Below are 84863 nucleotides of genomic sequence, written 5' to 3'. Positions count from 1 at the left end.
GAGTGCCCAGTGGGTGCAACCAAATATGGAGCTGTGGTGAAGTTGGAGTTCACGCCGGTCTGTCACACCGGAGGTCGCGGGTTCGAGTCCCGTCAGCTCCGCCATTTCTATTCAAATGAAATTGGCGCGTAAAGCATAGATATAAGGCTCGGTAGCTCAGTCGGTAGAGCAGAGGACTGAAAATCCTCGTGTCGGCGGTTCGATTCCGTCCCGAGCCACCTTTATAGGGGCATAGTTTAACGGTAGAACGAAGGTCTCCAAAACCTTTGGTGTGGGTTCGATTCCTACTGCCCCTGCCATTTTTTAAAACATTAGTAGTAATCATGGCGGTCGTGGCGAAGGGGTTAACGCACCGGATTGTGGCTCCGGCACTCGTGGGTTCAAGTCCCATCGATCGCCCCATAAATACATAGTTGGGGATTACTTATTGGGGTATAGCCAAGCGGTAAGGCAACGGACTTTGACTCCGTCATTCCTAGGTTCAAATCCTAGTACCCCAGCCATTAAAATGCGGACGTAGCTCAATTGGTAGAGCGTCGCCTTGCCAAGGCGAAGGTCGAGGGTTCGAGACCCTTCGTCCGCTCCATTTCTCAAATTGTTTCACCTTATATCATGGAGGCATAGCCAAGTGGTAAGGCACGGGTCTGCAAAACCCTCACCCCCGGTTCAAATCCGGGTGCCTCCTCCAAAGTATTTGCCGGTGTGGCGGAATGGCAGACGCGCGCGACTCAAAATCGTGAGGGAAACCGTGGGGGTTCAAGTCCCTTCACCGGCACCATACATTTACAAGCTAACCCTGAATGTCAAGATATCTTGATGATTGGGGTTTTTTTCTGCATTGATATGCGCATAGTGTAGACAGGGGAAATAGACAACTTGTGTAAGTAACAGGACGAGGTGGTTGAGGTGTTTTACAAACTGCAAGACAAACCGCCAATGGGGGTCACGACGCTGTCCGTATTGCAATGGATGATCGTAACTGTTTCCAGCAGTGTGGCGGTACCACTAATGATTGGAGATATGTACGGCTTGCAGGCTGATGAAATTGGAAAGCTGATGCAGCAGACCATGTTTTACATTGGGCTCGCGTCGTTACTGCAAGTGTGGATTGGACACCGCTATCCGATGATAGAAGGACCGGCTGGATTATGGTGGGGGATCTTTATCATTTTGGCTCAACTCGGAACGAGCATGGGTCTTCATCCACAAGAAATTGGTCAATCCTTTCAAGTGGGGATGATATTAGCAGGTCTACTCTTTTTCATTTTTGGCTTATTAGGCTGGATTGGAAAATTACAGAAGTGGTTTACACCACTGGTATCAGGTACGTATATGATTTTGCTTGCTGTTTCTTTGTGTAGCAACATTCTCACGGGCATGCTCGGTATTGGTTTTCAGCATTCAAAAGAGGTACAACCGGGTGTAGCAATCGTGTCCATAGGGATCGTAGCCCTTGTTGTGTTCATTATGCGAACGAAACGATTCTCCAGTTTTGCGGTTTTGTTTGGCATGGTTGGGGGCTGGATCGTGTACGCGCTTCTTGGATGGACAGAACCTGTCCGATCTACTGAGCAATTATTTTCATGGCCTTCCATTTTCTTTTGGGGACCCCCACGTTGGGATTGGGGCGTTGTATTAACAAGTATGCTGACAGGATTCGTTCTGTTGACAAACCTCATGACGAGTTTGTCAGTCATGGGAAAAGCGACAGACACTGTGCCTACTGAAAAGCAGTACAATCGCGGTGGTATTTTTACAGGGGTATCCCATTTCCTGTCAGGCTTGAGCGGTGTGGTTGGTATGATTCCACTTTCCTTGGCAGCAGCGGTTATTCAAACGACGAAAATGGCTTCGCGCTTGCCATTTATAATAGCGATGCTGGGGATGATGCTGATTGGGCTGATTCCCACTGTTGCCCATTTTTTGGCGGCTTTGCCTACTCCAGTGGCATATGCGGCGATGTTCATTTCCTATACGCAACTGCTTGGCTTCGGGTTGAAGGATTATGTGAATCTGAAGATGGACGAACGTACGATTATTGTTGGGGGAAGCTCACTTCTGGTCGGGATCGGAGTCATGTTCGTACCTGCTGTAGCTTGGAAGCAACTTCCTGCACTAGTCAGCTTTTTGTTTGGCAATGGCCTATTGCTCGGAGTTATTGTGTGCCTGGTCCTAGAACATATTGTTTTTAGAAAAAAGGAAGATAGCGTAGAAAAAGACGGCCAGGCTGCATGACGGGCCGTCTTTTTCTTAGGCGGTAACAATAGAGGAGTGAGTCAGCTCGCCACCGTTGATTTCCGTAAACATGCGGCCAACTGAACCTACGATTTCTTCTTTTTTAGATTGTTCCATTTTTTCATGGAAAAAGATGACTTGGAGTAGTGTGCGGCTTTGTTCCGTTACGCATGAGCGCTTGGAATCGACGATGGGACTCCCAAATGCGCCGTTACCATCAGCGAGAAGCAGTTTCCCTTCCATGTTGACTTCGCGTCCGTTTAATCCTTCATAGACATCATCGGCGTGGCCAAGACGACAAGTGATATCACCCGCTAAGTGATTGACGTCATAAATCCCAAAAGGAAGCGCGTGCAAAACTGAGAATAAATTATTAACATCAACAGCGCTGTTAATCCAGAAAAAATGATTTCCCTGCAGCAGTCGGCGCAGTAATGCTTCGGAGGAAGGGCGGTATCTGGACGGATCAATGCCAACTTGCTTAAAGCAGGCCCTCCACTCGCGGACGCCTTCGATTTCTGTTAGGTTTGCAGTGTCGTGCGCAAGCCGCAAGCTCTCCACATAATAATTAATGCGTCCCTGCAGCATTTTTGGGGAGTCACTGACGGAAGCATTGTTGTATTGTAATATGCCGAGAGAAAATTGCGGCAGACGCTCGGACACGGAACAATCTAGCTGAACTTTCATCTATAGACACTCCTTACTAAACCTATTTTTGGTAGTATAACAAAAAATTTTTGTGGAAGCGACTAAGCTTCGATACAATAGAAGAGAACAGAGGAGGGAACCCCTGACGATGACGATACGTGAGGTTGAAATTTATACAGACGGAGCTTGTTCCGGCAATCCAGGACCAGGTGGTTGGGGAGCTGTACTGATGTACGGCCAACACATCAAGGAAATGTCCGGAGCCGAACCGCATACAACGAATAACAGAATGGAGCTGTTGGCAGCCATCAAGGCGCTCTCTACATTGAAGGAGCCTTGTAAGGTGGCGCTATATAGCGACAGTGCATACTTGGTTAACTGCTTCAAACAAGGCTGGTATAAAGGCTGGCTGAAAAACGGCTGGAGAAACAGCAAAGGCCAGCAGGTGGAAAATCAGGACTTATGGAAAGAACTGCTGCAATTGATGGACACCCACAAGGTAGAGTACGTAAAAGTCAAAGGACACGCCGACAACAAATGGAACAACCGCTGCGACGAATTGGCGACAGGAGCGATTAAACAGCTGTGAACGACTTGCAGTACTGGGAGCAGACAAAGCAGTCCATCATTGACTATGCCAAGGAAATCGGAATCGATAAGATCGGGTTTGCCAGTGCCGATCCATTCACGACCTTAAAAGAACGGCTTCTTGTACACCGGGAAAAGGGTTATGAATCTGGATTTGAGGAGCCTGATTTAGAAAAGAGGACGAATCCGGAACTGTTGTTGGACGGGGCACGTTCGCTGATTTCTATCGCACTTGCCTATCCATCCAAGTTAAAAAATCCACCAAAATCAGAACCTGGTGCGTATCGGGGAATCTTGTGCCGTGCAGCATGGGGAACCGATTACCATCACGTTCTGCGCGACAAGCTGGACAAGCTGACTCGATTCATTATGGAGCTGGAGCCAGGAGCTCGGATCGAATCCATGGTAGACACGGGAGCATTGTCTGATCGGGCGGTTGCCGAGCGGGCTGGGATTGGGTTTGTAGGAAAAAATTGTGCCATCATAACGCCGGAGTTTGGATCATGGGTGTACTTGGGTGAGCTTGTAACGAATCTTCCGTTGCCAAGCGACCTACCGATCGAAGAAGGCTGTGGCGACTGTAATATATGTGTAGATGCTTGTCCGACCGGAGCCTTGATTCAGGGCGGACAGCTTGATGCACAGCGATGTGTTGCGTATTTGACTCAGGTAAAAGATTTTATTCCCGATGAATTCCGTGGGAAAATCGGGAATCGGCTGTATGGTTGCGACACTTGTCAGACAGTATGTCCTAAGAATCGTCGCATCGACAACGACCATCATGCTGAATTTCAGCCTGATCCGGAGATTGCCAAGCCTTTATTGATTCCGCTGCTTCAGATGAGCAATAAGGAGTTCAAGGAAAAGTTCGGCCTATCCTCTTCATCTTGGCGGGGCAAAAAGCCCATTCAGCGCAATGCCATATTAGCACTTGCACATTTCAAAGATCGGACGGCTGTTCCTCATTTGGAGCGTCTTTTGTTCGAAGACCCCCGTCCCGTCATTCGTGGAACTGCTGCATGGGCACTTGGAAAAATCGGAGGAGAGCAGGCACAAGAAGCGCTCATTTCCGCAAAAGCAAAAGAGGCGTCACCAGAAGTGGTGGAAGAGATAGAAAAAGGCATGAGCATGATTCGCGCACAGGCTTAGTTTGAACGAGAGAGGGAGGACGTAAAATGGCAAAGGAATTAGGCTATACCATGATGGATTCACCGATTGGACCATTGCTCTTGGCTTCTACAGAAGAAGGGCTGTGCTACATTCAGTTTGCCAATGAACAAGACGGATTAGCGCCTCTGGTACGCTGGTGCAAAAAAACGTTCTTAGGAATTACTCCAACGCGCAACGATACGATCAATGAGTCTGCAAAAAAACAATTAGAAGAGTATTTTGCAGGCAAGCGAAAGACGTTTGATGTTCCAACCGTATTGTACGGAACTCCCTTTCAAAAGGATGTATGGAATGAGCTATCGAACATCCCCTATGGAGAAACTCGTTCTTACAAAGATATTGCCTTGGCTATTGGAGCAGCGAAAGCTGTTCGGGCCATTGGCGGTGCGAACAATCGCAATCCGATTCCTGTCATTATACCTTGCCATCGTGTCGTTGGCTCGAATGGTGCCTTGGTCGGGTACGGCGGTGGCTTATCCATTAAAAAATATTTGCTGTCCTTAGAAGAAGGTCCACTTTTTGCTCACGCTTCTTCCAAATAAGCTGTCTGCTTGCTCGGGCAGCTTTTCTTTTTCTTCTGAATGCTCCGCGAGTGACATATTCTTCATTGAGATGAACGGTTCATGGGTCTATGTCGCAGTCTGGAGGGGGAAAGGAGGAGGGGAAAGTGGAGTGGCGTGAATTTGTTCAGCAATACTTTCAAGCAGTTCACCAGTCATCTATGGACGGAAGATATGAGCGGCTGCTGCCTTTTTATTGCACAGGAGAGTCTGGCGCACAGGAAGAATGGGATCGACTGAACCGGGAAAAGCGGAAAATCGAGGAGCGGGGAGTCAAATTGTTGGCTGTCCAGGGACAAGTAACGCCCATGTGCTGGGTAGATACCGATGCCACCATGGAAATAACGGTTCAATGGCAAGAAAATAAAACCTTGGGGATCAAGCATACCAAGTATAAAGAGGCAAACAAAAGATTGTTCCAGCTCCAGTTGCTCAAAACGAATGAAAAGTGGTCGATTATCGGGGCAAGGGAGTCGAATGGTGATCAAAAATTGGTGGTCGAGGAAGAGGAGGAGCCTGTCATCGTTGTGTCAGGCGTCGAGGATGCCATTGACCAACCTACGCTGATTGTTCATGGAGCGGGAGGATACAACGCTGCAAATGCAGTCGCGTATGCGGAACGCTACTGGAACACGACCAATCCCGTATATCCTCGTTTTCCGGATGACTGTACGAATTTTATTTCGCAATGTTTACACGCTGGTGGAATCCCTATGCTGATGTCGAAAGAGATGGGCAAGGGTTGGTGGATTCGCACGGGAAAAGGCACCTCTTGGAGCTATAGCTGGACGGTGGCGCATAGCTTGTATTTGCTTTTGAAATCGGGTGGACCACCTATGCGGGCGGTTACGAAAAGCTCTGCGGCCGAATTGGTCCCAGGTGATATCATTTGTTATGATTTTAACGGGGATGGGCGTTTTCAGCACAATACGATCGTGGTCGCAAAAGACGCGAATCAGATGCCGTTAGTGAATGCCCATACGACAGATAGCAGCATGCGTTATTGGGCATATGAGGATTCCACAGCCTATACGCCCAAAATGCGCTATGCCTTCTTTCATATAAGAGGGGTATAATTATCGCTTGCGAAAAAAAGTTCTTCGTATAAAAGAGATGCTGCGAATCATCCAAATCATTGCCGCGAAAACGAGCATGTCTGAAAAGGTATGCGGTTCTCCTTTAATGGATTGGATGTAAATCAAGCCATGGAACAAGACGATGACAAAAAGCCATGGATTGGCGAGATGAAGCCTTTTCCAACTGGAGCCACCCAGCCATTTTTCTGCCCGTGTGGAAGAAGTCAGCCACAGGGCCAGTAGCATGAAAAAAGCAAGCAGCCCAAGATAGTTCGCAGCGCCTGTGAGGGTCCAGTTGGGAGATGGCCACATGGTTGGATCCGAGGAAGCGAAAAAGAACAGACCCAGCCATCCATCGGCCTTTTCAGAACGGTTGTTATCTATGATCATCAGGCGAGGCTCACTTTCAAAAAGGACGAGCACAAGAATGACGTGCAGCAGTCCAGTTAGCCCAGCCCATATGCCGATATCTCGGCGGATGGGCAAGCTGACAGCCATCCAGCCAGCAGGGAGCCAAGACTGGAGTGGACCAATCAGTAAGGTGCAGCCAATCAAAATAAATGAGAGATAGCCGAGAATCATACTCCATGTTTCCAGGGCGGGGAACGAAGAAAAATCAGTCCACATCCAACTGGCGCCTAATAGGATCAAACTCAGGATGCTCACATGTGCGACAAGTCTTCGCCCAAATGATAGGGGTGTCCCCATCTAATCGTCACTCCTTCGATAGCGAAAAGTTTCTGATTAGATGCAGCAGGCACTCCATTTGTTACAGAAGCTGGGCACGGTGGTATAATAGGACATGTACAGGTATCAAGTTCGCAATTTACAAGGAGATTTTCAGATATGCCGTTACATATTGTTTTGCATGAGCCGCTCATTCCGGCCAATACGGGAAACATCGCCCGTTCATGTGCAGCGACAGGAGCGCATCTGCATTTGATTCATCCGCTCGGATTTTCAACGGAAGATCGTTACCTGAAGCGGGCTGGTCTCGATTATTGGCATGCAGTAAATGTTCATCATCATGAGAGCTTTGAGCACTTTGCTGCGGCACAAGGGGAAGGTGCGGGCACCTTTTACTTTGTGGAGACCTGGGGGGAAAAGTTGTATTCGGACGTTTCTTTCCGAGATGGCGACTACATTATCTTGGGCAAGGAGACGACGGGCCTGCCGGAAGAGCTGACAGAAAAATATCGGGAACAGACTATTCGTATCCCGATGAGCGGTGCGACCCGATCTGTGAACCTGTCCAATTGTGCAGCTATTGTCTTGTTTGAGGGACTTCGTCAGTTAGGTTTTCCATCGCTATCGTAAAGCATTTGGGAGGGAGAGATTCATTATGACTGTGAACACCATCCTGTTTGATTTGGACGGTACGTTATTAGAGATGCAGACAGAACCCTTTGTCAAAAGTTACTTGGTTGAAGTAGGTCGTCATGTCGGAGATAAGTATGATACCGAAAAGCTGTTGGCGCTGATTTGGGATGCGACCAAGGCAATGATCATGAACCAAGAGCCGGATAAGACGAACGAACAAGTTTTTATCGAACATTTTATGGAACACAGTGAGTGGGATCGGGAGGAAATATGGCCTCTATTCGATTCGTTTTATCGCGATGTGTTTCCGACACTTTCTCACCTGACGTATCCTTCGCCATGGGCAAAGCAGATTATTACTGCCGCCAAAGAGCAAGGATTTCGGGTTGCAGTAGCGACGAATCCTGTTTTCCCGCGTGATGCGATTCACCATCGCCTTGCTTGGATTGGGATGTCCCCGGATGAATTCGAGCTGGTCACCGTCTACGAGGAGTCGCATTTCACGAAGCCGAATCCTGGTTATTACAATGAGATTTGCCAAAAGCTCGGGGTTGAACCGACAGACTGTGTCATGGTCGGGAATCACATGCAGGAGGACATGGTCGCATCCAAGCTGGGGATGAAAACGTTCTTGGTAACCAATTGGATGGAAGACCGTGGGGAGCCTCAGTATCCGGTAGATCAGCGGGGATCATTAGAAGAGCTGTTTACGGCGATTTCTGAGAAAAGCGGTGTGTTTGCGCGTTAAGAAATGGCCATGAAAGAATAGGCGAGAAGCAGGCTGTCCGTTTGAAAAAATGGTCAAGCCTGCTTTTTCACATACTTTTCCCAAAATCATCAGGTAGGCTAGGGGTGTACGATCACGTTTTACATAATAAAGGAGGAAATCTGCATGAAAAAACTTGTTTCGTCTCTGGTGATGGCTACCTTGTTGTTTAGCGGTATCTCTGGAGTGACTGCGGCGGATACAGCAGCGGATGCTACGGTTAAGCACTCCAAAGCGGAGAAAAAGGAAGAAAACAAAGCAAAACTGAACGCGAAGGCTGCTAAGTGGGGCGTAGAAACCACGGATAAAACAAATAAGGAAGTAAAAGCAGCCATTCAAGAAGCAAAAGCAGCAAAGAAAGCAGAAAACGCTGAGAAAAAAGCGGCAAAAGAAGCGAAGAAGCAAGAACAACTCGCCAAGCTAAATGATAAAGCTGTGAAGCTGGGCGTTGATACGGCAGGTAAAACGGCGAAGGAAGTAAAAGCGGCTATTAAAGAAGCAAAAGTAGCAAAAAAAGCAGAAAACGCTGAGAAAAAGGCAGCCAAAGAAGCGAAGAAGCAAGAACAGCTCGAGAACCTGAAAGAAAAGGCGGCCAAGTGGGGCGTTGACACAGCAGGTAAGAGCACAAAAGAAATCAAGGCTGAAATCGAAGCGAAGAAAGCAGAAAAGAAAGAGAATAAGAAATAACAAGAAAACAAAAAAAGCAGGTTGCCACAGTAGGCAGCCTGCTTTTTTCTCTGGATGCTTCTTACATGTTCCAGGTTTTGTCTTCGTTGTAGCCCGCTGTCAGCATGAAAAACAGAAAAGCTCCGAGGACCAATGCTACGATAAATGTACCCACGTTTGACAGCTCCTTTCGTAAACAAACTACTCCCATTATAGCGTAGCCTGCCCACTTTGCAAACGAATTAAAGCTGTTGCGCCCTTGTGAGTGACAATTTTCGATAGTCATACACAAGCTTCAAAAAAGCACTTAGCGCAATATATACACTCAGTTTCTCACCAGTATCGAGTTCCATCCCTGTCACTGCTTGGTAAATGAATATCGCAAGAATCACCAAGCTCGCGATGCCAGTTAAATAAAGTCCTTTTTTCACTTGAATGCGTTCTGCTTGAATATCCATGATCGTTCCTCCTGTTATTTTACGCCAATCCGTCTTGGCCTCCGTGTATGTTGCTTATGATTGTATTTTACAGGGGAGATGGGCTTACAAACCATCGAATCAACTTACAGCTACGCACGGTAAACCTTACAATTCCGTAATCTTCCAAGCCGTTAAAAAGCAATGTGACGGATTTTTTATGGGAAGATTGCTGAAACTTGTGCAGATGTCTCGCATACACATATGTAAAGGCTGTAAGAGCCTGTTGGCAACCGGAGAAAACGGCTTGCACGTGAATGCGTGACCGCAGGCGGACATATACATGAGAGTACATTGTCGTTGGGAAGAGAGAGGGGCTTAAGAGGGAGGAGTGTCGAACATGGACATTTTAAAACGGATCGCTGAGCACCGGGCCCGCGAAGAAAACCTGATGTGGAGAGGAACATTCGCCGAATATTTGCAACTGGTACGTAAAAATCCGCAAATTGCCCAAACGGCGCATTCACGCGTCTACAACATGATTAAAAGTGCGGGGGTTGAAGAGAACGAGGACGGCTCACGTTCGTATCAATTTTTTAGTCGGGAAATCTTCGGACTGGATCGTTCTGTTGAGCGCCTAGTGGAGGAATATTTCCACTCGGCTGCGCGTCGTCTGGATGTCCGCAAACGCATCTTGCTCTTGATGGGGCCTGTCAGTGGCGGTAAGTCTACGCTCGTGACGATGCTCAAACGAGGACTGGAAGAGTATTCACGGACGGAAGACGGAGCGATCTATGCACTTGATGGCTGCCCCATGCACGAAGAACCACTTCATCTTATCCCGCACGAGCTGCGTCCAGAGGTGGAAGAAGAGCTGGGAATCAAGATTGAAGGAGAATTGACACCCTATAACCGGATGAGGTTGGAAACCGAATATGGAGGGTGCATCGAGGATTTCCCTGTTCACCGGATTTTGTTTTCCGAAGCCAATCGTGTCGGTATCGGTACATTTAGCCCTTCTGATCCGAAGTCTCAGGATATTGCCGATTTGACGGGGAGCATCGACTTTTCGACGATTACGAAGTACGGCTCTGAGTCCGACCCGCGTGCGTACCGTTTTGATGGGGAGCTGAACAAAGCCAATCGCGGATTGATGGAGTTTCAGGAAATGCTGAAATGCGACGAGAAATTTTTGTGGCATCTCCTGTCGCTGACACAGGAAGGAAACTTCAAGGCAGGTCGTTTTGCCCTCATTTCTGCAGATGAACTGATTGTTGCGCATACAAACGAATCGGAGTACAAGGCTTTTATTGGGAATAAGAAAAATGAGGCGCTGCAATCTCGGATTATCGTCATGCCGATGCCGTATAATCTGCGTGTCAGTGACGAAGAAAAAATATACGCGAAATTAATCAAGCAATCCGACTTGGGGCATGTGCATATTGCACCGCATGCGCTCCGGGCAGCAGCAGTCTTTTCTATTATGACCCGCCTGAAAGAATCGAAAAAACAAGGGGCCGATCTGCTGAAAAAGATGCGGCTGTATGACGGTGAATCGGTGGAAGGCTTCAAGGGAGCCGATCTGGAAGAACTGCGTAACGAGCATGCCGATGAAGGAATGTCCGGTATTGATCCGCGTTATGTCATCAACCGTATCTCCAGTGCACTGATCCGCCGCGACACTGAGTGCATCAATGCGCTTGATATTCTTCGGGCGCTTAAAGAAGGCTTTGACCAGCATCCATCTATCACCAAGGAGCAGCGGGAGAGGTATATGAACTTCATCTCTATCGCGCGCAAGGAATACGACGAGCTGGCGAAAAAAGAAGTGCAGAAGGCGTTTGTCTACAGCTACGAAGAGTCGGCAAAAACGCTCATGGATAACTATTTGGACAATGTGGAAGCTTATTGCAACATGAATAAAATCCGTGACCCCGTTACAGGTGAGGAGATGGATCCAGATGAGCGCCTGATGCGTTCCATCGAGGAGCAAATCGGCATCTCGGAAAATGCCAAGCGGGCCTTCCGCGAAGAAATTCTCATCCGTATCTCGGCCTATGCGCGTAAAGGGAAGCGTTTTGACTACAGCACGCATGATCGCCTGAGGGAAGCTATCGAGAAGAAGCTGTTTGCCGATCTAAAAGATGTCGTCAAAATTACGACCTCGAACAAAACGCCGGATGAGCATCAGCTCAAGAAGATTAATGAAGTCACCAAGCGTCTTATCGAAGAGCATCAATATTGCCCCGTTTGCGCAAATGAGCTGCTGCGCTATGTGGGTAGCCTGTTGAACAGATGACAGAACTTTGGCGACATGAGGAGCACGTCATATTCGGCGCAGATTGCGCCAGTTGCTAGGAGGAGACGGCATGAAAGATGAATCATCGTTCATTGTCTCCCGGGAAGACTGGTCGCTGCACCGCAAAGGGTACCAGGACCAAAATCGACACCAGGAAAAAGTGAAAGAAGCGATCAAAAAAAATCTGCCCGATCTCGTCAGCGAAGAAAACATCATCATGTCGAATGGTCGGGAAGTTATTAAGATCCCTATTCGCTCCCTGGATGAATACCGATTGCGTTTTAACTTCCAAAAGGGAAAACATGGCGGTCAAGGTAAAGGAAACAGTAAAGTAGGAGATGTCGTCGCCCGTGACGGCGATCCGGCGCAAGGGCCAGGAAAGGGTCAGGGAGCGGGTGATCAGCCAGGTGTAGACTACTACGAGGCTGAAATCAGCGTAGAAGAATTGCAGGAGATGCTTTTTGCCGAGCTGGAGCTGCCGAACCTTCAACAAAAAGACGAGGAACAAATCGTCGTGGAAGAGACTCGGTTCAATGATGTCCGGAAAAAAGGCTTGATGGGCAACATTGATAAAAAACGTACACTGATTGCGGCCATCCGCCGAAATGCGCTGGCAGGCTACAGTGATATGGAGCTGGGGATTACCGATGATGACCTGCGCTTCAAGACGTGGGAAGAGATAATCAAGCCTCATTCCAATGCTGTCATTATTGCGATGATGGATACCTCGGGAAGTATGGGCGTGTTTGAAAAGTATATTGCCCGCAGCTTTTTCTTCTGGATGGTACGTTTTCTGCGCACCAAGTACGAAAAAGTCGAGATCGTCTTCATTGCCCATCATACGGATGCGAAGGAAGTAACGGAGGACACCTTTTTCTCGAAAGGGGAAAGCGGGGGGACGATCTGCTCCTCTGCCTACAAAAAGGCGTTGGAGATCATCGATAGCCGCTACCCAACATCGCAGTACAACATTTACCCGTTCCATTTTTCCGATGGCGACAACCTCACGTCTGACAATGAGCGCTGCGTAAAGCTGGTGAAAGAGCTCATGGAGAGATGCAACATGTTCGGCTATGGCGAAGTGAATCAGTATAATCGTCATTCAACCCTCATGTCAGCGTATCGCCACATCAAAGAGCCGAAATTCATGCATTGTGTCATTCGGGAAAAGGGCGAGGTATACAAGGCGTTGCGTACTTTCTTTGGCAAGAAGGAAGCTGTGAAGTAATCTATAGTGGCAACCGGGCGAGAAATCGTCCGGTTGACTTATGTGAGGGGTGTTACTATGTATCCACAAAAGCATCGGATGCGCAACACGGGAGCCTTCACTTTCTTGGCATACTTTACATTGGGGGCAGGTGTACTGCTATTTTCCATCGGTTTATACAATGCAACAGGTCTTCAGCTGCACGAAAAGGGGTATTATATCGCATGTATGCTTCTGGTAGCAGTTGGATCGATTTTGACGCAAAAAGTAGTGAGAGATAATGCAGAGGATCGAACGATTATTGAGGAGCAGGAAAGAGAATTTAACTTGAAGGTATCGAAAGCGGAGAAAGAAACGCCGAAATAGCCCAGATGGTGTATGGTTTGGGCAAGGAAATGTTAAAGTTGTTCATCATCGGGTATTCGCTCCATTTTGGTGGGGAGGAAACCAATGGATCGCAAAAAAACCGCCAGGGTCATGCCCTGACGGTCTTTCGAATGAGCGCTACAAACCCCTCTGCCTTTTCAATGTGTGGAGAGTGCCCCACATTTTCCATGACTATCTCCTGATAGGAACCGCCAGCGCGCTGATATTGTTCGAGCACGTCTCGAATTTGGGAGACCATCGGCTGCGGAGGATATTCGTCTTCTCCCGGCCATCCGGGGACATAGCCAAGCTTGCCCAGTGTACCGAAATCAGCAAGCGACTGATCCGAGATAATGGCATCATCCGCACCGCGAATCCATAAAATCGGACACTTCGGCTCCATCTGGACAATACCGGACAAATTTACGTATTTGGGAGAAATCGCATTCGTAATCCCTGTCGTCCCAGGAGCAACACCGGGCCAATCGTTTACGTATTCAAAGGCACCAGGGTAAAAGCCCTCTCCCGTTCTCGTAGAGATTATCGCGCTCACATAACGATCTTCCTGCTCTGGGCCAACCTGGAACGGGGGATTGAAATAAAGCTGATTCATGACATTGCGAGGACTGGAGGGAGATTCATTACTCATATCTTTGGCTGCTATCCTTTTGACCAGCTCGGAGTTGACAGCTCCTCCACCTGAGCCTGAGAAGCTGCTGTAGCACGGGGTGCCAGCTATATCCTTGGTTCCACCAAAGCCGTAAGGAGACATGGGGGCGATTAGAATCAGGGAGCGTACTTCCTGCGGGTGATCGATGGCAAACTGCATCGCGATCCCACCGCCCAACGACCAGCCGGCAAGATGGACGGGTGTTGGCAAGTCCAATGCCCGAATAAACGAATGAAGGTCATCCGACCAGTCTCGCAAACCGAGTGTCGCATCGATGGGCAATGCTTCACTTGCTCCATAGCCACGCATATCAGGTGCGTACACACGGTACTGGTCACATAGAGCCGCAATGGTATCATCCCAGAACAAGTTGGCTGATGCATTGCCGTGAATGAGGAGGAGCGGTTCTCCTTCTAGTACGCCAGCTGTCAGATAAGAAACGAGCAGTCGATCGGTCTGAATCGTTTTTGTTTCGATTCGTGCATCCATCAATGATGTGCTCCTTTCATTGTATAAGATTATAAATATCAGAATATTTACATTATATATCTGTTCGGTTACAAAATGAGAAAAGAAAACAACCGCCCGTGAAAGGCGGTTGCAGGAAGGTTACATATGGAGACCACGCATCTGTTGTTCGATTTTCTCAAAGCCGCCAGAAACCTTAACGACTTCGTCTTTTTGTTCAGAAACGAGAACAAGCACTTCTTCCAGGCTCTCTTTGTTCTTGTCGGTAATATCTGCGTTGACTTCAACTTTTGCGCCGACTTCTTGAATCATACTGTGAACATGGATAATGAACTCTTGCAGGTTTTTCGTTTTATCCGCAAAGTTTTGCATGTAGTTGTCTACATTGGTGAACATTTCTTGTACTTCAATGATGCCCTCGCTATTTTTCTCAAAAGAAGTCTGTGACTCAGAAATCATATCTGATACGAGCTTCATTTTTTCGCGAATGGTCATGAGCAGGTTCGAGATCGACTCAGAGGATAGCTTGGAGGATTCAGCCAGCTTGCGTACTTCATCTGCTACTACAGCAAATCCTCGGCCGTGTTCGCCTGCGCGAGACGCTTCAATCGTGGCATTGAGTGCCAACAGATTGGTTTGTGCAGAAATCTCGGAAATGGTTTGAATGATTTTCCCAATCGATTCGGTTTCTTTATTGAGCTCTTGAATCAGCTGGTTTGTACCTTGGATATCCTTGATGAATCGTTCAAAGTCATTGCCGATGTTGCCGATGCGTTTGCCGCTCTCATTAGTGGCTTCTTTGGTCGATTCTACGTAATCATGCATCTCTGTAACAGAGCGGGTCATGTCCTCCACTTGCAGATTCGTCGAGCTCATTTCCCGACGCAGTTCGTCGGTATTGCTGGTCTGAACCGTAAAGGACTCCATAATGTCTTGCAGGGAAGCGACGGTTTCGACTGCGCGAATATTTACACCGTCCGTCACCTTGTTCAAATTCTCTTGATAGTCTTGCATAGAGGTGAGTGATTCATTGATCTGATCCAGAACACGTTGCAACGATTCCTTTGAGGCAATCGCTTCTTGTTTTTGTTGCTCACTTTCCTCTTGCAGCTTGTTATTGAATACAGCATGCATCATGCTCGTGACAGAGACGAAGCAGAAGGTAAGCAAGAAGTACATCAGATCAAGGTTGTTTGTCGAATGGAAAATCGTTTCTCTCTGTGTCAGGAAGTAGTAAGAGACAATACCCAATGTCGATACAATCGTCAAAATATTGATGAGTCGGTCTTGATAAATCCCCATGACTGCTACAAAGAACATAATGGTCATGATATTGATCATATGCGGGTCCAGTCCAACTACGATGAACATAAAAATTCCGATTACCGCGAAGTTGAAAAACTTCATGAAGGGCGCTGCTTTTTCACGGAACCTCGGGCGATTGGAGATGTAAGTAAAAGGTGCCAGTACGCCATACAAAATACCCAGTATCGTGAAAACGAATGTGTACGATACGCCTAGAAAAAGGTTTAAGACCTGAACTACCGTAATAATACTTGCGAATACGATTACGACCCAATTGTTTCTTCTTCTCAATAGATCAATGTTATCCATGTTATCCATGTTACCCACCTACCTCGACTTTTACTTGGTTGGATGACGACGAATTGTACCAGGAATATTTCGGATCGTGCTTATTGTCATAGACATCTTTTAGATGGAAGAGGGTCGGAATGGCATCGGCCCCTTTGTAAAAGACGATATCTTTGGTCTGAGTCGCCTTTACTTGATACTTCTTGTTAATGAACGTAAAAAAAGTCGGATCTGCTACCCCGATTGCGTGGGTATAACCGTGCTTTTCAGCGTAATCTATCATCAAGCAAATTCCTTTTTGCCCTAGTTGTCCACGGTATTTCGGCAAAACAGCGAGACTGTCTACCTCCATTACTTTCATATCTTCTGTAACAACATCCTGAAAAAGTGATTTCATATAAGCACTTGATTTGGAAAAGGGCGTCATTTCAAATGTTCCACCTGCTTCACCATCTTCGGCAAGTAAGAGGAACTGAGCCGAGCCTTCTTTCGCATGCTCCATCTCGAAGCCCATGCTTGTCCATACTGTTTCTTTGATTTCATGAAATTTTGCTAACTCTTGTACGGTTTCTACTTGTTTGTACATAACTTCTCCACTCCATCATTTTCTCTGATTGAACCATGTTGTGTATGTTTGACGTCACTAAAGTTATGTTTTTCCATCCGATACGATAATGAAAGTGCTTTCATCCTCCTTTCAAAAATGTAAACACAAAAAAAGGCCGTTCCATCGAAATGGAACAACCGAAGCTACCAACATCGAATAAATGGTCTCAAGATGATGGCAACCCGGCTATCATGGTCAAAGACTGTAGACCCGTGGTTTTGCGTCGCCACCTTTCGATGACTTTGCCTTTTGCATTTTTTAGCAGAAATTGTAAAGATGTGTCGAATTTTGCTAGACATAATCATGCAAAATATAAGCCAAAAGATATATTCTTGTCAAGTTTTGGTAGGGAAAATAAACTAATTGTTCATAAAGCATAGACGTAGAAAAAACCAGTTGTGTGATCAACTGGTTCTTCGTTATATAAGCGTTAGGTTAGGGTACGCAGAATGTCTAAAACTTCACTAGGCTCCATGCGTTTTTTGTAATCAGGATCTAAGCCTGCTGAACGGATTACGCCCTGGTTGTCGAGGATATAAGTAGCAGGTATGGGGAGTGTCCATGAATCTTCGCTATTAAAACGATGGAGATCAATATCCAATGATCGGTAGGTATCATGTAAAAAATCAGGCAGTCTGAATCTGAGTTTATATTTTTCTGCTACTTGGTTATTGGTATCGCATAACACGGGAAAGCTCAGACCGTTTTTCTCTTGCATAGTAAGAGAGTGTGCAGGAGATTGTGGACTAATGGCAAACAATTGGGCACCCAGAGAGGTTATCGTATCGATCTGTTTTTGGTATGCTTGCAGCTCCAAATTGCAGTAGGGGCACCATGATCCACGGAAAAATGTGAGGACGACGGGACCTTTTCCGATTTTTTCCGACAAGGTAATGGTCTTGCCAGTGTGATCGTTCAACGAGAAATCAGGTGCAATCGAACCAATCGGCAAGCCCTTTGCGTGTCCAGAGGTCCGCAGCTCCTCGATTGATTTTGTAAATGCATCTGTTACTTCACGAGTGAGGAGGTCTGCTATTTGAATGGTTGTAAAATCCAGCTCTTCGCGCAGGCTCTGAAAATGTGGTTTATCCATATGTCGTTCCCCTCTTTTTCGAAAGAATAGTAAAAGCCATAGCTTTACGATATCTTTCTTTTGGAGGGGAAGATGTAACCTGGATTACATTCTCTTCAAAATTTCGTCCCGATGAATGGAAATGGATTTAAAGCCTGTTTGAATTAGTTCTTCTCTTACTAAAGCACGTAATGCTACCGTCACAGCTTCCCTGGATGCCCCGACAAAATGGGCGAGTTCTTGATGGGAAAGAGGTAAGTCAATTTGTTGAAATGCCGAACTGTTAGGAGTGCCAAATTGATCGGCAAGCCTTACTAATGTGGAAATAATGCGATCTTGTAAAGGGAGAAGAGCAAGATTTTCGGCTGCCTGGCTGATCGAAACCATTCTATCGCTAATGATCTTCATGATCTTCATCATCAGTTGCGGATGTTCGATTATGTAGCTCTCAAATTTTGCTTTGCTCATTTTACAAATGAGGCAGTCTTCGATGGCTTCTATATACATCTCCCGTGTACCTAATGAGAGGAGATCCACTTCTCCAAACACATTGCCTTCCCCGAGGATATCGAATGTGAACTGCCGCCCATCCCGATTTACTTTATATAAACGTACTTTCCCCTGTTTGATGAAGTAAAAGCCCTCTGAAAAAGTTTCTGGTGTTTGAATGCACGTATTTTTGGGAAAAGGGGATAAGGAGGTTAATTGATCGATTAAGCGCAAACTTTCCTCGGATAATGAATTTAACAAATAAAATTGAGATAAATAGGTGATTTGGTTCATCATTTCTGTTCGGTTTGGGTCTTCAGAATCGTTCTTTTCGCTTTGGTGACAATTCTTTTCGTTTCCTTTGTATCAGAGATTCTTAACCAATCGTCACAAAGCTGCGCCACCCAGTCAGGTTGTGATTTACTCGCATCGTTCAACCAATTCCCAACAGAATCTTGAACATATTTGGATGGATCTGACTTCACTGGCGTAAGCAAGGGCAGACAGCGAGCAGGCTCATTTTTCAATGTGTCAATATGCTTGCACCAGACCCCTCGAGGGCGTGTAGCTTCTACCGCAAAGCGGCGAATATTTTCGTCAGTATCAAGTACCCATTCGCTCAGGAGGTGAATGGAATGGTTCAGATCATGCACGAGAGAATCTCGAATTGCCATCCATGCGATCTCTCTCACTCCAAAATGATGATCTGCCGAGAGTTTTCTTATTTGCCTTAGCTTTTCTTCGAGCGATAAGCTGTTGTCCAAACCAATGATATAGGCACTCCAGCAACGTACACTGTCTGACTTGTGGGTGGCCAACGATAGGAAAACGGGAGACGTAGCTGTGGGTTCACCCGATTTGTGTAAGATCGCAAGTAGTTCTTGGCCAATCAGACGGATAGCTTTCATTCCGCTCGTAGATCCCGTTTCTTCTAATTGATAAACAAGTTGAGAGATATGTGTGTCTAATTGAACATGAGGCAGAACGCTTTGTACCAGATGAATATGATCAACAGCCTGCCATTCAGTCAAATTGACACTTTCTAATTCTCCAGCATGAAGGAGTGCTAAAACATTGTTAGGGATGAGCGAGGCTTTACTTGCTCCTTTTCTCGTGTGTACCGAATCCGGCATTTTCAACAAACCCCTTTTCACAGAAATGGTAGACATTCAAAACGGAATAGCTGCAACAAAAGTATACCTAAAAAATCACCCATAACAAAAATTTTCCAACCATCCGATAACTAGAAGGAATAGGAGGGGATTTTATGAAGGAAGTAAAAGTGATTCAATTTTACTTTTCCGGAGGCGGTGAAACGATTAGCGTTGAAACGACGGAACCGGAAGAGATCATTCAAATGGTCGCTAATCAAGACGGTGGATGGCTACAGTACGATGATGTTGTTATCAACGTCAGAAATGTTTCGTATATCAAAGTACGCAGTCAGGCGTAAGGATAGGAAAAGCGCGTCAAGCTCTTCAGGAAAAAGCTCTCCTTTAAATGAGGAGGGTTTTTTCGTGTTGGAGGTAACGCCGCTGGTTATCCTAATTAATAGTAGATAAAGGTGGGTAACAAGATGACGCTGGAAGAAGTCATGCAGAAGCTCGAAGCGATGGGGACAGAGCAGACGAAAAAAACGTTATTGCGGCATGGAGCAAAAGAGCCTTTGTTTGGCGTGCGAGTCGGCGATATGAAAAAGCTGGTCAAGGAGGTCAAGCGTGATCAGCAGCTCGTCCAGGCGCTGTACGATACGGGAAACTACGACGCCATGTACTTGGCCGGATTGACGGTTGACCCAAAGAGCATGACAAAAGAGCGGTTACAGACTTGGGTCAAAGAAGCGTCTTGGTACGCGCCCGCCGAATATACGGTTGCGAGTGTAGCGGCTGAGAGTCATTTTGCCATGGAGTTGGCACGAGAATGGATCGAGTCAAAGGAAGAGATGGTAGCCACATGTGGGTGGAATACGTATTCGAACTACTTGTCGATTACGCCCGATGAACAGCTACATAAAGAAGAAATCAAACGGCTCCTCATGAGAGTGAAGGAGACGATTCATCAGGAACAAAATCGCGTACGGTACACCATGAATCAATTCGTTATTTCAGTAGGTGCGTATGTACCGGAACTTCATCAGGAAGCGTTGGAAGTGGCCGCAGCGATTGGCAAAGTACATGTGGACGTCGGACAGACAGCGTGCAAAGTTCCGTTGGCTACGGAGTATATCAAAAAGATAGAGGAACGAGGGAGTGTCGGAAAAAAGAAAAAGACATGCATCTGCTAGTCGGGCATTTTACTCATTCATTTGGCGTATATTTCTAAGGTGCTTTTGTTTGCTAAAGTATCGACTATTCCTTGCTAATGTGCTATCATGATACCTTGTTAACGTATTACCACTTTATCAGAGTAAAATATAGAGTAGGGAAACGAGGGGGATCATCACGATGAAGAAAATAGCATGGATGTCTTTGTTGTTGAGTGCGATGGTTTCATTGGTAGTGGGCTGTTCCAGCGCAAAAACTGGCGCTGACGCGAACAAGCTGATTATCGGAATTGATGATAAGTTTGCACCAATGGGATTCCGGGATGAAAAAAATGAGCTAGTCGGTTTTGATATTGATTATGCACGTGCAGCCGGCGAAAAAATGGGAAAACAAGTCGAGTTTCAACCAATCGATTGGAGTGCAAAAGAGTCTGAACTAAATAGCGGTCGTATCGACTTGATCTGGAATGGATATACGATTACAGATGAGAGAAAAGAGAAGGTTCTCTTTACCAAGCCTTATCTGAAAAACGCGCAAGTAGTGGTCACGATGGCAAATAGCAACTGGACCAAGCTGTCAGACTTGGCCGGTAAAGCAATTGGTTTGCAAAAGCTGTCTTCCGCAGCTGACGCTGTCAATGCAAGTGACATGAAAAATCAGGTCAAATCAATTACAGAGTATCCTGATAATGTACTGGCATTGAGCGATATGAAGATTGGCCGCGTGGAAGCAGTTGTCATCGACCAGATTGTAGCCGATTACTACATGGCAAAAGAACCTGGAACCTTTAAGCTGTTGGAAGAATCACTTGCACCTGAGGAGTATGGAGTGGGCGTCAAAAAAGGGAACGAGGCGTTATTGAACGAACTGCAAAAAGCCTTGGATACCATGAATCAGGATGGAACAGCAGCTAAAATATCAGAAAAATGGTTTGGCGAAAATCGCGTGTTGAAATAAACGGAAGATACGATGGCTTCGCCGAATGATTGGCGAAGCCACGCTTTATTATAAGGATTAGGAGCATACCAGATGAGCTTAGACTATATTATCTCTATTACCGTGCCCATGCTAGAAGGGGCGCAGATGACGGTGTTGCTGTTCTTCATCGCTATCCTGGCATCGATCCCATTGGGATTTCTCATTACCTTAATGGCGAATAGCAGCAACAGAGGTCTGTCTTGGTTCGCGCACACCTATGTGTATGTCATGCGTGGAACGCCTCTATTATTACAGCTATTGTTTTTTGTCTTTGGTCTCCCACTCTTGCCAGTGATCGGAGAATACTTGGTTATGGATCGATTCGTAGCTGCATGCCTCGGCTTTGTGCTGAACTACGCAGCGTATTTCGCGGAGATTTTCCGTGGAGGACTGTTGTCGATCGACAAAGGACAGTACGAGGCGGCGCAGGTACTCGGCTTTAGCAAATGGCAGACGACCAACAAGATTATTTTGCCGCAAATGTTTCGCGTGGCTTTGCCTGCCGTCGCAAATGAATCCATTACTCTCGTAAAGGATACAGCGCTGCTCTATGCGGTTGCCGTCCCAGAATTGCTTCACTTTGCACAAACGGCTGTGAATCGCGACTTTACCATCGTTCCGTTTTTTATTGCCGGAATCATTTATTTGTTGATGACGCTATTGTTGACGTTATTCTTTAAGTGGCTGGAAAAAAGGTTCAAATTCGAATAAAGGGCTGGCGCAATATGGATATCATTCAAGTATCGAATCTAAAGAAATCGTTTGGCAATCAGGAAGTTTTGCGAGATGTCTCGTTTTCGGTGAAAAAGAACGAAGTCGTGGCGGTCATTGGACCGTCTGGCTCCGGCAAAAGCACAATGCTACGTAGCTTGGTCAATCTGGAGCAGGTGAATGGTGGCAGCATTCGGGTGCAGGATGATTATTTGGTGAAGGACGGCGTTTACGCCAGTAACCAGGAAATCAAGCAGATCACCTCGAGAATGGGCATGGTCTTTCAGCATTTTAATCTGTTTCCTCATTTGACGGTGAAGGAGAATCTTGAGATCGCACCTAGAGTGGTCAAAGGGGAGGCGGTGGAGGACATCCAGCGCATGAGTGCAGAGCTCTTGGAAAAGGTCGGCTTGTCTGATAAGGCAGGCGCATACCCAGCAAAGCTCTCAGGCGGACAGAAGCAGCGTGTGGCGATCGCCAGAGCATTGATGATGAATCCGCAAATCTTGTTGTTTGACGAGCCTACGTCTGCGCTCGATCCAGAACTGACAGGTGAGGTCCTGCAAGTCATCAAGCAGCTTGCCCAAGAGCATATGACGATGATGGTTGTGACGCATGAGATGGGATTCGCGCGCGAGGTGGCGAACCAAATCATGTTTATGGACAACGGGGAATTCGTAGAGTCGGGGACACCTGAGCAATTGTTTACAAACGCTAAATTTGAGCGGACCAAATCATTTTTGCATCGCGCATTAAAATAGAGAAGATCAACAACAAATGCCCTCAGTGTCGAGAAGACAGACTGAGGGCATTTTGTATAGACAGGTTACATCACCTGATAGTTCAAGTACCGTTGGCTGATGAACGAATGAAAATGATCGCTGAACGAGTCAGCATTTAAAAACGCATTGTAAGCGTAAGGAGTGACCCGACAGTAAACGACCTCGCGTCCATCGTGAAAACGGATGTAGAGGTGGTTTGTAACCAGATCGTAGCGAGCAGCTTTGATCAATTTCGAATCCAGTTCCTTGTAGGTAATTTCTTGGGGTTGATTCTGACGTGGCAGAAATTGGCGGAAAAAAGATCTCAATGTACGTGCAAACTCCTTTATCTAAAAATCGGCTTATCTATTTCTACGAGTCTTCATTTTACGCAAAAATTTGGATTCGGAATACAAAAATAGCACACCAATTGCAAAATAGGCTAAGAGAACTGCGTTCAGAACGATCGATGAAAAGTCGGCAAGCATGTAAGTGCCTCCTGTTAGAGAGAATGAAGTCACGAATTGAAAGGAACCTGCTCCATAAAAGGGAAGATCTTCTTTTTGGTTCATTCTATGGGCCTATTATCTAGTTGTGTTTTGAAAAGAATGATCATCCAAAAGTACGTAGACTCATGAAAACCCTTGTCGAATATAGTCTATATTACCTATTTTATTATTGTCAATAATTACATAGAACTAAATGAATTATCCGCAAATTTCCTTGATCAACTACCTTGTATCACGAGGTATAGTGTGGTAATCTCTAGGCATGTCACAGGGAGGAGATGCTTTTGTGAACAAAGAGTTGTTGAAAGGAAGCATCGATCTATTGCTACTCTCGCTGATCGCACAGAAAGATCAGTACGGCTATGAGTTGGCCAAGAAGATTCGCGATAAAAGCGATGAGCTGTATGAAATCGGTGAAGGCACACTATATCCTGCCCTAAAGCGATTGGAGACGCAAAAGGCAGTGGAGTCTTACTGGGGGGAAGCCAATGAGGGCGGACGCCGTAAATATTATCGGATCACCAAGACAGGCCAGGGACTTCTTCAAGACAAGATGAAGGATTGGCAGAGCTTGAGCAGACTCATTACGCTCGTCAATGAGGGAAGTGAGTAAGCGAATGAAGCTGGAAGAATACGCAGAGCGGGTTGTCAATCGTTTGCCGTGTTCCAAATGGGAAAAGCAGGATGTCAAGGATGAGCTGATGGATCATTTAAGGAGCATGAAGTGTGAGCTGGTCGAAGAAGGCTACGAGGAACAGCAAGCCGTCTCTCTGACCATTCAACGATTTGGACCTACGGGGGCAATCAGCCGGGAACTGTCTGAATCGATGCCGCTCATTGATAAATACTTCCGCAAATGGTTCATGACGTTGTTTTTCTTGTATGTAGCGATCTCCAGCTATCTCTTGTTATTGTCGCCTGATCGCTTCCGGCGCAGAGCTTTTACAGTGGAATGGAAGCAGAGGATGATCGAGTACGGCGTCCCGCAATATACGCATCTTTTTCAAAATACGAAGCCATTTCAAACCTTGGTGGATTACGTCTTCCATTATGATCATTACAGCTTCGGTACGGTGATGTATAACTTGATAGGGAATATCCTTATTTTTTTGCCGCTGGGATTGTTTTTGCCGCTGTTATTCTTGTCCTTTCAAAACATGCATCGCGTGTTTTTTCTCACATTGTCTGCCAGTCTTATCATTGAAGCGTTGCAGCTTTTGCTTGCATTAGGAAGCTTTGATGTCGATGATCTACTGCTGAATGTAATCGGGGGACTGATTGGTTATGGCATGTTTCGATTAGGAGCAGCTATGATACACAGGCGAAGGAAAAGTATTCGCTTCGATGATGATTTGTCCGCTACACCCTCGTAAAAAGCAACATAAGTCGAAGAAGACTCATGGACCGAGGTCGCCGGGTTGTAAGGTGACCTTGGACAAGGTTTTCGATGACTTTTTATGCATATGTACATCGTAATACGATATACATAGTTATTCGATCTAGGAGGATTTCATGAAAAGAAAAGCGATTTTACTCATCGTGTTCGCCCTCATGCTCCAAGTAGTAATTGGTTGTGAGAGCAACCATGCTAACGGGCAAGTGCAGGCGAAGCAACACGCAGATTTTACTTTTGATGTGAAGCCGGAGACCTTCGAAGTATTTGTCGAGAAAGACGGAGTGAAGGAAAGCGCTTCTGAGCCTATGCCAGCGCGTAAGGTAGCGAATGTACAAAAAGGTGAGCAAGAGATTACCTGGAGCTACCCAGACGATAAGCTGGATGTCTCGCTTCAAAAGAAAGAAGATCATTTGCAAATCACCCTGACCTCGACAGGGACAGAGAGCTTTTCCTGGCCTACCGTGAAAGGACCTAGCTATATGCTGCCTTTGGGGGAAGGAAAGTGGATTCCTGCCGACGACAGAGAGTGGCAGTCCTTTTTCAAAGAGGAGAGTCTTACTTTCGCGGAGTCATTCTCGATGCGCTTTTTTGCTGTCAATAAGAACAAGTACGCGCTCATGTTCGTGGTGGACAACTTGTTTAACAGTACAGTCGATTTTGCAGTCGATCCGACGATTTCCTTCACGTTCTCGCATGAGTTCCCGACGATTCATTCAGACAAGACCTACGGATTCCGCTTGTATGTAACAGACAATGATCCAGTCAGCATTGCAGGCGTGTACAAGGATTATATAAAGGAAAAGGGAGAGCTGCTGACTCTTGCTGAAAAAGCGAAAGCGAACCCGGATGTGGAAAAGCTGTACGGAGCTCCTCATTTTTATTTGTGGAACAAGAGCTTCCTGACTGCTGAGGATGTAAAATGGCGTGCATTGAAAACCAAACTGGACGCGAATTTCATCGGATGGATGGAGCAGTTCTTGCAAAGCAGCGAGGATGGAAAAGAGAGCATCCAGCAATTCCGCGAGATTCAAAAACAGGATTACGTTGCGGACTACCAGAAGAGAGCGATCATCAGCGGGTTCAACTATGCATTGCGCTCGCGTGAGTTTTACAATCCGAAGCTATTTACGAACGTCGATGAGAAGACAAAAGAACTCATCGGAAAAGGGATCGACAAGCTGACGGAAGCACAGCTGTACGACTTGAACAAACAACTGCTGAAAAGTGTATTGCAGGATGCCGTTCCACCGGTAGAAAAGTGGGGCAATGCGGATTCTACTGATCTGCTCAAGGACATGAAAGCAGCCGGAATTACGAATGCATGGATCGGCTTGCCGGACTGGACAGCCGCATACATGAAGCCAGCATTCATTCAACAGGCGAATGATACAGGCTATTTGATCGCTAGCTACGACTCGTACCATTCCATTCATAAGGAAGAAAATCAGGATTGGAATACGGCCATTTTCAAGGATAAGAGCTTGTATGAGAATGCGACAATCACGAAGAAAAATGGAGAAAAGAAGGCTGGTTTTCTGCAACGTGGCAGATTGCTGAATCCAACCTTATCGCTGCCAAGTGTGAAGCAGCGCATGGATGAAATCATGAGTAACGATGTCGCTTTTAACTCGTGGTTTATTGATGTGGATGCAGCAGGAGATTTCAACGATGATTATTCACCTGAGCACGCGACGACAGAAGCACAGGATATGAAGGCGAAGCTTGCACGGATGGACTACATTCGTGATGAAAAGAAATTGGTCGTTGGCTCTGAGACGGGCAACGACTTCGCTAGCAGAAGCATTGCTTTTGCCCACGGGATTGAGACGCCTGTCATCAAATGGGCAGATCCAGATATGCGAAAAAACAAGCAAAGCCCGTATTATGTGGGAGGTTATTGGTCCCCAGCGGGTGAGATTCCAGAGCGATACAAGAAGCAGGTTCCGATCAAGGAAGAGTACCAGCATGTGTACATTGATCCAGCGTACTCCTTGCCGCTATACAAACTGGTGTACAATAACTCGGTGATCACAAGCCATCACTGGGAGTGGGGGAGCCTGAAGATCAAGGGAGAAGTCGGTACTCGTATGCTCAAAGAGCTGCTCTACAATGTTCCGCCGCTCTATCATGTGGATAGAAAGATGTGGGATGCTGAACAAGAGTTGATCATGAACTATCTGAAGGTGTGGTCTCCCTTCCATAAAAAAGCAGTGCAGCAAGAGATGACCGATTATCGCGTGTTGTCTGAAGACAGACTCGTGCAAAAGGCAGTTTATGGGGATGATTTGCAAGTGATCGCCAATTTCTCACAGAAAGATTTCACGTACGAGAATCAAGTGGTGAAGGCTAGATCGGCTCTCATCATCGATGGTAAGAATAAACAGACATTCCTTGCTCCAGCGCAGTAAGAATGAATAGAAAAAGGCTGTCCGCGAAAATAATGCCGGCAGCCTTTTTGCTTACTAAAGAAGCGGGGAGTATTTCTTGCTTTTCAAATCGTATTGGAGTCGATTGATAAAGTTCATGGAAATGCGGGAGTAATGCCGTTCCGCAGAGCGGACCCAGCCATAATAAATAGGTTGCTGATAAGGGATATCCAAATCAAGGGTTCTCGTATCGGAGTCTTGCAAATGTGGTTCATGAACAAAAGAATAATCCAGTCCGATCGTAACAGCGAGATTTTGCCGGATCGCATTGCGGAGGGCTTCTGTGTTGTTAGTCGTAAACAAAATGTCGACAGGACCATACGTAGCGGCAAAATCCTCTACGAACCATTTGACATAGTCGTCGTTGTACAGGACAAAGGATTGCTTGCGAAGCTCTTCGGGCGTAACGGAATCCTGATAGGCAAGGGGCGAGTTTTTGGGGACGCCGACGACCATTTTCCCCTCTAGCAGCTGTTCGAACACCAAGCCAAGTCCCTCGCTCTTTTTGAGCAGGTTCTCGTGGATGATGACTAGCCCGATGTCCAGCTTGTCATGAAGAATGTCCTCTAATATTTCCTGCGTGCCTTTTTCTGCAATTTCGGTACGGATGTGAGGATAATCTTTTTTAAAGCTCGCGACGGCATCGACCAGTAGATTCATGGGACCGGGAATCGTAGCGAGTCTCAACTCACCAGTCAACGTGTTCGTGTAGTTTTGTGCTTCCTCCCAAATCTCCTGGATTTTTCCCAAGGCTTCAAACGCTTTTTTGATGATGATGCGCCCCTCAGAGGTCGGTACAGCTCCAAGGCGCGAACGTGTAAACAGAGTAACGCCTAGCTCTGCTTCCAGACTGGCGAGCGACTGACTGATGGCGGAGAGTGTCACATGCTTGTTCTGAGCGGCTTTGGTCAGGGAGCCTGCCTTCGCTATTTCTACGATATATTCCAGTTGTTCCAGATGCATTTGGCAAGCTCACATCCTTTAGTTGTACTTAAGGAAGGGTAAGTATGTTTACATATTTTTAAATATAAAAGAGTCCTATAATGAAAGCAAGGCAAGAGATCAGGTACAAAAGACATAATAAATGGAGGCGTTTACAATGGCGAGACTCGAAGGGAAAGTAGCGATCATTTCCGGTGGTGGAACAGGAATCGGGAAAACAACGGCGATTCGTTTTGCCAAGGAAGGTGCGAAAGTAGTCGTTACCGATATCAATCTGGACAGTGCCTCTCAGACGGTAGCCGAAATCAAGGATGCGGGTGGAGAAGCCATCGCGATTGCGCATGATGTAAGCCGCGAAGAGCAATGGCAGCAAGTAGTAGCAACCACCGTAGAACAATACGAGAAAGTAGACATCCTGTTCAACAATGCAGGCATTTATATCATTAAACCGTTGGCGGAGATTACCGTAGAGGAATGGAATCGCCTCATGGCGATTAACGTAACGGGTGTCTTTTTGGGAATGAAGCATGTGATGCCACTCATGGCAAAACAACAAGGTGGTTCTGTCATCAATGCCTCTTCCATCGCTGGGCTTTTTGGTGCGCCGGGTCACGTCTTGTACGGAGCGAGCAAGGGAGCGGTTCGCATCATGTCCAAGGATGCAGCGATGGAGTATGCGGCACACGGTGTGCGCGTGAACTCGATTCACCCTGGCTATATCGATACAAACATGGTGTCCTATGCTTCGGAAACGACAAAGCATTCCAAATCAGAATTGGCACAAGCGACTCCAACAGGTCGACTCGGAACTGTTGAGGATGTAGCCAATATGGTGCTGTTCCTCGCTTCTGACGAGTCTTCTCATGTCACAGGGGCGGAATTCGTCATCGATGGCGGCGCAACAGCGAGATAAAACGGTATGAATACCATTTTTGAAAATAGGAGGAGTTACCCATGAGACTCGAAAATAAAGTAGCGATCGTAACAGGTGGAGCAAGCGGAATCGGAGAGACGACCGTCCGTCTCTTCGCAAAAGAAGGGGCGAAAGTAGTGATTGCTGACTTCTCCCCACGTGGTAATGAATTGGCGGAAGAGCTGAATCAAACTGGCTTCGATGCGTTGTTCGTGAAAACGGACGTAACGAAAGAAGACGAAGTGAAAAACATGGTGAACGCCACTGTAGAAAAGTTCGGAAAGGTAGACATTCTGTTTGCCAATGCGGGTATCGCGAAAGACGCACCAGGTCATCTGTTGAGCATGGATGATTGGCAAAGAACGATTGATATCAATCTAACTGGCGTGTTCTTGTGCGATAAATACGTTATCGAGCAAATGCTGGCGCAAGGGACTGGCGGCGCGATCGTCAATTGTGGCTCGATCCATAGCCATGCCGGAAAAGCTGGCGTGACCGCATACTCTTCCGCCAAAGGTGGAGTGAAGCTCCTGACCCAGACACTAGGACTTACGTATGCGAAGCAAGGGATTCGCGTAAATGCGGTTTGCCCGGGCTATATTGACACGCCGCTGATCGCTGGTCGAAATGAAGCCTTAAACGAGCACCTGATTGGATTGCATCCGATGGGGCGCTTGGGTAAACCAGAAGAAGTCGCCAAGGCTGTTCTGTTCCTTGCCAGCGATGATGCTTCCTTCGTCACAGGGACAAGCCTGCTGGTCGACGGCGGTTATACCGCTCAATAAAAAGGTCTTTCTCCTCGCGTAGTTTTGTCTACTCGGGGAGATTTTTTTTTCGCAAGATCACATCAGACAAATGCCCTCAACCATCGTCCAAGCGGGCGCAAAACCGTCCGAATATGATGGAAATAAGCCATTGCAGACGGGGAGGGAGAGGAATTGCCGACTTTTGTGGGAACTGTGACAATCAACAACAATGTCGGAAACATTAACTTTGGTGATACGGCAAATAACTCTCCTAAAAGCGTAACTAAAGCGTTTGCCGGTTCAGGTGGAAACAACAGTGGTAACGTGGTAAAGGTCATCAATGAAAATAGTCAAACCATCACATGGGTGGGTTCAATTACCCGTGGAATGAAGACGCAAAAAGCAAAGAAACAAATCCGTCGCAAAGCCCGAAAAGGTAAAAAGAAAAAGTAGCCTTGATAAAGGCATTAGCGAATGTGGACAAGCTTGTGGAATAGAAAAGAGATTAAGACTATTGCGAATTTATGTGAATTGAGATAAAAAAGATGAAAGACGATCGCAGAAAGGAAGCAAACCAGATGATGAAAACAAATGAGGAATCACTCTTATTTACCCGTGTGAACAAAGACACGCAGGCACTGCCGATTTCCATTGAGGATTGGGAGAAAAAGGCGCGAGAGGTGTTACCGGATGGGCCATTTGATTACGTTGCTGGGGGATCAGGGGCAGAGGAAACGCTGGTAGAAAACCGGACAGCTTTTTCCCGTTGGGCAATCATTCCACGGATGATGCGGGATGTGACGAATCGCACACTTGGTATCTCGCTGTATAATCAAGCGTTACGCACACCGATCTTCTTGGCTCCTGTGGGTATGCAGACGATTTCACATCCCGATGGGGAGCTGGCGTCTGCCAAGGCGGCGGCAGCAGCCGGAGTGCCGTTCGTAGCCAGTACGGTTTCCGCTCACTCGCTCGAACAGATTGCTGAAGTGATGGGCGATGCCTATCGTTGGTTCCAGCTCTATTGGTCGAATGATCGAGAGGTTTCTGCGAGCATGGTCAGACGAGCGGAAAAGTCTGGCTATTCTGCCATTGTCCTCACGGTAGATACCGTTATGCTAGGGTGGAAGCGTAGAGACTTCCGTAACGGGTATTCGCCACTGCGCGAAGGAAGAGGACTGGCGAATTACTTGACAGACCCTATTTTTTGCTCGAGACTCCCTGAGGTAACGCCGGAGAATGCAGTGGAGGAAGTGTTGAAAAACATTTATCATCCAGCGCTGAATTGGAACGATATCGCCTTTTTGCGTGAGCATACGCGTCTGCCGATTTTGGTAAAAGGCATTTTGCATCCAGATGATGCGCGGCTTGCTTTAGAGCATGGCGTAGATGGAATCATCGTTTCCAATCACGGTGGGCGGCAGATGGATGGCGCCATTTCTACACTGGATGCGTTGCCAGCGATTGCCGAGGTGGTAGCTGGCAAAATACCTGTCTTGCTCGACAGTGGCGTGCGTACAGGAGCAGATGTCATGAAAGCTATGGCTTTAGGTGCCAATGCTATCCTGATTGGTCGCCCATTCTTGTATGGACTGGCCGTTGCCGGAGAGCAAGGTGTAGCGAGTGTGTTAGATACACTCATCCATGAATTTGACGTCGCGATGGCGCTGTCTGGCAGCAATTCTGTCGCAGACCTCAATCGCAGCATTCTTGCCCGCTTGTAAGGGGGAGCAGTCTCATCATACCCATTGTTGAAAAAAGTGAGCCAGGCTACGTGTGCTGGTTCATTTTTTTCGTATGGACACATCAAGAAGTTTGTAAAAATGTTGTTTCTACCGCAGTTGTTCTCGTTGAACTTTCGGAAAAACATGGTAAAATGGAACGAACTTGTATTCAGAACGTTACGATCCTTCTGTAAGGATCATTTTTTTTGACTGTATTCGAAAGTATAAACAGGAGATTGAAATGTATAACCAAATGATATCTTCACTGACACCCCAAGATTGGGCTGGGCTACTACGCGAAAAAGATGGTGAGCTGAACATGGTTGTGAATGAGCTGGCAGATGTCAAATACGCTTTGGACCAATCCACGATCTTGGCAATTACGGACCATAAGGGGATTATTTTGCGGGCAAATGAGCAATTTTGCCGCATATCGAAATACGAACGAAGCGAATTGATTGGAAAAGACCATCGTATTCTTAATTCGGGTTACCATCCAAAAGGCTTTTTTAAAGAAATGTGGTCTTGTATTCGATCTGGCCAGGTCTGGCGGGGGGAAATTCGTAATCGCGCCAAAGATGGCAGCTATTATTGGGTCGATACAACCATCGTGCCATTTAAGAACCAAGAGGGCGAAATCTATCAATACCTTTCCATTCGCAGTGATATCACATGTCGCAAGCAAATGGAAGACGAGCTCAAGCGGAGTGAAGAAAAGTATCGCATTATCGCGGAGAACACATCGGATATCATCAGCATCATCAACTTGGATGGGGAGTTTCTCTATTTGTCTCCATCTCACAAGCGGGTATGGGAGCATACCGTTCCTGATGAGGAAATCCATAACCTGTTCGAGTGGATTGTGGAGGATGACCGAGATATTTTTGCTTATGCGATTCAGCATGCCTTCTCTACACGTAAAGAGTACATGGTAGAGTGCCGGATTAACACCCAAAGAAACGATGTTATCTGGACAGAAAGCAAAATCAATCCGATAGCGGATGAAGAAGGAAATGTGACCAAGCTGCTCCTCGTTACCCGTGACGTCACAGACCGGAAACAGTCCGAAGAGACGATTCATCACTTGGCTTACCACGATGCGTTGACAGACTTGCCGAATCGACGGATGTATGTTCAACAGCTCAGCAAGGAAATGATGCAGGCCAAGCGTTTCCAATCGAATCTGGCTGTGCTGTTTTTGGACATGGATCGCTTCAAGGATGTGAACGATTCGTTCGGTCATGATGTTGGGGATATGTTGCTGATCGAAGCATCAAAGCGTCTACAGGCATGCCTCAAGCCAGGAGATGTCGTGGCCAGGTTGGGTGGAGACGAATTTACGATTATGCAGAACCATCTGCAAGATCGAAGCGAAGCGTCTGCATTGGCAGAGCAGATCATGAATCAGTTGCAGCGGCCGTTTGAATTGGAGGGTCATGTGTTCAACGTGTCGTGCAGCATCGGCATCGCCTTGTACCCGCAAGATGGGGACAATCCCGAAGATTTGTTGAAACGGGCCGATACGGCCTTATATACAGTGAAATCGCGCGGGAAGAATGGCTATGACTTTTTCGATCCGACGATGGAAGCGAAGTCGCTGGAGCGTATCTTGATGGAAAATGAGATGCGAAAAGCCATTGAACAAGAGCAGTTCCAAATTTACTACCAGCCCAAAATCGATATTATGACAAGCGCGATGACTGGCATGGAGGCGCTCGTTAGATGGGTGCATCCAGAGCTGGGCATCATCCCGCCGAATCGTTTTATTCCTATCGCTGAGGAGACAGGGATGATTCTGGCGCTTGGGGAATGGATTTTGAAACAGGCGTGCAAACAAAATAAATTCTGGCACGATCAAGGATATACCCTGAAGGTCTCTGTGAATTTGTCTGCGAGACAGATCTATCAAAAAGATCTGGTCGAGATGATCAAGGATATTCTTCGGGAAACAAATCTGTCCCCTGATTGGCTAGAGCTCGAGATTACGGAGAGTATTTTTGTCAAAATGGAAGAGGCGACGGCAGTCCTGCAGCAGATTCGGGACATCGGCATCCAAATTTCAATTGATGATTTTGGGACAGGCTATAGCTCGTTTAGTTATATTAAGAGCTTGCCAGTCGATACAATCAAAATTGACGCCTCATTTATTCGCGACATTCATCACAACCAAGAGAGTCAAGCGATTGTAAAAGCGATTGTCACGATCGCGCAAAGTCTCAATATGAATGTCATCGCAGAGGGAATTGAGCTCCATGATCAAGTAGCGGCTTTGAAGGAAAATGGCTGCGACCATGGTCAAGGCTATCTGTTCAGCAAGCCGCTTCCGACAGATGCTTTCGACCAGTTCCTGCGCCAAGAGCTGCAATAATATGGCAGGAAGCAAAGCCGGGTGAGAACATCCGGCTTCTTCTTTTGTGTGGTACTATAAGAGGCGGACAAAAACAGAAGAGCAAGTGTGCAGCTAGAAAGGGAGGCCCCTCGTGGGAAAGTTTTCGGGTAAGACTGTTGTCGCTATTGCAAGTTTGGTATTGATGTGGGGTTTAAGCTGGTCGATCTACAAAATGTCACTCGCCTATACGCCACCAATTTTATTCGCAGGAATGCGTTCGCTGATTGGCGGACTTCTGCTCGCTTTATTCATTTTACCGAAATGGAAAAAGATCAACTGGCGTGAAAACTGGTTGCGCTATTGTATATCTGCCTTTCTGAATACCTTGTGCTTTTACGGCATTCAGACGGTTGGACTCGTATATTTGCCAGGTGGATTATTCTCTGTGTTGGTATACTTCCAGCCAATCTTGATAGGACTCTTTGCTTGGTTGTGGTTGGGTGAGAGCATGACGGTCCTCAAGGTCATTGGGCTGATCATGGGATTCCTCGGGATACTTGCGGTCAGTGCAGATGGACTGACTGGACAGGTTTCCATCGTGGGCGTCATTTTAGGTTTGTTGACGGCTCTTACGTGGGCGTTGGGCGTGATCTATGTGAAAAAAGTCAGTGCCAAGGTAGATTCGCTGTGGATGGTTGCCATGCAATGCATCATCGGTGGCGCGGCCTTAACTCTTTTGGGGACAGGCGTAGAGAGCTGGTCCGACATTGTCTGGAATGTTCCGTATCTGATCGGTCTCAGCTATGGCGCTACATTTGGGGTACCGATTGCCATTGTCATTTACTTTGGGCTCGTGAATGCAGGCGAAGCGAGCAAGGTGGCCGCCTTTACGTTTCTTGTGCCGCTCATCGCAGTCGTCACTGGTACCATTTTTATGGACGAGCCGATTACGTATTCGCTCATTGCTGGTCTGGTATTGATCGTGTGCAGTATTTACTTGGTGAACTATCAGAAAAAGATAAGACAGCCTGCAATTGCCAATACTCTCAATCGTTGATGGAGACGACAAAAACAGCCGACCCTTTTCAGGTTCGGCTGTTTTTCTTTTTGGATTTATACGTAGGGCTCTTTGTAGATTTCTTTTTCATAAATGTACTGAAGGCAAGCATCTGGCAACAGGAAGCTGGGGTCTCCGCCTTTGCGGATTTCGTCTCGGATATAGGTAGAGCTGATTCCCATGTTGATGCCCTTGCTCATAATGAGAAAATGCTCGTCGTGATTGCGCAGCAGCGCGTCCTCCGCAATCAGGTCAGCGGTCGGATAGCCTTCGCGCGACATCACGATGAAGTTGAAGCCTGCGACTAGCTTTTCAGCGTTGCCCCAGTTCGACAGCCCCTCTAACAAATCCGATCCCATAATGAAAAAGAGCTCGTCGTTCGGGTACTTCTTTTTCATGTGTATCATCGTATCATACGTATAGGTTTCACCTGGCAAGGCATCCATCTCGACTGTAGAAATTTCGAAAAGTGGTTCGCCATACTTGTTTGTTTTGTGTGTACTGCTTGCCAAAGCCAGTTTGAGCATGTGCAAGCGATGGATGTCCTCTGTCTGCAATTTTTTATCATGACGCTTTGAAGAGCATGGTACGAAAATGACTTTATCCAGTCGTCTCCGATGAGCGACGGTCGCTGCCGTGAACAAATGGCTGTACGTGATGGGATCAAAGCTGCTGCCATAAATGCCAATTCGCATGAAGATTGCCTCCTATTCGCCATGAGCCTGTTATTTTTTGCGGACAGTCATACCAAGCTGGTTCTGAAAATGACCGAGAGCCCATTTGTGACCTTCTGGAAGAAAGCTCGCTACGGCATCCTCGTGGATGACGACAGAAAATCCATTATAGAAGCCTTCAATCGCTGTATGCAATACACAAATGTCCGTGCAGACACCTACCAGATGAATCTCAGTGATACCTCTCGTGCGCAACAATAGCGCAAGGTCGGTGCCTTGAAAAGCACTGTAGCGCGTCTTATCCATCCAGTGAATCGTATCTTCGAATTCCTCGTAAATCTCCTGAATGCTGCCATATAAATTCCGGCCAGACGTACCGATAATGTTATGCGGAGGGTAGAGGCCTGTCTCAGGGTGGTACGGGTCCTGCTCGCGATGTGCGTCGACTGCCATGACGACAAAATCGCCTTCTGCGAGGAAGTCGCGGATCAATTCTCCAATGCGTCCTTCAATAGCTTGACCAGGCTCACCACAAGTCAATGCACCATCTGTCGCGACGAAATCATTCGTGTAGTCGATCACAATCAAAGCTTTCATGGCAAAAACCTCCTGAATTTGTGCGTTCAAAAAGTCAGCTGATCAGCACCGAGAAAGTGTCCTTGCTCAGTAAATCATGGCAATTGGGGTAAAGCCAGTAAAGCGATAGAGCTTGGCTGGCGAATTCGAAAACTCGGTCGAGTAGACAGGCTGTCCGTCAGCCGATAGAACTGGCTCGAGAAGTCCTTGTCGTCGGGTTGTCGCAAGCAAGCGACGCTCAAAATTACCGCGATCTTTTGCCGAAAAGGATGGAACGACAGTCTCAATCACTTGCAGCAGCTCACTCAAGGTAAACTCATCTGGCAAAAACGCTTTGGCAATAGTCGTTTGCAGCATCTGCTCACGAACTCGCTGTAAGGCGTCAGTTAAAATTTCACGATGGTCAAAAGCAAGGTTGAGCGCAAAGGCTTCCTCAATCGGAAACAGCTGCGCGTCCGATGCGTCGTCGTTTGCCTGTGCGTGCTTCAATAAATCTTCATGAACGAGGGAGACATAGGCAACACTCGGGATCCAACCACGAGGGTCTCTTCCCGGCTTGTAGTACGTCTTTAACTGCTCGATGTGTACATCGCGATCAATATTCGTCTCTTCTTTCAGCTCACGATAGGCGCATTCGTCCAGTGTCTCCGATTCATGGGAAAACCCGCCAGGCAAGGCCCATTGCTCTCCAAATATATCGCTTTTTCGCTTGATTAAAAGAACGGCCAATTGCTTGTGTGGCAGCGATTTGGTTTTCGTTTGGCGCGGGATGGAAAGGATCGTAAAGAGACAAATATCTGTTGGAAGTCCATCCGGCGAGCGGTACTTTTTGGTCCGATAGTGGATGCGTTTGGCTCGAAGGGGAGACGTACTCACAAGATCATCCTTTCCGTTTACTCGAATCTGTTATCATGCTTTTATGGTATGATATCGAATTAACAATGTCAATATCACAATGTAAAAATATGTGAAAAAAGACGTCTGTGAATGTCAGACGTCTCTCGAAGCAGTTCCTGCGAAAAGCGATTGATTAAACAGCATCCAGCGCGAGTCGTAATGTAATGTTAATGTTTTCTTCCGTTTTGGCCACGATTGTATGAGGGCTGGTCAATCCGAAGTCACCAAACGTTACGATGGACGTTCCTTCCAACTGTAGCTTGCCTTGGGAATAAATCGCGTCAGCATTAATTTTCACGTCTTTGGCAATTCCTTTTACAGTCAGGACACCATTGATGGTGAACGAAGCCTTTTGTCCTTCTGTCCATGCCGTTGGCCAGTTCTCAAAAGATTTCGCTTCAAAAGTAGCAGCTGGGTGCACGGCAGTATCAAAGTAATCAGGAGATTTAATATGGGTGTCGCGCTTTTCATTACCGGAGTTCAGCTGATTCAAGTCAGCGGAAGCTGTTGCTTTCATTTGATCTGGTGCAGAGAGGTTCACATCCCAGCTGCCGGTAATCCCGTCCATTTCAAAGTTTACCGTTTCTTTCGACGTCGTTACGGAGAAATAGACTTTGGACTGATCATTAATCGTCCATTTTTTATTCAGTTGATCTGCTGTCAGAGCTGTTGAGGATCCGGTAGATGAGGCTGTGGTTACCGCAGCTGCAGGCTGAATCTCCACATGGTTTCCCACGAAATAGTCATAGAGCATGTAGCCTCCGATACCGACCACGAGAGTGGCAACTGAAGCTGTCAGGATAACCGAATTCTTTTTCATTATTGTATAACCTCCATGTTTTTGAAGTGTTCAGACTTGAGTCGTATGTATTTGACTACGCAGGGATCATTATGAGAGAGGAAGCTGAGTGGGTCTTGAAAGCTGGCTGAAAGTTTGTTGAAAGTGCAATGGTAAGTGAAGTATCAACGTTTTTTATGTTAAATTTACATTTTTTGGTTTGTTATTCTGTAAAAAGCTTTCAGCTCGTACTCAGGGCATATTCAGCAAACATTCAGCTACTCTTGGCCTGTTCAGGTAAAATAGAGGTGAGGTGAAAAAAATGAGCCTAAACAAAGGCGTTAAAATATTGCTTGTCGATGATGAACCGACCATCCTGCAATTTTTGGAGATGGGTCTTGAAAATGAAGGCTTCCAAGTATTGACGGCACAAGATGGGATGACCGCGGTGACCATGGTGAAGGAGCATCAGCCCCATGTCGTCATTCTCGATGTGATGATGCCAGGTATGGACGGCTTCGAGGTATGCCGGATGCTGAAAAAGATACAGAATGTAGCAACGATCATGCTAACAGCCAGAGAAGACGTGGAGGATCGGGTAAAAGGTCTGACGCTGGGTGCCGACGATTATATGATCAAGCCGTTTAGCTTTGAGGAGCTGCTTGCCCGTATCCATGCTCGCATTCGCAATCATTACCCGCATCTGCTCTCCAAGGTGCATCTCGGCCCCTTCCAGATCGATGACAGACGAAAGGAGATTAGCTACGAGGACACGCTTCTGGAGCTATCGCCAACGGAATACTCTTTGCTGAAATATTTGGTGACGAATCACGGCTTGGTGTTGAGTAAACCCATGATTCTGGATAACGTGTGGGGCTATGATTTCGGTGGGGAGGAGAATATTGTCGAGGTGTATATCCGCTCCCTGCGTGACAAACTGAACGATCGTCAGCATCGGATCATTCGCACATTGCGCGGTGCGGGCTATCGGGTTGATTTTGTATGACGATGAATCGAAACAATCAATGGGCCGCCTTCCTAGAACCGAACTCTTTGCGCTACCAGCTATTGTCACGTTCGTTATTTATCTTATCCGGGTTGCTGCTTCTAATCGGCATGATTCAATACTTATTGATGGAGCAGTTCTTGTATCGCAGCAAAGCGGAAAGCCTGTTAAATCTGGCAGTTACCGTTCCTTATCAGGTCTTGGAAGACACGGAAACGCTCCCGAAAAACGATCAGTATGTCAGCGCGTTGCTTTCCTTGCGTACACCCGATATCAAGTATGCCTTTATTGACAATGACGCCAACGTGACGGAGCTGTTTGCGAATCCGACCGAAGGGTATTCCCCGCGCTTTCCTGAGAGTTTATACCGTGAGATCTTAGCTAGTGGCGTATGTAGTTTTAAATACAAAATTTTGGAAGGTAGCACTGGGAAGGATTATTTGGTCGTGCTGGCACCTATCAAATCACCTGAACAGCTGCAAGGAATCGTACAACTGAGTACACCTGTTGGCTCGATGCGGGAAGTTCTCTTTCCACAGTTGATCATTTTCTTCTCTGCATCTGCACTCGCCTTGCTCATTGGTTTGTTAACCTATGTGCCTGTGCTCCGTCGTACGCTGAATCCACTTTCGCGTATTGAGGTTACAGTTGAACGGATCAATGCGGGTAATTTGGATGAACGACTGCCGATGGATCAAGGTCAGATGGAGATTGATCAATTATCGGCGGTCTTTAATGGAATGCTGGAGCGGTTGGAAACCTCCTTTAAAATCGAGCAAGAGGCTGGAGAACGGATGCGACGCTTTGTGGCGGATGCCTCTCACGAATTGCGAACACCGCTGACATCCATCCATGGTTTTTTGGAGGTGCTGCTGCGCGGTGCGGCGGCAAATCCCGAACATTTGCAGAAAGCATTGAAAAGCATGCACGGCGAGACAGAGCGGCTGAACAAACTCGTCAACGATTTGCTGTACCTGGCTCGGATGGATCGGGAACCTGCTTTCTTTTTGCAAGAAGGGCAGTTGGACGCGGTCGTGCACAGTATGGAATCGCAGCTCATGGTTCTGGCCGGTGACCGAAACGTTCATTTCCGCGTAGAATCGAATGTTTCGGCTACTTTTGACTGTGACGGAATGAAGCAAGTCATTCTTAATCTGTTTCAAAATGCGGTGCAGCATACTGGACCTGTGAACGGTGAGATCGAGCTTACATTGAGAAAGCTTTCCAATGGGATTGAACTGATGATTAGAGATAATGGGGCCGGGATCGCACCGGAGCATGTCCCACATGTATTCGACCGTTTCTACCGGATTGAATCCTCACGCGCACGCAAAAGCGGAGGTGCTGGCTTGGGGTTGTCGATCACCCAATCCATCGTAGAAAATCATCGGGGAAAAATTGACGTACAAAGCAGCCTGGGAACAGGGACGGTGTTTCGCGTCTGGTTGCCTATTGGTTTGAAAGAGGTTCAGAAGACAGAAGTTGTTGGTTGACAATGAGAGAAAACCTCATTTATAATCTGAGACATTCAATAAAACAACCAACACAGCCGTGAAAAGGAAAGTAAAAAAGGGATTTTGACGTCCAGAGAGTTGCCTGTTAGCTGAGAGGGCAGCCGCGAACTCTTTTTGAAAGCCACCTTGGAGCTCTGCTTTTGAAAATGCCAAGTAGAAAGCAGCGGATGGCCCACGTTATGGGGCGCATGTCTTTGTAGACAGCACAAGTTTGCCTTTTGTGAGAGAGGCAAAAAAGCTGAGTGGTACCGCGATACCTTCGCCTCAGCAATCGGATTCATGTAAATCATGAGTCTGGTTGCTGAGGCTTTTTGCATGATGCCGTTGTTCAAAAAGTCGACTACTTGAACACGCACTTATGTACAAAAAATAAAGAGAAAACTGGAGTGGTGGGGCATGGATCGCTTGAAGCAAAGAGAGCTGTTGCACCTGTTGGAAGAAGACAGTCGCATGAGCGCTGAGCAAATCGGAAAAATGATCGGAGAGCCGACCGACGTCGTTGAGCAGACGATTGCAGCATTGGAAGCCGAAAAGGTCATTGTTAAATATCCAGCGCTGGTGAACTGGGAGCGTGTGGACGATCATCCGTACGTGAACGCCATGATTGACGTGAAAGTCACGCCGAAGCGCGATGTTGGTTTTGATGAAGTGGCGGAGCGAATCTGCCGTTTCCCAGAAGTGAAGGCTGTTTACTTGATGTCTGGTGCAAGCTATGACTTGTCGATTATTTTGGAAGGCAAAACGATGAAAGAGGTAGCCACTTTTGTTTCGCAAAAGCTGTCCACTCTCGATTCAGTTGTCTCAACAGCTACACACTTTATTTTGAAACGTTACAAGCACGATGGTATTGAGCTGGAAGATCGTGACGAAGATCACAGGATGGTGGTTACGCCGTGAGTACACAAGTCAAAGTCAAAAACCGTTTATCCAATACAGTTCAGTCGTTGAAGCCATCAGGCATTCGCCGCTTTTTCGATTTGGCAGCATCGATGGAGGGAGTCATTTCCTTGGGCGTAGGGGAGCCTGATTTCGTCACTCCTTGGCGCATGAGAGAAGCTTCGATTTCTTCCCTGGAGCGTGGACATACAGCTTATACATCCAATGCAGGTATGCTGCCATTGCGCGTGGAAATTCAGAAATACTTGGAAGAACGTTTCTCTGTCAGCTATCATCCAGAGACAGAAATTCTCGTGACGGTTGGTGCCAGCGAAGCGATTGATATCGCACTGCGTGCCATTCTTGATCCGGGTGATGAAGTATTGGTCGTGGAGCCTTGCTATGTCTCCTATGAACCAGTCATTCGCTTGGCTGGCGGGGTGCCGGTTTTCCTGAAAACTACGATGGAAAACGAGTTCAAGCTGACACCGCAAGAGCTGGAGACGCACATCACCGCGCGTACAAAAGCAATCATTTTCTGCTATCCAAATAACCCGACTGGGGGGACCATGACGGCTGAAGAGTGGAAAACACTTTTGCCGATCATTGAAAAGCACGACCTTATGGTGATCTCTGATGAGATTTATGCAGAGCTTACTTACGGTCGAATGCACGATAGTATCGCGGCTCTGCCAGGGATGAAAGATCGGACGATCCTGATCTCCGGTTTTTCCAAAGCGTTCGCGATGACCGGCTGGCGTCTGGGATATGTTTGCGCGTCGCCTGATTTGCTCGCAGGCATGCTGAAAATCCACCAGTACACCATGCTGTGTGCACCGACGATGGCTCAGATGGCTGCATTAGAAGCCCTGCGTCATGGACGCTCTGATATGGAACGAATGATTGAGAGCTACCGTCAGCGCCGCAATTATGTGGTAGATGGATTCCGTCAAATCGGATTGACTTGCCACGAGCCGGACGGAGCATTCTACGCATTCCCGTCTGTAGCTTCTACAGGTTTCAGTTCTTCTGAGTTTGCGGAGAAGCTGCTGATGGAGGAAAAGGTAGCTGTTGTACCTGGAGACGTGTTCGGCGAAAGCGGACAGGGGCATATCCGTTGTTCTTATGCAACATCGATGGAGCAATTGAAAAAGGCGCTGGAACGTATGGAGCGCTTGATGGGACGGCTGTCCTAAACATTTTCCGGGAAATAAAGGGGGGCGGCTTTCAAGCTGCTCCCTTTTTTATGAGTAGTTGTTGGGGGGAAGAAGCGGCTGTGGTAGGGGAACAGCTTGAAAGCTGGGGCAAGAGGATGTTTTGCTAGTAGTTCGAGGAGGGGGTTCCTAATGATTTCATTGCCAACCCAATTTACCCAAACAATTATGGGCATACATAAAGAAGAGGGACGTCTTTGGCTGGATTCCTTTCATGAGCTGATTGCCGAATGCGAAGCACGTTGGTCTTTAAAAGTGCTTGAGCCGTTTCCGCTCTCTTATAACTTTGTCGCATCTGTTGTGTTGCAGGATGGGAGAAACGCAGTGCTGAAGCTGGGCGTGCCTGGACTGGACTGGCAGAGAGAGCTGACGGCGATTCGGGCTTTTGCGGGGCGGGGGATGGTGCAGCTACTCGATGCTGACGAGGAAAAAGAGATCATGCTTTTGGAGCGCATCATGCCAGGGGAGACACTGGACAAGCTGAGCAGCGAAGAAGAACGAATTCAATGCTTGGCGGACGTGATTAAAAGGATGCATACCCCCGTTTCGAACGCTGGCAAGCTTGCGTCTACGTTTCCAACGATAGCGGACTGGGCTGTGGGACTGGAAAAGATTCGTCCACATTTCCAAGGGGGGACAGGACCGATTCCCGAGCAAATGGTGGAGCGAGCCATGCAATGGTACAAAAAGCTTCTCTCCACACAAAAAGAACAGTGCCTGCTGCATGGGGATCTGCATCATGAAAATATTTTGCGCGCAGAAAGAGAGCCGTGGTTGGCAATTGATCCAAAGGGGCTGATCGGGGAGACGGAGTATGAGGTGATTCCGTTTTTGCTGAACCATTTGCCAAAGGATGGGGTAGAAGAAGTAATGAAACAGCGGGTCGATGGACTGACGAAGGCGCTGTCTTTGCAAAAAGAGAGAGTGTTGGCGTGGGCGTATTGCCATAGTGTGCTATCGGCTTGGTGGTTTATAGAGGATTTTGGTGTAGACGGTGGTCGTCTGGTGATGCCGGGAGTTTTTGAGAGGCTAATAAATGAGTAAAGGCTTCACCCTGTGGGATGAAGCCTCCTTTATTTTAAATGAATATATGAGATCCTTCGTTATACGAAATATTAATAACCAGTCGACTGATTCAAGGTGGTAGCAGCGAGATTGTATTGATAAACCGATTCGATTGCTTTTGCTTCGGAGTCAAACAGGTGTGCTTCGTCTTCCATCAGTTCTTTCATCGATGCTTTTCCTAATCTATATTGATCGATTGTTGCCTGATAGCGCTCCAATGCGGTTTCTTTCTTTGTTGTACTTTCCTCTAATGCCTTTTTCGCTGTCAGTACCTTCGTATAGTTGTCACTTACTTCTTGACCGATTTTCTTTTGTGTTTTTTGTTTTTGCAGTTCCGCTTTTTTGTGCTCATTTTTTGCGATTGTACCTTTATGTGTGCTGAGTGCGGAATACTCTGCTGTGTAATCAATTCTTACTTGGGCAAAGTCTATTTCTGCTTGTGCTTTGATCATTTCAGGACGATTTTCATAAGCTTTTGCTTGCAATTGCTCTAAGGAAAGCAACTCGTGTTGGGTCAGATCAGTAGCGATCATTTTCCATTGTCTGTCCGCTTTTTCATTCAATAAATCGTTGAGTTTGGCCAATGCTTGCTTGTAGCTGGCTTCTAGTGCAGCAAGATTTTTGTGAGCTTCTGTTTCTTGGGAGTCCAACCAGTACTGTCTTTGCAAGCTTTTCTTCTGCGATTTGATTTTGGCGTCTAATGATTGGACTTCGAAGAATGCTTTTTGCACTTGCAATTGAATGGTGTTTTTTTGCGTATTCAGGGCGACTTCATCGACAACCACTTCTTTGACTGCTTTGGCAGCGTCTTCGAATTTCTTTTTTGCATCAGCCAGTGACATGATGTCGGCTTTTTTGATTTCTGCTTTTTCTCTCAATGTGATGGATGTTTCGTGCTTCGTAATATCTAAGTCAAGCCGAAGCACCTCCAGATCAACGCTGTTCTTTATTGCCTGTTCGACTGCGAAATCTAGCGACAAAGGGGAAACATCCGTCTGTTCAGCAGTGGCCACGAGTGGTGCGGCCAGAGCCATATGGGCGCCACCTGTGAGGAGAGAAGTGACTAATGTTGTGCTGTAAATGTGTTTGAAGAGCCTGGATTTCATGGGGCAACCTCCTGATCATATATACAAGAATCTGATAACGATTCTCATTATCAAATCCATGAAAAGTATATATTTCCAATAGAGTTTCGTCAATAAGAAAATGTTCTTTCACCATGTTCTTGATCAGAAATCCAAAAGAATCCCCTTCAGGAAACAGGCAAAGTGAGTATCTGCCTGTTTCCCCAAAGGGGATTTGTTCATCGTGACGGGAAAAGAACTATTCTTTGTCCCTGTTTTCTTTTTTTGCCGCAGCTGACTTGTCAGTTTGGTCCAATGTCCCTTCCTTTGCTGTAAGGGAATAACCATGCATATTGCTTCCGTTATAACCCATGTCCGGTTTTTCCTTTGAGCTGCGATCAGTCATTTGCTTCCCCCTTATTTTGTCCAGTGGGTGTAGAGTCTTGCTGCACATACGGATTGTCGACGTCATTTGGTTCCTTGTCTAGATTGGTACGGATTGCGATTATGAGGCTAGTAGGAGGTTGAGCGATCAGTCTGTCATCCAGTTGTTTGAAATCAGGCAGGTCGTTTTCGAGATTGTCATACATGTTCGTCCCCTCCTTTACGGGTTAGTATGTCCATCAGCTACACAAAAAAAGAGCCCCAGTCCCAGGGAAGTTCGGGAGGAGGCTGTGTCCATCATCTTTGTGTAGTTAACTTGTTTTCTTGGTCAAGATCTTCATAAAAGAGGCAAGATTCGTTTGAAGCAATGGTGTGAAGGTAGAAAAGGAAGCATTTTCAGCGAGCGTATTCATTCGACGAACAAATTCAGTGTCGTCCTTTGTATTTACATTCTCAAAGCGGTTAGTGATTTTCGTATTTTTTAAATCGGAAAGAAGCGTAGCTTGTTCGTTCCGGTATTGAGAGATCCAGTCTGGTCGATGTTGCAGCTTTTTGACGAATTGAATCAGCATGCTTACTTTCTCTGTTTGATTGGTAGCCGCATGCATTTTTTTGTAGGCTTCCGGGTCATACCGCTCCATCAGCTTGGACGGGTTAACATAGTCGCTCGGCGCCCCATGTGGTTTTTGCGGAAGCTCTACGTAGCTGACACTGCCGGTTGCAGGGTCAACCTTTCGTGTTTTGGCAACGCCAGCGAGCAAATGGAGGGTATCCAAAAATTCAGCAGCATTTTCATCAGCCATGTATTGGTCTGCCAAATATTTGCCTTGGGTTAAACCGACTTCTACCAAAGCAGCTCTTTCTTCATCGGAGTAGGTGGATGGGGAGTTGAAAAAGTTTTGCTCCAGGATGTGGTCAAAGGCTTTGCGAGCCTCGGGTGGTTTATCTGCAAAAATTTTATCCAAACGCTCATTAATCTCTGTGTTAAAGAAAAATTGGACACTGTGATGCTCGATGACATCAGCAGGGAGCTCTCGTGCCTTGTGAGAACGAAGGTCTACTGTATCGTTCTCGGGCAATGCTAGACGAGTTCCTGTCACCATTTTGGGTGCAAGTTGGTTAGTTGAAAGCTGGGGGGTTAGGTAGCGGGTATTCGATTGGATGTGCATGTTCTACTCTCCTCACATGGATTCATGTTCAGTCGTGATGGCAGGAGATCTGGTTACCTTATATCAGATGACTGGTATGAGTTGTGAGAACGGAAGGAAACGGATCTCAATGGCTTCTTGTCTATACTATCGGCAATTTTTGGGCAGTTTTTAATATGCTGGCAAACATGAAAAAGGACTTCCGTTATCTGAACGGAAGTCCGTACTTATTTCTTCGATTATTTCGTGTGCTCATCCATGCTGAAGTCTACTTGTTCAAGAGGGACGAGCTCGGTCTTTTTGGTAATTTTATAAGCGAGCCAAACGATTAAGAAGAGTGGCAGGCCAATGTAAGAGACCAGGACGCCATACCAGTCAACCGTTCCACCCATGAATGCGGAGTAGTTTTGCCCAATAATAACGATACAGCAAATGATGAAGGCAAAAATCGGTCCAAACGGGAACCACTTTGCCCGATAAGGCAATTCGCTTAAGTCACGACCCTGAGCGATAAACGCTTTACGGAAACGGTAGTGACTAATGGCAATGCCCAGCCAAGCGATGAAACCTGACATACCGGAAGCATTTAGAAGCCAGACGTACACTTCGCCTTCCCCAAACAGAGAGGACAGAAAAGCAAGGGCGCCGACGAGCGCAGTCAAGATCAAGGCATTGATCGGTACGCCGTTACTTGTTACTTTTGCGAACCATTTTGGTGCGTTTCCTTCTTTCGCCAAGTTCCACAGCATGCGTGTAGAGGCGTACATGCCAGAGTTTCCAGCAGACAATACAGACGTAAGAATAACGGCATTCATGACGGATGCTGCAAAAGCAAATCCGGCATTTTCAAAAACAATCGTAAACGGACTGATCGCAATATCCGTAAGGTCGCCACTGATCAGATTTGGATTATCGTATGGAACCAACAACCCGATGATCAAAATAGCGAGGATATAGAAGAGTAGGATGCGCCAAAAAATTTGACGGATGGCCTTCGGAATGTTGCGGGCAGGGTCTTCGCTCTCCCCAGCTGCGACACCAACGAGCTCTGTCCCTTGGAAAGAGAATCCGGCAATCATAAAGACACCGAGCAGGGCCATGAAGCCGCCATTGAATGGCGCGTCGCCTTTGGTGAAGTTTTGGAGGCCGACTGCTTGGCCGCCCATAATGCCAAAAATCATCAACACACCAACAATAATAAAGACGATTACCGTTACTACTTTAATCAAGGCGAACCAATATTCAGATTCTCCATAGGCTTTCACAGACAGGAGATTCAAGGCAAACAGCAATCCGAGGAACAAAGCGCTCCACAATATCGCTGGGGTATCCGGGAACCAATATTTCATAATGAGTGCGGAAGCTGACAGCTCGACGGCAATGGTAATGGCCCAGTTGTACCAGTAGTTCCAGCCGAGAGCAAAGCCGAGAGATGGATCGACGAACCGTGTGGCATAGGTCGAAAACGAACCAGAAACAGGCATGAAGGCCGCCATTTCCCCCAAGCTGGTCATTAAAAAGTAAACCATGATACTAATGGCGAGATAGGCAACTAAAGCTCCACCAGGTCCGGCGGAATGAATCGAGCCTCCGCTCGCGAGAAACAATCCCGTCCCAATCGAGCCGCCGATGGCGATCATCGTCAGGTGTCGGGCTTTTAAACCACGTTGCAATTGATTTTGTGACATAAGCTACTTGCACGACCTTTCTTGATTTTTGAGAAGGAAGGTCGGAAACGAAAAAACCGCCATAGCCAAAAAAATGGCATAGGGCGGTATCATCCAATCCCCACCAAGCCTTCACTGAAGATAGCTCACCACGCTTGCTTGGCATGCAAACGTGACAGTTCTGCCCCTTTCGAGTACAGCCCCAACCCAATCGCACAGAGACGCGATATGAGCTTCGGCGGATTTTCCTTACCTGGAGTCATTGATTTTCTCTGAATCTCGTACAGGATGATATAAAAGCCGCGACCTCTATCCTCACCGTGAAAGATGAGGATAACATGTATGAAATTATGTGATTTATCAACTATAAAGGATTGTTTATGATTAATCAATGTGAAATTTTGTTATTCAAATGAGCGTCTGGCAGGCCAAGAGCCTTGTAACTTGCGAATTTGGACAATTTGTCCCGTATGAAACGCATCATGCAGGACCAGACTCATCACGGTTTGGTAAATGGGCGTATAAGTAGCCGTCTGGTTTAAATCCTCATCCGTCAGCAAGGAAAGCTTTTCATGAATGTGGCGATGGACGCTTTCCATGCGCAAGAGGGTAGCTTGCCAAGCGTCTTCGTCATCCGGACCGCCGGACGGGATGAAGGTATCATCGTTCGTCTCAGCCGAGCTAGGAAATTCAGTGCCCAATAGACGATGCAACAGGCGTTCTTTGTAATAAAGAAGGTGGCTGATGTTTTCCCAGATCGTGTTGGCTGCTTCTCCCACAGGGCGCCAGCTGGCCTCGGCTGCTGATACTCTGGAAAGCGCTTCTTTTAAGGGTGGATACCAGTCTTCCTTGTCATACGTACATTCCCATCCATGCAAAAGCAAATCCTTCCGATTCATACGCTTCCTCCTCGTCTGTGAAACAGATTGATGAAACGCTATAATAGCAGTAAGAAATGAAGATGTAACCAGTTAATTTGATTACGATAGTTACAAAGAGATATTACCATATTCTGTATAGTCATACAAGAGAGAAAAATGTAGGGTTTCGTCAGGAGAGATAATGACATGGACTGGCTTTGTATCGATTTTTTAAATAGTGATTGGCGGGATTGGCGTGGTTCTGGTCGTGCGGAAAATCGTTTGGAGAACCAGGAATGGCTGTCATCCTTTTTGCAAACATACAAGCTAACCGCTCCGCTTCCGATAAATGAGGAGTGTGCCGCTTCCCTTTTGCAGCTGCGCGAACGTTTGAGACGTATGCTGGAAGCTGTTGTCCGTGGAGACCGAATCCAAGAGGACGATCTTGCGGAATTGAACAGAGCTTTGGCTCAGGCCCCTTTTCATATACAGGTGTTGTATGTAGATGAGGAGGGCGGCTACGGGCAAAAGCAATCCAGCTCAACAGAGGGCTGGCCTCTCGTCATGGCACAAATTGCGGCTTCTTTCGCGGAGCTGCTTGCCCAGCAGCATTTGGAGCGAATCAAAATATGTGACAACGAGGATTGCCGCTGGGTGTTTTATGATGAAAGCCGCAACCGGGTGCGCCGCTGGTGTGATGACAAAATGTGCGGAAACCTGATGAAGGTGCGCCGTTTTCGGGAGCGACAGAAGGAAAAAGGCTGATGGAGCCATTACTAACGACCGTCGGGATTTTGTCTCTGACGGTTTTTTTCTAGGTTTGAGACATAATATATAGAACTATACATGGGAACGGAAACGAGGTGGGTAGGATGAGTCAAGCACGCAAAAAATGGTTTCAGGCACTCGTATTGGTGACACTTGGAGCGATTTGTCTGGCGATATGGTATTTGCAACCCTATCAACCCGATCAGGCAGCATTAACGGCCATGCAAGGCGGTGAAGGGATTACGGTCATGGATACGAATGACTGGATTATTTTCCAAGGCGGGGAGTCACGCGAGCCGGGACTCATCTTATATCCAGGAGCACTGGTCAAACCGGAGAGCTATGCACCGATTGCCCGTGCTTTGGCAGGCTACGGCTACCATGTTTTTCTCGCACGAATGCCGCTGAATTTGGCTGTAAGTGATATGACGCGAGCCACACAAGTATTAAAGGCGTACCCGAATAAAACGTTTGTCATCGGAGGACATTCGCTCGGTGGTACTATGGCAGCTCAATTCGCAGCAAACCATCCGGACCGAATCAGTGGAGTATTTTTGCTGGGAGCGTATCCGAACAGTCAGGGGAACTTGAAGAAGGTGAATTTGCCTGTGCTGTCTTTACTCGGATCTCGCGACGGTGTGATCCATATAGAAAAGTTTGAGGAGAGCAAGCAATACTTGCCGGAGCGTACCGTGTACATGTCCATAGAAGGGGGGAACCACTCCCAGTTCGGAAGCTATGGATCTCAGGAAGGCGACCAGCCCGCTGCCATTACCCCGCAGGAGCAGTGGCAGCAAACGGTGGCAGCGATCAAGGATTGGCTGCTAAATGAGGTTACGATGATGAACGTGGAATAATACCGGATACAACACCTGTAATGCGAATGTTTTCCGAGGGGAGTAGCATGGGGGTGTCTTGCTCGCGTGTGGTTGTAAACAGACATTCCAATGGATTGACGTCTGCTGCGATACGCACAAGGAACTGCCCCTCCTGTCGGATCAATACAGGTCTGTCTTTTACAGGTTCCATCGAAAAGTCTGAGATCAAGAGGGCGTCTCCGGGAAAAATACCGAGACCACGAAGGCCGTCATCTCGCATGATGAGAGCAAAGCGGGCCACGTGATAGCTGGCTACCTGCAAGGAGGGTAACAGCGACAGCTCCTCGTCTTGGTCCAAGGCGAGATCAAAAAAATGAGTCGTGTATGCATCTCCGGCAATAAAGACTCGTTTCATCAGGTTTCGCCTCCTACATAATAGCGTCGTAATTTACCCATAGACGGGAAAGCCTTTGGCATACATACGGCTCAGTATGCGCTCAAAACGGGCACGAGCAAGAGTCATCGGTACCTGAAAGCGCTGAGCCAACATAGCTGGAGCGTTGTAGCGAGAACAATCAGCAAGCAAGGGGCTCATCATGTAAATGGGAAGCAGCAAATGCTCGGCAAAATGATTCGCCTGCGATTCTTGCCAGTCAATCATCCATTCGCTGCTCTGGGGCTGAATGCCTTCATGAAGGAGCAAATGGCCGAGTTCATGCGCGATTTTAACCCGTTGGGTAGCCAGATCGAGTCGCTCATCCACCGCAATGACATAACGTCCCGGCAAAAAAGGATGCGCGTGTGCACGACTCCTGCCGCAAATACGATGGATCTCGATGCCGTACGTCTCACACAGCAGATGCAGATCGATTTGTTCGGGCGAATCGATGCCGTGATGCTGAAGTAGCAAGTACACGCGACTCTCGAGCCATGTTTGCGGTTCGCAGATTTCTTTCAAAAGGGAGTGAAGCATCAAGAACCTCCTAAATGAATGGTGAGGAACGTACGTTCTACTTTTCGCTGAAAAGAAAACCCCGCACTGGGGTTATTTTTTTTTGATGTCTTCCGTGATGTCAAACAAAGACGGAAGTCTTTCTTCGCGTACTTTACTGACTTTCCACTGTTTCTTCAAGTCGTACCAGTAGCGGCGAATTTCTTTTTTCTCCTCTTCTGAAGCGTCCAGATACCCGTCTAGGAAAAAGTAGTCGTCCGGGTCATCGATCTTTTCCTGCAAGAGCTCGTCCAACGAACGTTGATTTGTCTGCTCTGTTGTTGGGAGAAGATAGGCCGTGACTTCATCTGTGCGACCCAACAACCAATCGGTCGTGACGTCCAGCACATCAGCCAATTGCCGCAGCATGTCATTCGGTGGTGTGCTGTGGTTGTTCTCGTAGTTACTGATCGTCCCCTTGGTCGTGCAGACATGCTCTGCCAACTCTTCCTGGGTCAGACCTTTTGTCTTACGAGCTGTGCGTAAGCGCTGAGATAGCATGAGCGAGCCAGTCCTTCCTGTGAGGATGTACAAATTTATTGTACTAAATGAGAGCGAAAAAGAAAAGTATGGATATTAATTTTGTTTTCAACGAATTATGTACAAGCCTTTTGTACAAAATACAGATAAGGACGATGCGGGAACACTCGTTCTGTACAGCGACAAAAGGGGAGATCAAACATGGAAGATCAAGTAACAACCGTATTACTTCAGCAAGGGCCATTTGCTGCTTTGTTTGTCTGGTTGTTGTTTTATATTATGAAAGCAAATCGCGAGCGCGAGGGGCGTTTACAAGACTTGCTGGACAAATACAGCGACAAATATGATCTGATCCTCGAGGAATTGCGCGAGATCAAGGGAAAAGTAAAGAAATAACTCTTTTACTTATGTTGCCCGATTCCTTGAAGAGCTTATTCAGCAAAGGGGACAAATCGTTGCAGCCTGTACCAGACCTTGATCGGCCTTTAGCCATTCAAGGTCCTTTTTTACTTGCTGTGTCCTTTTCCACATTCACACGTCTTTCCTAATAAATTACCAATACTTAGCAAAAAGGAGCAGCATGACTATGCATCTACCCGTCGTCTACTCAACCATCTGTGAAAAAGCATTACAAAAAGTACTTCAGGAAGCATATCCAACTGAACAAATACAATCGGTTCACTACATGCTTCGAGGCATGAACGATACGTACCTCGTGGAGACGATCGATCAAAAACGAATATTCAGGCTGTATCGCAGCGATTGGCGAACAGAGGAAGCAGCAGTCGCTTTCGAGATGGATCTATTGCTCCATTTGAACAGACAAGGAGTATCTGTTTCTGTGCCAATTGCGGTCGGCTCAGGAAATCATGTCTTGAGACTGCAAGTAGCAGAGGGCAATCGCTTTGGTGCGCTGTTCACTTATGCCTGTGGCAAGGAGCAGGAGATCGATAGCGAGGAACTGAGCGCACGGTTTGGCAGAGCCGTTGCTGAGTTGCATGTCAAAGCAGAAGGTTTTTCCACCCAACAAGCTCGCGAGGTGTGGGACGTCAAGACGTTGATTCATCGCCCGTTAGCTATCATCGAGTCACGTCTGCAGCATCGGAAGGAAGATTTTCAAATTCTCCAAAGGCTGGCGATTGAGCTGGAATCCAAGCTGAACGAGCATATCCGTGCGGGACTTGACTGGGGGATTTGCCACGGAGACCTTCAAGGGAATTTTAATACGAATTTTTGCGAGGACAACACCTATACCCACTTTGATTTCGATCTGTGCGGATATGGTTGGCGGGCGTATGATCTGGCTGCTTTCAAGCTGAGCCGAATATTGATCGAAGAAGATGACGAACTGGTGGAATTGCTATGGCGTGCTTTCCTAAAAGGATATACCGAGGTTCGTCCCCTATCTGAAAACGATCAGGCTGCGGTGTCTCTCATGACAGGTATTCGCCAATTGTGGCTAATGGGGCTTTGCATGCATGATCCTCATATCATGGGTAGCAGCGAATCAGATGATGCTTTCGTGAGTGAGAAGATACAATTTTTCAGCAAATATTTCGCGTGAACGAGAAATGTTTTTGCAAAGCGTTGTCAGAAAAACATGCGACCCGAAGTCAATGATAGGTAAGCCATACATTGACGAGAAAGAGGGAGAAACGCATGTTACCGTACATTGGAAGTGGCCACTACTGCTACGCAAATTCATCATCAATGCTTTTGGAGACAATTGGGGAGAAGGTATCGCCTGCCGTACTCGAGGTACTCTCCGGCGTAGGAGTCGGAGCCATCTGGTATGAGGAGCAGAAGGTCATTTATTTCGGACAAGTGATTCCTGACCGTGGTGTCAGTCATGCGCTAGAACTGCTTGGTTTTCGTTGGACGGAAAAGTCAGGAGATGCGGAGGGCGAGCCACCGTTGGCGGAATTACGGCGCGATTTGGAAAAGGGGCCCGTGTTGCTCGGACCGCTTGATATGGGCTACCTGACTTATAACCCAAATGCTCAGTACTTGGGTGGCGCTGATCATTTTGTTCTTGCGTACGAGATGGATGATCAATCGATCTACGTGCATGATCCCGCAGGTTTTCCTTTTGTCAGCCTGCCGTTGTCTCAGTTTGTCCTGGCGTGGAAGGCTGAGAAAATCTTTGATGGCCTCTTTTCCTACCATTATTGGACAGCGCCAAAGCGTGTAGGTAATCCGACAGAGGAGGAGCTGGTTGCAAATGCGCTTCGTTTATACAAAGGAATCTATCAGGAAAGTGCAGCGGCGGAACCAAAGCCTTCGATCCTATACGGAAAGGAAGCAATCTTGCGTGTAGTGAAGCGGATGGAAGAGGAGGGTGGCCTTTCGCCAGCGGAAATGGGCCACTTATCCTATTTTGCATTCCAGCTAGGGGCGAGGCGAGCGATGGATTTCGCTGTATTTTTCTCGAAGTATGAGCCAGAGCTGGCGGCGATCAAAGAGAAGCAAGCGAAGCAATTCGGACGTTGTCACACACTGACCGTAGAAAAGAATGAGAAAGAACTCGCGGATGCCATGCGCGTGCTGGCACATATCGAAGAAGAATTTCGCCAAGTGGTTTGCGCCAAATAATATCGTTCCCCCAAGTGAGTAAGCAACGCTCATTGGGGGTTTTTCTTTAATTTAAATATTATTACTTTTTTATGATTCATGACAATCTCATCCCGGATGTGTTACCTTGTTATTCATTAGTCCATGTAAAGGAGACACAGTCCATTCCACGTGGACGTTTTTTACCAACACGTAACGGGGGTTCAATTCATGAAACAGCTAGGTTTACTACCCAAAATCCTGATCGCCATTGTCCTTGGGATCGGGATTGGCTCCATTTCGCCAATTTGGGTTGTGAAAGGATTGGCTACATTTAGTGGCCTATTTGGAAATTTCCTCGGATTTGCGATTCCGTTGATTATCATTGGATTTATCGCGCCAGGCATCGGTGAGCTGGGCAAAGGGGCAGGGCGCTTGCTTGGGGTAACCACAGGGGTGGCTTACTTATCTACGATCCTTGCAGGAGCGCTTGCTTATTTGGTCAGTACGAGTATTTTTCCACACATTCTTGAGGTAGGTGGACTGGCGAATCAGTATGCCAACCCAGAGAAAGCACTGGTGAAGCCGTTCTTTACGGTGGACATGCCGCCGATTGTAGGTGTGATGACAGCATTACTGCTCGCCTTCACCCTTGGTCTAGGGGCGACTGTCATCAAAGGCAACGCCCTGCAAAATGTGATGGTAGACTTGAGAGATATCGTAGAGAAGCTCATTGCTTCCGTCATTATCCCGTTGCTTCCATTACATATCCTATCTGTATTTTCCAACCTGACCTATGGTGGACAAGTCACGATGATTTTGTCCGTGTTCGTTAAAGTTTTCGTTATGATTATTGCCTTGCATCTATTCTATCTGTTCGTGCAGTACTTGGTAGCGGGCCAGATGGGGCGCAAAAACCCATTCACGCTGATGAAAAATATGCTTCCCGCTTACTTCACAGCGATTGGAACACAATCCTCTGCGGCCACCATTCCTGTGACACTGAACCAGACCAAGAAAAACGGTGTGAGCGAAAAGATCGCGGATTTCGTTGTTCCACTCTGTGCGACGATCCATCTTTCTGGAAGCACGATTACGCTTGTCAGCTGTTCCATGGCAGTCATGATGCTAAACGGAATGACGACATCATTCGACGTGATGTTTCCATTCATTTTGATGCTTGGTGTAACGATGATTGCCGCACCAGGTGTGCCGGGCGGAGCAGTCATGGCGGCACTGGGATTGATGGAGTCTATGCTCGGATTTACTACCACGTTGACTTCGTTGATGATTGCTTTGTACATTGCGCAAGATAGCTTTGGTACCGCTTGTAACGTAACAGGTGATGGAGCGATTGCTATGATTACAGATCGATTGAGTGAAGAGAAAGTAGCTTGATGATGTAATAGAAAGAAGTAGGGGAAAAAGACCTGTCCATTTTTGGATAGGTCTTTTTTGGTAGGATTCTGAGTGCTTATGCTATGATTCGACAAAATTTTTGCGAGAAATTACATAAAACAACAAATAAAGGCAAAAAACATTATGTTTTGACAATTTTTGAATAAAATGGTATATTCCAATTATCCCAAAATATAGGAGGCAATCATTGTGAAAAAAATCTTACTCGCATTGACACTAGTATTTGCACTATCCTCATCCGCATTTGCTGCGAATACGGAAACAGAACCTAACGATACCTTTGAAATGGCGAATACTTTGGAGATTAACTCCTCTATCTTAGGTCAAGGGGAGAACGGTGATTGGGATACGTTTGTTTTTGTAGCAAATCAAACCGGAAAAATGAAAACGAACCTTACCAATAAGAACCAATCAGTAGTTCCATACGTTGTATTGGCTTCAGACAAAACTACCAGCCTTGCAGAGACTTCTGGTGAAGCAGAATTTGATGTAGTTGCTGGTGAAACATACTATATAAGACTCTGGTCTATTGGAAAATCCGATTACACACTCTCATTGAACAATCTGTAATTAGCCTTTAAAAAACGCAGATAGCTTTTTACGAAAGCAGATTATGGCTTTGTAAAAAAGCTATCTTTTTATTTTGTAACCTGTGGCTATGATTGGGTGCTTCAAATTCCCATTTTCAACTAGTGAGAATTATATTATCATTGGGTATAATTCCATCATTCTACTTTTTGCGAAAAGGGGAATACATAACGCAATGTTTAACGAACGGAAAGCGTTACAAATGACATTGCAGGCCATGCTAGAACAGCGTATGGCACTGCGTCGACAGTATGTCGATCAGGACAAGCAGTTGGGAGCTGACATCAAGCAGCTTTTGAGCCGCATTCGTGAGTTGGATAACGAAGCCGGGATCGGAGACGATGAAAGCTCAGAAGATACAGCTATGTCGACAGAGGAATTTTCCGATGATCTGATGAAGCGAATGAAGGTGAGAAAGGCGCACATCCGTCACGATTATTTGGAAGTTGCAAAGCACATCGAAAACCTGTTACAGGAAGCGATGTCTCCGATGTCATTGGCTGATCTCTGTTCCGTGTTGAAAGCACGGCACCAGGTAGAGTTTGCGAGTCCCTACATTGGTGTACAGAAGTCATTAAAGTATCTACCCCAAGTAAAAGTAGAAAAGGACGGGCGGAAACTGATATTTTCACTTTAGGCAACCAGGGTGGATAAGCAGTTTCACGGGAGGCAAAACCCAAAAAAGGCGATGTGTCTATGCACAATCGCCTTTTGGTGTCTATTGATTTACTTGCTTATTGCAAGAAGGACTTGAGCATCCAAATGTGTTTTTCCAGGCCACTGCGGATTCCCAGCAGCATATCGGCTGTCGCTTCATCGTCAGCTTGGTCTGCCGTTTCCATAGCCAGCTTCAGCTCGTCTACGAGAATGGAGAAGTCTCTTGCGATCGTTTCTACCATTTGCTCAGCTGTTTCGCTTCCTTCTGCTTCGGTGATGCTCGCTGTGTTCAGACATGCAGCCAAAGTCGCTACAGGTTTTCCACCGATGGAGAGGACACGTTCAGCGAGGGAATCAAGATTCGCTGCTGCTTCGTTGTACAATTCCTCAAATTTTGCGTGGAGCGTAAAGAAGTGAGGTCCTTTTACATTCCAGTGAAAATTGTGTAGTTTCGTATAGAGGACTGTCCAGTTCGCCACTTGTTTATTTAGAACGCTGTAGAGTGTGTTTTCCATCGAGAATCTCTCCTTATTTATAATTATTATTTGTTTAAACTTATTATAAACTAATAAGGATTATTGTCAACACCCAGGAGGAAATTTATGCAGCAGCTGCGTATCGGTGCGGTTATCTTAGCGGGCGGAAAAAGCAGCAGAATGGGCTCGCCCAAGCAAAAATTACCGTGGAGGGACGGAACCTTTTTAACAGAGCTGGTAAAGGAAGTACAGGCGGTTGGTTTGTCTTGTTTCATTGTAGCGAACGATTTTTCGGACACTCAAGTGACACAAAAGGAACAAATTGATGAACAGCCCGTCACAATTACACCTGATCTGGTACCATCCTGTGGCCCTGTCAGTGGACTGGTTACTGCCTTTCGCGTAAGTTCCGAGGATGCTTTGCTGGTATTGTCCTGTGACCTACCTTTTATGGATCGTGGGCAAATCGCCAAACTTATTGAATTTGCGAGGGAGAGAAACGATTGGGATGTGATTGTCGCCCAATCAGAGGAACGAATCCACCCATTATGTGCAGTGTACCATCGGAGAAGACAGACCAATTGGGAGCAGGCGCTGTTGCATGGACAGCGAAAACTGATGCGGACTTTAGATGAACTGCGCGTGGTGCCCTTGCCTGATGAATGGTTGGACCCTTGGGCTGTTTTTAATGTCAACACGCCTGAAGAGTACGAACAGGCCAAAATTGAAGAAGAACGCAGAAAGACAGGACATGCTTGAGGTATGTCCTGTTTTTTGTTTGGAAAAAAGAGGCTTTTCATAGAGGGCTATCATACAAGCGTTTCTCTGGACAAACCGTATAAATAGTAGTGATGGCTAACGAAAGGAGGGAAGCGCAATGATAAGAAAGTGCAAAAAACAAGGCAAACACCACGACCACCACTGTTGCTGCAAAAAACACGACAAGCATCACGACCACCACTGCTGCTGCAAAAAACACGATAAGCATCACGACCACCATTGCTGCTGCAAGAAACACGACAAGCATCACGACAAGCATCACGACAAGCATCACGACAAGCATCACGACCACCACTGTTGCTGCAAGAAACATGACGATTACTACGAGCTTCACTGCTACTACAAAAAACGCGATGAGCCGCATTGCTGCTGCAAAAAGCATGAACATTGCCACGATCACTGCTGTTGCTGCAAATGCCATGATTGCAAATGCTTTGAAAAACATGACCATCACTGTTGCAAGAAGTATGAAATAGATGATGAAGAAGAGGACGACGACGAAGACGAAGATGATGACGACAGCCATTCCAAGCATCACAAAAAGAAACATTGCTGCTGCAAATAATAAACTCCCACGTACAAAGAACAAAAGCCCGAGAGATAACTCGGGCTTTGAGATTACCAACAGCTTGTCCCGCTTTTGATTGAATCCTCCTTTAAGGTAGGAGGATTCTCTGGGCTTGTGTATACACGTTCATTTTGTCATTGCGGATAAATCCGACAGCGGTGAGCTTCAGCTCATCTGCCAATTGTAGGGCGAGATCAGTTGGAGCGGACTTGGATAATATGATGCCAGCACCAATCTTGGCAGCCTTGAGCAGCACCTCAGACGAGATGCGTCCACTGAAGACAAGAATTTTGTCCGTGGTCGAAATGTCATCTCGCAAGCATTTCCCATAGATTTTGTCGAGAGCATTGTGACGTCCGATGTCGGAGAACTGAAGCAAAACTTCATCCGGTGTACAGAGAGCTGCATTGTGGACGCCACCTGTTTGGCGGTGGATCTCAGACGACGCTTGCAATTCTTTCATCAGGCGCATGCACTGAGCAGGGGTGACAGTTGTTGTGCTTTCAACGGGCTTTGCTGTGCGCGCATCACTAAAAAAGTAAAAGGATTGTCTGCTTTTTCCGCAGCAGGAAGTAATTCTGCGTTTGGAGTAAAAGCTCTGTGACAAAATTGTTTCTTTATGCAAATCAACGTAAGCAAACCCTTGGGCCTCATTAATCGTAAGCTGTTTGATTTCCGAGTAGCTCTTGATAACGCCCTCGGCTGCGAGAAAACCGATGACCATTTCTTCCAGGTCGGCCGGAGTACATACGATTGTAGCGAATTCCTCATCATTGAGGAAAATGGTGAGGGGGTACTCGGTAACGATTTCGTCGTCTTCCCAGCCATGTTGGTCAGCCGAAATTTTCAACACAGGCAATCGGGTGGTGATGGTTAGTTCGGACATACGGGCCTCCTTTTTGTCGAAAATATGAAGTTTTTATGGCTATTTTGTGAGGAAAATATTGTCGAGTGAACGCTTACATGGTAGTATACTATGTGAGATGAAAAGTGTCATAAAATTTTCGTCTTTCCATGTATGCATAGCGTAAGGACAGATTGATACGGAGCAGCGACCCTGCCACCGATTATTTTGTAGCCTTGCAGCGAATTACATAGTGAACACAATGCTTGTTGATGCTGATGTAGCGTTCCTGCTGATGATTAACTGCTGTGTTTCATCGTAGCCCTCGTTTCCATTTGTGGAGACCTGGGTGAGTCGGTGAAATCAGCAGTTTTTCTTTTTTTCGAGAAGGCTGCTGATGGATCCACAGCATGCGAAAGACCATTGCGAAGGAGATGAATGATTTGGAACAAAAAGTGAAAAACCGCTGGCTCATCGCGTTGGCTGCGGTAGGCATCCACATCTCGATTGGATCGGTATACGCATGGAGTGTATTCACCAAGCCAATTACCGAGCAGTTCGGCTGGGACTTGCCAGACGTTCAATTTACGTTTAGTATTGCGATCTTGTTCTTGGGGCTGTCTGCTGCCTTTCTCGGTCATTATGTAGAAAAGCACGGCCCGCGCAAAGCTGGCATTCTCGCATCTATCTTTTTTGGAGTAGGAACTGTCGGGGCTGGCTTGGCGATTCAATTGAGCAGTTTGCCTCTGTTGTACTTATGTTATGGCGTGCTGGGTGGTATCGGACTTGGGGTAGGCTATATTACGCCAGTATCGACGTTGGTCAAATGGTTTCCGGATCGCCGTGGTTTAGCAACAGGTCTTGCGATTATGGGCTTCGGCTTTGCTTCCATGATTGCCAGTCCGATTATGAACGCTTTGATTGCAAATGTAGGTATCGCGAACACCTTTTATATTTTGGGCATTATTTATTTCGTTGTAATGTTGGCTTCGGCTCAATATTTGGCTCCACCTCCAAAAGGTTGGGTACCGGCTGGATTTTCCGCTGAGGGAAGAGCTGGCAGCAAGCAAATCAAAAAAGATTTGTGTCAATTGACTGCCAATGAAGCGATCAAGACACGCCGTTTTTACTGGCTGTGGCTGATGTTGTTCATCAATGTGACATGTGGAATCGCGGTTATTTCGGTAGCATCGCCGATGGCGCAAGAAATGGTGGGCATGTCTGTCGGAACAGCAGCTCTGATGGTAGGGCTAAACGGTTTGTTCAACGGTGGTGGACGCATCGGATGGGCGTCTCTGTCTGATTTCATTGGACGACCAAATACGTACACAGCTTTCTTTGCCATCCAAATGGTATTGTTCTTCCTATTACCGAATTTGACCAATCCAATCCTGTTCATGGTTGCGATGTTTATCATTATGACCTGTTACGGTGGTGGCTTTGCATCCATTCCGGCATACATTGGTGACTTGTTTGGAACGAAGCAATTGGGTGCGATTCACGGCTATATTCTGACGGCATGGGCTGCTGCCGGCTTGGCAGGACCGATCTTTGCAGCATGGGTTCGCAAGACGACAGAAAGCTATACAGGAACTATGAGTGTTTTCGCAGGAATGTTCGTTGTCGCTCTGGTGATCTCGCTAATAGTCCGTCTGGATATCAAAAAACTGAAGGAAGAAGCCAAACAAAGAGAAAAGTCTGTTGAATTGGCTAGTTAATCAATGGTAAAGTTTAAGTAGAGAATGATTTGAAGTAAAGGTGATTTTCCTCGATGAATAAGTTCGAAGCAGAATTCAGTAATTTGGTCAGGGCTTTCCGAAAGCGCCATATGGGAAAGGGACCTAGCAAGATCAGCACCACGTTCTGCAAGAACTGGGCGATCTGCGAGATGGAAGGCAACCTTTCTCCGGTGGAAAAGTTCATCGCCACTTCGGAAGACGGAAAGCAGACATTACGAGCTGCCCGAACCGAAATGGTCAAAGAGATCTATCGGAAACACCAGCCAGTTGACATGGAAGCGTTTCTTGGAGCAAAACTCGTTGATCTTTTCGTCGATATTGACATTGAACGGGATTTTGGAATGTCGATCTTTGTTTTTGATCAAGACATCGAAAAAAGAATGAAAAACGAACCGTAAGTCTAAACGAAGCAGCGTTCCTGTTCACCGGCTTAGACGTAACGGAATTCGCGAAAGCAAACACGAAGTTGAGACTAGGTAGCGAACCTGCCGTAGACAACCACCGTGAACACGCTCTTTTCCTATAGGACAAGGGACGGTTTCATGGTGGTTTTTTCGTTTCAATGGAGTTTATTAGAGGGGAGACAAAAGAAATGGGCAAGACCAAGCATAGGGGACCAATTAAGCTGGATACTTCGTGGAAGCCTTCCTTATGGGCTTCACTGATGCCGATGGGACTCGGAAAAATCAAGCCGCATCACATTCGCGATACGATGAAGGTGGCCTATGACAATCGCGATAATTTGGGCTATGCGTATCGTATTTTGACACAAGGGGTATGTGATGGTTGTGCTCTCGGCGTATCCGGTCTCTACGATCAGACGTTGACTGGTCCTCATTTGTGCACCACGCGACTGAATGTACTGCGTCTCAATACTATGTCTGCCATGGATGCCAAATGGTTTGAAGACGTGAATGCGCTGCGCAAGCTATCTAGCGAAGAATTGCGCAAGCTGGGAAGAATTCCGTATCCACTTTCAAGAAAGCCAGGCGAAAACAAGTTCACCCGCATTAGCTGGGATGAAGCGTTAAACCGCATCGCCACAAAAATTAAAAACATCAGCCCGAAACAGCTGGCCTTTTTCTTGACGGCTCGTGGGATTACCAACGAGGTATACTACACGGCAGCTAAAATGGCTCGTTTCCTCGGAACCAACAACATCGACAACGCATCACGTATTTGTCACTCGCCGAGTAAGACAGCACTAAAGCGTTCGGTTGGAATTGGTGCATCGAGCTGTAACTATCAGGATTGGATCGGTACGGATGTGCTCGTATTCTGGGGCTCTGTACCAGGTAACAACCAGCCTGTATCGACGAAATACATGTATGCTGCGAAAAAAGCAGGAACGAAAATCATCCTGATCAACCCGTACAGAGAGCCAGCGATGGAGAAGTACTGGATTCCATCTGTACCGGATAGTGCTTTGTTCGGAACGAAGATTGCAGACGATTTCTACCAAGTGAACATTGGCGGCGACATTGCATTCATGAACGGCGTGATGAAGATTTGGTTCGAGATGGAGGAAGCCAAACCAGGTTCTGCGATCAATCATGAATTCATCAAGGAGCACGCGAACGGAATCGAAGAGCTGCGCAAGCATGTGATGAATGAATCGTGGGACAAAATCATTGAATCCTCCGGTCTCAGCCGTGAGCGTATCAAAGAATTCGCGCAACTGCTCGCCAACTCCAAAAATGGCGTATTCGTATGGAGTATGGGACTGACCCAGCACAAATTCGGTACGGACAATATTTCTCAAGTAGCCAATCTGGCTACCCTGCGTGGATTCTTCGGTCGTAAGCACACAGGTCTCATGCCGATTCGCGGTCACTCCGGCGTACAAGGCTCCGGTGAAATGGGTGCCGATCCATTTAGCTTGCCTGGCGGAGACTTCGAAGAAAAATCGTGGGACCGCATTGAAAAGATCTGGAACTTCCCGATCCCGAAATGGCAAGGGGATATCGTGGGTATTACTTTGGAAAATGCAGTGTTGCCAGATGGACACGAGCGCAAGACCAGACTGTTCTACACAAGCGGTGGTAACTTCCTGGAGACGATGCCAGATCCGGACTTCATGGAAAAATGCTTGGAAAGCGTAGAGCTACGTGTACATCAGGACATCATTTTCAATACATCTACGTTGGTGGACGCGAAGGAAGAAGTGATCGTTCTGCCGGCAATGACTCGTTACGAGCAGCCGGGTGGCGGAACTTCGACTAGTACAGAGCGTATGGTCTACTTCAGTGCAGAAGTCGAAGGGCCACGTATTGAAGAAGCCCGTTCGGAATGGGAGATTTACGTAGACTTGGCGGCACGGGTAAATCCAGAGAAAAAGCATCTGATGCACTTCTCCAATGCGGCTGAAATTCGCGCAGAGATCGCCCTAGCGAATCCGAACTACGACGGCATCCAGCATTTGAAAAACCGTGGAGATGTCTTCCAATGGGGTGGCGCATGGTTGTGTGAAGATGGCGTATGCCCAACACCAGACGGACGTGCGAATCTGATCCCGATTGAGATTCCGGATTTGAACAAGCCAGAGGGCCACTTCTATGTAACGACTCGTCGGGGCAAGCAGTTCAACTCGATGGTCTATAGCAAGAAAGACCCGTTCAACAATGCGGATCGTTATGATATCCTGATCAATGCAGAGGATGCAAAAGAACTGCGCATTGCAGAAGGCGAAAATATCGTCGTTTACAATAAATATGGAACGTTCCAAGGACGGGCCAAATTCGAGGACACCAGACGCGGAAACATTCAAGTACACTGGCCGGAAGGGAACGTACTCATTCCGAAGGGTGTATACGAGACATACGCAGGTATTCCCGAATACAATACAGCCGTGAAGGTTGAAAAAGCGGACACTTTCCACGCCAACAAAGATTTGAAATATGTGGAGAGAGAAGTAGAAGATTTGGAAGTAAACGTCGGCTGACGAGCTGTAGCAATGGGTGGTCAAGATTAGGAGGAACAAGCCATGCGTTTTTCGCGACAAACACTCTCGGTTGAAGAAGCGATGAGCAAGCTGTTGGCAAAATTGCTGACAGGGAGAACGGAACAAGTGCAGATCGGGGAGGCATACGGGCGGATACTGGCCTCTGATCTATGTGCAACATACGATTTGCCGCACTTTGACCGATCGCCGCTGGATGGGTTTGCCGTGAGAGCTGCGGATACGGTTGGGGCCTCCGTTGACCACCCGATTACGCTAACAGTGCTAGAGACGGTTGCGGCCGGGGAAGTACCTACTAGAGAATTGAAAAAGGGCTATGCTACGCGGATCATGACAGGAGCGATGATGCCTGCGGGTGCGGATGCGGTCATCATGTTTGAGCAAACGTACAACCCAGCCGAAGAGGCGGATACTGTACGGCTCAAGCGGGAGATGAAGCCTGGGGAAAATGTATCGCGTCGCGGTGAAGAGATGGCCGCAGGAACGATCATTGCCAAGGCGGGCGAGCGGATTAACGCAGGTACTCTCGCCAGTTTGGCTACGTTTGGCTATTCGCAGGTTGAGGTGTTCTGCAAGCCGCGTGTCGGTCTGATTTCGACTGGAAGTGAGCTGCTGGAGATTGATCAGCCGCTTGCTCCGGGCAAAATTCGCAACAGTAATACGGTGATGCTGACTGCCTTGATTGCCGAGGCAGGGGGCATCCCTGTTTCGTTTTCAAGACTGCCAGATGATTTGTCGGTGGCAAAGACGAAAATCAATGAATGCTTGCAGGGCGTGGATCTGGTCATTTCAAGCGGCGGTGTGTCCGTTGGGGATTTTGATGTGATCGCGGCATTAGTGGATGAGCCTGAGGTGGAGCTTCTGTTCAACCGGATCGCGATACGTCCGGGAAGTCCGACAACAGCGATGATCATGGAAGGCAAGCCTTTTATTGCCCTATCAGGTAATCCGGGTGCCTGTTTTCTCGGATTTGAGTTATTTGCGCGAACAGCGATTCGGCGCATATCGGGAGAAGCCCATGTAATGCAGCAGGTGATTAAGGCGATACTTGGTGTCGATTATACGAAGCCTTGTCCATACCCGCGTTACCTGCGAGGGAAGCTCCTTGAAAAAGACGGGGTTTTGCACGCGATTCCTGATTTCAATGAAAAGGCAGGGAATCTGGGGACGTTGAAGGACAGCGAATGCTTTATGATCATACCAGCCGGGGGAAGCGGGCAAAAAGCAGGAGAGCTGGTTGATGTTCTCACGCATACCGCCCCAACCTGGAGAAGAGAGGGATAGCGAATGGTTAAGCCACCTTGTGTTTTGCAGATTGTTGGTTACTCGAACAGTGGCAAGACGACGCTGCTCACCAAGCTCATCCCGATCCTCGAAAAGGCAGGGATAAGAGTCGGGGTCATTAAGCATGACGGGGGACATGATTTTGAGTGGGATCAGCCAGGGAAGGACACCTGGCGTTATCGTGAAGCCGGAGCATCGCTTGTTGCTATCACTTCGAAAACGAAGACAGCCATCGTGGAGCAAAAGCCGCAGGAGTTGTCCGTCCTTATCCAGCGCTTAGCAGTCGCCGGGGCCCAGCTCGTTTTGGTAGAAGGCTTCAAGCGTGAAGGTTATCCCAAGCTCGTCCTGCTTCGCAGGCCAGAAGATGAGGAGCTTTTATCGATCGTTACTCATCTGGTAGGGATCGTAGGTTGGTCAGACAATCGTCAGCCGGGGTTGCCATTTTTCGATATTAATGACATAGACAACTTGGCCACGTTTGTAAGGGAACGGGTATCCGTTTGGTATTGTCAAAACTGATTAGAATAATTGAGATCATTCCAGCTTGGGTTGGGATGATCTTTTTTTGTAGCACTTGCTGGCAGGTTATCCATGTAATGAAAGATGTGGTAATGTAAATAAAAAATCGGCGAGAAATGATAAGGAGCAAAGAACATGAAATGCCCTCACTGTAACGAAGAATTAAATGAACTTCCTTTCTGTTATGGAATGGAAGCACCACATTATTTTTACATGGTACCAGAAGAGAAAAGAACAGAATTAATAAAAGATTTTTGTGTAATTGATGAACAGCATTTCTTTATTAGAGGACACATTGAAATACCAATATTGGATACAAATGAGAAGTTTATATGGAGTGTTTGGGTTTCTCTTAGTGAAGAAAACTTTTTGAAATCAAATGAACTGCTGCACGTAGAAGGAAGAGAAAATGAAGAGCCTTATTTTGGTTGGTTATCGACTGAACTTTCCATCTATCCCGAAACGACACTATCATTAAAGACATTGGTACATACACAAGAAGTTGGTGCGGTTCCATTAATAGAAGTAGAACAAACGAGTCATCGACTTGCAGTTGAACAAAGAGAAGGAATTACAATGGATAGAGTGAAAGAAATTGCTCATTTAATCAATCATACTAAGTAAATGGATTGCTTCAATCTGGTAGTTTTGGACGTATATATTCACTCCAATGGCTGATAAACTTGCAGCATGTTTCAAAATAATAGGAGTGATAACAATGAATGGAGTGCGTTACAAAATTAGAGAAGTATTGGATGAGAGCAAGATTGAGGCATTTTTGCAGCAAGCTAGAATCGGACATCTTGGAATGGTCGATGGTCATTTGCCGTATGTTGTTCCGCTCAATTTTGTTTGGACAAACGGGAAGCTATATTTCCATGGAGCCACCGGCGGGAGAAGAAATCAGGTTATGGATGCGAATCCAGAGGTCTGTTTTACGGTTTGTGAAGAATATGGAACGATTACTGATCCGGTGCCAGCTAAGACGGACACAGCGTATATGAGTGTAATGATTTTTGGCAAGGCACAGCCTATAGTCGATCTGGATGAAGCTACTCACATGTTGCAAGAAATGATGAATAAGTATGTACCTGGCTACTTCAATCGGCCTTTACCCAAGCAGCACGTAGACAAATACCGTTCAGCAGTATTCGGTGGTCCGGTTCAGGTGTATCGAATAGATCCAGATCATATCACAGCGAAAGAAAATCCAATGGAAGAAGAGAAAATGTTCAAACCGGGTAAAACTGTGTAAATGCTTTTGTGAAAACAGAAATGCTGCCGTTATTGATGCGGCAGCATTTTGCATGATGAACGCCGTGTAATCTCCGCAAGACGAAAAATGCCTTCTTCAATGGTTGATTCATCTACTTTAGCAAAACCCAGCACCCATCCTTTTCGATCGCTTTTCAAACAATACTTGCTAAGTGGATAAACACGGATTCCTTTTTCGAGTGCTAGGTTCGTCTCGGCTTCTTCGACAAACGATTTATCAGCTTCAAGAAGGATATGCAACCCCGTTTCTACGCCGCTTAGAGTGAAATGTTCGCCGAGACCTGTCGTGATGATGGCCTTTGTCATGGCTTCATGTCTGCGCCGATATACATTTCGAACTCGTCTCATATGGCGCATGAAATGACCATGCTCAATAAAATGAGTAAGCGTTAATTGTTCCATAATCGGAAGATGACGATAGGTTAATTCATGGACTTGGACGAGCTGACGAATGGCTTCTTTGGGACCAATGATTGCCGATATTCGAATACCAGGAGCAATCATTTTGGAAAAACTCATCATATACAGCGTGTTCTGAGGTCGCTGACTGAACAAGGTTGGAAGTGGGTCGCCGCGATAGCGAAATTCGCTGTCGTAATCATCCTCAACAATCCAAAACTGCTGCTCGGCAGCCATGTGTAACAATTGCTGCCTGCGAGGTTCCGACATAATGACTCCAACCGCACACTGGTGCGATGGCGTAACATAGACAAGCTTGGATCCCGGATGAATATGGTCTACGCATAACCCGTACTCGTCAACTGGAACGGAGACAACTTGCATACGCCGATACTTCATTGCCATCCAGGCAGCAGGGAAGCCAGGATCTTCAACAGAAACGGTATCTCCTTCTTGTAAAAGGGCTTGGGCGATCAAATCAATGCTATGTTGTGCGCCTGAGGTTAACATGATTTGATCGATAGTCACATGAACGCCCCGTTCAAGTGACAAATATCGTTGGATCTGTTCACGTAGCGGTTGGTATCCATAGGCATTGCCATAAGCCCAACTGTCCAGATTCGTTTCTGTGGAAGCTTGTAAAAACGAACGTCTCCAATTCTTTTGAAAATGTTCGTCCAAATATGGCTCATGGGGACTGAAATCGATCTCAACCTTTCGACTATCTTTATCCCCGAACCAACCGTGCAAATGACCGATTGTAGCGTTTAATAAAGGCAATTCGGGTGGGACAGGTCCTTCAGTTGCAACATCCTCTGAAGGACGCGTTGCATACGTCCATTCGCTCACTCTAGTCCCGCCGCGACGTGAGGTTACCGTGTATCCGCGGCTGAATAATTCCTCATAAACAATCTGTATGGTGGAACGGGAAACGCCAATTAAAGAAGCGAGTTCGCGGGAGGGGAGCAGCAATTCACCTGGCTGCCATTTTCCAGTGGTAATATTATGGATCGCTTGGTCCAGCAGTTGCTGCCAGATTGGACGCTCGTCATCTCGGTTTACTGTTAGCATTCATTCACCTTCAGTGTTTTTGTTGGAATGATAGATTTGGCTGATATGCTATCATGGCAATCGTTTCTTTTGCAACAAGAGAGTTGGGGGACGACTTTTTCTTATGGTCTTTTGCAGTTGTCACAAATCGTTTCTATTTCCTGTGACCAGAATCACATGTGTATTTCTGAACCTCCCGTACACTTGAAATATAGAAAGAACGAAGCACTTCAAGGAGGTTCTACGATGTTAAGCCCAAAAACCATTGAAATCATAAAATCAACCGTTCCTGTGCTAGAGGTACACGGAACTGCCATTACAAAACGCTTTTATCAAATGATGTTTGCTAAGCACCCTGAGCTTCTCAATATTTTCAACCACGCCAATCAAAAGCAGGGAAGACAGCAAACAGCTCTGGCAAATGCGGTGTATGCTGCGGCTTTGTATATTGATAAGCTGGAAACGATTTTGCCTGTAGTGAAGCAGATTGGACACAAGCACCGCAGCCTGGGAGTGAAGGCTGAACACTACCCAATCGTCGGGGAAAACCTGCTTGCTGCGATCAAAGACGTACTTGGGGAAGCCGCTACGGACGAGATTTTACAAGCATGGGCGGAAGCGTATGGCGTCATTGCAGATGCTTTTATTGGTGTAGAACACGAAATGTATGAAGAGGCGAGCGGGCAGCCTGGAGGATGGGTAGATTTCAGAGAGTTTATCGTCCAGCGCAAGGTGAAGGAAAGCGACGTGATCACTTCCTTTTATCTGGTTCCGGCGGATGGCCAATCGATTTCCAGCTATGAGCCAGGGCAGTATGTCAGCGTCAAGGTAGAATTACCGGGCGAGCAATTTACGCACATTCGCCAGTACAGTCTCTCAGATGCGCCAGGGAATGCGTACTACCGCATTTCTGTCAAACGCGAGGACGCGATGCAAGATAAGCCAGCAGGAAAAGTATCCGTTTATTTGTCCGAGGAAGTGAAGGAAGGAGATAGCCTGCAGCTGTCTGCTCCTGCTGGAGATTTTACCTTACAGCAAGAGGACAGCCGTCCGGTTGTGTTGCTCAGTGGTGGTGTAGGATTGACCCCCATGATCAGCATGCTAAACACACTGATCAAATCAGGAACAGACCGTCCGATCACCTTCATTCACGCAGTCAAAAACGGAAATGTGCATGCCATGAAGCCGGCAGTAGAGGAGCTGGCCGCAAAACATCCGCAGCTCTCTGTTCACTGGTGCTATACACAGCCGACCGAGCAAGATCGAGTGAACGGTGCATATCAAAAAGAAGGATATATCGACTTGCCGTGGCTGCAAAAGGTCATCGATACAAAAGAGGCAAGCTACTATTTCTGTGGTCCAATTCCATTCATGAAGACAATCAACGGTGCTCTGGTGGAATGGGGAGTGCCAGCTGACGATATTCATTTTGAGTTTTTTGGTCCGGCAGCGACCTTGGCATAAAGAGTCTCTCACGAAAAAAAGCGCAAGCTTACTCGCGATTCGCAGCTTGAGCGCGCAGCAGCCGATTTACCGTCTCGCGGCGAAGCCCGATGAGCTGACCGATTTCATCCTGAGTCAGCAAGTCTGAAAGCGAGGCGACAGGAATGAATGTCTGAAACCAAAGCTGGAGCTTGCGCAGCTTTTCAGCAGGAGAGACTTCGGTTAGTTGGTCGATACGCTGCTGCATCATCCGCAGCTTCCCTTGCAGCTGTAGCGCGATATCACGACACTTTTCAGGATTGTCATCCAGATGGCGATACCAATCCGGGGCAGACAATACTTCGACCTCGCAGGTCACGAGAGCGATTGCTGTCCCGTAATAGGGATTCGGGCTCATCAATGAATGATGCGGGATGATCTCATCCGGAACGATGATGTTGACCAGCGTCAATGCTCCGTCTGCATGTACCCGAACGATTTTTAACAGACCGCTCTTCAAATGATAGAGCGGTCCAGATTCTCCTTGTCGAAACAGGACTTCTCCCTTGTGCAGGATCATGGGTTTCTCCTCGATTCTCTACGTTTTTCTCTAGCAATTATAGCAAGCCCGGCAGGAGGAAGTAAGCAAGCGTAAAAAGCAGTTTGCCGCTTTTTTAGGCTTGCTACAGCAAGGATGCCTTTTGCTATAATGGGGAAATCACAGCTAGATAAAGGGAGTTGTCTGATGCTCAACTTTGTTACATGGGTAGGCTTCATAGTGGGGGGACTCCTTATCGGATTGATTGGCTATGTGGCTTACCGCTACTGGTACCATATGGGGCAGCTTCCGAAGCCGGAGTTTGGTCATCTGGATACAAAAAAGCCAATGCCTGCCGACTGGAGTCATGATGAGGTTACATTTACATGGATCGGTCACTCGACGATTCTGTTGAATATGTTTGGTACGAAAATACTGACGGATCCGGTTTTGGGCGAGAAGCTGGGGATTAAGCTTGCAGGTGTCCATTTTGGTCCCAAACGCTTCACACCTCCTGCCCTCGACTTTGCTGAAATTGGCGAGGTAGATATCATCTTGCTATCGCATGCCCATTTGGATCATGTCGATCTGCCTACCTTGCAGAAAATAGCGAATCGCTCCACACATGTCATTACGGCGCACCAGACGAGCAAGCTGTTTAAGCATATGCCGTTTGGATCGTATGAGGAAATGCAGCCGGGAGAAGCGATTACAACCAAAGAAGGAATGACGGTTACTGCGATTCCTGTTCGCCATTGGGGCAACCGCTTTCCATGGAATCATGAGTATGGCTACAACGGCTATATGATTGAGAAAAATGGCGTGCGCATCCTCTATCCAGGGGATACCGCTTATATCTCCATGGAAAATTTGCCGAAGCAATTCGGGCCGATCGATCTGGTGTTCATGCCGATTGGCGCCTACAAGCCAGACGCGTATCAAGCAGCACATTGTACGCCAGAGCAAGCATGGCAAATGTTCAAGGAGACCCAAGCCAAGTGGCTGGTGCCTATTCATTGGAACACGTTTGTGCTCTCGCGTGAGCCAGTTGATGAGCCGTTCGAGCGTCTGTTGGCAGCAGCGGGGGACGAGAGGGACAGGATCGTTGTTGAAAAACAAGGGGAGACGTTTTCGATCCCTGTTCAATCGATGTGAAAAGCTGGCGACTGCATACATGGCAGTCGCTTTTTACGTTGATATGAATAAATGGGGAAGGAATAGCTACCTTATTATAGAAATATTTTTATCGAAGGAGTTTTTGGAGGAGGAGTACATATGACAAAAGCATTTCCACAACGCTGGGATATGGATGTGATTTTTCCTGGTGGTAGTGAATCGGAGGATTTTCTGGCGTTTTTAGGGACGTTGGAAGGGGATATTGCGAACCTGAAGGCACGGTTAGAGCAATCTGGCGCAGGTTTGCATGAAACAGCGGCTTTCAAGGAAGTTATCACTCATGTCCAAAGCATTGCCGTGCGGGTGAGACAAGCAGGTGCATTCATTTCCTGCCTGACTGCTCAAAATGTAAAGGATGAGCCAGCCAAACTGCTGGGTGGGCGTGTAAAGAGCATCTCGGCTGCGTTTGGTGCAGTATTGACGCGCTGGGAAGAACAGCTGCTGGCTGTCGACGAGGCTGCATGGGAGAAGCTGTTGGCAGACGAAGAATTGCAACCGCTTGCTTTTGTGCTGAATGAGCGCCGCCGCCGTGCACAGGAAAAGCTGTCCCCTGAACAAGAAGTGCTGGCAAACGATTTAGCCGTAGACGGGTATCACGCTTGGCAAGATTTGTACAATACCGTCGTGGGACGTATGACCATTGAGGTTGAGGTCAATGGAGAGACGAAGCAGCTGTCCGTCGGGCAAGCTTCTAACCTGATGAGCAGTCCTGATCGTGCTGTTCGTGCCCATGTTTTTGAAAAGTGGAAAGAAGCTTGGGGCAAGGAAGCGGAGTTGTGCGCGCAGGCGCTGAATCACTTGGGTGGTTTCCGTCTCTCTCTGTACCGTCATCGCGGCTGGGATTCCGTCCTGCGTGAACCGCTGGATATTGGACGGATGCAGGAAAAAACACTCGACGCGATGTGGCAGGCCATCGACAATCGCAAGGATCGCCTGGTTGCCTACCTGGAGCGCAAGGCAAAGCTGCTCGGTGTAAACAAACTGAGCTGGTACGATGTAGGAGCTCCAGTCGGTAAGGTACATAAAGAAGTGTCTTACGATGAAGCAGCTGCCCTGATCGTTGAGCACTTCAACCGCTTCAATCCGAGCATGGCTGAGTTTGCGCAAAAGGCATTCGATGAGGGCTGGATCGAGGCAGAGGATCGTCCTGGCAAGCGCCCAGGCGGATTCTGCACGAGCTTCCCAGTCAGCAAGCAGTCCCGCGTGTTCATGACGTATGCGGGAAGCGCAAGCAATGTATCCACACTGGCACATGAGCTGGGGCATGCGTATCATCAGCAAGTCATGTGGGATTTGCCAGCACTTAACCAAAATTACGCGATGAACGTAGCGGAGACAGCATCGACCTTTGCAGAGATGATCCTCGCTGACGCTGCTGTGAAAAATGCAGCCAATGAAGATGAAAAACTGGTGCTCTTGGAAGATAAGCTGCAATCCATCATCGCGTTTTTCATGAACATCCACGCTCGCTTTATTTTCGAGAAAAACTTCTACGAGAAGCGCAAAGAAGGTCTCGTTAGCGCGGCTGATCTCGACCGAATCATGGAAGAGGCGCAAAAGCAAGCGTACAATGGAGCTTTGGCAGATTATGAGCCGCACTTCTGGGCATCCAAACTGCATTTCTATATCACGTCGTATCCGTTCTACAACTTCCCGTACACATTCGGGTACTTGTTCAGCATGAGTGTCTATGCGCGTGCGCTTGAAGAAGGCGAGAGCTTTGCGCCGAAATACGATGCACTGCTCCAAGATACGGGCCGCCTGATGGTAGAGGACTTGGCGAAGAAGCATCTCGGTGAGGATATGACGACAGTTGAGTTCTGGCAAAAAGCTGTTGATCTGGCTGTGGCAGACATCGACGAATTCCTGCGCCTGACAGAAGAAGCATAAATCACGAATAAATAAGCTCCAAGCAGTCTGTCGCTTTTCTGACAGGCTGCTTTTTCGTTGAGAGATTGTTAATATCGCAGACGAAATCTTCGGATAACCTTTACCTGCGGTTTATAGAATCCTCGCTATTTTTTCGTACAGTAAAAGAGAAGGGAGTACTTGCAAAGGGAGGCATCGTAATGGACACTGGCAGTCATCTTTTGTTGGGTGTCACACTGGCGGGCTTAGCTCATATCACGCCGGCAGTGGCACATGATCCGGCACTTGCTCAGGCGCTGATGGTCGCAACGGTAGTGGGCTCTCATGCCCCGGATTTCGACACTGTGGCCAGACTTCGCGGTATTTCTTTTTACATTCGTTTTCATCGGGGAATTACTCATTCGATTCCCGCCTTGTTTCTGTGGCCCCTCATCATCAGTCTTGCTCTCGCCTGGGGTTTTGGTCTCATGGGGCAGTTCGGGATTTTGTACGGTTGGACGCTGCTGGCTGTTGTGCTGCATGTTTTTCTCGATATGCTAAACGCCTATGGAGTCCAGTGTATTCGCCCTATTAACAAGCGCTGGGTGCATTTGGATGTACTCGCGATTTTTGAGCCACTGGTGTTCGCGGTTCATCTAGCAGCGGCGATATGGTGGATAGCTTTTAACGGAGATCCCAGTGTGCTATTTCCGATAGCATATGGCATGACGTTCGTGTATATTGGTGTGCGGGCTTGGCAGCATCACCGTAACGTCAGACGGGTAGAAAGGGCATTGGAAACAAGAGGCATAACCCATGTTTTCCCTAGCATACATCCTTTTCACTGGCGATTCGTCGTAGAGACGGAGGAACTGTTTTACACAGGGAGAATCGAGTATGCACGTGTGATACTGGAGGATGTGTATCCGAAGCAGCAGCGTGATGCAATCATTCAGGCTACTGTCGGTGTGGACGGAGTTCGTGCTTTTCTCGGATTTGCTCAACGAATCCACGTCACGTGGAAGGAGATTGCCGACGGTTATGAAGTCACGTGGAGTGATGTGCGTTTTTGGTACAACCGCAAGCTGCCATTTGGCGTAGATGTTGTCTTGGACCGTGATTTGAATGTTGTTGATCATCGGTTGGGCTGGCGAAAAAAAGCGTGGGACCCGCCGTTTGTATAAGGAAAGCTAGTATAGGTAAGCCCCGTCAGTTTGGTGAAGCTGGGGGCTTACTTTTTTTGCGTTGAACAAGGTGCCTCAGCGTCTGCTTCTTGCATGGTTTCAGTAAAACTTTCTGCTGCTCCCCCTTGAGGATGCCTAGCGCAAACAAAAATGAAGATCATCCATCAGTTTATGCTGATAAAAATAATCTTCTAAGGTGTAAGAGGTATCGATAAACCAACAAAGCTGGTGAGAAGAAAAAGCACAGGGCTCGTAGACCTTGACAGCGCCTCCCTAGTCGGAACTTTCAAAAGGGGACCACGCTTGTCGAACACTTCTTCCATGAGATACTTCCGCCCATAGGGTGGCTTTGGCTCGACGGGTCCCCTTTTGGAAGTGGAGACGGACAGTGAATCACCCCTGCTGGCGTGTCAGAGTCGAAGAGAACTGTGCTTTTTCTTCTCCTCCACTATGTTGACCCCATTCATAAGGACCTTTATAAGTTATTCTAACGAAATGGCGCTATGCAAAATCCTGCAAGAATGATACACTGAAAAAAACTAAACGTTCGATGGTGATAGAATGAATGGATTATATTCGATCAGAGTAGAATGGTCTCCTGCGTATGAATGTATCATTAGCCTCTACACTTACATTTACGAAAAGGAGCGCAAGCATTATTTGCTTGGTACGGCTTGGAAAGAGGAGACAAAACAAATGCTTCCGGCTTCTTTTGCAGATGAACTCGCAGATGAACGTTGGGAGGTACTCCACCGTTTGGTGCTGCTTGTAGCGCAATCGCCTCAGACCAAATCCGTCGAAGAATTTCTTGGGTGGCTAGAAAGCATCCCTCCCGGTGAAATTTATGAGCGCCTCGCGCCATGGGTGGAGACAATCCCGCTGAACCTGGGGGAAATCCGTGATCACAGCTTGTCGCTGCTTACCCGGTGGAATGAACATTATTTTTCGAAACTGGAACCACGCATTTTACAAAGTTTGCAAAGGAGTGCCGATGAGCTGACGGCCCGCGTCAAAGAAAAGCCTCCGATCGATTTGGTCGATCAAGTAACGAACGGTATCTGGATTGAGCCGATGGCAGATTTGCGAGAGGTTGTACTGATCCCGCAATATCATAGCGCCCATTCTTCTGTGCTCGACTTTTATCGAGGGCTTGCCACTTGCATGTATCCTGTCAAAGATGCGGCAATGACCAGACCACAGCCGCTCCTGGAGCTGTTACCCATCACACAGTGCCTGGCGGATGAGAAACGTCTGCAAATCTTGCGTTGTCTAGCGAAAAAGACTTGCACTCTCGGGGAATTGCAAAAGCAAGTATCACTGGCAAAAAGCACCGTCCATCATCATGTAACGGCGTTGCGCAGAGCGGGGTTGATTCGAGCTCATTATACAGGCAGTACGACGATTTCCTACTACAGTCTGCGCGAATCGTTCGTCGAGCGTCTTCCCGTCTTGCTTCGTTCCTTTTTTCATACACCAGAGTAAATTTGCTTACGGAAATGGCATGATTCTGTTGAGAGGGTAGGTTGAATCAGTATGAGCAAAATGAGGCAAGTGTGGGAGGCGTATCACCCGATTGTTCATTTATTGATGGCAGGGACGGTTTTCGTTCAGCTCACGCAATCCATGAGCATTCCGTTTTTGGCCATCTATCTCGGTGAAACGACGAAGCTCTCTCATGCCTATATTGGACTTATTATCGGTGCAGGTCCCTTGGCTGGAACAGTCGGGGGATTTGCTGGCGGGATTCTCTCGGATTTATTTGGCAGACAAAAGTTGATGTTTTTTTCCTTGCTGGCTATGGCGTGCTCGATTATCGGATTCATTACAGTAGCGTATCCGATCGGTTTGCTTTTGATCAGTATGATAATGGGATTGTCGGCCTCGATATTTGCGACGGTTTCAAAAGCATTGATGGGAGACTTGACTCCCGAGCATAAGCGTTTTCGTGTGTTCTCGAATCGTTATCTTGCGAACAATCTTGGCTTTGCGATTGGTCCTATGCTCGGTGCTTTTCTGGGGATTTCCGGCAGCAACTTGGCGTTTTTTCTGACTGCGGTATCCTTGGTGAGCTTTGCCATCATTTTAGTAGTGGCATGTCGGAAATGTGGGGTCACCGATGATGACGGGGGGAACGGAGAGGTAGAGAGAGCTAGTTTGGCTGAGATCTGGCAAGTGCTCAGAAGGGATGTCGTTCTTCTTACCTTTGTCACAGGTGGAGTCCTGTTAGTGACGGTGTACGGTCAGATGTCTGTTACGCTCTCCCAATACTTGCGGGAAAACTTTTCAGAGGGAGTCGCCTTGTTTGGAACATTGATGAGCGTTAACGGATTTACCGTCTTGCTTTTACAAATTCCAGTGACGAGGCTGGTTGAGCGTTATTCCTTGTTTGCGCGGATAGCAGGTGGCGCTGTGCTGATGGCCATAGGAGAAATCGGCTTTGCTTTTTCGCCAGACTGGGCTTGGTTTATTACGGCGATGATCATATTTACATTAGGGGAAATCCTGATTGTACCTGCGGAGTATGCGCAAATCGACGAGATCAGTCCCGCGAATATGAGAGGGACTTACTATGGGGCGCAAAGCGCAACGATGCTGGGTAGCTTCCTCGGACCATGGGCAGGAGGTATGGTGCTCACTGCATATGGTGGCCCCGTGATGTTTTTGGTCATGGCAGTATTGGCGCTGGTTAGCTTGATCTTTTATTGGTTGGGACGCAGGCTGCATGAAAAGCGGAAGCAGCCTAGAAATGCGATCGTAGAGACTGCCATGTAGCTTCTTGCCGATTGATTGCGAGTGCCGTATAATGGAAAGTATCTTTTCAAAAGGGGTCGTTTTGATGTCGGTGTGTGTTCTTAACTAAGCAATTGGATAGGGTACTCCCATTCTTTTTGGCAAAAACCTCATTTTATGTGAGCTTATTTGCTATGGAATAGAGGAGGCCTTGATTGGTTAAGAACTTACGGTCATCCATCTACCCATTTGCTCGACTACGGGAACCGTGCTCTTACGCACGGTTTTTTTGCGTGACTATCCACGCGCACGTAGCGAACGTATGCCCTCAAGGCGGAGATGAACGAATGTTCATGCTCTGCCTTTTTGCATGCATCGATGGGTCCATCCCTTTTGAAAAGAGGTTCTCTACATGAAAAATTATATCGAAGACACCTATAAACAAGTGCGTTTACAAGAAGGTCAACGAGTGATCGAACAGTTTCTGCTTGCGTGTTATTTTCATCCGGGTTTGCCTACGAAAGAGCTGGCAAGAAAGCTACTCTTGCCTGTACCTGTGGCGACTGCCATTAAAAAAGAGCTGATCAAGGCAGGTGCCATACAGCAGGGGAGCGGGGTAAGATGCACCGCAGAAGGGGAAGCGTTCATTGAGCAAAAGCTAGGGTATGGTGGGTTGGATCGAGAGTTGTACGAGAAGCTGATGAAAGACGACGAAGCTTGGAAAAACGAGCTGGTTGACTTGCAAACGGAGATGGAGACGATTTTTGCTGGGCGTCCGCAAGTCGATGTACAGATTGATCAGTCCAAATGCACAGTCGAGACGAGCTTGCGCAGGGCAATCTTATGCTTGCGGCATCAGAGCTTGGTGGGCAAAAAAATATTATGCGTAGGGGATGATGATTTAGTCAGCATCTCGCTGGGGCTTTTGCTCAAGCGTTTGTTTCCAGGGAATCAACAACGACCAGAGCAAATTGATGTAGTCGATATCGATGAACGCTTTCTCCAGTACATTACGGATGTGTCCAAGCAAAAAGCATTGACCGTAGCCTGCCATCAGGCTGATTTGCGGCAGCCGCTGCCGAAGAAGCTACAGGGTGGGTACGATTGCTTTTTTACTGATCCACCTTACACGCTGCAAGGAATGGCTTTGTTTTTATCTCGCGGAATCAGTGGGCTGCAAAAGCAAAAAGGACTGTCCATCTTCCTGTCCTTTGCGCATAAATCGCCTGATTTCACGCTGAATATGCAACGGGAGTTCGTGCTGGCAGGCTTGACCGTACGAGAGGTGCTCAGTCATTTCAATGAATACGAAGCGGCGCAAATGATTGGCAATAAGGGGCAGATGATCGTGCTCACCACTACAGAGCAGACGGCTCCGACGATCAAGCATTCGTTTCTGGAGTCGCTATACACAGGCGAAGAGACTCCTTCCAAACGTGAGTATCAATGCAAGCGTTGCAAAAGGTCGATCCAGGTAGGGGCACAGGCAAAAATAGTGACGATTGAACAATTGAAAAAACGCGGCTGCCCTCGTTGCAAGCATCAGAGCTTTGAGCTGTTGTCCCGCCGGAGAGCACAAGACTGATTGTACGCAAGTGGGCATATGGTAGTGGTGGAGGGGAGGGAGAATAAGAGAAGATGGCTTACGAAAAAGCGTTTGTTTTATTACGGATCGGGACGGGAATCTTGTTTTTCATTCATGGCATAGCCAAGCTGCAAAAAGGGATGGCTGTTGTTGTGACGACGTTTGGTGATCTCGGCTTGCCGGGGTGGCTGGCGTATCTGGTTATGATCGTAGAACTGATCGGCGGTCTCGCGCTGATCATCGGAATCGGGGCGAGATATGCTGCCTGGGGATTAGCTGCGATCATGGCAGGGGCGATTGTGACGGTGAAATGGGCGAAAGGCTTTGTGGGCGGTTATGAGCTCAACTTGATCCTGTTGCTTGTCACGATTTGTGTGGGTCTAAAAAGGTGAAAAAGAGATCCGGCTGAACCAGTAAGCGGTCAGCTGGATCTCTTTTTTAAACAAACAGCTCGTAAAGCTCAAGAGAAACGTTCTCTAAAAATGGACTTTTTTCACCCGAATAGTAAAGATGCAGCTCGTGCATGGCTCGTGTGCATGCCGTGTAAAAAAGCTTGCGTTCGCTTTCTTCGCCATAGCATGCGGCGGAAGCATCATAAAGGATGACCGCATCGAACTCGACCCCTTTTGCCAAGTAAGCGGGAATAATCAAGATTCCTTTTTCGAAGGAAAGGGTGGCGGGCTTGATCAAGCGAATCGGCAATCTTTCTTGTAAAGCGTCATGAACGCCTTGGGCTTCCTCTAGCGTTTTTGTGATAACAGCGATCGTCTGATGACCATGATCGGCGAGCTCACGTATGCGCGTTTCGATTTGATCGGTATGAGCTTCAGGTGATGTCACTTTGGTTAGAGTTGGCAAGCGACCGTCGCGCATAAAAGGCTCAATCATATCTCCGTTTCGCAAAAGTTGTCGTGTAAACAAGACGATGGGATAGGTGGAGCGGTAACTTTTGGTCAGGACAAAGGTCTCCGTCTCTTCAGGCTCAAACAGGGATGTGACAGCCTCAAAGCTATTCTGGTGATACGCATGAGCGTAAATCGCCTGATTCCAGTCTCCCAGCACGGTCATTTTGGCACGGGGAAACAAGCTCTTGATGAGAGCGAACTGAAAGGCGGAGTAGTCCTGGGCTTCATCGAGAAATACATGACGGACGAGATTGTTCGTCTGCTTGCCCTCCAATCGTTCCTGCAAATACAAATAAGGAGGGATGTCTTCACATGCCAAATACTGTTGCTCTAAACGCTCTGCTGTCTGTTCGCACACGGCGGGCCAATTGTTCAATACATCGTGGTGGAGAGTATTTGGCGCAAGCGTCCCGAGCAAGTCAGGTGACAAGAACAGCTGACGGTAAATAGCGCGCGTATCAATAAATTGAAGTTCCCGGATAAAATCGCGCAGAGGCTGAAACTGCTTTTTGACGATCCAGTTGGCTAAGAGCTCCTGCTCGCGTTCGAAGTCATCGAACGTATCCTCCCGAAACTGCTTTTTGCGGCGCAGCGATTGATAGGCAGCTACGTAAGCGTCTCGGTCAAGTAGCTCCATTTCCTCTTCGACCCATGGTTTTGATCGTTCTCGCTGTTCCAGTTTTTTCAGCTCTGTCAGCAGTGATTTCGCAACGAGTACCATCCGATTGGGGATCGGCAGACTTGTACTGAGAGAATAAAACAGCTCATGGATGTGGGCAGCACTGATTAGTGTCTGGTTTCTAAATGTAACGGGGCGAAACATGATACCAGATTCCTTCAGGTTATTCGCGTATTCGTCCATGGCTTGCAAAAACAAGGCGCTTGATTTGAAACGGATTCCTTCCAGACGCGCCTCGTATCCAGACTGATCACTTGCTGTCAGTACATACTCCATCTGTTCAAGCGGGTTTTCCAGGCGTAAGTTGTCACCGAGACGATGCTCCGCATATTCCTGAAAAGTCGTTTGCTGCATATTTTCCTCGCCGAGCTCAGGAAGAACGGTCGAGACGTAGCTATTAAACAAGGAGTTGGGCGAAAACAAAACGATTTGCTCCGCGGTCAATGTCTTGCGATAACGGTATAACAAATAAGCGATTCGTTGCAAAGCCGCAGACGTTTTTCCGCTACCGGCAGCTCCGGAGACGATGACGAGTCGGCTGCGTTCGTTGCGGATGATGCGGTTTTGATCCCGTTGGATCGTGGCCACGATGCTTTTCATCTGCGAGTCAGCCTGTTTGCCGAGTACCTCCTGAAGCAGCTCGTCGCCAATCGTCACGCCCGTATCGAACAGGTGCAACAATTTGCCGTCGCGAATGATGTATTGTCTTTTACACGCAATCTCTCCATTTACGATTCCACTTGGGGTATTGTACTCTGCTGGCCCCGGCGAATAGTCGTAATACAGACTGGAGATAGGTGCGCGCCAGTCGTAGACGAGAAACTCCTCGTCGTTTTTATCCAGCAAGGAAGCAATGCCGAGATAGATGGCTTCTGGCTTCGATTCTAGCTCTTCTTGAAAATCAATCCTGCCAAAATAGGGAGAGTGCAACAATCGCTGTAGCGTACGCAACTGATTTTGGGCATGGCGATGGATGCGTTCACGTTCGGACAGGACTTCCGCTTGCTGCTTGATACTGGCGTAAGTCTCGACAGCTTCGATGGCATCTTCGAAGTTGACTGTCACATCGTCCCAAAAATGCTTGCGAATTCCGATGATATCCTCGCTCACGACATTCACATGCTCTTTGAGGTCATCTATTCGGTTCTTTATCTCTGAGATGACTCGTTCAACACGTTGTTGTTCGTTTTGCCGATCTTGATCAGTCACGCTCATGGTACCGCTCCTTTTTCGTTCCCCATTTTTGATCTGATGGTTTGACAATCGAAAGTGAATGTGGTACTATTATATTGGAGATAAAATAGATGCATATTAACAATTGACCAACAGACCAATTCTCATTGTATCACGTGAAAATTGGCTTTTCAACATGGTGTAGGAAAAATACGAATTGAAATGACAGGGAACTCCTTTGGGGGTTCCCTTTTTTGTTGTGGCTAGACTTGTCCGTCAAGCGTTCCAGTGAGAGCTACCCATATACGGGTTGTTCCCACCAGTCTATGGAAAGGTAAAAGGCTGTCTTCTCACCAGTGTTTGGAACGCGAACGATGAGCGCCATTCCTGGTCCGAGAATCCACTGTCCGCCAGGGGTCGCCTCAACGGTGGAGGACGCCGGAATGATTCGCGTGGCGGTCTGAATGTGATCAGAAAAGGTATCCGTCATACCGGCGCCATGCAAAACTTGCCCTTGAGCGGCGGGACAAGCGGGGAGTTGAATATAACCAGAAGTCACTTGACGTGAGTGAGTTGCACCAGTGAGGGAGGAGCCTTTGCCAAACAAAAAATGTGCTTCTATCGGGTGCGGGGATGGATTGGTGACCATCCAGTGATGGACAAACAAATGAACACCGGAGCGTAAGGGATTCGACAAGGCAGCGATCCCGATAGCCCCATCGCTCACGATCATTTTTTCCGATTGCCCCATGAAGTATTTGCATTGATCCGCCATCGACATCGCATACGGAATGTGAACACTCCGACTCAGCTGTTCCGTAGCAGAAGGAGTGGGAAACGGATAATACCCCATCTGCATGTAGACATCTGGTATTCCACCATAAAAGTACGAGGGGCGGGTATAGGAGGGCTTCGTCATGATTTCCTCTCCTTGTGAGTGGGGTAACTGCTAACCCTACAGCATATGGCAATCGTCCATGGAGGGTGTCAGGAGCTGGCGTTATTGGCAGGCAAAGTTCCGCTGAAGTCATGGCGGATAGAAAAAAGGCTGGGAATGAAAATCCCAACCTTTTGCAAGATTTTTGTCTACGATACGGTTTTCCAAGCATGAATGGCAAGCAGCGCCCATCCAGCGAGGAACAAAACTCCGCCAATCGGCGTAATCGCACCGAGAACCTTAATTCCGGTCATCGCCAGCGTGTAGAGACTGCCGGAGAAGATCAACGTACCAGCTGTAAAGCACCAGCCCGCCCAAACGAGGCCAGAAGAATCCGGGTACCACTTGAGCAACAGGGCAACCAGCACCAGAGCCAGTGCATGTGTCGTCTGATAGGTCACGCCCGTATGGAAAATGCCCAGCGAATACTCGTCCAGTTTTTCCTTCAGTGCATGTGCTCCGAATGCTCCTAACGCAACCGAAAGAAATCCACTGATACTGCCAAGCATCAAAAACAGCTTCATGAGTGCGTCACTCCTTTTTTCGCATAACCTGTACACTTGTCTGTTCTCTATTTTAACTTAAAAATCCAAGTTCAAAAAGTCGACTTTTCAGCACCGAGAAAGTGGCGAGAACCTGAAGAAGAAGGAGCGGAGTGTAGGCATCCTACATGAGTACCGGACTTTGAAGGTGAACGTCACTTTCGATGTCGAATAAGCATGCAGAATTACTTCGTGATCAAAAGTTGATTTTTTGAACAACCGCTAAAGCCCAATTGTAATTTGGTGAACATGCCTTGGACTACCGTACAGACCGCTTGTCAACCTCTAACATAAAGTAAAGTATCGCAGTGGCAACGCTTACAGGCTGCTGCGACGGGAGGTGACGTAATATGAACAAATGGATTTCCAACGTAGGTGGTCTCCTCGGTGGCTACGCATTGCTGAAAGCACCGGTAGCTGGTTCCTTCCTTAATGGATTGGACCCGCTAATAGATGGAGTTGGTCTCACCGCTGTGGTCGTATTCGCAGGAGCTCTTATTTATTCTGGTGTACGCGACTGGTTCAAGGGTTAAGAAGTAAGATAGAAAACAAATCAAGGGTGTCTCCAATCGGGGATGCCTTTTTTTCTGGATGAATAACAGAGCAAATTTACAGAAATAGCCTTAGTCCGAACTACTACCGGACTAAGGCTGTTTAGATGCATCTTATTTGTGCTTTACTTGATTACTCTTTTTATTCGAGATTAAATCCATTATAACGATCAAGGCCACTATAAAAATAGACTGCAATAGAGGTTTTACATAGCTGGATTGATCGTAAATAAAGTAAGCTACTATTAAGTTGAGTATGAAAGTAATTAAGTACCCAAAAGTTTTAATTATCTCACCTCATCTCAGAACCAAGGGTCTATTATAGTAGATTCTCTTACATCTACTTCAAGATTACCACCAGTATAATTTGAATTTTTGGTAACTCTTATTTCTTTTTTGATTTCATAGTCTCCAATGAAGTTTCCGTTCATATCAAATTTACCAGCCGATAATTCTCTGTAGAAGTATTTAATAGCAAAATATAAGTTTTCTGTGTCACTACTAACGAAATAATAGACACCGAATCCACCAACAGCAGCTACACCAACTCTACGAGGATCTGGTAATCCACCAGCTTTTGCCCACTCGACCACGGCTGCTCCCAACGCTGTTTTTACTGCTGCTTTGAATTTCTTGGAAGTGTTAATGTCATGCGTTTTCATGTGTACGTAGGGAGTTGGATAAGAAGCAGCAGCTTTAAGACTGGTTTTAAACTCTGAGACAAGCAAATTATT

Annotated in this window: 88 protein-coding genes, 8 tRNA genes, 2 riboswitches and 1 other annotated feature (1 of these 99 only partly in view); of the genes, 63 read left to right on the top strand and 33 right to left on the bottom strand. The window is 47.2% G+C overall.

From position 1 onward, the window contains the following. Positions 1-27: 27 nt before the first annotated feature. The 9 genes from HPY28_RS21505 (at position 28) to HPY28_RS21465 (ending at position 2235) form a co-directional block, all read left to right on the top strand. A tRNA-Asp gene (locus HPY28_RS21505) sits at positions 28-104 on the top strand. Positions 105-145: 41 nt separating this feature from the next. Then, positions 146-218, top strand: a tRNA-Phe gene (locus HPY28_RS21500). A gap of 7 nt (positions 219-225) precedes the next feature. After that, positions 226-299: transfer RNA gene (locus tag HPY28_RS21495), tRNA-Trp, on the top strand. A gap of 27 nt (positions 300-326) precedes the next feature. Next, a tRNA-His gene (locus HPY28_RS21490) sits at positions 327-402 on the top strand. A 26-nt stretch (positions 403-428) separates the two neighbouring features. Further along, a tRNA-Gln gene (locus tag HPY28_RS21485) sits at positions 429-503 on the top strand. A 7-nt stretch (positions 504-510) separates the two neighbouring features. Further along, a tRNA-Gly gene (locus tag HPY28_RS21480) sits at positions 511-586 on the top strand. A gap of 28 nt (positions 587-614) precedes the next feature. Beyond that, positions 615-688 (top strand) — tRNA-Cys (locus tag HPY28_RS21475). A gap of 8 nt (positions 689-696) precedes the next feature. Then, a tRNA-Leu gene (locus HPY28_RS21470) sits at positions 697-778 on the top strand. A gap of 128 nt (positions 779-906) precedes the next feature. Continuing rightward, positions 907-2235 (top strand): purine/pyrimidine permease, encoded by a 1329-nt coding sequence (locus HPY28_RS21465; RefSeq protein WP_174231366.1) that lies wholly within the window; start codon positions 907-909, stop codon positions 2233-2235. Between the two features lie 15 nt (positions 2236-2250). Here the strand turns inward: HPY28_RS21465 and HPY28_RS21460 are convergent, their stop codons facing one another. Further along, on the bottom strand, positions 2251-2922 hold the full coding sequence (locus HPY28_RS21460; RefSeq protein WP_174231365.1) for a B3/B4 domain-containing protein: 672 nt from the start codon (positions 2920-2922) through the stop codon (positions 2251-2253). A 109-nt stretch (positions 2923-3031) separates the two neighbouring features. Here HPY28_RS21460 and rnhA point away from each other — a divergent pair, with 109 nt between their 5' ends. The 4 genes from rnhA (at position 3032) to HPY28_RS21440 (ending at position 6277) form a co-directional block, all read left to right on the top strand. Beyond that, positions 3032-3472 (top strand): ribonuclease HI, encoded by a 441-nt coding sequence (gene rnhA / locus HPY28_RS21455; protein ID WP_017250183.1) that lies wholly within the window; start codon positions 3032-3034, stop codon positions 3470-3472. After that, positions 3469-4620 carry a tRNA epoxyqueuosine(34) reductase QueG gene (queG, locus tag HPY28_RS21450; protein ID WP_017250184.1) on the top strand — a complete coding sequence of 384 codons (1152 nt, stop codon included), beginning with the start codon at positions 3469-3471 and terminating at the stop codon, positions 4618-4620. Before rnhA ends, queG begins: the two co-directional genes overlap by 4 nt. Positions 4621-4646: 26 nt before the next feature. Continuing rightward, positions 4647-5183 (top strand): methylated-DNA--[protein]-cysteine S-methyltransferase, encoded by a 537-nt coding sequence (locus HPY28_RS21445; RefSeq protein WP_069853095.1) that lies wholly within the window; start codon positions 4647-4649, stop codon positions 5181-5183. Between the two features lie 125 nt (positions 5184-5308). Then, positions 5309-6277 carry an amidase domain-containing protein gene (locus HPY28_RS21440; RefSeq protein WP_174231364.1) on the top strand — a complete coding sequence of 323 codons (969 nt, stop codon included), beginning with the start codon at positions 5309-5311 and terminating at the stop codon, positions 6275-6277. Here HPY28_RS21440 and HPY28_RS21435 read toward each other — a convergent pair whose 3' ends face one another. Further along, complete coding sequence (locus HPY28_RS21435; protein WP_174231362.1) at positions 6278-6985, bottom strand: ferric reductase-like transmembrane domain-containing protein; 708 nt, start codon at positions 6983-6985, stop codon at positions 6278-6280. It lies immediately after the preceding gene. 138 nt (positions 6986-7123) lie between these two features. Between HPY28_RS21435 and trmL the strand changes: the two genes are divergently transcribed. The 3 genes from trmL (at position 7124) to HPY28_RS21420 (ending at position 9050) form a co-directional block, all read left to right on the top strand. Next, entirely contained in the window at positions 7124-7594 is a 471-nt protein-coding gene (gene trmL / locus HPY28_RS21430) for a tRNA (uridine(34)/cytosine(34)/5-carboxymethylaminomethyluridine(34)-2'-O)-methyltransferase TrmL (protein ID WP_174231361.1), read from the top strand. Between the two features lie 25 nt (positions 7595-7619). Next, positions 7620-8345 (top strand): HAD family hydrolase, encoded by a 726-nt coding sequence (locus HPY28_RS21425; protein ID WP_069853086.1) that lies wholly within the window; start codon positions 7620-7622, stop codon positions 8343-8345. 144 nt (positions 8346-8489) lie between these two features. Next, complete coding sequence (locus HPY28_RS21420; protein ID WP_174231360.1) at positions 8490-9050, top strand: hypothetical protein; 561 nt, start codon at positions 8490-8492, stop codon at positions 9048-9050. A gap of 221 nt (positions 9051-9271) precedes the next feature. Here HPY28_RS21420 and HPY28_RS21415 read toward each other — a convergent pair whose 3' ends face one another. Then, entirely contained in the window at positions 9272-9487 is a 216-nt protein-coding gene (locus tag HPY28_RS21415; protein ID WP_007726812.1) for a hypothetical protein, read from the bottom strand. A gap of 358 nt (positions 9488-9845) precedes the next feature. Here HPY28_RS21415 and HPY28_RS21410 point away from each other — a divergent pair, with 358 nt between their 5' ends. The 3 genes from HPY28_RS21410 to HPY28_RS21400 all read left to right on the top strand — a co-directional run bounded on the left by HPY28_RS21410 (position 9846) and on the right by HPY28_RS21400 (position 13317). Next, the gene (locus tag HPY28_RS21410; RefSeq protein WP_174231358.1) at positions 9846-11744 is read left to right on the top strand and encodes a PrkA family serine protein kinase; all 1899 of its coding nucleotides are present in this window, start codon (positions 9846-9848) and stop codon (positions 11742-11744) included. 70 nt (positions 11745-11814) lie between these two features. Further along, on the top strand, positions 11815-12972 hold the full coding sequence (yhbH, locus tag HPY28_RS21405) for a sporulation protein YhbH (protein ID WP_017251936.1): 1158 nt from the start codon (positions 11815-11817) through the stop codon (positions 12970-12972). A 57-nt stretch (positions 12973-13029) separates the two neighbouring features. Then, positions 13030-13317: a YiaA/YiaB family inner membrane protein gene (locus tag HPY28_RS21400; protein WP_017251937.1), complete on the top strand. Its 288-nt coding sequence runs from the start codon at positions 13030-13032 to the stop codon at positions 13315-13317. Between the two features lie 109 nt (positions 13318-13426). Here HPY28_RS21400 and HPY28_RS21395 read toward each other — a convergent pair whose 3' ends face one another. From HPY28_RS21395 to HPY28_RS21370, 6 genes are all read right to left on the bottom strand, one after another. Beyond that, positions 13427-14476: an alpha/beta hydrolase gene (locus HPY28_RS21395; protein WP_174231356.1), complete on the bottom strand. Its 1050-nt coding sequence runs from the start codon at positions 14474-14476 to the stop codon at positions 13427-13429. Positions 14477-14596: 120 nt separating this feature from the next. After that, positions 14597-16087, bottom strand: a complete 1491-nt coding sequence (locus tag HPY28_RS21390) for a methyl-accepting chemotaxis protein (RefSeq protein ID WP_017251939.1) — start codon at positions 16085-16087, stop codon at positions 14597-14599. Then, entirely contained in the window at positions 16080-16634 is a 555-nt protein-coding gene (locus tag HPY28_RS21385; RefSeq protein WP_017251940.1) for a GNAT family N-acetyltransferase, read from the bottom strand. Before HPY28_RS21385 ends, HPY28_RS21390 begins: the two co-directional genes overlap by 8 nt. Before the next feature lie 194 nt (positions 16635-16828). Then, positions 16829-16912, bottom strand: a riboswitch (cyclic di-GMP riboswitch). A gap of 173 nt (positions 16913-17085) precedes the next feature. Continuing rightward, the gene (locus HPY28_RS21380; protein WP_173623240.1) at positions 17086-17748 is read right to left on the bottom strand and encodes a peroxiredoxin-like family protein; all 663 of its coding nucleotides are present in this window, start codon (positions 17746-17748) and stop codon (positions 17086-17088) included. Positions 17749-17832: 84 nt separating this feature from the next. Next, positions 17833-18510, bottom strand: coding sequence for a Crp/Fnr family transcriptional regulator (locus tag HPY28_RS21375; RefSeq protein ID WP_026043351.1), 678 nt, complete (start codon positions 18508-18510; stop codon positions 17833-17835). After that, positions 18510-19349: a DNA alkylation repair protein gene (locus HPY28_RS21370; protein ID WP_174231349.1), complete on the bottom strand. Its 840-nt coding sequence runs from the start codon at positions 19347-19349 to the stop codon at positions 18510-18512. Before HPY28_RS21370 ends, HPY28_RS21375 begins: the two co-directional genes overlap by 1 nt. Before the next feature lie 134 nt (positions 19350-19483). Between HPY28_RS21370 and HPY28_RS21365 the strand changes: the two genes are divergently transcribed. The 5 genes from HPY28_RS21365 to HPY28_RS21345 all read left to right on the top strand — a co-directional run bounded on the left by HPY28_RS21365 (position 19484) and on the right by HPY28_RS21345 (position 22930). Continuing rightward, positions 19484-19669: a hypothetical protein gene (locus tag HPY28_RS21365; RefSeq protein ID WP_017251944.1), complete on the top strand. Its 186-nt coding sequence runs from the start codon at positions 19484-19486 to the stop codon at positions 19667-19669. A gap of 123 nt (positions 19670-19792) precedes the next feature. Continuing rightward, the gene (locus HPY28_RS21360) at positions 19793-20500 is read left to right on the top strand and encodes a DNA alkylation repair protein (RefSeq protein WP_017251945.1); all 708 of its coding nucleotides are present in this window, start codon (positions 19793-19795) and stop codon (positions 20498-20500) included. Between the two features lie 160 nt (positions 20501-20660). Next, on the top strand, positions 20661-21437 hold the full coding sequence (locus HPY28_RS21355) for an amino acid ABC transporter substrate-binding protein (RefSeq protein WP_017251946.1): 777 nt from the start codon (positions 20661-20663) through the stop codon (positions 21435-21437). A gap of 72 nt (positions 21438-21509) precedes the next feature. Next, positions 21510-22169 carry an amino acid ABC transporter permease gene (locus HPY28_RS21350; RefSeq protein ID WP_017251947.1) on the top strand — a complete coding sequence of 220 codons (660 nt, stop codon included), beginning with the start codon at positions 21510-21512 and terminating at the stop codon, positions 22167-22169. Positions 22170-22183: 14 nt separating this feature from the next. Continuing rightward, positions 22184-22930: an amino acid ABC transporter ATP-binding protein gene (locus HPY28_RS21345; RefSeq protein ID WP_217444852.1), complete on the top strand. Its 747-nt coding sequence runs from the start codon at positions 22184-22186 to the stop codon at positions 22928-22930. Between the two features lie 65 nt (positions 22931-22995). Here HPY28_RS21345 and HPY28_RS21340 read toward each other — a convergent pair whose 3' ends face one another. Beyond that, positions 22996-23259, bottom strand: coding sequence for a KTSC domain-containing protein (locus tag HPY28_RS21340; protein WP_017251949.1), 264 nt, complete (start codon positions 23257-23259; stop codon positions 22996-22998). Between the two features lie 466 nt (positions 23260-23725). On the opposite strand from HPY28_RS21340, the gene HPY28_RS21335 reads away from it, so the two are divergent. From HPY28_RS21335 to HPY28_RS21325, 3 genes are all read left to right on the top strand, one after another. After that, on the top strand, positions 23726-24052 hold the full coding sequence (locus tag HPY28_RS21335) for a PadR family transcriptional regulator (RefSeq protein ID WP_173621031.1): 327 nt from the start codon (positions 23726-23728) through the stop codon (positions 24050-24052). Then, positions 24045-24812 (top strand): VanZ family protein, encoded by a 768-nt coding sequence (locus tag HPY28_RS21330; RefSeq protein WP_238144666.1) that lies wholly within the window; start codon positions 24045-24047, stop codon positions 24810-24812. The genes HPY28_RS21335 and HPY28_RS21330 overlap by 8 nt, the downstream gene beginning before the upstream one ends. A 139-nt stretch (positions 24813-24951) precedes the next feature. Beyond that, on the top strand, positions 24952-27243 hold the full coding sequence (locus HPY28_RS21325) for a glycoside hydrolase (RefSeq protein WP_174231348.1): 2292 nt from the start codon (positions 24952-24954) through the stop codon (positions 27241-27243). A gap of 54 nt (positions 27244-27297) precedes the next feature. Here the strand turns inward: HPY28_RS21325 and HPY28_RS21320 are convergent, their stop codons facing one another. After that, positions 27298-28224, bottom strand: a complete 927-nt coding sequence (locus HPY28_RS21320) for a LysR family transcriptional regulator (protein WP_017251954.1) — start codon at positions 28222-28224, stop codon at positions 27298-27300. A gap of 136 nt (positions 28225-28360) precedes the next feature. Between HPY28_RS21320 and HPY28_RS21315 the strand changes: the two genes are divergently transcribed. The 6 genes from HPY28_RS21315 to HPY28_RS21290 all read left to right on the top strand — a co-directional run bounded on the left by HPY28_RS21315 (position 28361) and on the right by HPY28_RS21290 (position 34972). Further along, positions 28361-29116, top strand: coding sequence for an SDR family NAD(P)-dependent oxidoreductase (locus tag HPY28_RS21315; protein WP_017251955.1), 756 nt, complete (start codon positions 28361-28363; stop codon positions 29114-29116). Positions 29117-29157: 41 nt separating this feature from the next. Beyond that, positions 29158-29901 (top strand): SDR family NAD(P)-dependent oxidoreductase, encoded by a 744-nt coding sequence (locus tag HPY28_RS21310; protein ID WP_017251956.1) that lies wholly within the window; start codon positions 29158-29160, stop codon positions 29899-29901. A 153-nt stretch (positions 29902-30054) separates the two neighbouring features. Beyond that, the gene (locus tag HPY28_RS21305; RefSeq protein ID WP_069853050.1) at positions 30055-30315 is read left to right on the top strand and encodes a spore germination protein; all 261 of its coding nucleotides are present in this window, start codon (positions 30055-30057) and stop codon (positions 30313-30315) included. 125 nt (positions 30316-30440) lie between these two features. Beyond that, positions 30441-31586 (top strand): alpha-hydroxy-acid oxidizing protein, encoded by a 1146-nt coding sequence (locus tag HPY28_RS21300; RefSeq protein ID WP_174231347.1) that lies wholly within the window; start codon positions 30441-30443, stop codon positions 31584-31586. A gap of 241 nt (positions 31587-31827) precedes the next feature. Beyond that, complete coding sequence (locus HPY28_RS21295; protein WP_017251959.1) at positions 31828-33954, top strand: bifunctional diguanylate cyclase/phosphodiesterase; 2127 nt, start codon at positions 31828-31830, stop codon at positions 33952-33954. 112 nt (positions 33955-34066) lie between these two features. Continuing rightward, complete coding sequence (locus tag HPY28_RS21290) at positions 34067-34972, top strand: DMT family transporter (protein ID WP_017251960.1); 906 nt, start codon at positions 34067-34069, stop codon at positions 34970-34972. Positions 34973-35028: 56 nt separating this feature from the next. On the opposite strand, the gene nadD is transcribed toward HPY28_RS21290, so the two are convergent. The 4 genes from nadD to HPY28_RS21270 all read right to left on the bottom strand — a co-directional run bounded on the left by nadD (position 35029) and on the right by HPY28_RS21270 (position 37939). Continuing rightward, positions 35029-35667, bottom strand: coding sequence for a nicotinate-nucleotide adenylyltransferase (gene nadD / locus HPY28_RS21285; protein ID WP_174231346.1), 639 nt, complete (start codon positions 35665-35667; stop codon positions 35029-35031). Between the two features lie 30 nt (positions 35668-35697). Then, complete coding sequence (locus HPY28_RS21280) at positions 35698-36243, bottom strand: cysteine hydrolase family protein (RefSeq protein ID WP_017251962.1); 546 nt, start codon at positions 36241-36243, stop codon at positions 35698-35700. Positions 36244-36309: 66 nt separating this feature from the next. Beyond that, the gene (locus HPY28_RS21275) at positions 36310-37098 is read right to left on the bottom strand and encodes an NUDIX hydrolase (RefSeq protein WP_017251963.1); all 789 of its coding nucleotides are present in this window, start codon (positions 37096-37098) and stop codon (positions 36310-36312) included. A gap of 154 nt (positions 37099-37252) precedes the next feature. Beyond that, positions 37253-37939 (bottom strand): YceI family protein, encoded by a 687-nt coding sequence (locus HPY28_RS21270; protein WP_174231345.1) that lies wholly within the window; start codon positions 37937-37939, stop codon positions 37253-37255. A 280-nt stretch (positions 37940-38219) separates the two neighbouring features. Between HPY28_RS21270 and HPY28_RS21265 the strand changes: the two genes are divergently transcribed. From HPY28_RS21265 to HPY28_RS21245, 5 genes are all read left to right on the top strand, one after another. Next, positions 38220-38903 (top strand): response regulator transcription factor, encoded by a 684-nt coding sequence (locus HPY28_RS21265; protein WP_020477559.1) that lies wholly within the window; start codon positions 38220-38222, stop codon positions 38901-38903. Beyond that, the gene (locus HPY28_RS21260) at positions 38900-40396 is read left to right on the top strand and encodes a sensor histidine kinase (protein ID WP_174225338.1); all 1497 of its coding nucleotides are present in this window, start codon (positions 38900-38902) and stop codon (positions 40394-40396) included. Before HPY28_RS21265 ends, HPY28_RS21260 begins: the two co-directional genes overlap by 4 nt. Positions 40397-40445: 49 nt before the next feature. Next, positions 40446-40687: a binding site (T-box leader), on the top strand. A gap of 126 nt (positions 40688-40813) precedes the next feature. Further along, positions 40814-41314: an Lrp/AsnC family transcriptional regulator gene (locus HPY28_RS21255; RefSeq protein WP_173623232.1), complete on the top strand. Its 501-nt coding sequence runs from the start codon at positions 40814-40816 to the stop codon at positions 41312-41314. Continuing rightward, positions 41311-42489, top strand: a complete 1179-nt coding sequence (locus tag HPY28_RS21250) for an aminotransferase (protein WP_017251967.1) — start codon at positions 41311-41313, stop codon at positions 42487-42489. Before HPY28_RS21255 ends, HPY28_RS21250 begins: the two co-directional genes overlap by 4 nt. A gap of 150 nt (positions 42490-42639) precedes the next feature. Beyond that, a complete protein-coding gene (locus HPY28_RS21245; protein ID WP_174231344.1) occupies positions 42640-43551 on the top strand; it encodes an aminoglycoside phosphotransferase family protein in 912 nt (303 codons plus the stop codon). A 71-nt stretch (positions 43552-43622) separates the two neighbouring features. Here the strand turns inward: HPY28_RS21245 and HPY28_RS21240 are convergent, their stop codons facing one another. From HPY28_RS21240 to HPY28_RS21215, 6 genes are all read right to left on the bottom strand, one after another. After that, positions 43623-44678 (bottom strand): TolC family protein, encoded by a 1056-nt coding sequence (locus HPY28_RS21240; protein WP_174231343.1) that lies wholly within the window; start codon positions 44676-44678, stop codon positions 43623-43625. A 217-nt stretch (positions 44679-44895) separates the two neighbouring features. After that, positions 44896-45042 (bottom strand): hypothetical protein, encoded by a 147-nt coding sequence (locus HPY28_RS21235; RefSeq protein WP_173623229.1) that lies wholly within the window; start codon positions 45040-45042, stop codon positions 44896-44898. Further along, entirely contained in the window at positions 45035-45226 is a 192-nt protein-coding gene (locus HPY28_RS21230) for a hypothetical protein (RefSeq protein ID WP_174231342.1), read from the bottom strand. The genes HPY28_RS21235 and HPY28_RS21230 overlap by 8 nt, the downstream gene beginning before the upstream one ends. Positions 45227-45331: 105 nt before the next feature. Then, positions 45332-46189, bottom strand: coding sequence for a hypothetical protein (locus HPY28_RS21225; RefSeq protein ID WP_173623227.1), 858 nt, complete (start codon positions 46187-46189; stop codon positions 45332-45334). A 218-nt stretch (positions 46190-46407) separates the two neighbouring features. Next, on the bottom strand, positions 46408-47856 hold the full coding sequence (locus HPY28_RS21220; RefSeq protein ID WP_173623226.1) for an amino acid permease: 1449 nt from the start codon (positions 47854-47856) through the stop codon (positions 46408-46410). Between the two features lie 113 nt (positions 47857-47969). Then, positions 47970-48155: riboswitch (Lysine riboswitch) on the bottom strand. A gap of 84 nt (positions 48156-48239) precedes the next feature. Continuing rightward, the gene (locus tag HPY28_RS21215; RefSeq protein WP_174231341.1) at positions 48240-48734 is read right to left on the bottom strand and encodes a DinB family protein; all 495 of its coding nucleotides are present in this window, start codon (positions 48732-48734) and stop codon (positions 48240-48242) included. Positions 48735-48902: 168 nt separating this feature from the next. Here HPY28_RS21215 and HPY28_RS21210 point away from each other — a divergent pair, with 168 nt between their 5' ends. Beyond that, positions 48903-49460, top strand: a complete 558-nt coding sequence (locus HPY28_RS21210) for a CGNR zinc finger domain-containing protein (protein WP_174231340.1) — start codon at positions 48903-48905, stop codon at positions 49458-49460. 107 nt (positions 49461-49567) lie between these two features. Further along, the gene (locus tag HPY28_RS21205) at positions 49568-50320 is read left to right on the top strand and encodes an alpha/beta fold hydrolase (RefSeq protein ID WP_017251976.1); all 753 of its coding nucleotides are present in this window, start codon (positions 49568-49570) and stop codon (positions 50318-50320) included. On the opposite strand, the gene HPY28_RS21200 is transcribed toward HPY28_RS21205, so the two are convergent. The 3 genes from HPY28_RS21200 to HPY28_RS21190 all read right to left on the bottom strand — a co-directional run bounded on the left by HPY28_RS21200 (position 50298) and on the right by HPY28_RS21190 (position 51773). Continuing rightward, positions 50298-50696, bottom strand: coding sequence for a hypothetical protein (locus HPY28_RS21200; protein WP_017251977.1), 399 nt, complete (start codon positions 50694-50696; stop codon positions 50298-50300). The genes HPY28_RS21205 and HPY28_RS21200 overlap by 23 nt on opposite strands. Positions 50697-50729: 33 nt before the next feature. After that, positions 50730-51254 carry an ImmA/IrrE family metallo-endopeptidase gene (locus HPY28_RS21195; protein ID WP_174231339.1) on the bottom strand — a complete coding sequence of 175 codons (525 nt, stop codon included), beginning with the start codon at positions 51252-51254 and terminating at the stop codon, positions 50730-50732. A gap of 72 nt (positions 51255-51326) precedes the next feature. Continuing rightward, positions 51327-51773, bottom strand: a complete 447-nt coding sequence (locus HPY28_RS21190; protein WP_173623224.1) for a helix-turn-helix domain-containing protein — start codon at positions 51771-51773, stop codon at positions 51327-51329. 180 nt (positions 51774-51953) lie between these two features. Between HPY28_RS21190 and HPY28_RS21185 the strand changes: the two genes are divergently transcribed. The 6 genes from HPY28_RS21185 to HPY28_RS21160 all read left to right on the top strand — a co-directional run bounded on the left by HPY28_RS21185 (position 51954) and on the right by HPY28_RS21160 (position 56946). Beyond that, positions 51954-52148, top strand: coding sequence for a BhlA/UviB family holin-like peptide (locus HPY28_RS21185; protein WP_017251979.1), 195 nt, complete (start codon positions 51954-51956; stop codon positions 52146-52148). 190 nt (positions 52149-52338) lie between these two features. Further along, positions 52339-53316 (top strand): homoserine kinase, encoded by a 978-nt coding sequence (locus HPY28_RS21180; protein WP_174231338.1) that lies wholly within the window; start codon positions 52339-52341, stop codon positions 53314-53316. Between the two features lie 95 nt (positions 53317-53411). Beyond that, complete coding sequence (locus HPY28_RS21175; protein ID WP_017251982.1) at positions 53412-54344, top strand: cysteine peptidase family C39 domain-containing protein; 933 nt, start codon at positions 53412-53414, stop codon at positions 54342-54344. A gap of 189 nt (positions 54345-54533) precedes the next feature. Further along, positions 54534-55700 (top strand): dicarboxylate/amino acid:cation symporter, encoded by a 1167-nt coding sequence (locus HPY28_RS21170; RefSeq protein WP_174231337.1) that lies wholly within the window; start codon positions 54534-54536, stop codon positions 55698-55700. A gap of 210 nt (positions 55701-55910) precedes the next feature. Beyond that, a complete protein-coding gene (locus HPY28_RS21165) occupies positions 55911-56291 on the top strand; it encodes a hypothetical protein (protein WP_017251984.1) in 381 nt (126 codons plus the stop codon). Between the two features lie 193 nt (positions 56292-56484). Continuing rightward, positions 56485-56946, top strand: coding sequence for a hypothetical protein (locus HPY28_RS21160; RefSeq protein WP_017251985.1), 462 nt, complete (start codon positions 56485-56487; stop codon positions 56944-56946). A gap of 97 nt (positions 56947-57043) precedes the next feature. Here HPY28_RS21160 and HPY28_RS21155 read toward each other — a convergent pair whose 3' ends face one another. Then, the gene (locus tag HPY28_RS21155; protein WP_017251986.1) at positions 57044-57481 is read right to left on the bottom strand and encodes a Dps family protein; all 438 of its coding nucleotides are present in this window, start codon (positions 57479-57481) and stop codon (positions 57044-57046) included. Positions 57482-57568: 87 nt separating this feature from the next. Here HPY28_RS21155 and HPY28_RS21150 point away from each other — a divergent pair, with 87 nt between their 5' ends. Beyond that, entirely contained in the window at positions 57569-58201 is a 633-nt protein-coding gene (locus HPY28_RS21150) for a molybdenum cofactor guanylyltransferase (RefSeq protein WP_174231336.1), read from the top strand. A gap of 37 nt (positions 58202-58238) precedes the next feature. Here the strand turns inward: HPY28_RS21150 and HPY28_RS21145 are convergent, their stop codons facing one another. Further along, positions 58239-58847 carry a hypothetical protein gene (locus HPY28_RS21145; RefSeq protein ID WP_174231335.1) on the bottom strand — a complete coding sequence of 203 codons (609 nt, stop codon included), beginning with the start codon at positions 58845-58847 and terminating at the stop codon, positions 58239-58241. 31 nt (positions 58848-58878) lie between these two features. Further along, on the bottom strand, positions 58879-59676 hold the full coding sequence (fdhD, locus tag HPY28_RS21140) for a formate dehydrogenase accessory sulfurtransferase FdhD (RefSeq protein WP_017251989.1): 798 nt from the start codon (positions 59674-59676) through the stop codon (positions 58879-58881). A 401-nt stretch (positions 59677-60077) separates the two neighbouring features. Between fdhD and HPY28_RS21135 the strand changes: the two genes are divergently transcribed. The 7 genes from HPY28_RS21135 to HPY28_RS21105 all read left to right on the top strand — a co-directional run bounded on the left by HPY28_RS21135 (position 60078) and on the right by HPY28_RS21105 (position 67390). After that, positions 60078-61352: an L-lactate MFS transporter gene (locus HPY28_RS21135; RefSeq protein ID WP_026043355.1), complete on the top strand. Its 1275-nt coding sequence runs from the start codon at positions 60078-60080 to the stop codon at positions 61350-61352. A 53-nt stretch (positions 61353-61405) separates the two neighbouring features. Beyond that, a complete protein-coding gene (locus HPY28_RS21130; RefSeq protein ID WP_007722503.1) occupies positions 61406-61771 on the top strand; it encodes a Na-translocating system protein MpsC family protein in 366 nt (121 codons plus the stop codon). A gap of 194 nt (positions 61772-61965) precedes the next feature. Further along, complete coding sequence (locus HPY28_RS21125) at positions 61966-64314, top strand: FdhF/YdeP family oxidoreductase (RefSeq protein WP_174231334.1); 2349 nt, start codon at positions 61966-61968, stop codon at positions 64312-64314. 42 nt (positions 64315-64356) lie between these two features. Beyond that, positions 64357-65616, top strand: coding sequence for a molybdopterin molybdotransferase MoeA (locus HPY28_RS21120; RefSeq protein ID WP_174231333.1), 1260 nt, complete (start codon positions 64357-64359; stop codon positions 65614-65616). A gap of 3 nt (positions 65617-65619) precedes the next feature. After that, a complete protein-coding gene (mobB, locus tag HPY28_RS21115; protein WP_017251993.1) occupies positions 65620-66135 on the top strand; it encodes a molybdopterin-guanine dinucleotide biosynthesis protein B in 516 nt (171 codons plus the stop codon). A 135-nt stretch (positions 66136-66270) separates the two neighbouring features. Then, positions 66271-66759 (top strand): DUF2199 domain-containing protein, encoded by a 489-nt coding sequence (locus HPY28_RS21110; protein ID WP_017251995.1) that lies wholly within the window; start codon positions 66271-66273, stop codon positions 66757-66759. A 94-nt stretch (positions 66760-66853) separates the two neighbouring features. Continuing rightward, positions 66854-67390 (top strand): pyridoxamine 5'-phosphate oxidase family protein, encoded by a 537-nt coding sequence (locus HPY28_RS21105; RefSeq protein WP_017251996.1) that lies wholly within the window; start codon positions 66854-66856, stop codon positions 67388-67390. A 29-nt stretch (positions 67391-67419) separates the two neighbouring features. On the opposite strand, the gene pdxR is transcribed toward HPY28_RS21105, so the two are convergent. Then, on the bottom strand, positions 67420-68880 hold the full coding sequence (gene pdxR, locus HPY28_RS21100; protein WP_017251997.1) for a MocR-like pyridoxine biosynthesis transcription factor PdxR: 1461 nt from the start codon (positions 68878-68880) through the stop codon (positions 67420-67422). A 225-nt stretch (positions 68881-69105) separates the two neighbouring features. On the opposite strand from pdxR, the gene hmpA reads away from it, so the two are divergent. Next, positions 69106-70323: an NO-inducible flavohemoprotein gene (gene hmpA, locus HPY28_RS21095; RefSeq protein WP_174231332.1), complete on the top strand. Its 1218-nt coding sequence runs from the start codon at positions 69106-69108 to the stop codon at positions 70321-70323. A gap of 28 nt (positions 70324-70351) precedes the next feature. Here hmpA and HPY28_RS21090 read toward each other — a convergent pair whose 3' ends face one another. Then, entirely contained in the window at positions 70352-70861 is a 510-nt protein-coding gene (locus tag HPY28_RS21090) for a Crp/Fnr family transcriptional regulator (protein WP_017251999.1), read from the bottom strand. Positions 70862-71026: 165 nt separating this feature from the next. On the opposite strand from HPY28_RS21090, the gene HPY28_RS21085 reads away from it, so the two are divergent. The 7 genes from HPY28_RS21085 to HPY28_RS21055 all read left to right on the top strand — a co-directional run bounded on the left by HPY28_RS21085 (position 71027) and on the right by HPY28_RS21055 (position 79734). Beyond that, complete coding sequence (locus HPY28_RS21085) at positions 71027-71974, top strand: MBL fold metallo-hydrolase (RefSeq protein WP_174231331.1); 948 nt, start codon at positions 71027-71029, stop codon at positions 71972-71974. A 120-nt stretch (positions 71975-72094) separates the two neighbouring features. Continuing rightward, entirely contained in the window at positions 72095-73885 is a 1791-nt protein-coding gene (locus HPY28_RS21080; RefSeq protein WP_173623214.1) for a M3 family oligoendopeptidase, read from the top strand. 179 nt (positions 73886-74064) lie between these two features. Continuing rightward, positions 74065-75027, top strand: a complete 963-nt coding sequence (locus HPY28_RS21075; protein WP_017252003.1) for a metal-dependent hydrolase — start codon at positions 74065-74067, stop codon at positions 75025-75027. Between the two features lie 561 nt (positions 75028-75588). Continuing rightward, the gene (locus HPY28_RS21070) at positions 75589-76509 is read left to right on the top strand and encodes an ArsR/SmtB family transcription factor (protein WP_174231330.1); all 921 of its coding nucleotides are present in this window, start codon (positions 75589-75591) and stop codon (positions 76507-76509) included. Positions 76510-76560: 51 nt separating this feature from the next. After that, positions 76561-77799: an MDR family MFS transporter gene (locus HPY28_RS21065; protein ID WP_174231329.1), complete on the top strand. Its 1239-nt coding sequence runs from the start codon at positions 76561-76563 to the stop codon at positions 77797-77799. A gap of 370 nt (positions 77800-78169) precedes the next feature. Then, complete coding sequence (locus HPY28_RS21060) at positions 78170-79342, top strand: bis-aminopropyl spermidine synthase family protein (RefSeq protein WP_174231328.1); 1173 nt, start codon at positions 78170-78172, stop codon at positions 79340-79342. 53 nt (positions 79343-79395) lie between these two features. Beyond that, on the top strand, positions 79396-79734 hold the full coding sequence (locus HPY28_RS21055) for a DoxX family protein (RefSeq protein WP_017252007.1): 339 nt from the start codon (positions 79396-79398) through the stop codon (positions 79732-79734). A 46-nt stretch (positions 79735-79780) separates the two neighbouring features. Here the strand turns inward: HPY28_RS21055 and helD are convergent, their stop codons facing one another. The 3 genes from helD to HPY28_RS21040 form a co-directional block, all read right to left on the bottom strand. Continuing rightward, complete coding sequence (gene helD / locus HPY28_RS21050; protein ID WP_174231327.1) at positions 79781-82141, bottom strand: RNA polymerase recycling motor HelD; 2361 nt, start codon at positions 82139-82141, stop codon at positions 79781-79783. A 253-nt stretch (positions 82142-82394) separates the two neighbouring features. Continuing rightward, a complete protein-coding gene (locus tag HPY28_RS21045) occupies positions 82395-83018 on the bottom strand; it encodes a DUF6143 family protein (protein WP_174231326.1) in 624 nt (207 codons plus the stop codon). 167 nt (positions 83019-83185) lie between these two features. After that, positions 83186-83560 (bottom strand): DUF423 domain-containing protein, encoded by a 375-nt coding sequence (locus HPY28_RS21040; RefSeq protein WP_012684886.1) that lies wholly within the window; start codon positions 83558-83560, stop codon positions 83186-83188. Positions 83561-83928: 368 nt separating this feature from the next. Here HPY28_RS21040 and HPY28_RS21035 point away from each other — a divergent pair, with 368 nt between their 5' ends. After that, on the top strand, positions 83929-84111 hold the full coding sequence (locus tag HPY28_RS21035; RefSeq protein ID WP_069846451.1) for a hypothetical protein: 183 nt from the start codon (positions 83929-83931) through the stop codon (positions 84109-84111). A gap of 320 nt (positions 84112-84431) precedes the next feature. On the opposite strand, the gene HPY28_RS21030 is transcribed toward HPY28_RS21035, so the two are convergent. Next, positions 84432-84863 carry the 3' portion of a hypothetical protein gene (locus HPY28_RS21030; protein WP_017252011.1) on the bottom strand. The gene runs 210 nt beyond the window's last position, so the window shows 432 of its 642 coding nt (coding positions 211-642); its start codon lies beyond the right edge, outside the window — the gene reads right to left on this strand; it ends in the stop codon at positions 84432-84434.

This window comes from Brevibacillus sp. HB1.2 (genome assembly GCF_013332495.1).
GTDB classification, from domain to species: Bacteria; Bacillota; Bacilli; order Brevibacillales; family Brevibacillaceae; genus Brevibacillus; species Brevibacillus porteri.
This window is presented reverse-complemented; position numbering and strand designations above follow the sequence as displayed.

Coding starts and splice junctions, on each gene's coding strand:
- mobB (WP_017251993.1), top strand. CDS start 65,620: ATGGTTAAGCCACCTTGTGTTTTGCAGATTGTTGGTTACTCGAACAGT.
- HPY28_RS21195 (WP_174231339.1), bottom strand. CDS start 51,254: ATGCTTCACTCCCTTTTGAAAGAAATCTGCGAACCGCAAACATGGCTC.
- HPY28_RS21260 (WP_174225338.1), top strand. CDS start 38,900: ATGACGATGAATCGAAACAATCAATGGGCCGCCTTCCTAGAACCGAAC.
- HPY28_RS21460 (WP_174231365.1), bottom strand. CDS start 2,922: ATGAAAGTTCAGCTAGATTGTTCCGTGTCCGAGCGTCTGCCGCAATTT.
- HPY28_RS21070 (WP_174231330.1), top strand. CDS start 75,589: ATGAATGGATTATATTCGATCAGAGTAGAATGGTCTCCTGCGTATGAA.
- HPY28_RS21320 (WP_017251954.1), bottom strand. CDS start 28,224: ATGCATCTGGAACAACTGGAATATATCGTAGAAATAGCGAAGGCAGGC.
- HPY28_RS21160 (WP_017251985.1), top strand. CDS start 56,485: ATGTTTAACGAACGGAAAGCGTTACAAATGACATTGCAGGCCATGCTA.
- HPY28_RS21035 (WP_069846451.1), top strand. CDS start 83,929: ATGAACAAATGGATTTCCAACGTAGGTGGTCTCCTCGGTGGCTACGCA.
- HPY28_RS21295 (WP_017251959.1), top strand. CDS start 31,828: ATGTATAACCAAATGATATCTTCACTGACACCCCAAGATTGGGCTGGG.
- HPY28_RS21445 (WP_069853095.1), top strand. CDS start 4,647: ATGGCAAAGGAATTAGGCTATACCATGATGGATTCACCGATTGGACCA.
- HPY28_RS21220 (WP_173623226.1), bottom strand. CDS start 47,856: ATGTCACAAAATCAATTGCAACGTGGTTTAAAAGCCCGACACCTGACG.
- HPY28_RS21210 (WP_174231340.1), top strand. CDS start 48,903: ATGGACTGGCTTTGTATCGATTTTTTAAATAGTGATTGGCGGGATTGG.
- HPY28_RS21410 (WP_174231358.1), top strand. CDS start 9,846: ATGGACATTTTAAAACGGATCGCTGAGCACCGGGCCCGCGAAGAAAAC.
- HPY28_RS21200 (WP_017251977.1), bottom strand. CDS start 50,696: ATGAAACGAGTCTTTATTGCCGGAGATGCATACACGACTCATTTTTTT.
- nadD (WP_174231346.1), bottom strand. CDS start 35,667: ATGCGAATTGGCATTTATGGCAGCAGCTTTGATCCCATCACGTACAGC.
- HPY28_RS21420 (WP_174231360.1), top strand. CDS start 8,490: ATGAAAAAACTTGTTTCGTCTCTGGTGATGGCTACCTTGTTGTTTAGC.
- HPY28_RS21175 (WP_017251982.1), top strand. CDS start 53,412: ATGTTACCGTACATTGGAAGTGGCCACTACTGCTACGCAAATTCATCA.
- HPY28_RS21190 (WP_173623224.1), bottom strand. CDS start 51,773: ATGCTATCTCAGCGCTTACGCACAGCTCGTAAGACAAAAGGTCTGACC.
- HPY28_RS21150 (WP_174231336.1), top strand. CDS start 57,569: ATGCAGCAGCTGCGTATCGGTGCGGTTATCTTAGCGGGCGGAAAAAGC.
- helD (WP_174231327.1), bottom strand. CDS start 82,141: ATGAGCGTGACTGATCAAGATCGGCAAAACGAACAACAACGTGTTGAA.
- HPY28_RS21230 (WP_174231342.1), bottom strand. CDS start 45,226: ATGTATGACAATCTCGAAAACGACCTGCCTGATTTCAAACAACTGGAT.
- HPY28_RS21350 (WP_017251947.1), top strand. CDS start 21,510: ATGAGCTTAGACTATATTATCTCTATTACCGTGCCCATGCTAGAAGGG.
- hmpA (WP_174231332.1), top strand. CDS start 69,106: ATGTTAAGCCCAAAAACCATTGAAATCATAAAATCAACCGTTCCTGTG.
- pdxR (WP_017251997.1), bottom strand. CDS start 68,880: ATGCTAACAGTAAACCGAGATGACGAGCGTCCAATCTGGCAGCAACTG.
- HPY28_RS21380 (WP_173623240.1), bottom strand. CDS start 17,748: ATGGATAAACCACATTTTCAGAGCCTGCGCGAAGAGCTGGATTTTACA.
- HPY28_RS21365 (WP_017251944.1), top strand. CDS start 19,484: ATGAAGGAAGTAAAAGTGATTCAATTTTACTTTTCCGGAGGCGGTGAA.
- HPY28_RS21325 (WP_174231348.1), top strand. CDS start 24,952: ATGAAAAGAAAAGCGATTTTACTCATCGTGTTCGCCCTCATGCTCCAA.
- HPY28_RS21235 (WP_173623229.1), bottom strand. CDS start 45,042: ATGACTGATCGCAGCTCAAAGGAAAAACCGGACATGGGTTATAACGGA.
- HPY28_RS21205 (WP_017251976.1), top strand. CDS start 49,568: ATGAGTCAAGCACGCAAAAAATGGTTTCAGGCACTCGTATTGGTGACA.
- HPY28_RS21155 (WP_017251986.1), bottom strand. CDS start 57,481: ATGGAAAACACACTCTACAGCGTTCTAAATAAACAAGTGGCGAACTGG.
- HPY28_RS21240 (WP_174231343.1), bottom strand. CDS start 44,678: ATGAAATCCAGGCTCTTCAAACACATTTACAGCACAACATTAGTCACT.
- HPY28_RS21435 (WP_174231362.1), bottom strand. CDS start 6,985: ATGGGGACACCCCTATCATTTGGGCGAAGACTTGTCGCACATGTGAGC.
- HPY28_RS21075 (WP_017252003.1), top strand. CDS start 74,065: ATGGACACTGGCAGTCATCTTTTGTTGGGTGTCACACTGGCGGGCTTA.
- HPY28_RS21125 (WP_174231334.1), top strand. CDS start 61,966: ATGGGCAAGACCAAGCATAGGGGACCAATTAAGCTGGATACTTCGTGG.
- HPY28_RS21310 (WP_017251956.1), top strand. CDS start 29,158: ATGAGACTCGAAAATAAAGTAGCGATCGTAACAGGTGGAGCAAGCGGA.
- HPY28_RS21265 (WP_020477559.1), top strand. CDS start 38,220: ATGAGCCTAAACAAAGGCGTTAAAATATTGCTTGTCGATGATGAACCG.
- HPY28_RS21345 (WP_217444852.1), top strand. CDS start 22,184: ATGGATATCATTCAAGTATCGAATCTAAAGAAATCGTTTGGCAATCAG.
- HPY28_RS21370 (WP_174231349.1), bottom strand. CDS start 19,349: ATGCCGGATTCGGTACACACGAGAAAAGGAGCAAGTAAAGCCTCGCTC.
- HPY28_RS21215 (WP_174231341.1), bottom strand. CDS start 48,734: ATGAATCGGAAGGATTTGCTTTTGCATGGATGGGAATGTACGTATGAC.
- HPY28_RS21105 (WP_017251996.1), top strand. CDS start 66,854: ATGAATGGAGTGCGTTACAAAATTAGAGAAGTATTGGATGAGAGCAAG.
- HPY28_RS21415 (WP_007726812.1), bottom strand. CDS start 9,487: ATGGATATTCAAGCAGAACGCATTCAAGTGAAAAAAGGACTTTATTTA.
- HPY28_RS21315 (WP_017251955.1), top strand. CDS start 28,361: ATGGCGAGACTCGAAGGGAAAGTAGCGATCATTTCCGGTGGTGGAACA.
- HPY28_RS21055 (WP_017252007.1), top strand. CDS start 79,396: ATGGCTTACGAAAAAGCGTTTGTTTTATTACGGATCGGGACGGGAATC.
- HPY28_RS21425 (WP_069853086.1), top strand. CDS start 7,620: ATGACTGTGAACACCATCCTGTTTGATTTGGACGGTACGTTATTAGAG.
- HPY28_RS21090 (WP_017251999.1), bottom strand. CDS start 70,861: ATGATCCTGCACAAGGGAGAAGTCCTGTTTCGACAAGGAGAATCTGGA.
- HPY28_RS21300 (WP_174231347.1), top strand. CDS start 30,441: ATGATGAAAACAAATGAGGAATCACTCTTATTTACCCGTGTGAACAAA.
- HPY28_RS21360 (WP_017251945.1), top strand. CDS start 19,793: ATGACGCTGGAAGAAGTCATGCAGAAGCTCGAAGCGATGGGGACAGAG.
- rnhA (WP_017250183.1), top strand. CDS start 3,032: ATGACGATACGTGAGGTTGAAATTTATACAGACGGAGCTTGTTCCGGC.
- HPY28_RS21375 (WP_026043351.1), bottom strand. CDS start 18,510: ATGAACCAAATCACCTATTTATCTCAATTTTATTTGTTAAATTCATTA.
- HPY28_RS21110 (WP_017251995.1), top strand. CDS start 66,271: ATGAAATGCCCTCACTGTAACGAAGAATTAAATGAACTTCCTTTCTGT.
- HPY28_RS21245 (WP_174231344.1), top strand. CDS start 42,640: ATGATTTCATTGCCAACCCAATTTACCCAAACAATTATGGGCATACAT.
- HPY28_RS21130 (WP_007722503.1), top strand. CDS start 61,406: ATGAATAAGTTCGAAGCAGAATTCAGTAATTTGGTCAGGGCTTTCCGA.
- HPY28_RS21065 (WP_174231329.1), top strand. CDS start 76,561: ATGAGCAAAATGAGGCAAGTGTGGGAGGCGTATCACCCGATTGTTCAT.
- HPY28_RS21225 (WP_173623227.1), bottom strand. CDS start 46,189: ATGCACATCCAATCGAATACCCGCTACCTAACCCCCCAGCTTTCAACT.
- HPY28_RS21085 (WP_174231331.1), top strand. CDS start 71,027: ATGCTCAACTTTGTTACATGGGTAGGCTTCATAGTGGGGGGACTCCTT.
- HPY28_RS21080 (WP_173623214.1), top strand. CDS start 72,095: ATGACAAAAGCATTTCCACAACGCTGGGATATGGATGTGATTTTTCCT.
- HPY28_RS21395 (WP_174231356.1), bottom strand. CDS start 14,476: ATGGATGCACGAATCGAAACAAAAACGATTCAGACCGATCGACTGCTC.
- yhbH (WP_017251936.1), top strand. CDS start 11,815: ATGAAAGATGAATCATCGTTCATTGTCTCCCGGGAAGACTGGTCGCTG.
- HPY28_RS21120 (WP_174231333.1), top strand. CDS start 64,357: ATGCGTTTTTCGCGACAAACACTCTCGGTTGAAGAAGCGATGAGCAAG.
- HPY28_RS21270 (WP_174231345.1), bottom strand. CDS start 37,939: ATGAAAAAGAATTCGGTTATCCTGACAGCTTCAGTTGCCACTCTCGTG.
- HPY28_RS21280 (WP_017251962.1), bottom strand. CDS start 36,243: ATGAAAGCTTTGATTGTGATCGACTACACGAATGATTTCGTCGCGACA.
- HPY28_RS21045 (WP_174231326.1), bottom strand. CDS start 83,018: ATGACGAAGCCCTCCTATACCCGCCCCTCGTACTTTTATGGTGGAATA.
- HPY28_RS21255 (WP_173623232.1), top strand. CDS start 40,814: ATGGATCGCTTGAAGCAAAGAGAGCTGTTGCACCTGTTGGAAGAAGAC.
- fdhD (WP_017251989.1), bottom strand. CDS start 59,676: ATGTCCGAACTAACCATCACCACCCGATTGCCTGTGTTGAAAATTTCG.
- HPY28_RS21185 (WP_017251979.1), top strand. CDS start 51,954: ATGGAAGATCAAGTAACAACCGTATTACTTCAGCAAGGGCCATTTGCT.
- HPY28_RS21180 (WP_174231338.1), top strand. CDS start 52,339: ATGCATCTACCCGTCGTCTACTCAACCATCTGTGAAAAAGCATTACAA.
- HPY28_RS21400 (WP_017251937.1), top strand. CDS start 13,030: ATGTATCCACAAAAGCATCGGATGCGCAACACGGGAGCCTTCACTTTC.
- HPY28_RS21385 (WP_017251940.1), bottom strand. CDS start 16,634: ATGTACAAACAAGTAGAAACCGTACAAGAGTTAGCAAAATTTCATGAA.
- trmL (WP_174231361.1), top strand. CDS start 7,124: ATGCCGTTACATATTGTTTTGCATGAGCCGCTCATTCCGGCCAATACG.
- HPY28_RS21170 (WP_174231337.1), top strand. CDS start 54,534: ATGAAACAGCTAGGTTTACTACCCAAAATCCTGATCGCCATTGTCCTT.
- HPY28_RS21355 (WP_017251946.1), top strand. CDS start 20,661: ATGAAGAAAATAGCATGGATGTCTTTGTTGTTGAGTGCGATGGTTTCA.
- HPY28_RS21060 (WP_174231328.1), top strand. CDS start 78,170: ATGAAAAATTATATCGAAGACACCTATAAACAAGTGCGTTTACAAGAA.
- HPY28_RS21040 (WP_012684886.1), bottom strand. CDS start 83,560: ATGAAGCTGTTTTTGATGCTTGGCAGTATCAGTGGATTTCTTTCGGTT.